At 71.9% G+C, this 112,560-nt stretch carries 115 protein-coding genes and 4 tRNA genes (2 of these 119 running past the window's edge); 85 read left to right on the plus strand and 34 right to left on the minus strand.

What is annotated here, in order from left to right; translation table 11 throughout:
• The 10 genes in view from hemB to Q5530_RS09125 are tightly spaced (at most 31 nt apart) and all read left to right on the plus strand, a layout consistent with a single transcriptional unit that may run on beyond the window.
• Window positions 1-164, plus strand: the 3' end of a protein-coding gene (gene hemB / locus Q5530_RS09080; protein ID WP_415361780.1) for a porphobilinogen synthase. 820 nt of this gene lie to the left of the window's left edge; the window shows 164 of its 984 coding nt (coding positions 821-984); its start codon lies off the left edge, out of view; the stop codon is at window positions 162-164.
• Window positions 165-175: 11 nt separating this feature from the next.
• Window positions 176-715, plus strand: coding sequence for a hypothetical protein (locus tag Q5530_RS09085; protein ID WP_415361781.1), 540 nt, complete (start codon window positions 176-178; stop codon window positions 713-715).
• 10 nt (window positions 716-725) lie between these two features.
• Window positions 726-1,361 (plus strand): hypothetical protein, encoded by a 636-nt coding sequence (locus tag Q5530_RS09090; protein WP_415361782.1) that lies wholly within the window; start codon window positions 726-728, stop codon window positions 1,359-1,361.
• Window positions 1,358-1,771, plus strand: coding sequence for a hypothetical protein (locus Q5530_RS09095; protein WP_415361783.1), 414 nt, complete (start codon window positions 1,358-1,360; stop codon window positions 1,769-1,771). Before Q5530_RS09090 ends, Q5530_RS09095 begins: the two co-directional genes overlap by 4 nt.
• A 31-nt stretch (window positions 1,772-1,802) precedes the next feature.
• Window positions 1,803-2,378 (plus strand): hypothetical protein, encoded by a 576-nt coding sequence (locus Q5530_RS09100; protein WP_415361784.1) that lies wholly within the window; start codon window positions 1,803-1,805, stop codon window positions 2,376-2,378.
• Between the two features lie 11 nt (window positions 2,379-2,389).
• Window positions 2,390-2,830 carry a DUF3093 family protein gene (locus Q5530_RS09105; RefSeq protein WP_415361785.1) on the plus strand — a complete coding sequence of 147 codons (441 nt, stop codon included), beginning with the start codon at window positions 2,390-2,392 and terminating at the stop codon, window positions 2,828-2,830.
• Between the two features lie 13 nt (window positions 2,831-2,843).
• A complete protein-coding gene (locus Q5530_RS09110; RefSeq protein ID WP_415361786.1) occupies window positions 2,844-3,266 on the plus strand; it encodes a hypothetical protein in 423 nt (140 codons plus the stop codon).
• A gap of 11 nt (window positions 3,267-3,277) precedes the next feature.
• On the plus strand, window positions 3,278-4,579 hold the full coding sequence (gene hemL / locus Q5530_RS09115) for a glutamate-1-semialdehyde 2,1-aminomutase (RefSeq protein WP_415361787.1): 1,302 nt from the start codon (window positions 3,278-3,280) through the stop codon (window positions 4,577-4,579).
• Window positions 4,576-5,232, plus strand: coding sequence for a histidine phosphatase family protein (locus tag Q5530_RS09120; RefSeq protein WP_415361788.1), 657 nt, complete (start codon window positions 4,576-4,578; stop codon window positions 5,230-5,232). Before hemL ends, Q5530_RS09120 begins: the two co-directional genes overlap by 4 nt.
• On the plus strand, window positions 5,229-5,810 hold the full coding sequence (locus Q5530_RS09125; protein WP_415361789.1) for a TlpA disulfide reductase family protein: 582 nt from the start codon (window positions 5,229-5,231) through the stop codon (window positions 5,808-5,810). Before Q5530_RS09120 ends, Q5530_RS09125 begins: the two co-directional genes overlap by 4 nt.
• Before the next feature lie 36 nt (window positions 5,811-5,846).
• Here Q5530_RS09125 and Q5530_RS09130 read toward each other — a convergent pair whose 3' ends face one another.
• Window positions 5,847-6,830, minus strand: a complete 984-nt coding sequence (locus tag Q5530_RS09130; protein WP_415361790.1) for a M64 family metallopeptidase — start codon at window positions 6,828-6,830, stop codon at window positions 5,847-5,849.
• A gap of 165 nt (window positions 6,831-6,995) precedes the next feature.
• Here Q5530_RS09130 and Q5530_RS09135 point away from each other — a divergent pair, with 165 nt between their 5' ends.
• The 4 genes from Q5530_RS09135 (at window position 6,996) to Q5530_RS09150 (ending at window position 11,913) form a co-directional block, all read left to right on the plus strand.
• Window positions 6,996-7,772 (plus strand): cytochrome c biogenesis CcdA family protein, encoded by a 777-nt coding sequence (locus Q5530_RS09135; RefSeq protein ID WP_415361791.1) that lies wholly within the window; start codon window positions 6,996-6,998, stop codon window positions 7,770-7,772.
• Window positions 7,773-7,825: 53 nt separating this feature from the next.
• A complete protein-coding gene (locus Q5530_RS09140) occupies window positions 7,826-9,319 on the plus strand; it encodes a cytochrome c biogenesis protein ResB (protein ID WP_415362080.1) in 1,494 nt (497 codons plus the stop codon).
• Window positions 9,319-10,257 carry a c-type cytochrome biogenesis protein CcsB gene (ccsB, locus tag Q5530_RS09145; RefSeq protein WP_415361792.1) on the plus strand — a complete coding sequence of 313 codons (939 nt, stop codon included), beginning with the start codon at window positions 9,319-9,321 and terminating at the stop codon, window positions 10,255-10,257. The genes Q5530_RS09140 and ccsB overlap by 1 nt, the downstream gene beginning before the upstream one ends.
• Window positions 10,258-10,389: 132 nt before the next feature.
• Window positions 10,390-11,913, plus strand: coding sequence for an AAA family ATPase (locus Q5530_RS09150; RefSeq protein WP_415361793.1), 1,524 nt, complete (start codon window positions 10,390-10,392; stop codon window positions 11,911-11,913).
• Between the two features lie 38 nt (window positions 11,914-11,951).
• Here the strand turns inward: Q5530_RS09150 and Q5530_RS09155 are convergent, their stop codons facing one another.
• Both Q5530_RS09155 and Q5530_RS09160 read right to left on the minus strand, forming a co-directional pair.
• Window positions 11,952-12,149: a hypothetical protein gene (locus Q5530_RS09155; RefSeq protein ID WP_380634653.1), complete on the minus strand. Its 198-nt coding sequence runs from the start codon at window positions 12,147-12,149 to the stop codon at window positions 11,952-11,954.
• 52 nt (window positions 12,150-12,201) lie between these two features.
• Entirely contained in the window at window positions 12,202-12,420 is a 219-nt protein-coding gene (locus Q5530_RS09160; RefSeq protein ID WP_241828460.1) for a BldC family transcriptional regulator, read from the minus strand.
• Between the two features lie 150 nt (window positions 12,421-12,570).
• On the opposite strand from Q5530_RS09160, the gene Q5530_RS09165 reads away from it, so the two are divergent.
• Window positions 12,571-13,032: an Lrp/AsnC family transcriptional regulator gene (locus Q5530_RS09165; RefSeq protein WP_415361794.1), complete on the plus strand. Its 462-nt coding sequence runs from the start codon at window positions 12,571-12,573 to the stop codon at window positions 13,030-13,032.
• 30 nt (window positions 13,033-13,062) lie between these two features.
• Window positions 13,063-13,323, plus strand: a complete 261-nt coding sequence (locus Q5530_RS09170; RefSeq protein WP_415361795.1) for a DUF4229 domain-containing protein — start codon at window positions 13,063-13,065, stop codon at window positions 13,321-13,323.
• Window positions 13,324-13,522: 199 nt separating this feature from the next.
• Here Q5530_RS09170 and Q5530_RS09175 read toward each other — a convergent pair whose 3' ends face one another.
• The 3 genes from Q5530_RS09175 to Q5530_RS09185 all read right to left on the minus strand — a co-directional run bounded on the left by Q5530_RS09175 (window position 13,523) and on the right by Q5530_RS09185 (window position 15,190).
• Window positions 13,523-13,822, minus strand: a complete 300-nt coding sequence (locus tag Q5530_RS09175) for a hypothetical protein (RefSeq protein ID WP_415361796.1) — start codon at window positions 13,820-13,822, stop codon at window positions 13,523-13,525.
• Entirely contained in the window at window positions 13,819-14,127 is a 309-nt protein-coding gene (locus Q5530_RS09180) for a PadR family transcriptional regulator (protein ID WP_415361797.1), read from the minus strand. The genes Q5530_RS09175 and Q5530_RS09180 overlap by 4 nt, the downstream gene beginning before the upstream one ends.
• A 70-nt stretch (window positions 14,128-14,197) precedes the next feature.
• Complete coding sequence (locus Q5530_RS09185) at window positions 14,198-15,190, minus strand: ADP-ribosylglycohydrolase family protein (protein ID WP_415361798.1); 993 nt, start codon at window positions 15,188-15,190, stop codon at window positions 14,198-14,200.
• A 70-nt stretch (window positions 15,191-15,260) separates the two neighbouring features.
• Here Q5530_RS09185 and Q5530_RS09190 point away from each other — a divergent pair, with 70 nt between their 5' ends.
• Window positions 15,261-16,310, plus strand: a complete 1,050-nt coding sequence (locus Q5530_RS09190) for a PLP-dependent cysteine synthase family protein (RefSeq protein WP_415361799.1) — start codon at window positions 15,261-15,263, stop codon at window positions 16,308-16,310.
• A gap of 10 nt (window positions 16,311-16,320) precedes the next feature.
• Complete coding sequence (locus Q5530_RS09195) at window positions 16,321-16,779, plus strand: hypothetical protein (protein ID WP_415361800.1); 459 nt, start codon at window positions 16,321-16,323, stop codon at window positions 16,777-16,779.
• A 126-nt stretch (window positions 16,780-16,905) separates the two neighbouring features.
• Here Q5530_RS09195 and Q5530_RS09200 read toward each other — a convergent pair whose 3' ends face one another.
• The 4 genes from Q5530_RS09200 to Q5530_RS09215 all read right to left on the minus strand — a co-directional run bounded on the left by Q5530_RS09200 (window position 16,906) and on the right by Q5530_RS09215 (window position 21,567).
• Window positions 16,906-17,778 (minus strand): 1,4-dihydroxy-2-naphthoate polyprenyltransferase, encoded by an 873-nt coding sequence (locus tag Q5530_RS09200; protein ID WP_415361801.1) that lies wholly within the window; start codon window positions 17,776-17,778, stop codon window positions 16,906-16,908.
• A 45-nt stretch (window positions 17,779-17,823) separates the two neighbouring features.
• Complete coding sequence (locus Q5530_RS09205; protein WP_415361802.1) at window positions 17,824-19,023, minus strand: hypothetical protein; 1,200 nt, start codon at window positions 19,021-19,023, stop codon at window positions 17,824-17,826.
• A gap of 127 nt (window positions 19,024-19,150) precedes the next feature.
• On the minus strand, window positions 19,151-20,299 hold the full coding sequence (menE, locus tag Q5530_RS09210; RefSeq protein ID WP_415362081.1) for an o-succinylbenzoate--CoA ligase: 1,149 nt from the start codon (window positions 20,297-20,299) through the stop codon (window positions 19,151-19,153).
• Window positions 20,300-20,655: 356 nt separating this feature from the next.
• On the minus strand, window positions 20,656-21,567 hold the full coding sequence (locus Q5530_RS09215) for a 1,4-dihydroxy-2-naphthoyl-CoA synthase (protein WP_415361803.1): 912 nt from the start codon (window positions 21,565-21,567) through the stop codon (window positions 20,656-20,658).
• Window positions 21,568-21,765: 198 nt separating this feature from the next.
• Between Q5530_RS09215 and menD the strand changes: the two genes are divergently transcribed.
• Entirely contained in the window at window positions 21,766-23,391 is a 1,626-nt protein-coding gene (gene menD, locus Q5530_RS09220; RefSeq protein WP_415361804.1) for a 2-succinyl-5-enolpyruvyl-6-hydroxy-3-cyclohexene-1-carboxylic-acid synthase, read from the plus strand.
• Window positions 23,392-23,448: 57 nt separating this feature from the next.
• Window positions 23,449-24,942, plus strand: coding sequence for a M1 family metallopeptidase (locus Q5530_RS09225; RefSeq protein ID WP_415361805.1), 1,494 nt, complete (start codon window positions 23,449-23,451; stop codon window positions 24,940-24,942).
• Between the two features lie 44 nt (window positions 24,943-24,986).
• Here Q5530_RS09225 and Q5530_RS09230 read toward each other — a convergent pair whose 3' ends face one another.
• The 3 genes from Q5530_RS09230 to Q5530_RS09240 all read right to left on the minus strand — a co-directional run bounded on the left by Q5530_RS09230 (window position 24,987) and on the right by Q5530_RS09240 (window position 27,273).
• Window positions 24,987-25,298, minus strand: coding sequence for a hypothetical protein (locus tag Q5530_RS09230; protein WP_415361806.1), 312 nt, complete (start codon window positions 25,296-25,298; stop codon window positions 24,987-24,989).
• 230 nt (window positions 25,299-25,528) lie between these two features.
• Entirely contained in the window at window positions 25,529-25,993 is a 465-nt protein-coding gene (locus Q5530_RS09235; protein WP_415361807.1) for an RNA polymerase sigma factor, read from the minus strand.
• Between the two features lie 50 nt (window positions 25,994-26,043).
• The gene (locus tag Q5530_RS09240) at window positions 26,044-27,273 is read right to left on the minus strand and encodes an isochorismate synthase (RefSeq protein ID WP_415361808.1); all 1,230 of its coding nucleotides are present in this window, start codon (window positions 27,271-27,273) and stop codon (window positions 26,044-26,046) included.
• Window positions 27,274-27,336: 63 nt separating this feature from the next.
• On the opposite strand from Q5530_RS09240, the gene Q5530_RS09245 reads away from it, so the two are divergent.
• Genes Q5530_RS09245 through Q5530_RS09275 form a run of 7 tightly spaced genes read left to right on the plus strand, consistent with a single transcriptional unit; the run spans window position 27,337 to window position 32,093 of the window.
• A complete protein-coding gene (locus tag Q5530_RS09245) occupies window positions 27,337-27,771 on the plus strand; it encodes a DUF3592 domain-containing protein (protein ID WP_415361809.1) in 435 nt (144 codons plus the stop codon).
• Window positions 27,772-27,824: 53 nt separating this feature from the next.
• The gene (gene paaA / locus Q5530_RS09250; RefSeq protein WP_415361810.1) at window positions 27,825-28,760 is read left to right on the plus strand and encodes a 1,2-phenylacetyl-CoA epoxidase subunit PaaA; all 936 of its coding nucleotides are present in this window, start codon (window positions 27,825-27,827) and stop codon (window positions 28,758-28,760) included.
• Entirely contained in the window at window positions 28,757-29,041 is a 285-nt protein-coding gene (gene paaB, locus Q5530_RS09255) for a 1,2-phenylacetyl-CoA epoxidase subunit PaaB (protein ID WP_415361811.1), read from the plus strand. Before paaA ends, paaB begins: the two co-directional genes overlap by 4 nt.
• Window positions 29,038-29,925 (plus strand): 1,2-phenylacetyl-CoA epoxidase subunit PaaC, encoded by an 888-nt coding sequence (gene paaC / locus Q5530_RS09260; RefSeq protein ID WP_415361812.1) that lies wholly within the window; start codon window positions 29,038-29,040, stop codon window positions 29,923-29,925. Before paaB ends, paaC begins: the two co-directional genes overlap by 4 nt.
• A gap of 2 nt (window positions 29,926-29,927) precedes the next feature.
• Entirely contained in the window at window positions 29,928-30,428 is a 501-nt protein-coding gene (gene paaD / locus Q5530_RS09265) for a 1,2-phenylacetyl-CoA epoxidase subunit PaaD (protein WP_415361813.1), read from the plus strand.
• Window positions 30,429-31,463, plus strand: coding sequence for a 1,2-phenylacetyl-CoA epoxidase subunit PaaE (gene paaE / locus Q5530_RS09270; RefSeq protein ID WP_415361814.1), 1,035 nt, complete (start codon window positions 30,429-30,431; stop codon window positions 31,461-31,463).
• Between the two features lie 18 nt (window positions 31,464-31,481).
• A complete protein-coding gene (locus Q5530_RS09275; protein ID WP_415361815.1) occupies window positions 31,482-32,093 on the plus strand; it encodes a hypothetical protein in 612 nt (203 codons plus the stop codon).
• A gap of 182 nt (window positions 32,094-32,275) precedes the next feature.
• Here the strand turns inward: Q5530_RS09275 and Q5530_RS09280 are convergent, their stop codons facing one another.
• Complete coding sequence (locus Q5530_RS09280; RefSeq protein WP_415361816.1) at window positions 32,276-33,100, minus strand: inositol monophosphatase family protein; 825 nt, start codon at window positions 33,098-33,100, stop codon at window positions 32,276-32,278.
• A gap of 457 nt (window positions 33,101-33,557) precedes the next feature.
• Here Q5530_RS09280 and Q5530_RS09285 point away from each other — a divergent pair, with 457 nt between their 5' ends.
• From Q5530_RS09285 to Q5530_RS09365, 17 genes are all read left to right on the plus strand, one after another.
• The gene (locus tag Q5530_RS09285; RefSeq protein WP_380634418.1) at window positions 33,558-34,247 is read left to right on the plus strand and encodes a demethylmenaquinone methyltransferase; all 690 of its coding nucleotides are present in this window, start codon (window positions 33,558-33,560) and stop codon (window positions 34,245-34,247) included.
• 70 nt (window positions 34,248-34,317) lie between these two features.
• Window positions 34,318-35,595 carry a geranylgeranyl reductase family protein gene (locus tag Q5530_RS09290; protein ID WP_380634416.1) on the plus strand — a complete coding sequence of 426 codons (1,278 nt, stop codon included), beginning with the start codon at window positions 34,318-34,320 and terminating at the stop codon, window positions 35,593-35,595.
• Window positions 35,596-35,939: 344 nt separating this feature from the next.
• Window positions 35,940-36,305: an NADH-quinone oxidoreductase subunit A gene (locus Q5530_RS09295; RefSeq protein WP_344036212.1), complete on the plus strand. Its 366-nt coding sequence runs from the start codon at window positions 35,940-35,942 to the stop codon at window positions 36,303-36,305.
• A gap of 11 nt (window positions 36,306-36,316) precedes the next feature.
• A complete protein-coding gene (locus Q5530_RS09300) occupies window positions 36,317-36,865 on the plus strand; it encodes a NuoB/complex I 20 kDa subunit family protein (protein WP_415361817.1) in 549 nt (182 codons plus the stop codon).
• 117 nt (window positions 36,866-36,982) lie between these two features.
• Complete coding sequence (locus tag Q5530_RS09305) at window positions 36,983-37,681, plus strand: NADH-quinone oxidoreductase subunit C (RefSeq protein ID WP_380634650.1); 699 nt, start codon at window positions 36,983-36,985, stop codon at window positions 37,679-37,681.
• On the plus strand, window positions 37,678-39,081 hold the full coding sequence (locus Q5530_RS09310; RefSeq protein WP_415361818.1) for an NADH-quinone oxidoreductase subunit D: 1,404 nt from the start codon (window positions 37,678-37,680) through the stop codon (window positions 39,079-39,081). The genes Q5530_RS09305 and Q5530_RS09310 overlap by 4 nt, the downstream gene beginning before the upstream one ends.
• Window positions 39,078-39,875 (plus strand): NADH-quinone oxidoreductase subunit NuoE, encoded by a 798-nt coding sequence (gene nuoE / locus Q5530_RS09315; protein ID WP_415361819.1) that lies wholly within the window; start codon window positions 39,078-39,080, stop codon window positions 39,873-39,875. The genes Q5530_RS09310 and nuoE overlap by 4 nt, the downstream gene beginning before the upstream one ends.
• Window positions 39,876-39,889: 14 nt before the next feature.
• Window positions 39,890-41,209: an NADH-quinone oxidoreductase subunit NuoF gene (gene nuoF / locus Q5530_RS09320; RefSeq protein WP_415361820.1), complete on the plus strand. Its 1,320-nt coding sequence runs from the start codon at window positions 39,890-39,892 to the stop codon at window positions 41,207-41,209.
• Window positions 41,206-43,698: an NADH-quinone oxidoreductase subunit G gene (locus tag Q5530_RS09325; protein WP_415361821.1), complete on the plus strand. Its 2,493-nt coding sequence runs from the start codon at window positions 41,206-41,208 to the stop codon at window positions 43,696-43,698. The genes nuoF and Q5530_RS09325 overlap by 4 nt, the downstream gene beginning before the upstream one ends.
• Window positions 43,695-45,062: an NADH-quinone oxidoreductase subunit NuoH gene (nuoH, locus tag Q5530_RS09330; RefSeq protein WP_415361822.1), complete on the plus strand. Its 1,368-nt coding sequence runs from the start codon at window positions 43,695-43,697 to the stop codon at window positions 45,060-45,062. The genes Q5530_RS09325 and nuoH overlap by 4 nt, the downstream gene beginning before the upstream one ends.
• Window positions 45,049-45,615: an NADH-quinone oxidoreductase subunit NuoI gene (gene nuoI / locus Q5530_RS09335; RefSeq protein ID WP_380634402.1), complete on the plus strand. Its 567-nt coding sequence runs from the start codon at window positions 45,049-45,051 to the stop codon at window positions 45,613-45,615. Before nuoH ends, nuoI begins: the two co-directional genes overlap by 14 nt.
• Window positions 45,612-46,457, plus strand: coding sequence for an NADH-quinone oxidoreductase subunit J (locus tag Q5530_RS09340; protein WP_380634400.1), 846 nt, complete (start codon window positions 45,612-45,614; stop codon window positions 46,455-46,457). The genes nuoI and Q5530_RS09340 overlap by 4 nt, the downstream gene beginning before the upstream one ends.
• The gene (gene nuoK / locus Q5530_RS09345; protein WP_380634399.1) at window positions 46,454-46,753 is read left to right on the plus strand and encodes an NADH-quinone oxidoreductase subunit NuoK; all 300 of its coding nucleotides are present in this window, start codon (window positions 46,454-46,456) and stop codon (window positions 46,751-46,753) included. Before Q5530_RS09340 ends, nuoK begins: the two co-directional genes overlap by 4 nt.
• Before the next feature lie 10 nt (window positions 46,754-46,763).
• A complete protein-coding gene (gene nuoL / locus Q5530_RS09350; RefSeq protein WP_415361823.1) occupies window positions 46,764-48,698 on the plus strand; it encodes an NADH-quinone oxidoreductase subunit L in 1,935 nt (644 codons plus the stop codon).
• Window positions 48,695-50,257: an NADH-quinone oxidoreductase subunit M gene (locus tag Q5530_RS09355; protein ID WP_415361824.1), complete on the plus strand. Its 1,563-nt coding sequence runs from the start codon at window positions 48,695-48,697 to the stop codon at window positions 50,255-50,257. The genes nuoL and Q5530_RS09355 overlap by 4 nt, the downstream gene beginning before the upstream one ends.
• A gap of 25 nt (window positions 50,258-50,282) precedes the next feature.
• Window positions 50,283-51,887, plus strand: coding sequence for an NADH-quinone oxidoreductase subunit NuoN (gene nuoN / locus Q5530_RS09360; protein WP_415362082.1), 1,605 nt, complete (start codon window positions 50,283-50,285; stop codon window positions 51,885-51,887).
• Between the two features lie 21 nt (window positions 51,888-51,908).
• Complete coding sequence (locus Q5530_RS09365; RefSeq protein WP_415361825.1) at window positions 51,909-52,910, plus strand: polyprenyl synthetase family protein; 1,002 nt, start codon at window positions 51,909-51,911, stop codon at window positions 52,908-52,910.
• Window positions 52,911-52,913: 3 nt separating this feature from the next.
• Here Q5530_RS09365 and rarD read toward each other — a convergent pair whose 3' ends face one another.
• Entirely contained in the window at window positions 52,914-53,834 is a 921-nt protein-coding gene (rarD, locus tag Q5530_RS09370) for an EamA family transporter RarD (RefSeq protein ID WP_415361826.1), read from the minus strand.
• 196 nt (window positions 53,835-54,030) lie between these two features.
• Between rarD and Q5530_RS09375 the strand changes: the two genes are divergently transcribed.
• Window positions 54,031-56,025: a hypothetical protein gene (locus Q5530_RS09375; protein ID WP_415361827.1), complete on the plus strand. Its 1,995-nt coding sequence runs from the start codon at window positions 54,031-54,033 to the stop codon at window positions 56,023-56,025.
• A gap of 158 nt (window positions 56,026-56,183) precedes the next feature.
• Window positions 56,184-56,975 (plus strand): MFS transporter, encoded by a 792-nt coding sequence (locus tag Q5530_RS09380; RefSeq protein WP_415362083.1) that lies wholly within the window; start codon window positions 56,184-56,186, stop codon window positions 56,973-56,975.
• A gap of 209 nt (window positions 56,976-57,184) precedes the next feature.
• Here Q5530_RS09380 and Q5530_RS09385 read toward each other — a convergent pair whose 3' ends face one another.
• The 4 genes from Q5530_RS09385 to Q5530_RS09400 all read right to left on the minus strand — a co-directional run bounded on the left by Q5530_RS09385 (window position 57,185) and on the right by Q5530_RS09400 (window position 61,598).
• On the minus strand, window positions 57,185-58,240 hold the full coding sequence (locus Q5530_RS09385; protein ID WP_380634389.1) for a 2-oxoacid:ferredoxin oxidoreductase subunit beta: 1,056 nt from the start codon (window positions 58,238-58,240) through the stop codon (window positions 57,185-57,187).
• Entirely contained in the window at window positions 58,237-60,129 is a 1,893-nt protein-coding gene (locus Q5530_RS09390) for a 2-oxoacid:acceptor oxidoreductase subunit alpha (RefSeq protein ID WP_415361828.1), read from the minus strand. Before Q5530_RS09390 ends, Q5530_RS09385 begins: the two co-directional genes overlap by 4 nt.
• A gap of 227 nt (window positions 60,130-60,356) precedes the next feature.
• On the minus strand, window positions 60,357-61,118 hold the full coding sequence (locus Q5530_RS09395; protein WP_415361829.1) for an enoyl-CoA hydratase: 762 nt from the start codon (window positions 61,116-61,118) through the stop codon (window positions 60,357-60,359).
• Between the two features lie 39 nt (window positions 61,119-61,157).
• Window positions 61,158-61,598 (minus strand): Lrp/AsnC family transcriptional regulator, encoded by a 441-nt coding sequence (locus tag Q5530_RS09400; protein ID WP_380634385.1) that lies wholly within the window; start codon window positions 61,596-61,598, stop codon window positions 61,158-61,160.
• A gap of 75 nt (window positions 61,599-61,673) precedes the next feature.
• On the opposite strand from Q5530_RS09400, the gene ddaH reads away from it, so the two are divergent.
• On the plus strand, window positions 61,674-62,546 hold the full coding sequence (ddaH, locus tag Q5530_RS09405; RefSeq protein ID WP_415361830.1) for a dimethylargininase: 873 nt from the start codon (window positions 61,674-61,676) through the stop codon (window positions 62,544-62,546).
• A 214-nt stretch (window positions 62,547-62,760) separates the two neighbouring features.
• Here ddaH and xerC read toward each other — a convergent pair whose 3' ends face one another.
• Genes xerC through Q5530_RS09420 form a run of 3 tightly spaced genes read right to left on the minus strand, consistent with a single transcriptional unit; the run spans window position 62,761 to window position 65,944 of the window.
• Window positions 62,761-64,116 carry a site-specific integrase gene (gene xerC / locus Q5530_RS09410; RefSeq protein ID WP_415361831.1) on the minus strand — a complete coding sequence of 452 codons (1,356 nt, stop codon included), beginning with the start codon at window positions 64,114-64,116 and terminating at the stop codon, window positions 62,761-62,763.
• Entirely contained in the window at window positions 64,113-65,462 is a 1,350-nt protein-coding gene (locus Q5530_RS09415) for a replication initiator (RefSeq protein ID WP_415361832.1), read from the minus strand. The genes xerC and Q5530_RS09415 overlap by 4 nt, the downstream gene beginning before the upstream one ends.
• Window positions 65,462-65,944, minus strand: coding sequence for a hypothetical protein (locus Q5530_RS09420; RefSeq protein ID WP_415361833.1), 483 nt, complete (start codon window positions 65,942-65,944; stop codon window positions 65,462-65,464). The genes Q5530_RS09415 and Q5530_RS09420 overlap by 1 nt, the downstream gene beginning before the upstream one ends.
• Window positions 65,945-66,322: 378 nt before the next feature.
• Between Q5530_RS09420 and Q5530_RS09425 the strand changes: the two genes are divergently transcribed.
• Complete coding sequence (locus tag Q5530_RS09425) at window positions 66,323-67,090, plus strand: GntR family transcriptional regulator (protein WP_415361834.1); 768 nt, start codon at window positions 66,323-66,325, stop codon at window positions 67,088-67,090.
• A gap of 1,095 nt (window positions 67,091-68,185) precedes the next feature.
• Here the strand turns inward: Q5530_RS09425 and Q5530_RS09430 are convergent.
• Complete coding sequence (locus tag Q5530_RS09430) at window positions 68,186-68,782, minus strand: TIGR03086 family metal-binding protein (protein ID WP_415361835.1); 597 nt, start codon at window positions 68,780-68,782, stop codon at window positions 68,186-68,188.
• Window positions 68,783-68,845: 63 nt separating this feature from the next.
• On the opposite strand from Q5530_RS09430, the gene Q5530_RS09435 reads away from it, so the two are divergent.
• Window positions 68,846-69,583 (plus strand): AraC family transcriptional regulator, encoded by a 738-nt coding sequence (locus Q5530_RS09435; RefSeq protein WP_415361836.1) that lies wholly within the window; start codon window positions 68,846-68,848, stop codon window positions 69,581-69,583.
• A 227-nt stretch (window positions 69,584-69,810) separates the two neighbouring features.
• Window positions 69,811-69,960 carry a hypothetical protein gene (locus Q5530_RS09440; protein WP_415361837.1) on the plus strand — a complete coding sequence of 50 codons (150 nt, stop codon included), beginning with the start codon at window positions 69,811-69,813 and terminating at the stop codon, window positions 69,958-69,960.
• Here the strand turns inward: Q5530_RS09440 and Q5530_RS09445 are convergent.
• On the minus strand, window positions 69,957-70,994 hold the full coding sequence (locus tag Q5530_RS09445; protein ID WP_380634378.1) for a LysR family transcriptional regulator: 1,038 nt from the start codon (window positions 70,992-70,994) through the stop codon (window positions 69,957-69,959). The genes Q5530_RS09440 and Q5530_RS09445 overlap by 4 nt on opposite strands.
• 241 nt (window positions 70,995-71,235) lie before the next feature.
• On the opposite strand from Q5530_RS09445, the gene Q5530_RS09450 reads away from it, so the two are divergent.
• The 4 genes from Q5530_RS09450 to htpX are packed head-to-tail and all read left to right on the plus strand — an operon-like array spanning window position 71,236 to window position 73,770.
• Window positions 71,236-71,655 (plus strand): NADH-quinone oxidoreductase subunit B, encoded by a 420-nt coding sequence (locus Q5530_RS09450; RefSeq protein WP_380634376.1) that lies wholly within the window; start codon window positions 71,236-71,238, stop codon window positions 71,653-71,655.
• Window positions 71,652-72,224, plus strand: coding sequence for an NADH-quinone oxidoreductase subunit C (locus Q5530_RS09455; RefSeq protein ID WP_380634374.1), 573 nt, complete (start codon window positions 71,652-71,654; stop codon window positions 72,222-72,224). The genes Q5530_RS09450 and Q5530_RS09455 overlap by 4 nt, the downstream gene beginning before the upstream one ends.
• Window positions 72,217-72,888, plus strand: a complete 672-nt coding sequence (locus tag Q5530_RS09460) for a 4Fe-4S binding protein (protein ID WP_415361838.1) — start codon at window positions 72,217-72,219, stop codon at window positions 72,886-72,888. The genes Q5530_RS09455 and Q5530_RS09460 overlap by 8 nt, the downstream gene beginning before the upstream one ends.
• A gap of 21 nt (window positions 72,889-72,909) precedes the next feature.
• Window positions 72,910-73,770: a zinc metalloprotease HtpX gene (htpX, locus tag Q5530_RS09465; protein ID WP_415361839.1), complete on the plus strand. Its 861-nt coding sequence runs from the start codon at window positions 72,910-72,912 to the stop codon at window positions 73,768-73,770.
• A gap of 28 nt (window positions 73,771-73,798) precedes the next feature.
• On the opposite strand, the gene rfbA is transcribed toward htpX, so the two are convergent.
• Window positions 73,799-74,671: a glucose-1-phosphate thymidylyltransferase RfbA gene (gene rfbA / locus Q5530_RS09470; protein WP_415361840.1), complete on the minus strand. Its 873-nt coding sequence runs from the start codon at window positions 74,669-74,671 to the stop codon at window positions 73,799-73,801.
• A gap of 148 nt (window positions 74,672-74,819) precedes the next feature.
• Window positions 74,820-75,311, minus strand: coding sequence for a YajQ family cyclic di-GMP-binding protein (locus Q5530_RS09475; protein ID WP_415361841.1), 492 nt, complete (start codon window positions 75,309-75,311; stop codon window positions 74,820-74,822).
• A gap of 123 nt (window positions 75,312-75,434) precedes the next feature.
• On the opposite strand from Q5530_RS09475, the gene Q5530_RS09480 reads away from it, so the two are divergent.
• Together Q5530_RS09480 and Q5530_RS09485 are read left to right on the plus strand one after the other, a co-directional pair.
• Window positions 75,435-75,515 (plus strand) — tRNA-Tyr (locus Q5530_RS09480).
• Between the two features lie 78 nt (window positions 75,516-75,593).
• The gene (locus tag Q5530_RS09485; RefSeq protein ID WP_415361842.1) at window positions 75,594-76,553 is read left to right on the plus strand and encodes an HNH endonuclease; all 960 of its coding nucleotides are present in this window, start codon (window positions 75,594-75,596) and stop codon (window positions 76,551-76,553) included.
• Window positions 76,554-76,634: 81 nt separating this feature from the next.
• Here the strand turns inward: Q5530_RS09485 and Q5530_RS09490 are convergent, their stop codons facing one another.
• A complete protein-coding gene (locus Q5530_RS09490; RefSeq protein ID WP_380634363.1) occupies window positions 76,635-76,904 on the minus strand; it encodes a hypothetical protein in 270 nt (89 codons plus the stop codon).
• Between the two features lie 231 nt (window positions 76,905-77,135).
• On the opposite strand from Q5530_RS09490, the gene Q5530_RS09495 reads away from it, so the two are divergent.
• From Q5530_RS09495 to Q5530_RS09525, 7 genes are all read left to right on the plus strand, one after another.
• Entirely contained in the window at window positions 77,136-77,630 is a 495-nt protein-coding gene (locus tag Q5530_RS09495; RefSeq protein WP_415361843.1) for a hypothetical protein, read from the plus strand.
• Between the two features lie 496 nt (window positions 77,631-78,126).
• Window positions 78,127-80,730 carry a putative bifunctional diguanylate cyclase/phosphodiesterase gene (locus Q5530_RS09500; RefSeq protein ID WP_415361844.1) on the plus strand — a complete coding sequence of 868 codons (2,604 nt, stop codon included), beginning with the start codon at window positions 78,127-78,129 and terminating at the stop codon, window positions 80,728-80,730.
• A 66-nt stretch (window positions 80,731-80,796) separates the two neighbouring features.
• Window positions 80,797-80,872, plus strand: a tRNA-Thr gene (locus tag Q5530_RS09505).
• Between the two features lie 47 nt (window positions 80,873-80,919).
• A tRNA-Met gene (locus tag Q5530_RS09510) sits at window positions 80,920-80,992 on the plus strand.
• Window positions 80,993-81,068: 76 nt separating this feature from the next.
• The gene (gene rpmG / locus Q5530_RS09515) at window positions 81,069-81,233 is read left to right on the plus strand and encodes a 50S ribosomal protein L33 (protein WP_319976887.1); all 165 of its coding nucleotides are present in this window, start codon (window positions 81,069-81,071) and stop codon (window positions 81,231-81,233) included.
• 107 nt (window positions 81,234-81,340) lie between these two features.
• Complete coding sequence (locus tag Q5530_RS09520) at window positions 81,341-81,790, plus strand: MaoC family dehydratase N-terminal domain-containing protein (RefSeq protein WP_415361845.1); 450 nt, start codon at window positions 81,341-81,343, stop codon at window positions 81,788-81,790.
• The gene (locus Q5530_RS09525) at window positions 81,787-82,206 is read left to right on the plus strand and encodes a MaoC family dehydratase (RefSeq protein WP_415361846.1); all 420 of its coding nucleotides are present in this window, start codon (window positions 81,787-81,789) and stop codon (window positions 82,204-82,206) included. The genes Q5530_RS09520 and Q5530_RS09525 overlap by 4 nt, the downstream gene beginning before the upstream one ends.
• Here the strand turns inward: Q5530_RS09525 and Q5530_RS09530 are convergent.
• The 3 genes from Q5530_RS09530 to Q5530_RS09540 all read right to left on the minus strand — a co-directional run bounded on the left by Q5530_RS09530 (window position 82,203) and on the right by Q5530_RS09540 (window position 84,743).
• The gene (locus Q5530_RS09530; RefSeq protein WP_415361847.1) at window positions 82,203-82,613 is read right to left on the minus strand and encodes a hypothetical protein; all 411 of its coding nucleotides are present in this window, start codon (window positions 82,611-82,613) and stop codon (window positions 82,203-82,205) included. The genes Q5530_RS09525 and Q5530_RS09530 overlap by 4 nt on opposite strands.
• 95 nt (window positions 82,614-82,708) lie before the next feature.
• Window positions 82,709-83,344, minus strand: a complete 636-nt coding sequence (locus Q5530_RS09535) for an MmpS family transport accessory protein (protein ID WP_415361848.1) — start codon at window positions 83,342-83,344, stop codon at window positions 82,709-82,711.
• Window positions 83,345-83,501: 157 nt separating this feature from the next.
• On the minus strand, window positions 83,502-84,743 hold the full coding sequence (locus Q5530_RS09540) for a pyridoxal phosphate-dependent aminotransferase (protein ID WP_415361849.1): 1,242 nt from the start codon (window positions 84,741-84,743) through the stop codon (window positions 83,502-83,504).
• Window positions 84,744-84,929: 186 nt separating this feature from the next.
• Between Q5530_RS09540 and Q5530_RS09545 the strand changes: the two genes are divergently transcribed.
• The 5 genes from Q5530_RS09545 to rplA all read left to right on the plus strand — a co-directional run bounded on the left by Q5530_RS09545 (window position 84,930) and on the right by rplA (window position 87,683).
• Window positions 84,930-85,002: transfer RNA gene (locus Q5530_RS09545), tRNA-Trp, on the plus strand.
• A gap of 31 nt (window positions 85,003-85,033) precedes the next feature.
• Window positions 85,034-85,438 carry a preprotein translocase subunit SecE gene (gene secE, locus Q5530_RS09550; RefSeq protein WP_415361850.1) on the plus strand — a complete coding sequence of 135 codons (405 nt, stop codon included), beginning with the start codon at window positions 85,034-85,036 and terminating at the stop codon, window positions 85,436-85,438.
• A 67-nt stretch (window positions 85,439-85,505) separates the two neighbouring features.
• A complete protein-coding gene (gene nusG / locus Q5530_RS09555; protein ID WP_415361851.1) occupies window positions 85,506-86,345 on the plus strand; it encodes a transcription termination/antitermination protein NusG in 840 nt (279 codons plus the stop codon).
• A gap of 106 nt (window positions 86,346-86,451) precedes the next feature.
• Window positions 86,452-86,886 carry a 50S ribosomal protein L11 gene (gene rplK, locus Q5530_RS09560; protein ID WP_380634348.1) on the plus strand — a complete coding sequence of 145 codons (435 nt, stop codon included), beginning with the start codon at window positions 86,452-86,454 and terminating at the stop codon, window positions 86,884-86,886.
• 80 nt (window positions 86,887-86,966) lie between these two features.
• Window positions 86,967-87,683, plus strand: coding sequence for a 50S ribosomal protein L1 (gene rplA, locus Q5530_RS09565; protein ID WP_380634346.1), 717 nt, complete (start codon window positions 86,967-86,969; stop codon window positions 87,681-87,683).
• A 73-nt stretch (window positions 87,684-87,756) separates the two neighbouring features.
• On the opposite strand, the gene Q5530_RS09570 is transcribed toward rplA, so the two are convergent.
• Entirely contained in the window at window positions 87,757-88,515 is a 759-nt protein-coding gene (locus Q5530_RS09570; RefSeq protein ID WP_415361852.1) for a hypothetical protein, read from the minus strand.
• Between the two features lie 250 nt (window positions 88,516-88,765).
• Here Q5530_RS09570 and rplJ point away from each other — a divergent pair, with 250 nt between their 5' ends.
• The 15 genes from rplJ to Q5530_RS09645 all read left to right on the plus strand — a co-directional run bounded on the left by rplJ (window position 88,766) and on the right by Q5530_RS09645 (window position 109,535).
• A complete protein-coding gene (rplJ, locus tag Q5530_RS09575; protein WP_415361853.1) occupies window positions 88,766-89,347 on the plus strand; it encodes a 50S ribosomal protein L10 in 582 nt (193 codons plus the stop codon).
• Window positions 89,348-89,410: 63 nt separating this feature from the next.
• Window positions 89,411-89,797: a 50S ribosomal protein L7/L12 gene (rplL, locus tag Q5530_RS09580; RefSeq protein WP_415361854.1), complete on the plus strand. Its 387-nt coding sequence runs from the start codon at window positions 89,411-89,413 to the stop codon at window positions 89,795-89,797.
• A 266-nt stretch (window positions 89,798-90,063) separates the two neighbouring features.
• Window positions 90,064-91,185: an ABC transporter ATP-binding protein gene (locus Q5530_RS09585; protein ID WP_415361855.1), complete on the plus strand. Its 1,122-nt coding sequence runs from the start codon at window positions 90,064-90,066 to the stop codon at window positions 91,183-91,185.
• Between the two features lie 50 nt (window positions 91,186-91,235).
• Window positions 91,236-91,967 (plus strand): MlaE family ABC transporter permease, encoded by a 732-nt coding sequence (locus Q5530_RS09590; protein WP_380634647.1) that lies wholly within the window; start codon window positions 91,236-91,238, stop codon window positions 91,965-91,967.
• Between the two features lies 1 nt (window position 91,968).
• Window positions 91,969-92,808: an MlaE family ABC transporter permease gene (locus tag Q5530_RS09595; RefSeq protein ID WP_380634339.1), complete on the plus strand. Its 840-nt coding sequence runs from the start codon at window positions 91,969-91,971 to the stop codon at window positions 92,806-92,808.
• A complete protein-coding gene (locus tag Q5530_RS09600) occupies window positions 92,805-94,127 on the plus strand; it encodes an MCE family protein (protein WP_415361856.1) in 1,323 nt (440 codons plus the stop codon). Before Q5530_RS09595 ends, Q5530_RS09600 begins: the two co-directional genes overlap by 4 nt.
• Entirely contained in the window at window positions 94,124-95,152 is a 1,029-nt protein-coding gene (locus Q5530_RS09605; protein WP_415361857.1) for an MCE family protein, read from the plus strand. The genes Q5530_RS09600 and Q5530_RS09605 overlap by 4 nt, the downstream gene beginning before the upstream one ends.
• Window positions 95,149-96,174 (plus strand): MCE family protein, encoded by a 1,026-nt coding sequence (locus tag Q5530_RS09610; RefSeq protein ID WP_380634335.1) that lies wholly within the window; start codon window positions 95,149-95,151, stop codon window positions 96,172-96,174. The genes Q5530_RS09605 and Q5530_RS09610 overlap by 4 nt, the downstream gene beginning before the upstream one ends.
• Window positions 96,175-97,344 carry an MCE family protein gene (locus tag Q5530_RS09615; protein ID WP_415361858.1) on the plus strand — a complete coding sequence of 390 codons (1,170 nt, stop codon included), beginning with the start codon at window positions 96,175-96,177 and terminating at the stop codon, window positions 97,342-97,344.
• Window positions 97,341-98,522, plus strand: coding sequence for an MCE family protein (locus tag Q5530_RS09620; protein WP_415361859.1), 1,182 nt, complete (start codon window positions 97,341-97,343; stop codon window positions 98,520-98,522). The genes Q5530_RS09615 and Q5530_RS09620 overlap by 4 nt, the downstream gene beginning before the upstream one ends.
• Complete coding sequence (locus Q5530_RS09625; RefSeq protein WP_415361860.1) at window positions 98,519-99,769, plus strand: MCE family protein; 1,251 nt, start codon at window positions 98,519-98,521, stop codon at window positions 99,767-99,769. The genes Q5530_RS09620 and Q5530_RS09625 overlap by 4 nt, the downstream gene beginning before the upstream one ends.
• The gene (locus Q5530_RS09630) at window positions 99,769-100,281 is read left to right on the plus strand and encodes a nuclear transport factor 2 family protein (protein ID WP_415361861.1); all 513 of its coding nucleotides are present in this window, start codon (window positions 99,769-99,771) and stop codon (window positions 100,279-100,281) included. The genes Q5530_RS09625 and Q5530_RS09630 overlap by 1 nt, the downstream gene beginning before the upstream one ends.
• 10 nt (window positions 100,282-100,291) lie before the next feature.
• Window positions 100,292-101,440: a hypothetical protein gene (locus Q5530_RS09635; RefSeq protein ID WP_415361862.1), complete on the plus strand. Its 1,149-nt coding sequence runs from the start codon at window positions 100,292-100,294 to the stop codon at window positions 101,438-101,440.
• Between the two features lie 611 nt (window positions 101,441-102,051).
• Window positions 102,052-105,534: a DNA-directed RNA polymerase subunit beta gene (rpoB, locus tag Q5530_RS09640; RefSeq protein WP_415361863.1), complete on the plus strand. Its 3,483-nt coding sequence runs from the start codon at window positions 102,052-102,054 to the stop codon at window positions 105,532-105,534.
• A 104-nt stretch (window positions 105,535-105,638) separates the two neighbouring features.
• Window positions 105,639-109,535, plus strand: a complete 3,897-nt coding sequence (locus Q5530_RS09645; protein WP_415361864.1) for a DNA-directed RNA polymerase subunit beta' — start codon at window positions 105,639-105,641, stop codon at window positions 109,533-109,535.
• 136 nt (window positions 109,536-109,671) lie between these two features.
• On the opposite strand, the gene Q5530_RS09650 is transcribed toward Q5530_RS09645, so the two are convergent.
• The 3 genes from Q5530_RS09650 to Q5530_RS09660 form a co-directional block, all read right to left on the minus strand.
• Window positions 109,672-110,085 (minus strand): hypothetical protein, encoded by a 414-nt coding sequence (locus tag Q5530_RS09650; RefSeq protein WP_415361865.1) that lies wholly within the window; start codon window positions 110,083-110,085, stop codon window positions 109,672-109,674.
• 95 nt (window positions 110,086-110,180) lie between these two features.
• Window positions 110,181-110,474 (minus strand): zf-TFIIB domain-containing protein, encoded by a 294-nt coding sequence (locus Q5530_RS09655; protein ID WP_415361866.1) that lies wholly within the window; start codon window positions 110,472-110,474, stop codon window positions 110,181-110,183.
• A gap of 38 nt (window positions 110,475-110,512) precedes the next feature.
• Window positions 110,513-111,580 (minus strand): phosphotransferase family protein, encoded by a 1,068-nt coding sequence (locus Q5530_RS09660; protein WP_415361867.1) that lies wholly within the window; start codon window positions 111,578-111,580, stop codon window positions 110,513-110,515.
• A gap of 437 nt (window positions 111,581-112,017) precedes the next feature.
• Between Q5530_RS09660 and rpsL the strand changes: the two genes are divergently transcribed.
• Together rpsL and rpsG are read left to right on the plus strand one after the other, a co-directional pair.
• Window positions 112,018-112,392 (plus strand): 30S ribosomal protein S12, encoded by a 375-nt coding sequence (rpsL, locus tag Q5530_RS09665; RefSeq protein ID WP_030473471.1) that lies wholly within the window; start codon window positions 112,018-112,020, stop codon window positions 112,390-112,392.
• Window positions 112,392-112,560, plus strand: the start of a protein-coding gene (rpsG, locus tag Q5530_RS09670; RefSeq protein WP_415361868.1) for a 30S ribosomal protein S7. Its footprint extends 302 nt past the window's final position; only the first 169 of its 471 coding nucleotides appear in the window; it begins with the start codon at window positions 112,392-112,394; the stop codon falls past the right edge of the window. The genes rpsL and rpsG overlap by 1 nt, the downstream gene beginning before the upstream one ends.

A 112,560-nucleotide genomic window follows, 5' to 3' on the forward strand; every position in this document is an offset into this window, starting at 1 on the left:
CCGGCGAGTACGCGATGGTCGAGGCCGCCGCCCGCAACGGGTGGATCGACCGGGAGCGCACCGTGCTGGAGACGCTGACCTCGATCCGCCGCGCCGGCGCGGCCGTCGTGCTGACCTACTGGGCCGTCGAAGCCGCGGGCTGGCTCGGCGCCCGCGACCGGTGATGAGGACCCCGGTGCCGGAACGGCGACAGCGGAGGCCCAAGGCGCCTCGCCCCACCCCGCCCAAGCCGGTGGACCTGGCCCGGTGGCTGTTCATCCTCAGCGCCGTCGTCGGCATGGCCAGGTTCCTGGTGCAGGTGTCCGACCGGGAGATGCTGATCGGCGAGCTGCGCGCGCGGCAGCCGGAGCTGGGCCAGGACGAGCTGGACGCCGCCGCGACCGGCGGCACCTTCTTCAGCCTGCTGCTCGCGGTCGGCCTGGTGCTGATCTGCACGAGGCTGGCGAACCGCATGGCCGCCGGCCGCAACTGGGCGCGCGTCGTGCTGACCGTGCTGGCGGTCGCCGGCGCGTTCCTCGGCGTGGTGCGGTTGATCACCGTCGGCACCGGTTTCGCGACCGCGTACGGGCTGGTGGTGAGCCCCTTGGACCTGGTGTTCAACGTGATCACCATGGCGATCGACGCGGTGGCCGTGGTGCTGGCGTTCCAGCCCGCCGCCGCCGGGTACTTCCGGTCGCGGCCCGTCACGGTGGACAGGGCCCCTGGTCACCCTTAGCGTTCCACCCGTGACCACGCCACAGGACCCGGAGCACCGGCCGCAGCAGGAGCCGTACGCCACCCCGGCGCCTCCCCCGCCGCAGTCCGAGCAGCCAGCCGGGTACCAGTCCACGGGGTACCAGCCCGCCGGTTACCCGAGCACCGGCCACCCGTCCGGCGGCGGCTACCCGACCCCGGAGAGCGAGGTCCCGGGTGCGGCCTCGCGGACCGCGCCGAAGCAGGTCCGGATCTCGTTCTGGCTGTGGCTCGCCACAGCCGCCCTGATCACGATCCTCGCGGTCGCGGCCCTGCTGATCATGCTGGCCAACCCCCAGGCCGTGGTCGACATCGCCAAGCAGAACGGCGGCAGCCAGGGCCTGACCGACGAGCAGCTGCGCACCGGCCTGGTCGCGTTCCAGGTGTTCTTCACCGTCGCCGCCGTGGTCGTGGCCGGCCTGCTGGTGTTCTTCGCGGTCAAGGCGCGCGCCGGCCGGCCGTGGGCGCGGACCTGGCTGAACGTGACGGGCATCGTCGCGCTCCTGCTGAGCATGTTCGGCTTCACCCTGCTCAGCCTGCTGGTGGTGGTGCCGCTGGTGGCCGCCGTCTTCCTGCTCTACACCCCCGCCTCGAAGGAGTACTTCGAGGCGGCCAAGCGACTCGGGTGACGGTGCGCGAGCAACCGCCCGCCGTCGTGCGCGGGGCGGTCGGCGTGTGGTTGGCGCTGGCCGCCTTCGTGCTGTTCGAGCACGCCGTGCTGTGGTTCCGGCGCGACGACCTGCTGGCGGCCGCCGAGCGGGCCGGCGACCCACCGGCGCGGGTGAACGAGATCCTGCTGCAGCTCGCGCTGGTCAGCGCGCTCCTCGCGATCGGCTACGGGCTGTTCGGGTGGCTGCTGAAGGCGGGCAAGCGGTGGGCGCGGGGCGTGCTCACCGCGGTGGCCGTGCTGCACGTGCTGTGGATCGTGCTGCCGGGGGCGAGCGGGGACGCGGCGAACCTGGTCGTGCTCCTGCTGATCGCCGCCGGATTGGCCCTCACCTGGGTGCCCGGTACGGCACAGTGGGTGAGGCGGCACTAGCGGGCCGACCCCGACCGAGGACGGTGACGACATGACCGAGCCGCCGTTCGACCCCTACGGCACGCCCCTGCGCCCGGTGAACTACCCGCAGCAGCAGCCCTACCCGCAGCAGCCCTACCAACAACCACCCCACCAGCCGCCACACCAGCCACCCCACCCGTTCGGCTTCCCGGGCCGGATGCGGGAGGTGGACCAGTCCTCCACCGCGGTCCTCCGCCCGGCCCCGGTCGCCGTGGCGTTCGCGCTGTGGCTGCTCGCCGCCCTGTCGTGGCCCCTCGGCACGATCGCCCAGGCCCTCGCGGGCCCCGGCTCGCTCGCCGGTTTCGGCCCGGTCATGACCCTGTTCGCCACCACCTGCGTGGCCCTGGCCGGCCTGTGGGGCGCGGTCGCCCTCCTGCGCGGCAGCTACCACGCCCGCCTCGGCCTGTGCGGCGGCGCGCTGGTCCTGGGCGTGCTGGCGCTGGCCGCCGCGGTCGTGGCCGCCCGCGGCGACGCCGAACCAGTTCCCTGGGTGGTGAGCGCGCTGCGCCTGGCGCTGCCCGCCGCCGCGGCCGTGTTCAGCTTCCTGCCGGGCACCCGGCACTACTTCGCCGGCAACCTGGGCTGAGGGCGGGGACAGTGGAGCAGCCGACCCTGTACGCCGAGCCCGGCGCGTCCTGGTGGCCCCTGCTGTGGGGCCCGGTGTTCGCCCTGCTCGGCTTCGCGGTGGAGGCGCTGACCGGCGCCGTCCGCCCCCTCCTGTGGGTGGTCGTGGCGCTGGCGCTGGTCCTGCCGACCCTCGTCTGGGTGCAGGGCAGGCGGCGCGTCTACGAGGTGCGCCTCACGCCCGCGGCGCTGCACCAGGGCCGCGAGGAGCTGCCCGTGCGGGACATCGCCGAGGTGGAGGGCGTGGAGCGGCGCGCGGGCGCCAGGGTCCTGGGCGGCGGCTGGACCCTGCCGCGCGGCACGGGACCGGTCCCGGTCCGGCTGGCCGACGGCACGGTCGTCACGGCCTGGGCCCGGGACGCGGACGCCCTGCGCGCCGCCGTGGCCAGGCTGCTGCCGACGAGCGGCACGTGAGAAGCTGACCGGCGTGACAGCGGCCACCGCGGAGAGCCAGACCGTGCCCGAGTCCCCGAGGCTGCACCAGCCCAAGCGGGCGTTCATCGCCGCCGGCGAGGTGCTGCTCGGCGTGCTGCTGGTCCTGGCGGCGGTGTGGTGCTGGCAACGCGGTGTGGAGCACCACAGCTACCCGGTCCCCGACCACGAGCCGCTGGGGGCGACCCGCTACCGCGGCAACTGGATCGGCCTCGCGGTCGCCCTGTCCACCGTGGCCGGCGTGCTGGTGCTCGACGCGGTCCGCCAGGCGGTGCTGGCCACCCGCTCCCGCCGACCCGAGCACGACCACGACCACGAGTACCCGGACGAGGACTTCTCGCCCGCGCACCCCGCGCCCGCCCACCCCCACCAGGTGGCAAAACCCGGCGTGCAGCAGGTCACAAACAACGACGTGTGAAACTGGACCCCGTGACAGCGACCCGATCCCAGGCCCTGTTCGAGCGCGCGACGGCGGTCATCCCCGGCGGCGTGAACTCCCCGGTCCGGGCGTTCCACTCGGTCGGCGGCACGCCGCGGTTCATGGTCCGCGGCGAGGGCCCGCACCTGTGGGACGCCGACGGCAACCGGTACGTCGACCTCGTCTCCTCCTGGGGCCCGATGATCCTCGGCCACGCCGACCCCCGGGTGGTCGAGGCCGTCCGCGAGGCCGCCACCGGCGGTCTGTCGTTCGGCACGCCCACCGAGGGCGAGATCGAGCTGGCCGAGGAGATCATCGACCGGGTCGCGCCGGTGGAGCAGGTCCGCCTGGTCAACTCCGGCACCGAGGCCACGATGAGCGCGATCCGCCTCGCCCGCGGCTTCACCGGCCGCCGGAAGGTGGTCAAGTTCGCGGGCTGCTACCACGGCCACGTGGACGCGCTGCTCGCTCAGGCGGGCTCCGGCGTCGCCACCCTCGGCCTGCCCACCTCGCCGGGCGTGACCGGCGCGCAGGCGGCCGACACGATCGTGCTGCCCTACGACGACCCGGAGGCCGTGCGCCGCGTCTTCGCGGACCACCCGGGCGAGATCGCCTGCGTGATCACCGAGGCCGCCGCGGGCAACATGGGCGCGATCGCCCCGAGGCACAACGCCGAGCTGCGCGACCTCTGCCGCGCCGACGGCGCGCTGCTGATCATGGACGAGGTCATGACCGGCTTCCGCGTGTCCCGCGCCGGCTGGTACGGCCTGGAGCGGGTCGAGGGCGACCTCTACACCTTCGGCAAGGTCATGTCCGGCGGCCTGCCCGCCGCCGCGTTCGGCGGCCGCGCCGACGTGATGTCCAGACTGGCCCCGTCCGGCCCGGTCTACCAGGCGGGCACGCTGTCCGGGAACCCGGTCGCGGTGGCCGCGGGCCTGGCCACGCTGCGCGCCGCGACCGACGACGTCTACCGAACCCTCGACGCCAACGCCTCGCGCCTGGGCTCGCTGTTCACCGCCGCGCTCACCGAGGCGGGCGTGGCGCACCGGGTGCAGTTCGCGGGCAACCTGGTCAGCGTGTTCTTCACCGAGCACGAGGTGACCGACTACGCGGGCGCGCAGGCCGCCGAGACGTGGCGCTTCCCGCCGTTCTTCCACGCCCTGCTGGAGCGCGGCGTCTACCCGCCGCCGAGCGCGTTCGAGGCGTGGTTCGTCAACGCGGCCATGACCGAGCGGGACTTCGAGGTCGTCGCGGACGCCCTGCCGGCCGCCGCGCGCGCCGCGGCGCAGGTCACGGCGGGGGCGGCGAAGTGAGGGACCACGCGCCCACCGGGGGCGGGAACCGGACCGTCGTCCACCTGCTGCGCCACGGCGAGGTGCACAACCCGACCGGCATCCTCTACGGCCGCATCCCCGGCTTCCGGCTGTCCGAGCGCGGTCGGCGGCAGGCGCTGACCGTGGCCGAGCACCTGGCCGACCACGACATCGCGCACGTGGTGGCCTCGCCGCTGGACCGGGCCCAGCAGACCGCCGCGCCCATCGCCGACTCGCACCGGCTGGAGCTGGGCACCGACGAGCGGCTGATCGAGGCGGACAACCAGTTCGAGGGCCTGCGGGTGTCGGTCGGCGACGGCGCGCTGCGCTCGCCGGAGCACTGGCCGAAGCTGGTCAACCCGTTCCGGCCGTCCTGGGGCGAGCCCTACCTGGGGATCGCGCACCGGATGCTGGGCGCGGTGCAGCGGGCGCGGGCGGTGGCGGAGGGCCACGAGGCGGTGTGCGTGTCGCACCAGCTGCCGATCTGGACGCTGCGGCGGTTCCTGGAGGGCCGCCGGATGTGGCACGACCCGCGGCGGCGCGAGTGCTCGCTGGCGTCCCTGACGAGCCTGGTGTTCGAGGGGGAGCAGCTGGTGCGCCTGGTCTACTCCGAGCCGGTCGGCGCCACGAACCCGCGGGTGACCGGCGCATGAGGCGGGTGGCGGCGGTCCTGTCCGCGCTCCTCCTGGTCACCACGGCGTGCTCGACGGGTGACGACGCGGTCGTGGCGGGCGGCGAGTTCCAGCTGGTCGCGCCGAACGGCGAGACCAAGCTCCGCTACGAGGGCGACGAGCGCAAGGCGCTGGGCGACCTCACCGGCCCGAGCCTGATGGAGGACGGTCGGACGATCTCGCTGGCGAAGGACTTCGCGGGCCAGGTCGTGGTGATCAACATCTGGGGTGCGTGGTGCCCGCCGTGCCGCACGGAGGCGCCCGAGCTCCAGCAGGTGCAGGACGAGAAGGGCGCGCTGGGCGTGCGGGTGCTGGGGGTGGACGTCAAGGAGACCTCCACCGAGCTGCCGCGCGACTTCATGCGCAACCGGGGGCTGACCTACCCGTCGATCTACGACGAGTCCGGGCGGGCGATGCTCGCCTTCCGCGGGCTGCACCCGAACACGGTGCCGTCGACGTTCGTGCTGGACCGGCGGCACCGGGTGGCGGCGGCGTTCCTGGGCGGCGTGATCGCGAGCGACCTGATGCCCATCGTGGACCGGTTGGCGGCGGAGTCCTGAGAGGACCCCGCCGCCGCGGTCCGGTACTTCCCGGCTTCACGGCCCGGTCTGGAGCTCCGGCACCCTGGCGCGGAACGCCTCGACCATCGCGTCCCGCCCGATCAGGTTGAACTCCCGGCCCAGCGTGCGCATGATCGAGTTGTCGGTGGGCCGGTACAGGCCGAACCTGTAGTACTTCGCGCCCTCGAACGCCCCGACCACGCCACCGTCCGGCGAGGACTGCCCGAGGTACTCGGCCCACTTCGCGCCGGTGGGGTCCGCGGTCACGTTGACCTCGGCGGGCTCGGAGCCGGAGTACCGGTCGTAGGGGTAGTCGTACTCGTCGGCCAGCCCGCCGACGGAGTGCCCCAGCTCGTGCACGGCGATCTGCCCGGCCTGGTCGTTCGCGCCCGCCGCGGTGGCGACGCCGCCGCCCGCGCCGCCGTACTTGGCGGTGTTGCCCAGCGCGATGACCTGGTCCGACCCGGGCGCCAGCGCCGCGAACTGCGTGGCCTTGGTCTGGTTCACGCACAGCAGGCGCTCGGTCTGGGGGTCCCGGCCCTGGCACCAGAAGCCCATGTCCAGCGCGGTGTCGCGCTCGACGCCCAGGGTGGGGTCGTGGTTCACACCGGACTGGGGCGAGGTGACGTTGACCTGCCAGACGTTGAAGTACTGCTTGTAGGAGGCGAAGGGCTCCACGGCGGACAGCTCCGCCCACTTGCCCACCACGTGCGAGTGGAAGGTCCCGACCTCGGCCGCGGTGTAGCCGTCGCCCACGAACACCAGGTCGAACCGCTGGTCCGGGGCGCCGGTCTGCTGGATGGCGACCACGTCGGCCTCCAGCTCGTCGGGCGAGGCCGCGGCCTCGAAGGCCCGCGGCACGTCGGTCCGCGTGATGGTGCCGTCGGGGGAGAAGACCTCCATCCGCTCCAGCCCGGTCTCGACGGGCGGGCCGGACTCCGCGGCGCCACCGGGCAGGGGGGCGGCGACGACGGAGAGGGCGACGGCCAGCAGCGGCAGGGTCAGCCGGTGTACGCGCATGTCGTCACGCTATGAAGTTGATTGTTCACCCACAAGGGTTGATGGTTGGGTTTGAGTTTTCTTCGGTCGGGGAAGCTGTCTCGATGGGCGGGGAACTGTGAGCCGGGTCGCTCCTAGGGGAGTCCGGTGCGCGGACCTGTCAAGGGGCTACCTACCCTGGACGGCGTGAACCCGACAGATCTGGCCACCTCGGGTCCGATCCTGCTCGCGACCGGCGTGGCGGTGCTGGCCGGGGCCATCTCCTTCGCCTCCCCGTGCGTGGTCCCGCTCGTCCCCGGCTACCTCGCCTACCTCGCCGGCCTGGTCGGCGCGGAGGCGCCCGCGGTCAGCGACGGCGAGGCCCGCAAGACCGGCCGCTGGCGGGTGGCGGGCGCGGCGCTGCTGTTCGTCCTCGGGTTCACCGTCGTGTTCGCCCTGACCTCGTTCGTGGTCCTCGGCCTGACCGACCTGTTCTGGTTCGAGACCGACCTGCTCCAGCGCATCGGCGGCGTCGTCACCATCGCCATGGGCCTGGTGTTCATCGGCCTGGTGCCGGCCCTCCAGAAGGACGTCCGCCTGCGCCGCGCGCCCAGCGCCGGCCTGGTCGGCGCGCCGCTGCTGGGCGGCGTCTTCGCGCTGGGCTGGACCCCGTGCCTCGGCCCGACCCTCGCGGGCGTGCTCGCGCTGGCCCGCAGCACCGAGGTCGGCTCGGCCACGGCCCGCGGCGCGGTGCTGGTGCTGGCCTACTGCCTGGGCCTGGGCCTGCCGTTCGTGCTGATCGCGCTCGGCGCGCGCTGGGCGGTGCGGGTGACCGGCTGGCTGCGCGGCCACGTGCGCCAGGTGCAGGTGTTCGGCGGAGTGCTGCTGATCGCGGTCGGCGTCGCCCTGGTCACCGGCCTGTGGGGCGATTTCGTCGGTTGGCTGCGCGACAACGTGGTCAACGACCTGGAACTGCCGCTCTAGTGCCGAACACCGCCCTCGCCTTCCTGCGCAACACGTGGCGCGGCCTCACGGCCATGCGCACCGCGTTGACCCTGCTGTTCCTGCTCGCCCTCGGCGCGATGCCGGGCGCCCTGCTGCCGCAGCGCTCGCTCAACGCCCGCAAGGTCGACGAGTACATCGCCGGGAACGGCTGGTGGGGCCGCTTCCTCGACGACCTCCAGTTCTACGACGTCTACGCCAGCTACTGGTTCTCCGCGATCTACGTGCTGCTGTTCGTCTCCCTGGTCGGCTGCCTGCTGCCGCGCACCTGGGAGTACTTCAAGCAGATGCGGGCCAGGCCCGTGCTGACCCCGCGCAACCTGGCCCGGATGCCGCACCACGCGAGCGCCGAGGTCGGGACCACCCCCGACGACGTCGTCGCGAACGCCGAGCGCCGCCTCAGGGGCTGGCGCCGCGTCACCGCCGAGGAGGCCGACGGCACCCGGACCGTGAGCGCCGAGCGCGGCTACCTGCGCGAGACCGGCAACCTGGTCTTCCACTTCGCCCTGCTCGGCCTGCTGGTGGCGTTCGCGCTGGGCAAGATGTTCGGCTACGAGGGCCAGGTCATCGTGCAGGCCGACGGCGGCCAGTTCTGCAACTCCGGCGTCTACAACTACGACACGTTCCGGCCCGGCCTGCGCGTGGACGGCTCCGGCCTCACCCCGTTCTGCGTGAAGGTGGACGACTTCTCCGCCTCCTACCTGCACAACGGCCAGGCCGAGAGCTTCCTGGCCGACATCGGGTACCAGTCCGGCGCGGACCTGGACAGCGGCACGTGGCGGCCCTACCCGCTGCGCGTGAACAGCCCGCTGCGCACCGCCGGCGACCGCGTCTACCTGCTCGGCCACGGCTACACGCCGGTGTTCACGGTCACCTTCCCCAACGGGCAGACCCGCACCGGCGCGATCCAGTGGCGGCCGGTCGACCCGGTCACGCTGGCCTCGGAGGGCGCGACCAAGTTCGACCCGCCGGACGTGCCCGACGCCGAGGAGCGCCGCCGCAGCCAGCTCGCCATCACCGGCCTGCTCGCGCCCACCGCCGCGTACCAAGGTGAGCTGCTGGACTCGGCGTTCCCCGCGGCGAACGACCCGGCGGTCGCCATCGACGTCTACCGCGGTGACCTGGGCACCGACTCCGGCCGCGGCCAGTCCATCTTCTCCCTCGACCAGAAGATGATCGAGGACGGCAAGCTCGAGCGGGTCGCCCGGCAGAACCTGGGCCAGGGCGAGCAGCTCACCCTCGACGACGGCACCACCGTCCGCTTCGAGGGTGTGCGCGACTGGGTGTCCCTCCAGGTCTCGCACGACCCCGCGCAGAACTGGGTGCTGGTGTTCTCCGTGCTGGTCATCCTGGGTCTGGGCGTGTCGCTGAGCATCAAGCGGCGCCGGGTCTGGGTGCGGGCGACGCCGCTCGGGGACGGGCGTACTTTGATTGAGGTCGGCGGCCTCGCGCGGACCGACCAGGCCGGGTACGGCGAGGAGTTCGGCGGGCTGTCCCGCGACCTGCTCGCACACAAGGAGGGCAGCTGATGCCGGTCAACCAGACCCTGTCGACCTACAGCGACTGGACCTACGGCGCGGCGGTGCTGGTCTACTTCCTCGCCGCCGTCCTGTACCTGTGCGAGGCCGCGTTCGCCCGGCCCGCGAAGGCCAGGGCCGGGTCGCTGGTCGCGGCCGGCGGCACGCGGGCCGACGGCACCTGGGCGCCGGGCCGCGTGACCAGGCCGGAGAAGTCCCGCGCCGAGCGCCTGGGCCGCATGGGGCTGGCGCTGAACGTGCTGGGCGTGCTGCTCCAGGCCGGTTCGCTGGTGCTGCGCGGCTTCGCCACCGGGCGCGTGCCGTGGAGCAACATGTACGAGTACATGTCGCTGCTCACGCTCGCGGGCGTGGTGACGTGGCTGGTGCTGGCGCGGATGTTCCCGGTGCGCCGGCTCGGCGGGTTCGTGCTCGTGCCGGTGGTCGTCCTGATGTTCCTCGGCGGCACCGTCCTCTACGCCGAGGCGTCGCCGGTGCCGCCGCCGCTCCAGTCGTACTGGCTCGTGGTGCACGTGTCGGTGATCTCGGTGTCCAGCGGGATGCTGCTGGTCCCGGGCGTGGCCAGCGTGCTGTACCTGCTGAAGTCCTCCGGCCGCGCGCGGTTCGTCAAGCTGCCCGACGCCGAGATGCTCGACCGGCTCGCCTACCGCAGCACGGTGTTCGCGTTCCCGCTGTTCACCATCGGCATCATCTGCGGCGCCATCTGGGCCGAGGCGGCGTGGGGCCGGTTCTGGGGCTGGGACCCCAAGGAGACCGTGGCGTTCGTGTCGTGGGTCGTCTACGCGGCGTACCTGCACGCGCGGGCCACGGCCGGCTGGCGCGGCAGGCCGGCGGCGTGGATCAACTCGCTGGGCTTCGCGCTGACCGTGTTCAACCTGTTCTTCATCAACCTCGTAACGACTGGGTTGCACTCGTACGCCGGCGTCGGCTGATCGCGTAGACCACCTGCTGGAAGGCTTTTCCCAGCCCCCACCCGGTGTCGTGGAACCGCAGGTCCCCGGCTACCGTCGAACGGGTGGGGTCGGGGAGGTCTCGATCCGCTCAGCTCAGGGAGGACCCCAGCGGTGACCGGTCGCTACGAGAATCCCGAGCCGTCGTGGCAGCAGCCGCCCGGCGAGGAGGGGCAGCAGCCCAACCCGAACCAGTCGGGCGGTCACCAGGTCGAGCAGGCGCCCGGCGCCCAGCACCCCGAGCCCCGGTACGCGGATCCCCAGTACGCCGAACCCCAGCCGAACCCCGAGCCCCGGTACACGGAGCCGCAGACGGTGTACCTGGACCCGGCGGCCATCGGCCCGGTGACCGGTCCGCCCTCCGGCGGCTTCCCGGCGCAGGGCGCGCCGTCCGGGCCGCACCAGGTGCCCGGCCAGCCCGGTCCGCAGCAGGTCCCCGGTGCCCAGTCCGGCCCGTACCCGGTGTCGGGTGGCCAGTCCGGTGCCTACCAGGTGCCGGGTGCCCAGTCGGGCCCGTACCCGGTGTCCGGTGGCCAGTCGGGTCCGTACCCCGCCGTGTCGGGCGGCCAGTCCGGTGCCTACCAGGTGCCCGGCGCGCAGTCCGGCCCGTACCCGGTGGGCCCGGGGCAGTTCCAGGGCGCGCAGTTCCAGGGCGGGTTCCCCAACAACTTCCCGCAGAGCGTCCAGCCGCAACCGCAGCCGCAGCAGCCGCAGCAGGCCAACGCGAACTCGATGTCCTCGCAGGAGCTGATCAAGCGCGCCAAGCGCCCGCCGCAGTCCGGCTGGCGCAAGACCCTGCACGCGGTGACCGGCGGCCTGGTCAACCTGGGCGAGAGCCCGGCCGACCTGCGGCGGCGCGAGCTGATCGCGCGGATCAACCAGCCGCTGCGCGGGTGCTACAAGATCGCGATGCTGAGCCTCAAGGGCGGTGTCGGCAAGACCACCACGACGACCACGCTGGGCTCCACGTTCTCGTCGCTGCGCGGTGACCGGGTGATCGCGGTGGACGCCAACCCCGACCGGGGCACGCTGGCGCTGAAGGTGCCCCGGGAGACCACGGCGACCGTGCGGCACCTGCTGCGCGACGCCTCGCGCATCACCCGGTACAGCGATGTGCGCGCGTACACCTCGCAGTCGCCCAGCCGGCTGGAGGTGCTGGCGTCCGACCAGGACCCGGCCGTGTCGGAGGCGTTCAGCGACCAGGACTACCTGCGCACGGTCTCGCTGCTGGAGCTGTTCTACAACATCGTCCTGACCGACTGCGGCACCGGTCTGATGCACTCGGCCATGAAGGGCGTGCTCGACCAGGCCGACTCGCTGGTGCTGGTGTCGTCCGGCTCGGTGGACGGCGCGCAGACCTCGGCGGCGACGCTGGACTGGCTCGACGCGCACGGCTACCGCGAGCTGGTGGCGAAGTCCGTCGTGGTGATCAACTCGGTGCGGCCGGGCTCGGGCAAGGTGGACCTGGACAAGCTGGCCGCGCACTTCGCCCAGCGGTGCCGCGCGGTGGTGCGCATCCCGTTCGACTCGCACCTGGAGGAGGGCGCGGAGATCGAGCTGGACAAGCTCGACCCGGCGACCCGGCTGGCCCTGCTGGAGCTGGCCGCCACCGTGGCGGACGACTTCCCCAACAGCTAGTCCCGACGAGGGGGCCTCGGTGGCGAGGCCCCCCGACGTCACTCTTCCTCGTCCTGCGGCTCCTTGCGGTCCTGCGGCTTCTTGCGCTGCTCACCGAGCTCCCGCAGGAAGTCCGGGTTGTCGTCGGGCGCCACGAACCGACGACTGGGGGCGGTGTCGAGCCGGTCCGGTCCGAACGCACGCCACAGCAGCACGGCGATCGTCAGCGCACCGACCACCGCGAGCAGGTACAGCATGGTCGCCACCTCCTTTGCCACGAGATTACCCTCGTGCCGGAGGTGTGCGGTGTCAGTGCCTGACCGGTTCGGTCGCCTCGGTGGTCAGCTGCGACAACAGCTGCTGCACCTCGGATTCGCGGAACCTCCGGTGCCCGCCCGGCGTGCGGATCGAACCGATGCGACCCGCGGTGGCCCAGCGGGTCACCGTCTTGGGGTCGACCCGGAACAGGTTCGCGACCTCGCCCGGTGTGAGCAGCCGTTCCCCCTGGTGTCCCTGCGTCACGGTCACGGTGATCCTCCCCGCTGGTGAACAGACGTACCGGACGCATCGTGGCATCACACCCTTCGGGTACTCGAACGCTTGGGTGATGGTAAAGAGGTAGTAAGGGACGAAGCGCGCGGTTCGGACATCCACCCCCCTGGCCCTACCCTGTACCCGATGGACGCTCTTGATCGCCAGATCATCGCCGCTCTCCGGGCGAACGGTCGGGCCACCTACGCCGACCTGGGTCGCAAGGTCGGCCTGTCGGCCTCCGCCGTGCACGAGCGGGTCGGCAAGCTCGAAGCCACCGGGGTCATCACCGGCTACCACGCCGTGGTCGACCCGAGCGCCGTCGGCCTGGGGGTGACCGCGCTGATCGGGGTCCACCCCACCGACACCGCCGACGACGACGACCTGGCCGTCGCGCTGGGCGAGCTGATCGAGGTCGAGTCGTGCTACCGGGTGGCCGGCGACGAGTCGTTCATCGTCAAGGTGCGGGTGGCCACGGTGGACGACCTGGAGCGGTCGCTGGGCCGGCTGCGGCGCATCCCGGGCGTGGCGCGCACGCGCACCACGGTCGTGCTGTCCACGCGGTTCGAGGGACGTCCCAACACCGCCACGACCGGCCCCGACGCCTGAGCCCGGCGGGGCGGCGTAGCCTGGGGAACCGTGCACCTGGGTCGTGATGTGACGCTCTACATCTGCGCGCGCCTGGGCATGGTCGCCGCGATCACCGCGCTGCTCGTGCTCGTCGACGTGCCGCTGCTGGTCGCGCTCGTCGTGGGCGTTGTGGTGGCGCTGCCCCTGTCGCTGTTCGTGTTCAAGGGGTTGAGGAACCGGGTGGCGGAGGGGTTGGACGCGAAGCAGGCCGTCCGCCGCGCCGAGCGCGAGCGCCTGCGCGCCCAGCTGCGCGGCGACACCGCTGCCTGAGCCCGCTGCCTGACTGGGCTGCTCGACCGCGCCACGGCGACCGCGCCGCCTGACCGCATCGTCCGGCCACGCCGCCTGACTGCGCCGCCCGGCCGTGCCGGCCCGCGCCTGGTGCCGCCGCTTGCTCCGGCTGTCCGAGCCCGCTGCTCGACCGCGCCGCCCGGTCCCGCTGTCCGAGCCCGCCGCCCGGCCGTGCCGCTCAGATCACCAGCAGGACCGACCCGCCGAGGTTCGCCAGCAGCATCACCGCCAGCACCGCCCCGAGGTTCGTGCTCTCGCGCAGCCGCAGCGCCAGCACCAGCGGTCCCACGGGCAGCACCACCGGCCCCCGCTCCCGGTGGCCGATGCGGACCGCGCCGAACGCGACCCCCAGCGGGCTCAGCCCCGCCTCCCGGGCACCCGCCACATCGGCCCGCCACTGCTCCCGGTAGCGCTCCCGCTGCGCGAGCGGCAGCAGCGCGGCGGCCACCCGCACCAGGGCCAGGGCGAGACGGGTCATCGGGCTACCTCCGGTCGGGTGGTGGGCGCGGGACCGGCCTTCCGGGCGCAGACCCGGACGGCCTCGCGGGCACCGTCGGGCGTGAGCACGTACAGCCGGCGGCGCGGACCGCGCCGGTCGCTGTCGTCGTCCCACCCGGAGGTGACCCAGCCGGCTCGTTCCAGGCGGTCGAGCAGCGGGTAGACGCTGCCGGACGGGCGGCCGGTCAGCTTGATGATCTCCAGGCCCCAGCGCGGCCGGTCGCTGTCCAGCAGCACGGCCAGCACGTCGACGGTGGCCCGGCCGATGCGCCCGAGGGGTTCCACGATCTCAAGACTACCTATGTAGATGAAGCGTGTCCACGACCGGCGGGCACGGGCACCCCCGGGCGCGGCGCTAGAACCCGAACACCTCGCCCGCCTCGCCCACCAGGCGGTCCACCACGTCGGCCAGCTCCAGGCCCGCCAGCCAGTGCGTCGGGATCGCCCCGTCGCCGTCCCGCGCGCCCAGCAGGTTCCCGCACAGCGCGCCGGTCGAGTCGCTGTCACCCGAGTGGTTGACCGCGAGCAGCAGGCCGTCCGGCAGGTCCCGGGCGGCCAGCGCGGTGAGCACCGCGATCGCCAGCGCCTCCTCGCCGACCCAGCCGCCGCCGAGGGCGGTCTCGACCACCTCGGGTGTCGGCCGCACGCCGCGCGCGCCCAGCTCCACCGCCAGGTCGAGCAGGCTCAGCTGCTCCTCGTGCCCGGCCCAGCGGACCAGCTCCGCGCGGGCGGTGTCGACCGCGTCGACCAGGTCGGCCCCGGCCAGCACCTGCCGCACCAGCACCGCCAGCACGCCCGCCGACAGGTAGCCGCTGGGGTGGCCGTGGGTGAGCGCGCCCGTCGCGGCGGCCAGCTCGAAGACCTCGCGCACGTCGTCCGACCACAGCGCCACGGGCGCCGCCCGCATCACCGCGCCGCAGCCCTTGGAGTCGTTGATCGGGTTGTCCACCGTGCCCAGCACGCCCGAGCGCAGCGCGGTCAGGCACGTGGTGCCGGGCGCGCGCTGCTGGTGCAGCTCGGGCACGTCCAGCAGCCACCCGTCGTGCGGCACCTCCGGGCCGCCCTGGGTGCGCAGCCAGCGCCCGTAGGCCACGCGCACCTCGTGCACCGGGTCGCTGCCCCGGCGGCGGGCCAGGACCAGGCCCTCCAGCGTGAACAGGGTCATCTGGGTGTCGTCCGTGATCGCGCCCAGCCGGCCGTAGGCGGGGGCGTAGTCGGTGAGGCCCGAGGGGCCGAAGCGGCTCCGGATGCGGTCGATCCGGTCGAACTCGATCGAGCCGCCGAGCGCGTCGCCGACGGCGCCGGCGAGGAGGCTGCCGCGGAACGAGCTGCTCAGGGGTGAGGTCACGGTGGGAGAAGTTATCGTGCCGGACGTGATTTCTTCGGTAGACCGATGCAGTTCCCGCACCCGGGACTGGGTGTGCGAGGCGGTCCGCATCATCGAGGCGGACGCCAACCGCAGCGCCGACACGCACCTGCTGCACTTCCCCCTGCCGCTGGAGTGGGGGATCGACCTGTACCTGAAGGACGAGTCCACCCACCCCACCGGCTCGCTCAAGCACCGCCTGGCCAGGTCGCTGTTCCTGTACGCCATCTGCAACGGCTGGATCGTCGGCGGCACGCCGGTGATCGAGGCGTCGTCGGGGTCCACGGCGGTGTCGGAGGCGTACTTCGCCCGGCTGCTGGGGCTGCCGTTCATCGCGGTGATGCCCCGGTCGACCAGCCCGGAGAAGGTGGCGCTGATCGAGCGCCAGGGCGGGCGGTGCCACTTCGTCGACGAGCCGTCCGCGATCTACGACGAGTCGCGGCGGCTGGCGGCGGACCTCCACGGGCACTTCATGGACCAGTTCACCCACGCCGAGCGGGCCACCGACTGGCGGGGGAACAACAACATCGCGGAGTCGGTGTTCGAGCAGATGTCGATGGAGGCCGCGCCCGAGCCGGAGTGGGTGGTGGTCGGCGCGGGCACGGGCGGCACGAGCGCCACCATCGGCCGCTACATCCACTACCGGCGGCTGCGCTCCCGGCTGGCCGTGGTGGACCCGGAGCACTCGGTGTTCTTCGACGCGTGGCGCGACGGGAACACCTCGCTGGTCGGGGCGCAGGGGTCGCGGATCGAGGGCATCGGCCGCCCGCGCGTCGAGCCGTCGTTCATCGGCAACGTCATCGACCGCATGATCAAGGTCCCCGACGCGGCGTCGGTGGCCACCATCCGGCACGTCGAGGCGGTGCTCGGCCGGCGGGTCGGCGGGTCGACCGGCACGAATCTGTGGGGCGCGTTCCAGCTGATCGCGGAGATGCGGGCCTCGCGGCAGCGGGGCAGCGTGGTCACCCTGCTGTGCGACGGCGGCGAGCGCTACGCGGACACCTACTACGACGACGGGTGGGTGGCCGAGCAGGGCATGGACCTGGCGCCGCACCTGGAGGCGCTGGTCCGGTTCCGGACCACGGGCACCTGGTCCGGCTGATTTTCCGGTCGTGGTGGAACTCGGGGCGGCCGCCGCGCGTCGCAGCGGGGACGGAGAGGGGTTCGTGGTGGGCTCGTGGCGGACCGCGGAGGTGCTCACGGCCGAGGACGTGCTGGCCAGGTCGGTCGCCGACGCCGACCGGACGATGCGCGAGGCGGCCGCCCTGCGCCGACCCCGGCGCGAACCGTCGGCCGAGGACGTGCGGCGGGTCATGCGGTACGCGAAGTCCAACGCGGCGTCGCCGGAGCTCCAGGCGCTCCAGCGGCGGATCGCCGGCGGTCACCTGAGCTGGCGGCAGGTGCTGATGGGCGAGGCGGCGGGCGACCGGGGCGTGCGGGCGGCCCTGGAGGCGGACCGGGACGCGCTGGCGGCCCTGTGCCGGGGCGAGGAGCCGCGCGTGGAGCCGCCGCCGAAGCCCGAGCCCGGGGACGACGACGAGCCGATGAGCTTCACCGAGGACGCCTGGTGAGGGGCGAGGGCCCGCGCCGGTAGGGCGGCGTTGCGCCCGGTGAGCGCCGGGGGTCTGCGTCGGTAGGATGTCACGCTCGGTGAGCGCCGGTGGGTTCACGTCCGGGCGTACCGCCGAGCCCGCGCGTCAGCCCAGGACCAGGGCGGCGGGCACCGCGATGCCCCACACCAGCATCGCCAGACCGGTGTCGCGCAGGACCGGGATCAGGTCGCGGCCCTTGTCGCCCTTCACGACCCGGCGCGCGCCCAGCACCACCAGCGGCAGGGCGAGGAAGCCGAGCAGGGCCAGGGGCTCGCGGAGGCAGACGGCCAGGGTGATCACGAACGGGACCGTGACCAGGGCCAGGTAGAGGCGGCGCGAGTCCCGGTCGCCCAGGGTGGTGGCCAGGGTGCGCTTGCCCGCCCGCACGTCGGTCGGGATGTCGCGCAGGCTGTTGGCGATCATCACCCCGGTGGAGAACGCGCCCATCGCCACGGCGCCGCCGATGCCGATGCCGGTGATCTCGCCGCTCTGCACGTAGAGGGTGCCGAGCACGGCCGCCGGGCCGAAGAACAGGAACACGGCCAGTTCACCGAGGCCCGAGTACCCATACGGCTTGCGCCCGCCGGTGTAGAACCACGCCGCCGCGAGGCAGACCGCGCCGAACGCGATCATCCAGTACCGGCCGGACAGCACGACCAGCAGCAGGCCCGCGACCGCGGCGACGCCCAGGGCCGCGAACGCCGCCAGGCGCACCGCCTTCGGGTTCGCGGCGCCGGAGCCGACCAGGCGGAACGGCCCGACCCGGTGGGCGTCGGTGCCGCGGATGCCGTCGGAGTAGTCGTTGGCGTAGTTCACGCCGATCTGGAGCGCGACCGACACCACCAGGGCCAGCAGGGTCCACGTGAGGTGGAAGCCGTCGATGTGGTGCGCGGCCCCCGCGCCGACCAGGACCGGCGCGATCGAGTTCGGGAGCGTGCGGGGGCGGGTCCCCGAAACCCACTGGGCGACTGTGGCCATGCGGAACATCCTCCGACATGGTGAACGGGGACCCGCTTCCGGGTGTCAGCAGTTCGTGGCGCCCGAGACTCCCGACACGTACGCCTTGGCGATGAACTTGCCCGCGGCGATCCGGTACCAGGTGTTCGACGTGCCCTGCGTGCCCGTCACCGACTCGCCCGTGACCTGGCACTCGACCCGCACCTGCGCGTAGTTGGCGGCCAGGCCGACCTGCGAGGCCGTGCTGTTCGCGGCGCTGCGCACGTTCAGCGGGGTGCTGGAGGTGCGCACGAACCCGGCCGGGCCGGAGCCGGTCCACTGGTAGGTGACGGTCACCCACGAGTTGTCGGTCAGCTTCAGCCCGTCCCAGAACGTACCGTCGGCCAGGTCGATGCCCGCCGGGTTGGCGACGGTGCGCCCGAACTGGTCCTTGCCGCCGTTGTAGCCGTCCTGGTAGGCGGCCTGGGCCTGCGGCTTGCCCTGGGGCAGGTCCTTCCACGACTCGCGGGTGGCCGCCGGGTTCCAGTAGTCGTCCTTGGTGTTCCACGGGCCGACGTCCCAGACCGGCGCCCACTCGCACCGGCCGTTCGCCGCGCACACCCGGACGCTGTAGGTCCCGGTGCCCTTGGCCGACAGGCCGCGCCGCGAGGGCAGGGCGGCGAAGTGGTCGCGGGCCACGATGACGTGGCCGTTGGCCGTGGTGCCGCCGACCAGGCCCTCGCGGGTCGCGTAGACCCGGTAGGACAGGCCCGCGGCCTCCGCGCCGACGCTTTCGCCGGCCGGCCGGTTGAGCGCCCGCAGGTCGAGCTCCCGCACCTCGGGCGAGTCGCCCTCGGCCGTCAGCGCGAGCCGGACCTGCACGGTCCGCACGGCCCGCGGCAGGACGGCGGGCGCGTCGGGACGGGCCTCGACCCACTCGGTCCACTGGTCGCCGCCGAGCGCGCCGCGCACGTCCACGGCCACCTCGGCGCCGGCCGGGACGGTGCTCCGGACGGTCGCGGCGACCGCGTTGGCCGGCGAGTCCAGCTCCCGGGGGTCGAGCAGCAGGAAGCCGGTGCGCACGGAGGCCCGCCGCGTGCTCGCGGGCGAGGGCGCGGCGCGGTCGAGCCGCACGGCGCCCTGGTGCGCGGTGACACCGGTGTCGTCGTCGTTGACGGTGGTCAGGTCGGCTCGCCACTGGGTGTCGGCCGCGGCGGCGGCAGGTGCCGCCAGGGCCGTGGTCAGGGCGGCGGCGACAGCTAGCGGTAACAGGTAGCGCCTGGTCATCGCAGCACTCCTCGTCCGGACACGCGGTGCGGTGGGGACCGCGGCAGGGCCACGTGCTCCGGCACCGCTGAGCCAATCGTGATGGGAGTTACCTGTCAACCAACAAGCATGTCGCTTGGAGAAAAAATCACCCAAATGTGCCGAACACGGCGCGCCGGTCCACTTTTCCGGGTCCCCGCAGCGGGAGCTCGGACACGAAAATCACCCGTTTCGGCACAGCGAACCGCCCGATCGAGAGCCCCACCGCCGCACGCAACGCATCCGGGTCCGGCAGGTGCCCGGGATCCTCGGGCACGACGGCGGCGGCCACCACCTGACCCCACTCGGGATCGGGCAGGCCGACCGCGCACGCCTCGCGCACCCCGCGCTGGGCGACCAGGACCCGCTCGACCAGCGTCGGCGGGATGTTCTCGCCACCGCTGATGATCACGTCGTCGGCGCGCCCCAGCACCTCCAGCACGCCGTCGGGGTGGATGTGCCCGAGGTCCCCGGTCCGGAACCACTCGCCGAACCGCTCGCCACCCCGGTAGCCCAGGGCCAGCACCGGCCCCCGGACCTCGATCCGCCCGTCCACGAGCCGCACGCGCACGCCGTCGAGCGGCAGCCCGTCGTACACGCAGCCGCCGGACGTCTCGCTCATGCCGTAGGTGGTGACGACCCGCACCCCGAGGCCGCGAGCCCGTGCGAGCAGCGCCGGAGGGGTGGCCGCGCCGCCGATGAGCACGGCGTCGAACGCGCGGACGGCGGCCAGCCCCGGCCCGTCGGTGGCCGTCAGCCGCGACAGCTGGGTCGGCACGAGCGCGGTGTAGTGCCGCCCGGGTCGGGCCAGCACCTCCCGCGCGGCGGCGGCGAAGCCGGAGGCCCGGAAACCGTCCGCGAGGTCCATGACCCCCGGCTCGGTCCCGGCCACCACCGAGCGGACCAGCACCTGGATGCCGGCGATGTGGGTGGTCGGCAGGGCGAGCAACCACGTGCCGGGCCCGCCGAGCCGGGCGTGCGTCAGCCGGGCCGAGGCCACCAGGGCCGAGGCGGAGAGCAGGACGGTCTTGGGCTCGCCGGTGGAGCCGGAGGTGCCCACCGCCAGCACCGCCTCGGTCTCCCAGCCCTGGAGGGGGAGGGGCGGAGGTGTCGCAGCCGGAGGGGAACCCGGAGCCGGAGGAGCGGAAGCCGAGGTCGGAGCCGCAGCCGAATCCGGACCTGGAGCCGAGGCCGAACCCGGAGCCGGGACCGCAGCTGGAGTCGAGGCCGGGGGCTGGGCGGCGGTTGGCTGGGCGATGAGGAGGGGTGGGCGCGTGTCGGTACCTCCCTTGGCTTCGGCGTGGCTTCGGAGCGCGGAGTCGGTGGCAGGGGCAGGGGTGGCAGGGGCGGCGGCGGGACCGGTGGCAGGGCTTGGGGCGCGGTCGACGGTGGTCGGGTTGGTGGTGGTTGGGCCGGGGTTGGTGGCGGTCGAGTTGGTGGTGGCTGGATCGGCGGCCGGGTTCGTGGTGGCAGGGCTAGGGGAAGTGGGCGGTGTGGCACTGTCCGGAACAGCACCGCCCTGGCCTGCACCGCCCTGGCCTGCACCGCTGGACACGGCGCCGGCCAGGGCTGCCCGCACTGCCTCGATGGTGATCATCGCGGTCGGTGGCGGGGTCAGTAGTGGTGGGGGAAGGGGGACCAGTCCGGGTCGCGTTTCTCCAGGAACGCGTCGCGGCCCTCGACCGCCTCGTCCGTCATGTAGGCCAGGCGCGTGGTCTCGCCGGCGAAGATCTGCTGGCCGACCAGTCCGTCGTCGATGAGGTTGAAGGCGTACTTCAGCATCCGCTGGGCCGTGGGCGACTTGCCGTTGATCTCCCTCGCCCACTCCAGGGCCGTCGACTCCAGCTCCGCGTGCGGCACCACCGCGTTGACCGCGCCCATCCGGTGCATCTCCTCGGCGGTGTAGGCGCGGCCCAGGAAGAAGATCTCCCGGGCGAACTTCTGCCCCACCTGCCGCGCCAGGTAGGCCGAGCCGTAACCGCCGTCGAAGCTGCCGACGTCCGCGTCCGTCTGCTTGAAGCGGGCCTGTTCGGCGCTCGCCAGGGTGAGATCGCACACCACGTGCAGGCTGTGCCCGCCACCCGCGGCCCAGCCGGGGACCACCGCGATCACCACCTTCGGCATGAAGCGGATCAGGCGCTGGCACTCCAGGATGTGGAGCCGGCCCGCCCTGGCCGGGTCGATGGTGTCCGCCGTCTCACCCGAGGCGTACTGGTAGCCGCTGCGGCCGCGGATGCGCTGGTCGCCGCCCGAGCAGAACGCCCACCCGCCGTCACGGGGGGACGGACCGTTGCCGGTCAGCAGCACGCAGCCGACGTCCGAGCTCATCCGCGCGTGGTCCAGCGCGCGGTACAGCTCGTCGACCGTGTGGGGGCGGAAGGCGTTGCGCACCTCCGGCCGGTTGAACGCGATGCGCACCGTGCCCTGGTCCACCGCGCGGTGGTAGGTGAGGTCGGTGAAGTCGAAGCCCTCCACGCGCTTCCAGCGGGACGGGTCGAACAGCTCGGAGACGTCCTGATCTGCCACGCGGGCGACAATATGCCCGCGGGCCGCCCGGGACCCGGCGGGGAGCCGGGCGCCGGGTCGGAGCTGAGAACGGGGCCGCTCGGCGGTGGGGGAGTCGGGGCTTGGAGTCCTGGTGGGGGGTCATGATCTCATTGTTCGAACGTTTGTTCGATGTGGCAAGGTGAGTCGCCCATTCGTGTACTGGGTGACAATGGCCAGGTGAACCCGTCCACCGCGCAGGCCAGGGTGCTCGTCGACGAGCTGATCCGAAATGACGTCCGCCACGTCGTGCTGAGCCCCGGATCGCGCAACGCGCCCCTGTCGTTCGCCCTGCACGAGGCGGCGACGCGGGGCAGGCTCACCCTCCACGTCCGCGTCGACGAGCGCACGGCGGGCTTCCTGGCCCTCGGCCTGGCCCGGGGCAGCGGCCACCCGACCGCCGTGACCTGCACCTCCGGCACCGCCGTCGCCAACCTCCACCCCGCCGTGCTGGAGGCCAGGTACGCGGGCGTCCCGCTGATCGCCCTCACCGCCGACCGCCCCGTCGAGCTGTACCGCACGGGCGCCAGCCAGACCGTCGACCAGCAGCGGGTCTTCGGCCTGGACACCCTCCAGCTGCCGGTGGCCGAGCGGCGCGGCGGCCAGAACGGGCTGTGGCGCTCCCTGGTCTGCCGCGCCGCGGCCACCGCCCGCGCGGGCGGCCCGGTGCACGTCAACGTCCCGTTCCGGGAGCCCCTGGTCCCCGACGGCGACGACAGCTGGCCCGAGGACCTCGACGGCCGTCCGTTCGGGATGCCGTGGACCCGCACGGCCCCGCGCACCACGACCTCGCTGCACTCCACCGACCACCTCGGCCCGCGCACCCTGGTCGTGGTCGGCGACACCGACCGCGACCTCTCCGACCTGGCCGAACGCGCCGGCTGGCCGATCGTGGCCGAACCGACCGGCCACGGCCTGCGCCACGGCTCGCTGCTGCTCAACGCCGAGGGCCTGCCCGACCACCTGCGCCCGGACGCCGTGGTCGTGGTGGGCCGCGCCACCCTCTCCCGGGGTGTGCTCAAGCTCATCGCCTCGACCCCGGTCGTGCACGTCCTGTCCGACGACCCGGAGTGGCCCGACCCCCGGTTCGCCGCCACGCACACCTCGGCCGACCTGGCGCTGAGCGGCGAGCACGAGGTGGACCCCGACTGGCTCACCGGCTGGCAGCACGCCGACAAGGCGGTCGCCGACGTGGTGGACGACCTGCTGGCCGAGCAGCCCTGGCCGACCGGCCTGCACGTGGCCCGCGACCTGGTCGCCGCCGTCGCGCCGGGCACGAACCTGTTCCTCGGCTCCTCCAACCCGGTCCGCGACGTGGACCTGGTCGCCGCGCCGCGCCGGGACGTCCGCACGCACGCCAACCGGGGCGTGGCGGGCATCGACGGCAGCGTGTCCACGGCCGCCGGCATCGCGCTGGCCCAGGGCCCCACCTACGCCCTGATCGGCGACCTGACGTTCCTGCACGACAGCAACGGCCTGCTCATCGGTCCCCTGGAACCCCGCCCGGACCTCACCGTGGTGGTCGTCAACGACGACGGCGGCGGCATCTTCGCGCTGCTGGAGCAGGGTTCCCCGGAACACGCGGACAGCTTCGAGCGCGTCTTCGGCACCCCCCACGGCGCCGACCTCGAAGCGCTCTGCCGGGCCCACCGCGTCCCGCACACCGCCGTCCGCACGCCGGCCGAGCTGCGCCGGGCGCTGGATCGCCCGAAGGGGTTGACAGTGGTCGAGATCAGGGTGGAGAGGGGCGAACTGCGCGATCTCCACGCACGCCTCAAAGCGGCCGTGTCAACCGCTTTCCAGTAGCCGAACCACCGACGTACGGGGGTACATGAGCCGGGGGACCGGGACTAGCTTCGCCGCATGTCCCTGAGAGCGAAGCTGTCCCTCGGCACCGCCACCGCGGCGTCCTTGTTGCTGCTCGCCGGCACCGCGACCGCCGCCCAGCCCGGCTCGCCCGGCATCGGCGACCCGTACTACCCGGGCGCGGGCAACGGCGGCTACGACGTCTCCCACTACGACATCCGGCTCAACTACCAGCCGGCCACCGACGACCTGTCCGGCACCACCACGATCCTGGCCCGGACCACCCAGGAGCTGACCAGCTTCAACCTCGACTTCCTGCTGGCGGTGAAGTCGGTCCGGGTCAACAACCGCCCCGCCGAGCACGTGCAGCGGGGTGGCGAGCTGACCGTGGACCCGCCCGGCACGCTGCGCGCGGGCACCGACCTGACCATCGTCGTCACCTACGCCGACGTGCCCTCGGGCCGCGCGCAGGACGGCTACACCGCGTGGAAGCGCACCCCCGACGGCGCGCTGGCCATCGACCAGCCGGACATCGCGCCGTGGTGGTTCCCGAGCAACAACCACCCGACCGACAAGGCCACGTTCGACGTGTCGGTGGCCGTGCCGAGCGGGGTGGAGGTGCTGTCCAACGGCCTGTTCGGCGGGACCGCCCAGCAGATCAACGGCTGGACCCGGTGGCGCTACCGCAGCACCACCCCGCAGGCCACCTACCTGGCGTTCCTGGCGATCGGCCAGTTCGAGGTCAGGCAGGACACCGACTCGGCGGGCCGCCCGGTGATCACCGCCTACTCGGAGCGGCTGGGCGCGGACCGCAACGCGGCCGTCGCCTCGCTGGAGCGCACGGTGGAGGTGACGGAGTTCCTGGAGGAGAGCTTCGGGCCCTACCCGTTCGAGGCCAACGGCGGCGTGGCCGCGCCGGGCATCGGCTTCGCCCTGGAGAACCAGACCCGCTCCACCTACGACGCCGCGTTCTTCCGCCGCGGCGCGAACACCTACGTGGTGGCGCACGAGGTCGCGCACCAGTGGTTCGGCGACTCCGTGTCGGTGGAGCGCTGGCGGGACATCTGGCTGAACGAGGGCTTCGCGAGCTACGCGGAGTTCCTGTGGTCCGAGCACGTGGGCGAGGGCACGGCCCAGGAGAACGCCCAGTACCTCTACGACCTCTACCCGGCCGACAGCCCGTTCTGGCAGGTGCTGCCGGGTGACCCGGGCGCGGCGAACCAGTTCCACGGCGCCGTGTACGACCGGGGCGCGCTGGCCGTGCACGCGCTGCGCCTGGAGATCGGCGACGAGGCGTTCTTCGAGCTGCTGCGGGAGTGGCTGGTCCAGCACCGCAGCGGTCACGCGACGATCGAGGACTTCCTCGCGCTGGCGGAGAAGGTGTCCGGTGAGCAGCTCGACGAGCTGTTCCGGACCTGGTTGTTCACGCCCGTCAAGCCGGCCGCGCTGCCGGGCGCGGTGGGCGTGCGGGCGCGCACCGCGGTGGCGGAGCCGAAGTCCTTCCGGAAGATGCAGGAGACGCACGAGCTCCTCGCCGGGCACCACCACTGAGGCCCGGGGCCGTCCCACCGGCGGTGGGACGGCCCCGACCCGGGTCAGCCGGTCCGGCCGATCCCGTCCACGACCGTCGTGGTGATGGAGCTGAACCCGGTCACCGTGCCGGGCGCGATCCAGGGGTCGTACGACTCGGGACCCGCGGTGGTGCGCTCGCCGATGAAGTCGCCGGTGGCCGGGTCGATGATCAGCTCGCGCCGCTCCAGCGGGCTCTCCACGCCGATGGCCACGCCGGTGCGGCCGTCCAGGGTGACGCCCTGCTCGAACGCGGTCACCCCGTCCAGCAGCGCCGGCGCGCGGTACCACTGGGCGCGCAGGTCGGCGGGCACGAGACCGGTGCGCAGGATCTCCACGCCCCAGTGAACACCGTCGTCGGCGCGGAACCGCGGGGCGCGGTGGTCTCGCGCAGGTACGCCACGATGGCCTGCGGGTCGCGCGGCAGGGCGGCGTAGAACCCGGGGTCGTCCCAGTCGGTCGGGTCGCCGCACACCTTCCTCGGCCGGGCCTCGGGGAAGGAGTCGCCGCACTTGCCGCGCCGCTCGCCGGTGTCGGTCCGGGTGATCTCCGGCTCGGGGGCCTCGGCCTAGGGCACGGTGCCGCCGAGCCACTCCAGGCCCTCCAGCGGGGTGCGGCGCTCCGTCCAGTCCTGGGACAGGTCCTGCGGGATCCACTTCTCGTGGCGCGATTCCCGCAGCCAGGTGTAGTCGGTCGGGGGCGCGGTGGGCTGGTCGGCGGGCGCGGCGAACACCGTGCCGACCGAGGTCCACTGGTGCGTGGCGGTGTACCGGTACTGGCCGGGGGCCGGCGGTCGGTCGGTGGCGATCCCGTACAGCCAGCCCTTCACGGGCGCGCGCTCCGGGTCGTAGCTGTGCCGCCGCTTCAGCGCCACCAGGAACGTCTCGGCCACCAGGTCGTCGGCCGCCGACTCGCCGACGCGGCCGGCGAGGTAGCCGCGCAGCCGGCGCGCGTGGGTGTCGGACAGCTCCGCGAACGCGGCGGTCACGTCGGGACCGCGGAGGTCCGGCGGTTCGTCCAGTGCTGTGGTCACGTACCGGTTGGCCGCACGACCTCTCGGTGTCCCCGTGACCCCGGTCACACCTAGCGGCCTTCGAGCGCCTCGCGCACCGGCCGCATCTTGGCGTGCGCCTCGCGGACCTCGGTGTCCGGGTCCGACCCGGCGACCAGGCCGCACCCGGCGAACAGCCGGGCCGTGCGGCCCTCCACCCGCGCGCAGCGCAGCGCGATGCCCAGCTCGCCGTCGCCGTTGGCGTCGATCCAGCCGACCGGGCCCGCGTAGCGGCCGCGGTCCAGGCCCTCCAGCTCGCGGATGACCCGCACCGCCCCGGCGCGCGGGGTGCCGCCGACCGCGGCCGTGGGGTGCAGGGCCGCGCCGAGCGCGAGCAGCGACGGCGTGCCGCCCAGCCGGCCGACCACGTCGCTGGACAGGTGCGACACGTTCGGCAGCCGCAGCACCGACGGGCCGTCCACCGACAGGGTCGAGCAGAACGGCCGCAGCGCCTCCACCAGCGACGCCACCGCGTAGCCGTGCTCCTCGCGGTCCTTGGGCGACGACAGCAGCGCGGCGGCCAGCTCCTCGTCGGACGCGCCGTCGCGCGGCCAGGTCGTGCCCGCCAGCACGCGCGAGTCGACCACCCGGCCGGTGCGGCGCAGCAGCAGCTCGGGGGTGGCGCCGACCAGTCCGTCCACCGCGTAGACCCAGCACCCCGGGTACCGGCGGGCCAGGCCGCGCAGCAGGAACCGGTGGTCGATCTCCACGTCCGCCACGGCCAGCAGGTCGTGGGCCAGCACGACCTTGTCCAGCTCGCCCGCGCGCATCCGCCCGACCGCCGCGCGCACCGCCTCGCGGTAGGCCGTGACGGACAGCTCGCCGTCGGCGTAGCGCACCCGGGAGGGGCCGCGCACGGGCGTGGTCCCGCGCGGCTCGCGGTCGCCGATCGTGGTCACCCACGCGCGCCCGTCGCGCCTGCCCACCACGACCTCCGGCACCACCAGCACCGAGTGCCCGGGGTGGTCGTCGAACGCCATGCTCGCGAACGCCACCGGCCCGCTGCCCGGCACGCCGAGCTCGTCGTCCACGTCGAGGTCGGCGGTGAACGCCTGCCACCACCGGTCGGCGGCGGCGAACCGGTCCGGTCCCGAGGTCTCGAACCGCGCGGCCTCGCCCCATCCGACCAGGCCGGACCCGCCCCGCACCCAGCTCAGCGCGCCGGTCGGCGCGGGCAGCCGGCCCAGCAGGTCGACGTCCGGTGCGTGCGCGGTGCGCACGCGCAGCCGCTGTCCGATCCGGGAGGCGGGAGCTGTGGTCACGGTTGCGAGGGTATGGACCGACGGCTGAGACGGGTCGCCGAGCCCGCCCTAGACTCCGTGTTCGTGGTGGACAACGCACTGCGGACGCCGGTCCGCCCGGCGGTTCGGCTCCTGCTCGGCCGGTCGCTGCTGGTGCTCGGCGGGCTGGTGACGCTGATCGCCCTGGTGCTGCTGGCGGCGTGCCGGCGGGACGACGCCATGATCGAGGAGCGGCTGGGCAAGGCGACGGCCGAGGTCGTGTCGGTGTCGTTCCAGCGCGCCGTGGTCCGCTTCGCCTCCGACGACGGCGCCGTGCACAGCCCGGAGCAGGGCGTGCTGTACCCCGAGGGCCTGGAGCCGGGGCAGCTGGTGCGCATCGAGTACGACACCGGCAACCCCGAGGTGGCGCGGGTCGCCGGGCGCACCGCCGTGCTGGCGCTGCTGCCGGTCGGCACGTTCCTGCTCGGCGTGTGGGCGGTGCTGTTGCCGCTGGTCTGGTGGCTGCGCCGACGGCCGTGACGCCCCTTGTTACAGTCTTCCCCGGAAACGGCCTCCAGGTGTAACATCGGTTCATGGACCTGGAGGACCGGTTCGAGCGCACCGTGGCGGCCGAGCAGCGCGTCGAGCCGCGTGACTGGATGCCCGAGGGCTACCGCAGGACGCTGATCAGGCAGATCGCGCAGCACGCGCACTCCGAGATCATCGGGATGCAGCCGGAGGGCAACTGGATCAGCCGCGCGCCGTCGCTGCGCCGCAAGGCGATCCTGCTGGCCAAGGTGCAGGACGAGGCCGGGCACGGCCTGTACCTGTACGCCGCGACCGAGACGCTGGGCGCGGACCGCGGCGACCTGACCGAGAAGCTGATCTCCGGCAGGCAGAAGTACTCCTCGATCTTCAACTACCCCACGCTGTCGTTCGCCGACGTCGGCGTGATCGGCTGGCTGGTCGACGGCGCGGCGATCTGCAACCAGGTCCCGCTGTGCCGCACCTCCTACGGGCCGTACGCGCGGGCCATGATCCGCATCTGCAAGGAGGAGTCCTTCCACCAGCGGCAGGGCTACGAGCTGCTGATGACGATGATGGGCGGCACCGACGCGCAGCGGGCCATGGTCCAGGAGTCCGTCGACCGCTGGTGGTGGCCGTCGCTGATGATGTTCGGCCCGCCCGACGCGGAGAGCTCGAACACCGAGCAGTCGATGAAGTGGCGGATCAAGCGCAACACCAACGACGAGCTGCGGCAGAAGTTCGTCGACATGACCGTGCCGCAGGCCGGGAAGCTGGGCGTGACGCTGCCCGACCCCGAGCTCCGGTGGAACCCCGACCGCGGCCACCACGACTTCGGCCAACCCGACTGGGACGAGTTCTGGCGCGTCGTCGGCGGCAACGGGCCGGCGAACGAGCAGCGCGTGGCGCACCGGCGCAGGGCGCACGAGGACGGCGAGTGGGTGCGCGCGGCGGCCGAGGCGTTCTCGGCCAAGCGCGCCGCCGCCGTGGAGGGCGCGGCATGAGCGCGTCGTGGCCGCTGTGGGAGGTGTTCCTCCGCGGCAAGCGCGGGCTGAACCACGTGCACGTGGGGTCGCTGCACGCGCCGGACGCCGAGATGGCCCTGCGCAACGCGCGCGACGTCTACACGCGCCGCAACGAGGGCGTGTCGATCTGGGTGGTGCCCGCGGCGGCGATCACCGCCTCGTCGCCGGACGAGAAGGACCCGTTCTTCGAGCCCAACGGCGACAAGGTCTACCGGCACCCGACGTTCTACTCCATCCCCGAGGACGTGCCGCACCTATGAGCAACGCCTACGACGGCCTGGTGGACCAGGAGGACTCGCACTGGGCGTTCGGGACGGGGTTCTCCGAGCCGCTGGCCGGGGTCGACCGGGAGCTGCCGGCGGGCGTCGACCGCGCCGACCTGTCCGCGTACTGCCTGATGCTGGGCGACGACGCGCTGGTGCTGGCGCAGCGGCTGGCCGAGTGGACCTCGCGCGCGCCCGAGCTGGAGGAGGACGTGGCGCTGGCCAACATCGCGCTCGACCTGCTCGGCCAGGCCCGGATGCTGCTCACCAGGGCCGCCGAGGCCGAGGGCGCGGGCCGCGACGAGGACGCGCTGGCGTTCCTGCGCGAGGAGCGCGAGTTCCGCAACGTGCACCTGGCCGAGATCGAGTGCGGCCCCTTCGTGGGCGGCGACTTCGCCACCACGGTGGCGCGGCTGCTGGTGTTCTCGTCGTGGAAGCTCGCCCAGTGCTCGCGGCTGCGCGCGAGCGCGGACCCGGTGCTGGCGGCGGTGGCCGAGAAGTCCGTGAAGGAGCTGGCCTACCACCGGGACCACGCGGCCCAGTGGGTCGTGCGGCTCGGCGACGGCACCGGGGAGTCGCACCGGCGGATGGCCGCCGGGCTGGCGCGGGTGTGGCCTTACCTGGACGAGCTGTTCACCGCGCACCCGGTCGAGCTGCGGCTGGCCGGAGTGGCGGTCGACCCGGCCGGGCTGCGCGCCGAGGTCGACGGGGTGCTGGACGAGGTGCTGGCGGCGGCGCGGCTGGCGCGGCCCGGCGACGTGCCGCCCGCGGCGCGGGTGAACGGGCTGGCCGGGCGGGACGGCGTGCACACCGAGGTGATGGGTTACCTGCTGGCCGAGATGCAGCACCTGCACCGGTCGCTGCCGGGCGCGAGGTGGTAGCCGTGGTCCACGCGGTCAGCGCCTATGAGGTGGCGGCCCGGGTGCGCGACCCGGAGCTGCCCGTGCTCACCCTGGCGGACCTGGGCGTGCTGCGGGACGTGACCGAGTCCGGCGGGCGGGTGTCGGTGACGATCACCCCCACCTACTCCGGGTGCCCCGCCCTGGACGAGATGGGCGCCGACCTGCGGCGCTCCCTGCTGGCGGCCGGGTTCGAGCAGGTGGAGGTGCGCACGTCGCTGTCGCCGGCGTGGACCACCGACTGGATCAGCGAGGACGGCCTGCGGAAGCTGCGGGAGGCGGGCATCGCGCCGCCGTCCCGGCTGGGGCCGCGCGCCGCCGGGCCGGTGCCGCTGAACCTGGTGCCGCCGTCGCGGCGGGTGGCGTGCCCGCGCTGCGGGTCGTCCCGGACCGCCGAGCTGTCGCGCTTCGGCTCCACGGCGTGCAAGGCGCTGCGGCGGTGCGCGGACTGCGACGAGCCGTTCGAACACGTCAAGGAGATCTGAATGCCGTTCCACCAGCTGGCCGTGGCGTCGGTCGAGCGGCTGTGCGAGGACGCCGTCGCGGTGACGTTCGACGTGCCCGGACCGCTGGCCGGGGCCTTCGCGTTCAAGGCCGGGCAGCACGTGACCCTGCGCGACGGCGACGAGCGGCGGTCGTACTCGATCTGCGCGCCGGTCGGCGCGCCGCTGCGCATCGGCGTGCGCCGGGTGGACGGCGGGCGGTTCTCGTCGCTGCTGGTGGACCGGGCGCGGGCGGGCGACGTGCTGGAGGTGTCGCCGCCGATCGGGAACTTCACGCCCGCCGGGGGCGCGCACCACGGGCTGGTGGTCGCCGGGTCGGGCATCACGCCCGCGCTGTCCATCGCCGCCACCGAGCTGGCCGCCGGCGCGCGGGTCACCCTGCTCTACGGCAACCGGCGCGCGGACACGGTGATGTTCGCCGAGGAGCTGGCCGACCTGAAGGACCGCTACCCGACGCGGTTCCAGCTGGTGCACGTGCTGTCGCGGGAGCCTCGGGACGTGGAGCTGTTCTCCGGGCGGCTGGACGGGGCGAAGCTGCGGGCGCTGCTGTCGACGGTGGTGCCGTGGGCGGACGTGGACGAGTGGTGGCTCTGCGGGCCGCACGGGTTGGTGCGGGACTCGCGCGAGGTGCTGACCTCGCTGGGCGTGCCGCCGACGGCGGTGCACCACGAGCTGTTCTACGTCGACGAGCCGCCGCCCGCGCCGCGCCGGGCCGTGCCGTCGGACGCGGTCGGCGTCGGCGTCGGCGTCGCGACCGTGGTGCTGGACGGCCGGGAGACCGCCGTGCCGCTGCCCGCGGGGACGCCGATCCTGGACGCGGCGCAGCGGGTCCGCTCCGACCTGCCGTTCGCGTGCAAGGGCGGGGTGTGCGGGACGTGCCGGGCGCGCGTGGTGTCCGGTGAGGCGGAGATGCGGCGGAACTACGCGCTGGAGCCGCACGAGGTGGCGGCGGGGTTCGTGCTGACGTGCCAGGCGGTGGCGGTGTCCTCGGAGATCACCGTCGATTTCGACGCCTGATCTGGCACATTGGGGAGCATGGGACGTTCGGCGCTCTGGGGACTGCTCATCGGCTGGGCGCTGATGGTGGTGCTGCTCACCACGAGCCTCGTGCTGTCGGACGACGACGGCTCGTCCGCCGGTGAGCTGATGGGGACGTTCATCGGGGCGTCGATCATGGCCGGGCCGCTGGGCGGCCTGCCGGGGACCCTGGTCGGTGTGATCGTGGGCGCGGCCCGCCGTCGTCCGCAGCCTGCCCTGGTGCCGCCCGCGCCGCCGCCCGTGCGGCTGCCGCCGAACGACCGCTGGTCGGCGATGGTGGCGCGGTGCGAGCTGTCGGTGCGCCGGGTGTCGGCCGCGGTGGCGACGGTGCCCCCGTCCCCGGCGCGGGACTGGCTGGAGCGGATCGCCGCGCAGTTCGGCGGTGAGCTGGGGGACGTGCGGCGGATCGCCGACCTGGGGCGGGCGCTGGGGGCCGACCAGCGGCACCCGGTGGCGCACCGGATGTCGGCGGCGGTGCGCGACTTCACCGCGTTCGAGGACGAGGTGGGGCGGGTGGCGCTCCAGATGTTCAACCAGCCGTCGTTGGAGCGGGCGCGGGTGCACCTGGAGGTGCTGGAGCAGCAGTTGCCCCACCTGGGCAACGAGTAGGCCGGATGCGGGGGCGCCCGGCGCGGGGACGTGCCGCACGGGCCCGGCGTCCACTCGAGGCGCCCCGGAACAGCGCGAAACCCGGCAACCGACCGTCCGGACGGTGAACCGGGTTCACTTCCGGGCCCTACTGGGCCCGGCCGGAGCGACTATACCCAACCCCCGTCGATCCGTCGAACGGCCTAGCGACTCGTCGAGGACTGCCACCACACCAGCACCTCTTCGGCCACCTCCGGCATCGCCACCAGCAGCCCGTCCACCGGCAGCGGGTCGTCCTCGCCCCTCCGGTCCAGCACCACCGCGCCCGACTCGACCGCCAGCGCCACCGCGCCCGCCACGTCCCACTCGTGGTAGCTGTGCAGCACCGCCGCGGCCGCGTGACCCAGCGCCACCTGCGCCACCGCCAGCGCCTTCGACCCCAGCACCCGGACCCCCGTGCCGGCCACCGCCGCCCGCGAGATGAACTCGCCCATCCCCGGCCACGGCCCCGTCCGCGTCATCTCCGTGCACACGATCGCGCTCACCGCCTGGTCGCCCAGCTTCACCGGCGTCCCGTTGGCCCGCATCCCCCGCCCGCGCGCGGCCGCGTAGATCTGGGCCCGGTACGGGTCGGCCACGACCCCCACCACCGGCCCCCAGCGGTCCACCAGCGCCAGGCTGTAGGCGCACCACGGCACCCCCGCCACGTAGTTGGCCGTGCCGTCCACCGGGTCCACCACCCAGCGGTACTCGACGTCGCTCGCCACGTCCTCGTCGGAGTCCTCGCAGAACACCGGGATGTCCGGGAACTCGGCGGTCAGCACCCGCCGGGTGTGCCGCTCCAGGGTCCGGTCGGTGTCGGTCACCCAGTCGAACGGCGAGGTGTCGTCCTCGGGCCGGGCGCCGCGGCCGGCCGTCGCCATGATCACGTCCGACGCGTCGTTGGCGAGGCGGCCCGCTATCTCCAGCGCGATCGACACCAGGCCGGGATCGACGGGCCGGGCGGGTCGTGACGACAAGACGGTCATGCCGACCTAGTGTGAACGCACGGAGTGACCGCGACGCGTACAGAAGGTGAAGCGGGGGCCAACGTCAAGCGCGACGCGAGGAGTTCGGCGGTCGTTCGCCGAGGTGTCACACCACCGTGTCCTCACGCCCCGCGGTGTGACCGACCCGCCCGTGGCGATCATCACGAAAGCTTCCCTCGCCAACGGCGTGACCACGCCGCCGAGCGCCGTCGCGAACGTTGAACTCGGGGGTCCTGAACGTACGACACGGTGGTCCTGAACGTACGACTCGCGCGCGTGTCGAACACTCGCGCCTCGCGAGTCGTACGTTCAGGCCGCGCGAGTCGTACGTTCAGACCTGGTGAGTTGTGCGTTCAGGGCTCGTGAGTTGGGTGTTCGGGACCGGTGAGGTGGGTGTTCCGGGGGCGGCTGGTGGTGGCGCGGTGCCGGGGAGGTGGGCGTCACCTACGCTTTTGCCATGTCGCGTGCAGGTTTGGACAAGAACCCCCGCGAGGTCGCCGAGATGTTCGACGGCGTGGCCGAGGGCTACGACCGCACGAACTCGGTCATGACGCTCGGGTTCGACCGGCGCTGGCGGGAGTGGAGCAGGCGCGTGCTGGACGCCCGACCGGGCGAGAAGGTGCTCGACCTGGCGGCCGGGACGGCGGTGTCCACCGTCGAGTACGCGGCGTCCGGGGCCTGGTGCGTGGCGGCCGACTTCTCGCTGGGGATGCTGCTGGGCGGCGCCCACCGGCCGGTGCCGAAGGTGGCCGCCGACGCGCTGCGCCTGCCCTTCGCCGACGGGGCGTTCGACGCGGTCACGGTGTCCTTCGGGCTGCGCAACTTCAACGACACCGAGGCCGCGCTGCGCGAGATGTGCCGGGTGGTGCGGCCCGGCGGCCGGCTGGTGGTCTGCGAGGTGTCCACGCCGACGTTCCGACCGTTCCGGTTCGTCTACCTGCGCCACCTGCTCAAGGTGCTGCCGCTGGTCGCGCGCTTCGTCTCGTCCAACCCGGACGCCTACCAGTACCTGGCCGAGTCCATGCGCACGTGGCCCGACCAGCGCTCGCTCGCGCAGGTCGTGGCCCGCGCCGGGTGGGAGGACGTGGCCTGGATGAACCTCACCGGGGGCGTGGTCGCGCTGCACAAGGCCACCAAGCCCGTCTAGGGACGCGGCCCCCGGCGACGCGCAAGTAGACTCGACCCTGACTTTGTGAACACACGCACAAGGAGCGGGGATGACGACTCCCAGCCGCCGCAGGGCAGGCGAGGACGCCGACGTGATCGTGGTCGGCGCGGGCCCGGCGGGCTCGACCGCGGCCGCCTACCTGGCCCGCGCGGGCCTGGACGTGCTGCTGCTGGAGAAGAGCACCTTCCCCCGCGAGAAGGTCTGCGGCGACGGCCTCACGCCGCGCGGCGTGAAGCAGCTGATCGACCTGGGGATCGACACCCGCGAGGAGGCGGGCTGGCTGCACAACCGCGGCCTGCGCGTGGTCGGCGGCGGGGTCCGGCTCGAACTGGACTGGCCCGAGCTGGCCACCTTCCCGCCCTACGGCGTGGTCCGGCCCCGCCAGGACTTCGACGAGATGCTGGCCCAGGTCGCGGTCCGGGCCGGTGCGCGCCTGCACGAGCAGACCAACGTGACCGGCGCCGTCGTCGAGAACGGCCGCGTGGTCGGCGTCAGCGCCAAGCAGGGCCCCGGCAAGGAGCCGGTCGAGTTCCGGGCCCCGATCGTGGTCGGGTGCGACGGGGTCAGCGCCCGCCTCGCGCTGTCGGTCGGCATCCAGAAGGACGACGCCAAGCCGATGGGCGTGGCGGTCCGCCGCTACTACGCCAGCCCTCGCACCAAGGACGACTACCTGGAGTCGCACCTGGAGCTGTGGGACCGCGAGAACGACGTGCTGCTGCCCGGCTACGGCTGGATCTTCGGCATGGGCGACGGCACGGTGAACGTCGGCCTCGGCATCCTCAGCACCTCCAAGGCGTACGGCACCACCGACTACCGCGCGTTGCTGAAGAGCTGGCTCGACGGCACCCCGGAGGAGTGGGGCTTCCGCGAGGAGAACGCCACCGGCCGCATCGGCGGCGCGGCCCTGCCCATGGGCCTGAACCGCAAGCCCCACTACCGGAACGGGCTGCTCCTGGTCGGTGACGCCGGCGGCATGGTGAACCCGTTCAACGGCGAGGGCATCGGTTACGCCATGGAGTCGGCCCGGATCGCCGCCGAGAGCGTCGTGCAGGCCCTGGCCCGCACCGGCGCGAGCCGCGAACGCGCCCTGCACGGCTACCCGGTGCGCATCGAACAGGCCCTGGGCAGCTACTACCGGCTCGGCAACGTCTTCAGCAGGCTCATCGGCAACCCCACCGTCATGCGCACCGCGACCAGGTACGGCCTGCCGCGCAAAACGCTGATGAAACTGGTGCTCAAGCTGCTCGCCGGCCTTTACGACCCGAAGGACGGCGACTCGTTCGACCGTCTCATCACGGCGGCCACCAAACTCACTCCGACGGCCTAACGAGGGTCACCTGAACGGCGCAGCGTCGTCCTCCGGGACGGCGCTGTTCCGCATTCGGTGTGCTCCGGTTCACCCCCGGCCCTCCCCACTGTTGATCTAGCCCGGTATGGGCAGGTCAGAGCGGTTCAGGGGGTGTGTGTCACGCCTCTGTGTGACGTTCTACACTGGCCCCCGGGTCTTGTGAATCACTTCACAACCGGCTGAGATACCTTGTGAAGTGTTTCACAAGCGACCTGCGGATTGTTAGGCGTGCCTAACTCCCGGAGGGTGCAGGAACACCCCTTAGGGTGCGCAACGGTCGGCGGTGCACCACCACCGCGACAGCGAGGAAAGGACGACGGAGAGTGCTGGACCCTTACCTCCCCCTCGTATTGATGTTCGCCCTCGCCGCGGCCTTCGCGCTGTTCTCGGTGACGGCCGCCCCGTACATCGGCCCCCGCCGCTACAACCGCGCGAAGCTCGACGCGTACGAGTGCGGCATCGAACCGTCGCCGCAACCGGTGGTCGGCGGCGGCCGCATGCCGGTCGCCTACTACCTCACGGCGATGCTGTTCATCCTGTTCGACATCGAAATGGTCTTCCTCTACCCGTTCGCGGTCTCCGCGGACCGGCTCGGCCTGTTCGGCCTGGTGGAGATCGTGCTGTTCGTCGCCACGGTCGGCTTCGCGTACGCCTACGTCTGGCGTCGCGGCGGCCTCGACTGGAACTGAGGGGGAAGACCATGGGTCTCGAAGAGAAGCTCCCGAACGGCATCCTGCTGGCCAGCGTCGAGAAGCTGGTCAACTGGACCCGCAAGTCCTCGCTCTGGCCCGCCACCTTCGGCCTGGCCTGCTGCGCCATCGAGATGATGACCACCGGCGGCCCGCGCTACGACCTGGCGCGCTTCGGCATGGAGGTCTTCCGCGCCTCGCCCCGCCAGGCGGACCTGATGATCGTGGCCGGCCGGGTGACCAACAAGATGGCCCCGGTGCTGCGCCAGATCTACGACCAGATGCCGGAGCCCCGCTGGGTGCTGGCCATGGGCGTGTGCGCCTCCTCCGGCGGCATGTTCAACAACTACGCGGTGGTGCAGGGCGTGGACCACGTCGTGCCGGTCGACATGTACCTGCCGGGCTGCCCGCCGCGGCCGGAGATGCTGATCGACGCGATCCTCAAGATCCACGCGAAGATCATGGACGAGCCGCTGGGACCGACCAGGGCGGCGCTGCTGGCCGAACAGGGCCACCGCACCGACCTGATCCCGTCCTCCCAGCGCTTTGCGAAGAAGTGAGCGGCAATGGCAAACGAGACCGGCGCTGACGACAACAACACCAGGGGCGAGGTCGAGAAGACCCCCGGCGCCGACACCCCGAGCAACGCCACCGGCGAGGCCCTCAGCTCCTCGACCATGAGCGAGTCCGAGTACGAGGAGCACCTGGACCGCGGCGGCGTCGTGGCCGGCCGCGCCCGCCAGGGCATGTTCGGCATCTCCGGCTCCGGCGACACCTCCGGCTTCGGCGGCCTGCGGCTGCCCGCCCACGTCTCCGCGCCGTCCGAGCGGCCCTACGGCGGCTGGTTCGACGAGGTCGCCGACGAGCTGCTGGCCGCGATCCGCGAGCGGGGCCTGCCCGCCGACACCGTCCAGCAGATCACCGTGGACCGCGGCGAGATCACCTTCTACCTGCGCCGGGAGAACCTGCTCCAGGTGGCGGGCATCCTGCGCGACGACCCGGCGCTGCGCTTCGAGCTGTGCAGCTCGGTGTCCGGTGTGGACTACGGCGTGGACGCACCGCAGCGGCTGCACTCGGTCTACCACCTCACGTCGATGACCTACCGCCGCCGCATCCGGCTGGAGGTCGCGGTCGACGTGGACGACGCGCACATCCCCAGCGTCGTGTCGGTCTACCCGACCGCCGACTGGCAGGAGCGCGAGACCTGGGACATGTTCGGCATCGTCTACGACGGCCACCCGGGGCTGACCCGGATCCTCATGCCGGACGACTGGGACGGCCACCCGCAGCGCAAGGACTACCCGCTCGGCGGCATCCCGGTGGAGTACAAGGGCGCGGAGATCCCCCCGCCAGACCAGAGGCGGTCCTACTCATGACTGAACGGCTTTCCGACGTCACGACCGGCACGGACACCAGCGCCGAGGGCCGTGACAGCGACTCGTACGAGGCCAACCGCACCACGTCGAACCCGGACTCCTACGCGGGCGCCCGGGAGACCACCGAGGGCACCGTCTACACGGTGACCGGCGGCGACTGGGACGAGGTCCTGGCCGAGGCCGCGGGCGACGAGCGCATCATCATGAACCTGGGTCCGCAGCACCCCTCCACCCACGGCGTGCTGCGCCTGGTGCTGGAGCTGGAGGGCGAGACCGTCACCCAGGCCCGCAGCGTCATCGGCTACCTGCACACCGGCATCGAGAAGAACTGCGAGTACCGGAACTGGACCCAGGGCGTCACCTTCGTGACGCGCATGGACTACCTGGCGCCGCTGCACAACGAGGCCGCGTACTGCATGGCCGTGGAGAAGCTGCTCGGCATCACCGTGCCGCAGCGCGCCCAGGTCGCGCGGGTCGTCCTGATGGAGCTCAACCGGATCTCCTCGCACCTGGTGGCGCTGGCCACCGGCGGCATGGAGCTGGGCGCGCTGACCGGCATGACCGCGGGCTTCCGGGAGCGCGAGGAGGTCCTGCACCTGCTGGAGTTCCTGACCGGCCTGCGGATGAACCACGCGTTCATCCGGCCCGGCGGCCTCGCGCAGGACTTCCCCGAGGGCGCGGTGCAGCGCATCGAGGAGTTCATCAAGGTGATGGACTCCCGCCTGCCCGACTACGACAAGCTGCTCACCGGCCAGCCGATCTGGCGCAACCGCCTCGCGGGCGTCGGCTACCTGCCCGTGGACGCGTGCCTGGCGCTGGGCATCACCGGCCCGATCCTGCGCTCCGCGGGCCTGCCGTGGGACCTGCGCAAGGTCGACCCCTACTCGGGCTACGAGAACTACGAGTTCGACGTGCCCACGTCGACCGCGGCCGACTCCTACGCCCGCTACCTGCTGCGCGTGGAGGAGATCCACCAGTCGCTGCGGATCGTGCGGCAGGCCGTGGCCGCCCTGCCCGCGGGCCCGGTCATGGTCGAGGACGCCAAGGTCGCCTGGCCCGCCCAGCTGACCATCGGCGCGGACGGCATGGGCAACTCCCTGGAGCACGTCCGCAAGATCATGGGCCAGTCCATGGAGTCCCTGATCCACCACTTCAAGCTGGTGACCGAGGGCTTCGCGGTGCCGGCCGGGCAGGTCTACGTGCCGATCGAGTCGCCGCGCGGCGAGCTGGGCTACCACCTCGTCTCCGACGGCGGCACCCGGCCGATGCGCGTCCACGTGCGCGACCCCAGCTTCGTGAACCTCCAGTCGATGCCCGCGATGTGCGAGGGCGGCATGGTCGCCGACGTCATCGCGTCGGTGGCCTCTATCGACCCGGTGATGGGTGGTTGTGACCGATGAGCACTTCCGAAGAGGTCTACGCGGCCTCCCCGCTGGACCCCGTGGCGACGCAGCGCCTGGTCGACGAGAACGTCGTCGACACCAGCGCGTTCGACCACATCGTCGACCGGGCGCGGGCGATCGTGGCCCGGTACCCGGTGCCGCGCTCGGCGCTGCTGCCGATGCTGCACCTGGTGCAGTCGGTCGAGGGGTACGTCAGCCAGGCCGGCATCACCTTCTGCGCCGACCAGCTCGACCTGACCAACGCCGAGGTCAGCGCGGTCGCGACGTTCTACACCATGTACAAGCGCCGCCCGTGCGGCGAGCACCTGGTGAGCGTCTGCACCAACACGCTGTGCGCGGCGCTGGGCGGTGACGCCATCTACGCCCGGCTGCGCGAGCACCTGGGCAGCGACGGCCGGCCGCTGGGCCACGAGGAGACCTCGGGCGAGCCGGGCGCACCCGGTTCGATCACGCTGGAGCACGCCGAGTGCCTGGCGGCGTGCGACCTCGGGCCGGTGCTCCAGGTCAACTACGAGTACTTCGACAACCAGACGCCGGAGCAGGCGCTGGAGCTGGTCCGGTCCCTCCAGGCGGGGGAGAAGCCGCAGCCCACGCGCGGTGCGCGGCTGACCGACTTCCGCCAGGCCGAGCTCCAGCTGGCCGGGTTCTTCGAGGGCCGGGACGCGGACCTGGACGGCCCGTCCGCCGCCCCGGAGACGGTGCGCGGGGCCAAGATCGCGGCCGAGCGCGGGTGGACCGCACCGGCGATGCCGGAGCACGCGGAGTTCCCGCCGCTGCCGGAGAAGAAGTAGGAGGGCAGCCGGACATGGTCGCGGTATCCAATGGTGCCTCCGCGGGGAAGAGCACGTCGGCACCCCTGACCCCCGTCCTGACGAAGCGCTGGCTGTCGCCGCGCTCCTGGACGCTGAAGACCTACGAGCAGCTGGAGGGGTACACGGCGCTGCGCAAGGCGCTCACCGCCCACCCGGACCAGCTGATCCAGCAGTGCAAGGACTCCGGGCTGCGGGGTCGCGGCGGCGCGGGCTTCCCCACCGGCATGAAGTGGGGCTTCATCCCGCAGGGCGACGGCAAGCCGCACTACCTCGTCATCAACGCCGACGAGGGCGAGCCGGGCACCTGCAAGGACATCCCGCTGATGATGGCGGACCCGCACTCGCTGGTCGAGGGCATCATCATCACCTCGTACGCGATCCGGGCGAACTTCGCCGCGATCTACGTGCGCGGCGAGGTGCTGCACGTGATCCGCCGGCTGCACGCGGCGGTGCGCGAGGCGTACGAGGCGGGCTACCTGGGCAAGGACATCCTCGGCTCGGGCTTCGACCTCGACCTGGTCGTGCACGCGGGCGCGGGCGCCTACATCTGCGGCGAGGAGACGGCGCTGCTGGACTCGCTGGAGGGCCGCCGCGGTCAGCCGCGGCTCAAGCCGCCGTTCCCCGCGACCGCCGGCCTGTACGCGTCGCCGACCGTGGTGAACAACGTCGAGACGATCGCCAGCGTGCCCTACATCGTCAACGGCGGCGCGGACTGGTTCCGCACCATGGGCCGCGAGCGGTCGCCGGGCCCGAAGATCTTCTCGCTGTCCGGCCACGTCGAGCGCCCCGGCCAGTACGAGGCCCCGATGGGCGTCACGCTGCGCGAGCTGCTGGAGCTGGCGGGCGGCATGAAGGACGGCATCCCGCTGAAGTTCTGGACGCCGGGCGGCTCGTCCACCCCGCTGTTCACCGCGGAGCACCTGGACGTGCCGCTGGACTTCGAGGGCGCGGCCGAGGCGGGCTCGATGCTCGGCACCACCGCGCTCCAGATCTTCAACGAGACGGTGTCGGTGCCCTGGGCCGTCATGAAGTGGACGGAGTTCTACAAGCACGAGTCGTGCGGCAAGTGCACGCCGTGCCGCGAGGGCACCTACTGGCTGGTGCAGATCCTCCAGCGCATGGTGCGCGGCGAGGGCACGCCGAGCGACATCGACACGCTGCTGGACGTCTGCGACAACATCCTGGGCCGCTCGTTCTGCGCGCTCGGCGACGGCGCGGTCAGCCCGATCACCAGCGGCATCAAGTACTTCAGGGACGAGTTCCTGGCGCTGTGCGACCAGAACTCCAAGGTGTTGGCAGGTGCACAGGCATGACGATCGCCCCTGACAAGAGCGCCCCGAAGGGACCGGACGCCGTGGTGGTCCCCGAGGGCCACGTCAAGCTCGTCATCGACGGCCAGGAGGTCGTCGCGCCCAAGGGCGAGCTGCTGATCCGCACCGCGGAGCGGCTGGGGACCGTCATCCCCCGGTTCTGCGACCACCCGCTGCTGGAGCCCGCGGGCGCCTGCCGGCAGTGCCTGGTCGAGGTGGAGATGGGCGGCCGGCCGATGCCGAAGCCGCAGGCCAGCTGCACCATGACGGTCGCCGACGGCATGGTCGTCAAGACCCAGCTGACCTCGCCGGTGGCGGACAAGGCACAGCAGGGCGTGATGGAGCTGCTGCTCATCAACCACCCGCTGGACTGCCCGATCTGCGACAAGGGCGGCGAGTGCCCGCTCCAGAACCAGGCCCTCGCGCACGGTCGCGCGGACTCCCGGTTCCACGAGCACAAGCGGACCTTCCCCAAGCCGATCCCGATCTCCACGCAGGTGCTGCTGGACCGGGAGCGGTGCGTGCTGTGCCAGCGGTGCACGCGGTTCTCGTCCCAGATCGCGGGCGACCCGTTCATCGAGCTGCTGGAGCGCGGCTCGCAGCAGCAGGTCGGCGTGGCCGAGCAGAAGCCGTTCCAGTCGTACTTCTCCGGCAACACCATCCAGATCTGCCCGGTGGGCGCGCTGACCAGCGCCGCCTACCGGTTCCGGGCCCGCCCGTTCGACCTGGTGTCGACCCCCGGCGTGTGCGAGCACTGCGCGTCGGGCTGCGCCACCCGCACGGACTGGCGGCGCGGCGCCGTGCAGCGGCGGCTGGCGGCCGACGACCCCGAGGTCAACGAGGAGTGGACCTGCGACAAGGGCCGCTTCGCGTTCCGCTACAGCACGGCCGACGACCGGGTCCGCCGCCCGCTGGTGCGCGACGCGGAGACCGGTGAGCTGCGCGAGTCCTCCTGGACCGAGGCGCTCCAGGTCGCGGCCGAGGGCCTGGCCAGGGCCCGCGACGGCCGGGGCGCGGCGGTGCTGGCCGGTGGCCGGCTGACCGTCGAGGACGCCTACGCCTACGCGAAGTTCGCCCGGGTCGCGCTGCGCACCAACGACGTGGACTTCCGCGCCCGGCCGCACTCGAACGAGGAGCTGGAGTTCCTGACCGGCGCGGTCCTCGGCCGCACCCCGGACAGCGGCGGCGTCACCTACGCGGCGATCGAGTCCGCCCCGGCCGCGCTGCTGGTGGCGTTCGAGCCGGAGGAGGAGTCCCCGATCGTGTTCCTGCGGCTGCGCAAGGCGGTCCGCAAGAACCGGACGAAGGTCTTCCACCTGGGCCAGTACACGACCCCGGCGGTGGAGAAGACCGGCGGCGTGCTGCTGGCCTGCGTGCCCGGCCAGGAGCCGTCGGCGCTCAACGCGCTGCCCGAGCACGCGGCCGACGTGGTCGAGGACCTGGCCGAGCCGGGCGCGGTGATCCTGGTGGGCGAGCGCGCCGCCGAGGTCCCGGGCCTGTTCTCGGCGGTCGCGGCGCTGGCCGAGCGCACCGGGGCGCGGGTCGCCTGGGTGCCGCGGCGCGCCGGCGAGCGGGGCGCCCTGGAGGCCGGCCTGCTGCCCACGCTGCTGCCGGGCGGCCACCTGGTCGGCGACCCCGCGGCACGCGCCGCGGTCGAGGCGGCCTGGGGCCTGGGCGCCGGCTCGCTGCCGGCCGTGGCGGGCCGCGACACCACGGGCATCCTGACCGCCGCCGCGGGCGGCGAGCTGGACGCGCTGGTGGTCGGCGGGGTCGACCCGTTCGACCTGCCGGACCCGGGGCTGGCCGAGCAGGCGCTGCGCGCCACCGGTTTCGTGGTCAGCCTGGAGCTGCGGCACAGCGCGGTCACCGCGCACGCCGACGTGGTGCTCCCGGTCGCCTCGGCGGTCGAGAAGGCGGGCACCTACCTGAACTGGGAGGGCCGCTCGCGGTCGTTCCAGACCACCCTGGAGGGCACCGGCGCGCTGTCGGACGGCCGCGTGCTGGACACGCTGGCCGTGGAGATGGACGCCGACCTGTTCACCCAGACCCCGGCGGCGGCGGCGGCCGACTTCGCGCGGCTGGGCACGGCGACCGTGAGCGCCGGCGCCCCGACCGCGGCCGCGCCGCTGCTGACCCAGCCCCGGGACGGCCAGGCCGTCCTGGCGACCTGGCGCCGCCTGCTGGACAACGGCTCGCTCCAGGACCGCGAGCCGAACCTGGCGGGCACCGCGCGCCCGGTCGTGGCCAAGCTGTCCCCGGCCACCGCCGTGCACCTGGGCGTGGAGCTGGGTGGCGAGATCACCGTGTCCACCGACCGGGGCGAGGTGGTGCTGCCGGTCGAGGCGGCCGACCTGCCCGACGGCGTCGTGTGGCTGCCCGGCAACTCGGGCGCGGTCACCGTGCGGCGCAACCTGGTCGCGGGCCACGGCTCCGTGGTCGCGGTCGCCCCGGCGGTCACCGGGAGCAACAGCACGCTCGGAGGCGAGGCATGACCACCGCAGAACTCATCGCCGACGACCCGCTCTGGTTGATCGTCATCAAGGTCGTGGGGATCTTCGCGTTCCTCGTCGTGATGACCCTCTTCATGATCAACTGGGAGCGCAAGGTCGTCGCCCGGATGCAGCAGCGTCCCGGCCCGAACCGGGTCGGCCCCAACGGCTGGCTCCAGTCGCTGGCCGACGGCCTGAAGCTGGCGTTCAAGGAGGACATCCGCCCGGTCCTGGCGGACAAGTGGGTGTTCTTCCTGGCCCCGGTGATCTCCTGCGTCCCCGCGTTCGTCGCCTTCTCGGTCATCCCGATCGGCGGCGAGGTCTCGATCTTCGGCGAGCGCACCGCCCTCCAGCTGGTCGACCTGCCGGTCGGCGTGCTGGTCGTGCTGGCCTGCTCCTCGCTCGGCGTGTACGGCATCGTGCTGTCCGGCTGGGCGTCCGGCTCGCCCTACCCGCTGCTGGGCGCGCTGCGCTCGGCCGCGCAGGTGATCTCCTACGAGATCGCGATGGGCCTGTCGATCGTCGCCGTGGTCATGCACTCGCACTCGCTGTCCACCTCGGAGATCGTCGACGCGCAGTCCGGCGGCTGGTACTTCTACCTGCTGCCGGTCAGCTTCCTGATCTACGTCGTCTCCATGGTCGGCGAGACCAACCGCGCGCCGTTCGACCTCCCCGAGGCCGAGTCGGAGCTGGTCGGCGGCTTCCACACCGAGTACAGCTCGCTGAAGTTCGCGCTGTTCTTCCTCGCCGAGTACGTCAACATGGTGACCGTCTCGGCGCTGGCCACCACCCTGTTCCTGGGCGGCTGGCGGTTCCCGTTCGTCGGCGACGACCACCTGCTCAACAGCGGCTGGTTCGGCCTGCTGTGGTTCGTGCTCAAGACGCTGGCCTTCCTGTTCCTGTTCATCTGGCTGCGCGGCACGCTGCCCCGCCTGCGCTACGACCAGTTCATGCGGCTCGGCTGGAAGTTCCTGGTCCCGGTCGCGCTGATCTGGTTCGTCGCGGTGGCGTTCGCCCGCTTCCTGCGCCAGGAGTGGGAGGCCCGCGGCGGGCTGGACACCAGCACCGCCCTGATCGTGATCGGCGCGTTCCTCGCGATCGTGCTGCTGGTCGCGTTCCTGCTGCCCGACAAGCGCGAGCCGCACGACCCGAACGCCGTCCCGGTCACCGGCGGCGGCTACCCCGTGCCGCCGCTCGACCTCGCAGTCCCCAAGGCCCCGCCACGCCGGCAGGTCCCGGTCGCGGAGCTGCCCACCACCACCGGCGGAGCCGGTGATCGGACCACCGCCGGCGGCGACGCCGGCACCCGCACCCAGGAACCGGCAGCGGTTACCGCATCCAAGGAGGCCAGCGATGGGGATGTTTGATCCCGTCAAGGGCTTCGGCGTCACCTTCGGCACGATGTTCAAGAAGGTCGTCACCGAGGAGTACCCCGAGGTCAAGAAGGTCACCGCGCCGCGGTTCCACGGTCGCCACCAGCTCAACCGGCACCCGGACGGGCTGGAGAAGTGCGTGGGCTGCGAGCTGTGCGCGTGGGCCTGCCCGGCGGACGCGATCTTCGTCGAGGGCGGCGACAACACCGAGGACGAGCGCTACTCGCCCGGTGAGCGCTACGGCGCGGACTACCAGATCAACTACCTGCGGTGCATCGGCTGCGGCCTGTGCATCGAGGCGTGCCCGACCCGCTCGCTCACCATGACCAACGAGTACGAGCTGGCCGACGACAACCGCCAGAAGCTGATCTTCACCAAGGAAGACCTGCTCGCGCCCCTGCTGCCCGGCATGGAGCAGCCGCCGCACCCGATGCGGCTGGGCGAGGACGAGAAGGACTACTACGTGAACGGCCCGGCGCTGGCCCGCGAGGCGGGCGTGCCCGAGGGCACGACGGTCGAGACGGGGCCCGAGGAGGCGTTGAAGTGAGCCTCTCGTCCCTGCTCCTCCAGCAGCCCGAAGCGGTCGAGACCGCGGTCGACGTCGTCACCACCGGCGAGGCGGTCGTGTTCTGGGTCCTCGGCCCGCTCGCCCTGGCCGGCGCGCTGGGGATGCTCTTCGCGCGGAACGCGGTGCACTCCGCGCTGTGGCTGGTGCTCACCATGCTCAGCCTCGGTGTGCTCTACATGGTCCAGCAGGCGCCGTTCCTCGGCTTCGTGCAGATCATCGTCTACACCGGCGCGATCATGATGCTGTTCCTGTTCGTGCTGATGCTCGTCGGCCGGGACAGCTCCGACTCGGTGGTCGAGGTGCTGCGCGGCCAGCGGCTGGCCGCGGCCGTGCTGGGCGTCGGCTTCGCCGGCCTGGTGGTCGGCTCGCTGGGTCGCGCGCTGACCTCCGTGCAGCCGGTCGGGCTGGTCGAGTCGAACAGCCAGGGCGGCGGCAACGTCGCCAACATCGGCGCGGAGATCTTCACCGACTACCTGTTCCCGTTCGAGCTGACCTCCGCGCTGCTGATCACCGCGGCGGTCGGCGCGATGGTGCTGGCCTTCTCCTCGCGCGCCGGCAGGGACGCCAAGAAGACCCAGCGCGAGCTGGTCGAGGAGCGCTTCCGCGGTCCCCGCCCCGGCTCGCTGCCCGGTCCCGGCGTGTTCGCCACCGCCAACTCGGTGGCCACGCCCGCCCTGCTGCCGGACGGCTCGGTCGCCGCCGAGTCCCTGTCCGAGCTGATCGAGACCACCGGCAAGGAACGTTTCGACGACGACGTCGCGGAGGTGTCCGGCACCGGGCAGCAGCCCGACGCACGCGCGCTCAAGGGAGAGTCGTCGTGACCCCTACGTACTACCTGCTGCTGTCGGCGCTGCTGTTCAGCCTCGGCGCGGTCGGCGTGCTGGTGCGGCGCAACGCCATCGTGGTGTTCATGTGCGTCGAGCTGATGCTCAACGCGGTCAACCTCAGCCTGGTCACGTTCGCCCGCATCAACGGCGGCCTGGACGGCCAGGTCATGGCGTTCTTCGTGATGGTCGTGGCCGCGGCCGAGGTCGTGGTCGGCCTGGCGATCATCATGGCGATCTTCAAGTCGCGTCGCTCGGCCTCGGTCGACGATTCCAACCTGTTGAAGTACTGAGAGGTCCACGGTGACGGAACCTGTTGCCGCCAGCGGGATCGGCAGTCTCGCCTGGTTGTTGCTCGCCCTGCCCGCGTTCGGCGCGGTCGTGCTGCTGGTCGGTGGCAGGCGCACCGACAGGTGGGGCCACCTGCTGGGCTGCGCCACCGTGGTCGCCGCGTTCGCGTACGGCCTGGCGCTGTTCTTCGACGTCCTGGGTCAGGGCCCGGAGAACCGCACCACCGAGGTGCACCTGTTCGACTGGATCCCGGTCGGCGCGCTGGACGTCGAGTTCGGGCTGCGCCTGGACCCGCTGTCGCTCACCTTCGTGCTGCTGATCACCGGTGTCGGGTCGCTGATCCACGTCTACTCGATCGGCTACATGGCGCACGAGGCCGGGCGGCGGAGGTTCTTCGCCTACCTGAACCTGTTCGTCGCCGCAATGCTCCTGCTGGTGCTGGGCAACGGCTTCGTGACGCTGTACTTCGGCTGGGAGGGCGTGGGCCTCGCCTCCTACCTGCTCATCGGCTGGTACCAGCACAAGCCGGAGGCGGCGTCGGCCGCGAAGAAGGCGTTCCTGATGAACCGGGTCGGTGACCTGGGCCTGGCGATCGCCATCTTCATCCTGTTCAAGGAGCTGGGCACCACCCAGTACACCGAGGTGTTCGCCCGCGTGGGCGAGCTGTCCTCGGCCGAGGTGCTGGCGGTCACGCTCCTGCTGCTGCTCGGCGCGTGCGGCAAGTCCGGCCAGTTCCCGCTCCAGGCGTGGTTGCCCGACGCGATGGCCGGCCCGACCCCGGTGTCCGCCCTGATCCACGCGGCCACCATGGTCACCGCGGGCGTCTACCTGATCGCCCGCTCGAACCCGATCTACAACCTGAGCGAGGACGGCCGCCTGGTCGTCATGGTCATCGGTGGTGTCACGCTGCTGATCGGCTGCGTCATCGGCTGCGCCTACGACGACTTCAAGAAGGTGCTGGCCTACTCGACGGTCAGCCAGATCGGCTACATGATCCTGGCCGTGGGCCTGGGCCCGATCGGCTACGCGCTGGGCATCATGCACCTGCTCACGCACGGCTTCTTCAAGGCGGGCCTGTTCCTCGGCGCCGGCTCGGTCATGCACGGCATGAACGACGAGGGCAACATCCGGCGGATGGGCGGCCTGGCCAAGAAGATGCCGATCACGTTCGTCACCTGGACGCTCGGCTACCTGGCCCTGATCGGCTTCCCGTTCCTGTCCGGCTACTTCTCCAAGGACGCCATCATCGCGGCGGCGTTCAGCATGGAGGGGTGGCGCGGCTGGGTGTTCGGCGGCGTCGCGGCCCTGGGCGCGGGCCTGACCGCGTTCTACATGACCCGGTTGTTCGCGCTGGTGTTCCTGGGCAAGCCGCGCTACACCGAGCTGCGCTCGGAGGACGGCCGCGAGTACCACCCGCACGAGTCGCCGCTGTCCATGACGATCCCGATGATCGTGCTGGCGTTCGGCTCGGTCGGCGCTGGCTGGTTCTTCGAGTCGAACCACAACCTGTCCGGCTGGCTCACCCCGTCGCTGGGCGAGCTCCAGGAGGGCCACGGCGTGCTGGGCCACACCACGGTCAACCTCCTGGTGCTGGGCCTGTCGCTGGCGGGCGCGCTGCTCGGGTTCGCGCTGTTCCTGCGCGGCGACCAGCCGGTGGAGCGCCCGGCGCGGGTGTCGTTCCCGGTCCGCGCGGCGCGCAACGACCTGTACGGCAACGCGCTCAACGAGGCGCTGTTCGCGCGGCCGGGCACCTGGCTCACCCGCGCGCTGGTGTTCGTGGACAACAAGGGCGTCGACGGCCTGGTCAACGGGTCGGCGGCGCTGCTGGGCGGTAGCTCGGGCCGGTTGCGCAGGCTCCAGACCGGGTTCGTCCGCTCGTACGCGCTCTCCATGCTCCTGGGTGCGGTCTTCGTCCTGGGCGCGCTGCTGATGGTGAGGTTCTCGTGAGCTGGGTGCTGATCGCGCTGCTCCTGCTGCCCCTGGTGGGCAGCCTGGTGGTGGCGTTCCTGCGGGGCAACGACCGCCTCGCCAAGCTGGTCGCGCTGGCGTTCTCGCTGGTCGAGCTGGCCCTCGCGGTGCTCGCGTGGACCGCCTTCGACCCGGGCGGCGACCGCCTCCAGCTGACCAGCTCGGCGGAGTGGATCCCGGCCTTCGGCGTGCACCTGTCGTTCGGCGTGGACGGCATCGCGCTGGTGATGATCGCGCTGATCGCGTTCCTGGTGCCGGTCGTCATCGGCGGCTCGTGGGCGGAGAAGCTGCCCGAGGGCCGCAGCGCGGGCGGGTTCTTCGCGCTGCTGCTGGCCATGCAGACCGGCATGGTCGGCGTGTTCGCCGCCACCGACGTGTTCGTGTTCTACGTGTTCTTCGAGGCCGTGCTGGTCCCGATGTACTTCCTGATCGGCCGGTTCGGCGGGCCGAACCGGCAGTACGCGGCGATGAAGTTCTTCCTGTACTCGCTGCTCGGCGGCCTGATCATGCTGGCCTCGGTGATCGGCCTGTACGTGGTGAGCCGGGATCAGATCGGCGAGGGCACCTTCGACTGGGCGACCCTGGTCACGGTGACCCGGGACGCGCCGCTGTCCACGCAGATCTGGCTTTTCCTGGGCTTCTTCATCGCCTTCGCGATCAAGGCGCCGCTGGTGCCGCTGCACACCTGGCTGCCGGACGCGGGCGCCGAGGCGCCGGTCGGCGCGGGCGTCCTGCTGGTCGGCATCCTGGACAAGATCGGCACGTTCGGCTTCCTGCGCTACTGCCTGCCGCTGTTCCCGGCGGCCAGCCGGGAGCTGGCGCCGCTGGTGCTGGTGCTGGCCGTGGTGGGCATCGTCTACGGCTCGCTGCTGGCGGTCGGCCAGTCGGACATGAAGCGGTTCGTGGCCTACACCTCGATCGCGCACTTCGGCTTCATCGCGCTGGGCATCTTCGCGTTCAGCTCGCAGGCGGGCGCGGGCGCGGTGCTCTACATGGTCAACCACGGCATCTCGACCGGCATGCTGTTCCTGGTCGTCGGCATGGTGATGGCCCGCGGCGGGTCGCGCCTGATCGAGGACTACGGCGGCATGGCGAAGCTCACGCCGGTGCTGGGCGGGCTGTTCTTCGTGGCCGGCCTGTCGTCGCTGGCGCTGCCGGGGACCAACTCGTTCGTCAGCGAGTTCCTCGTGCTCATCGGCTCCTACCCGAACGAGCCGGTGTTCACGGTCATCGCCGCGCTCGGCATGGTGCTCGCCGCGCTGTACGTGCTGTGGCTCTACCAGCGGGTCTTCCAGGGCCCGGTGCGCGGCACCGCGCTGGTCGGCCTGGCTGGCGGACCCGGCGCGGCGGTCGACCCCGAGCGCACGTCGGTGCCCGACCTGAACAAGCGCGAGCTGGCCGTGCTCGCACCGCTCGTGGCGCTGATCTTGGTGCTCGGCTTCTACCCGAAGCCGGTGTTGGACGTGATCACCCCGTCGGTCGGGGCGACGCTCAGCGAGGTCGGGGTGGCCGACCCGGTCGCGCAGGAAGGCAAGTGACGTGACGACGTTCCTCTCGCAGAACGTGGAGCGGCTGCAAGCACCGGAGATCGACTACTTCGCCGTCGCGCCGCTGCTGATCGTGCTGGGCGCGGCGTGCGCCGGCGTGCTCGTCGAGGCGTTCCTGCCCAGGGCGCAGCGCTGGGCCGCGCAGGTCGTGCTCGTGCTGGCGGCGTTGGCCGCGGCGGGCGCGCTGCTGGTCGCCTACGCGTCCGACGCGGACACGCCCGAGCAGGGCAAGACGACCCTGGCGGGCGCCATCTCGGTGGACCAGCCGGCGATCTTCCTGTGGGCCACGCTGCTGCTGCTCGGCCTCGGCTCGGTGCTGCTGATCGCCGACCGGTCCGTGGAGCCCGGCGGCGCGTTCATGCCGGAGAACACGCCCGGCGGCAGCGCCACCTACCGGGGCCAGGCCGACCACGGCGCCCAGGACCGGGGCGGGGCCGCCACGGTTCTGATGACGCGGGAGCAGGCCACCCGGTTCGGGATGCAGACCGAGGTGTTCCCGCTCACGCTGTTCGCGCTCGGCGGCATGATGGCCTTCGTCGCGGCGAACGACCTGCTCACCATGTTCATCGCGCTGGAAGTGCTCTCGCTGCCGCTCTACCTGATGTGCGGCCTGGCGCGCCGCCGTCGCCTGCTGTCGCAGGAGGCAGCGGTGAAGTACTTCCTGCTGGGCGCCTTCGCGTCGGCGTTCTTCCTCTACGGCGTGGCCCTGCTCTACGGCTACGCGGGCTCGGTCAAGCTGGCCGACATCGCCGTCGCCACCTCGGGCACCGACCGGTCCGACACGCTGCTGTACGCGGGCTTCGGCCTGCTGGTGGTGGGCCTGCTGTTCAAGGCGTCAGTCGGCCCGTTCCACGCCTGGACCCCGGACGTCTACCAGGGCGCGCCGACGCCCGTGACGGCGTTCATGGCGTCGTGCACGAAGGTCGCCGCGTTCGGCGGCATCCTGCGCGTCCTCTACGGCGCGTTCGAGCGCTCCAGCTGGGAGTGGGAGGGCGTGCTCTGGGGCGTGGCCATCGTGTCGATGGTGATCGGCTCGGTGCTCGGCCTCACCCAGACCGACGTCAAGCGGATGATCGCCTACTCGTCGGTGGCGCACGCGGGCTTCCTGCTGGTCGGCGCGATCTCGCTGAACGCCGACGGCCTGTCGGGCACGATGTTCTACCTGATGGCCTACGGCTTCACCACGATCGCCGCGTTCGGCATCGTCAGCCTGGTGCGCAACGCCGACGGCGAGGCCACCCACCTGTCGCAGTGGGCGGGCCTGGCCAAGCGGTCGCCGGTGGTGGCGGGCGTGTTCACGTTCCTGCTGCTCGCGCTCGCCGGTCTGCCGCTGACCAGCGGTTTCATCGGCAAGTTCGCGGTGTTCACGGCGGCGGTCGAGGCGGGCATGACGCCGCTGGTGGTCATCGCGCTGGTGGCCAGCGCCGTGGCGGCGTTCTTCTACCTGCGGGTGATCGTGCTGATGTACTTCAGCGAGCCCGCGGCGGACGGCCCGGCGGTGAGCGTGCCCGGCGCGTTCACCACCATGGCGATCACGATGGGCGTGCTGTTCACGCTGGTGCTCGGTGTCTGGCCGCCCAAGGTGCTCGAATGGGCGGGTACCGGCGCGTTCATCTTCTAGTGGTACGTAGGCTCTGTAGGCGTGACCAGTAGCGAGCGGGCGGGGGCGGGGTTCCGGTTTGCGGACCCCGTGCTCGCGGAGGTGGTGCAGGGCGGCCTCAACGAGGTGGAGGAGCTGCTGCACAAGGTGGTGCAGAGCGAGTTCCACCCGGTGATGGAGACGTCGCTGCACCTGGTCGAGGCGGGCGGGAAGCGCATCCGCCCGCTGTTCACCATCCTGTCCGCCCAGTTCGGCGCGACCTGGGACCGCGAGAGCGTGATCAAGGCGGCGGCGGTCGTCGAGCTGACGCACCTCGCCACCCTGTACCACGACGACGTGATGGACGAGGCCACCATGCGCCGCGGCGCGGCCTCGGCCAACGCCAAGTGGGACAACAGCATCGCCATCCTCACCGGCGACTACCTCTTCGCGCACGCCTCCGCGCTGGTGGCGGACCTGGGCACGGGGGCCGCGCGGATCATCGCGGAGACGTTCTCCGAGCTGGTCACCGGCCAGATGCGCGAGACCATGGGCCCGCGCGACGGCGAGGACCCGGTCGCGCACTACCTGACCACGATCGCGGAGAAGACCGGGTCGCTGATCGCGACCGCCGCCCGGTTCGGCGCGATGTTCTCCGACGTGTCGCCGGGGCAGGTCGAGGCGCTGCGCTCGTACGGCGAGGTGATCGGGGCGGCGTTCCAGATCTCCGACGACGTCATCGACATCGCCTCCCCCACCGAGGAGTCGGGCAAGACGCCCGGCACCGACCTGCGCGAGGGCGTGAAGACCCTGCCCATGCTGTACGCGCTGGAGGACGAGCCGGACTCACGGCTGGCGCGGCTGCTGGCGGCCCCCATCACCGACGACGCCGAGGTCTTCGAGGCGCTGGAGCTGCTGCGGGCGTCCTCGGGGCTGGCGCGGGCGCGCAAGACCCTGGACGACTACGCGGCGCGGGCGCGGGCCACCCTGGAGGTGCTGCCGGCGGGCACCGCGCGGGACGCGCTGGAGTCGGTCAGCGACTACGTGGTGACCCGCTCGCACTAGCCCCTAGGCGAGGTCGGTCACCGGCAGGCGGCGGGCGCGCAGGGCGTCGACGGTGAAGATCGCCAGCGCCGCCCACACCAGGCCGAAGCCGAACCAGCGGGACGCGGGCATGGGCTCGTGCACCACGAACACGCCCCAGGCGAACTGGAGCACCGGGGCGAGGTACTGGAGCATGCCCATGGTGGCCAGCGGCACCAGCCGCGCCCCGGCGCCGAACAGCAGCAGCGGGACCGCGGTCACCAGGCCCGCCGACACCAGCCACAGCGCGTGGCCCCAGCCGTGGTCGTGGAAGGTGCCGCCGGGGCCGAGCCAGACCAGGTAGCCGATCGCGACCGGGGCCAGCACCAGGCTCTCCGCGGTCAGGCTGGCCGTGGCGTCCAGCGGCACGGTCTTCTTCAGCAGGCCGTAGAAGCCGAACGAGCAGGCCAGCACCAGCGAGATCCACGGCAGCCTGCCGTAGTCGACGGCCAGCACCACGACGGCGACGACCGCGACGCCCAGGGCCGCGAACTGGGCGACGCGCAGCCGCTCCCGCAGCACGGTCACCCCGAGCAGGACGCTGACCAGGGGGTTGATGAAGTAGCCGAGGGCGGCCTCGACGACGTGCCCGGTGTTGACCGCGTGGATGTAGACGCCCCAGTTGACCGCGATCAGCACCGACGCGGCGGTCACCATGAGCCAGCCGCGCCGGGACAGCCGGCGGATGCCAGCCCAGCGGCCGAGGACCGCCGTGAGCAGCGCCATCACCACCAGTGACCACGCGATCCGGTGGGCCAGGATCTCCACCGACCCGGCCGGCTGGAGCAGCGGCCAGTAGGCGGGCACGATGCCCCAGAGGAAGTAGGCGACGGTGCCGAAGGCGATGCCCCTGCCGGGGGTGCCGGTGCCGGTCGGAGCAGTGGAAGAAGAGGTCAACGGCGGCACGCGGGCTACTGTACGCCTGCCGTTTTGGCTGGTCAGTTGCTCCGGATGGCCTACCATCGGAGGTCGGTCCCGCGTCCGGCCGGCCCCACGCGCCGAACGAGGGGGTCAGGGTAGTTTGACACCGCTTCCCCGACCGGGTGAATACCTGGAAGCGGAGCGTGTCGGGGTGTGACAAGCAGCGGTGGGAGGGTCTCCCGTGAGTTCGCTCTTCGGGCAGGTGTGGCTGTGGAGCCTGCTGTCCTTCGCGGCAGGCGTCGCGCTGACCTGGCTGATCATGGTGCGCCCGGCCAAGCGGCAGCTGGAGGAGGCGGAGGACCGCCTGCTGACCGCGCCGCGCCCGACGACCACCACCACCGCGATCACCCCGGCCCCGGCGCGCGACCGGGCCGACGACTGGCACCTGGAGGCGTCGCGCTCGCTGACCGACGACGTGCTGCCGCCCGACCCGCCGCGCTACGACGCGGCCGACCTCAAGCGCGAGGAGCTGCTGGAGGAGCTGGACGACGAGCACCGGCCGCTGACGGACTTCGAGGAGGAGCACGACTTCCCGGAGCTGGACGACGACCGGCCGCGCAGCCTGTTCGACCGGTCGGCGCCGCAGGGCGGTGACGCTCGGGAGCCGCTGGGGGCGGAGGCCGGTCGGGATTCGGCTGGTCGGGATCTGGCTGGTCGTGAGGTGCCTGGCCGCGAGGTGCCTGGTCGTGATCTGACCGCTCGTGAGGTGTCGGGTCGTGACCCGGCCGGTCGCGGGTCGTCGGCGCGTGAGGTGTCGGTGCCGTCGCGCCGGGGCGTCGACGAGGAGCCGGAGCTGCCGGCCGAGGAGACGCACCTGATGCCCGCCGTGCCGGTGGCCGAGGTCGCGCCACGCCGCGAGGAGCCGGTCGCGCCGCCCGAGGTGCAGGCGTTCCAGCCGCGCGAGGTGTGGCGCGAGGAGACCGTGGTCCAGGAGGTCTACGACCAGGACCACCTCCCGGGCCGGCACCAGGAGGAGGACGACGAGCCCGAGCGCCGGGGTTCCGAGGAGACGGCCCTGATCCCGGCGACCGAGCTGGCGCGGGCCATCGCGGAGGTGGACCGGGACGACCCCCAGGTCTGGCCGGAGCACGACCTGACCGGGCACTTCGCGCCCGTGGACGTCGAGGCCGACCGGCACGGGCCGGCGACCGAGATCCTCAGGCCGGTGTCCGGCGAGCGGTCCGCCCCTCCCGTCCCGGAGGTCGAGCCGCGCGAGCGCCGGGCGCCCGAGGTGGTGGCCGCGCCGGAGGTGCCGCCCGCGCCGCGCCACGAGGCCCCGACCGGTGAACCGAGGCACTCCGACACCTGGTCGGAGGACGGCCGGTCCGGGAACGCCTGGTCCGGGAACGCCTGGTCCGGGGACGTCCGTACCGGGGATGTCAGGGCCGGGGATGTTCGTTCCGGGGACGACCACCCCACCGAGGTGCGCCCCGTCGAACCGGAACCGTTCGAGCCCGCGTTCGTCGAGCCCACCCCCGCCGAGCCCGAGCCGTTCGTGCCCACGTTCGTCGAGCACCAGACCCCGGAGCCGGCGCCGAAGCCCGCCGCCGCTCCCGAGCCCGCCCCGAAGCCCGCCCCGGCGGCGAAGGAGGAGCCGGCCCGCCCGCGCAGCCTGTTCGAGCCGCTGCCGACGTCGGAGGCAGAGGCCGAGCCGGAGCCGGAACCGTCCCGCCCGGCGGCGAGGGTGGGCGACGACCAGCCGTTCGTGCCCAAGCTGGCACCGGAGCTGCTGGCGGCCACCGGGGGCGACCAGGTGACCGCCGGGAGCACCACGGGCACGGGCCTGCCGCAGCGCTCCGCCCGCCGGTCGGGTGACCGGCGCGCCTCGTCGCCCGCGCCCACGCCCGCGCCGAAGCCGGCCGTCCCGCCCGCCGCCCGCCCGGTCCGCCCGCGCCCGGTGGGCTTCAGCCCGAGCACCGGCGGTCGGCCCGCGAGCAGCAGCACCCGGTACCGGGGGCAGGAGGAGGGCTTCAACCCGCGCTCCCCGTTCGGGCCGGGCTCGGTGCTGCCGAAGTCGGACGGCATGGCCCCCGCGCCCGACTTCCAGGTGAAGGCCACCCTCACCGGTCGCCGCTACTTCACCAACGAGTCGGCGAACTTCCGCGAGACCCGCGCCGACGTCTGGTTCCGCACGACGTCGGACGCGGAGAAGGCCGGCTTCCACCAGGCTCCCTAGGGGAGTGGGCCCGCCGACGTCCGGTCGGCGGGCCCCGCCTCGCGCCCCGCCTCGCCGCTTCGCCCTGCTCCCGGCCTAGCCCCGCGCTCATCGCCCCGACCCGCGCCGCCCCGGCCACCAGCCCTGCCCTGCGCCGCCCCTCACCCCTGCCCCCACCCCTGCCGGTCGCGGGCGACCTGCTGTCCCGCCGCGCCGTGGTGATCACCGCCGACGTCGTCCGGTGCGGCACCCAGGCCCTGGCCGCCGTCCTGCTGCTCATCGGCGCCGGCACCCTGTGGCACCTGGCCCTGCTCCAGGCGGTCGCGGCCACCGCCACGGCCTTCTTCGGCCCCGCCGCGGCCGGCCTGCTCGCCGACGTGGTGCCCGAGGCCCACCGCCGCCAGGCCAACGCCCTGCTCAACGCCACCCGGAACGGCGTGGTCCTGGTGGCGCCGGTGGTGTCCGCGACGTTGGTGGCCGCGGTCGGCGCGGGGGTGGCGTTCGCGGTGGACGCGGTCACGTTCCTGATCAGCGCCACCGCGCTGGCCGCGCTGAAGGCCCCGGACCGCCCGGTACCCCCGCGACCGGCCGTGCCCGCCGCCCTGGCCCCGCTCCTCGTCCTGCTCGCGCTGGGCGCCCCGGTGCCGCTCCTGGCGGTCGCGGCGGTCCCGGCGGGCGTGCAGGCCGCGCTGCACACCGTGTTCGTCGAGACCGCGCGGCAGACCCACGTGCCGGCCGAGCTGGTGGCCCGCGCCACGAGCTTCGCCACCGTCGTCGGCCTGGGCACCGCGCCCCTGGGGATGGCGCTGGCCGGACCCGCCGCCGAGCGCGTCGGCGCGGGCGCGGTGCTCGTGGTGGGTGCGGTGGCCGCCGTGGTCAGCGTGCCGCTCACGCTGGCGGTGCGCTCGGTCCGGCAGCTCCCGGCCGAGCCCGCCGACCGGCCGAGCGGGCCGGCTGCCGGGCCCGCGTGATCACCCGGGCGGGGGCCGCCCAACCCCGAGCGACCACCGACTCCGGCCACGTTCCGAAACTCCCGGGCACCGGCCGGCGTCAGCCGGCAGTATGAAACCGGGCCCCCACGGGGCGCCCGCACCACGGTTTCCCTGGGGAGGGAACACGAGAGGGCCCCTGTTCCGGGAGGCGGAACAGGGGCCCTCCGTCTGTCCGGGGGACCGCCGGCCTAGCCGACCACGGTCCAGGTGTCCTTGCCGTGCAGCAGCGCCGCGAGGTCCGCGGGCTTCCCCGCCTGGGCCTCGGTGACCTGCGCGCGCGCCGCGTCGTCGTACGTCGTGCGCGAGACCTTCCGGAACACGCCCGTCACGGTGTGCCGGAGGTCCTGCGTCGACAGGCGGGACAGGGCGAACGCCAGGTTCAGGTCCGCCGCGTCGTGCACCACGACGTCGGACGCGGCCACCTCGGCGGTCTTCGCGATGGCCAGGCCGAAGCCGTCCCGGACCACCGCGTACTCGCCGCCGCCGAAGGTGATCGGCTGCCCGTCCACCACGTTGATGATCCGCTGCGACGCCTCGTCGGCGTCCTTGAGCACGTCGAACGCGCCGTCGTTGAAGATCGGGCAGTTCTGGTAGATCTCCACCAGCGCCGAACCCCGGTGCTCGGCCGCCTGCCGCAGCACCTCGGTCAGGCCCGCGCGGTCCGAGTCGACCGCCCTGCCGATGAACGTGGCCTCCGCGCCCAGCGCCAGCGACACCGGGTTGAACGGGTGGTCCAGAGACCCGAACGGCGTGGACTTGGTGACCTTGCCCTCCTCGGAGGTGGGCGAGTACTGGCCCTTGGTCAGGCCGTAGATCCGGTTGTTGAACAGCAGGATCTTGAGGTTCACGTTGCGGCGCAGCGTGTGGATGAGGTGGTTGCCGCCGATGGACAGCGCGTCGCCGTCACCGGTCACCACCCACACCGACAGGTCGGGCCGCGCCACGGCCAGGCCGGTCGCGATGGCCGGCGCGCGCCCGTGGATGGAGTGCATCCCGTAGGTGTTCATGTAGTACGGGAACCGCGACGAGCAGCCGATGCCCGAGACGAACACGATGTTCTCGCGCTTGAGGCCCAGCGAGGGCAGGAAGGACTGCACGGCGTTGAGCACCACGTAGTCACCGCAGCCGGGGCACCAGCGGACCTCCTGGTCCGACTTGTAGTCCTTGGCCTTCTGCGGTTCGTCGGAGGTGGGCACACCAGCGAGGCCCCCCAGGCCCGGCAGACCCAGATCCGTTGTGGTCATTCGGACACTCCCTTGATCACGTCGGCGAGCACGTCCTGCAGCTCCTCCGCCTTGAACGGCAGGCCCTGCACCTTGGTGTAGCTGATCGCGTCGACCAGGTACCTGGCGCGCAGCAGCAGCGCCAGCTGGCCCAGGTTCATCTCCGGCACGATCACGCGGTCGTAGCGCTTGAGCACCTCGCCCAGGTTGCGCGGGAACGGGTTGAGGTGCCGCAGGTGGGCGTGCGCCACGGGCAGCCCCAGCTTGCGCACCCGGCGCGCGGCGGCGCCGATCGGGCCGTAGGACGAGCCCCAGCCGACGACCAGCACGCGCGCCTGCCCGGACGGGTCGTCCACCACGACGTCGGGCACCTCGATGCCGTCGATCTTGCGCTGGCGCAGCCGCACCATGAAGTCGTGGTTGGCGGGGTCGTAGGAGATGTTGCCGGTGCCGTCGGCCTTCTCCAGGCCGCCGATGCGGTGCTGGAGGCCCGGGGTGCCGGGGACGGCCCACGCGCGGGCCAGCGTCTCCGGGTCGCGCAGGTACGGCCAGAACGCGCCGTCGGGGCCGTTGGGCTGCGTGGCGAACTCCACCCGCAGGTCGGGCAGCGCGTCGACGTCCGGGATCAGCCACGGCTCGGAGCCGTTGGCGATCGCGCCGTCGGACAGCAGCAGCACGGGGGTGCGGTAGGCCAGCGCGATGCGGGCGGCCTCCAGCGCGGCGTCGAAGCAGTCGGCGGGCGACTGGGGCGCGACCACCGGCACCGGCGACTCGCCGTTGCGGCCGAACATCGCCTGGAGCAGGTCGGCCTGCTCGGTCTTGGTGGGCAGGCCGGTGGACGGGCCGCCGCGCTGCACGTCGATGACCAGCAGCGGCAGCTCGGTCATAACGGCCAGGCCGATGGTCTCGGACTTCAGCGCGATGCCGGGGCCGGAGGTGGAGGTCACGCCGAGCGCGCCGCCGTAGGAGGCGCCCAGGGCCGCGCCGATGCCCGCGATCTCGTCCTCGGCCTGGAGCGTGGTGATGCCGAAGTTCTTGTGCCGGGACAGCTCGTGGAGGATGTCCGACGCCGGGGTGATCGGGTAGGTGCCCAGCACCACGGGCAGCTCGGCGAGCCGGCCGGCCGCGACGATGCCGTAGGCGAGCGCGGTGTTGCCGGTGATCTGGCGGTAGGTGCCCGGGTTGAGCCTGGCGGGCGCGACCTCGTAGGTCACCGCGAAGGACTCGGTGGTCTCGCCGTAGTTCCAGCCCGCCCGGAACGCCAGCACGTTGGCCTCGGCGATGTCGGGCTTCTTGGCGAACTTCTCGCGCAGGAACCGCTCGGTGCCCTCGGTGGGCCGGTGGTACATCCACGACAGCAGGCCCAGGGCGAACATGTTCTTCGCCCGCTCGGCGTCCTTCTTGCCCAGGCCGGTGTTCTCCAGGGCGCCGATGGTCAGGGTGGCCATGGCCACCTCGTGGACCTGGTACGCCTCCAGGGAGTTGTCCTCCAGGGGGTTGGCGGCGTAACCGACCTTGATCAGGTTGCGCTTGCTGAACTCGTCGGTGTTGACGATCAGCATGCCGCCCTTGGGCAGGTCGCCGATGTTGGCCTTGAGCGCCGCCGGGTTCATCGCCACCAGCACGTCGGGGCGGTCGCCGGGGGTGAGGATGTCGTAGTCGGCGAAGTGCAGCTGGAAGCTGGACACGCCGGGCAGGGTGCCCTGTGGCGCGCGGATCTCGGCCGGGAAGTTCGGCAGGGTCGCGAGGTCGTTGCCGAACGCGGCGGCCTCGGAGGTGAACCGGTCGCCCGTGAGCTGCATGCCGTCACCGGAGTCGCCGGCGAACCGGATCACCACGCGGTCGAGCTTGCGGACCGTTCCTCCCGAGGAGCCGCCCGGGGCGGCGCCGTTACCAACGTCGGTAGTCATTCCTCCGCCGATCCCTTTCTCACCCGCTTCGGGAGCCAGTGCCCCGTCCCCCGCTGTCCGAGGGTAGTCGTGTCGCCGGGCGCCCCGGTTCGTGACGTACCACTCTGCGGGACGAGCCGTCCCACTCGGCGCCGTGGCCGGTCAACTAGGGGTCGACTAGGGGCTTTTGTACTTACCGGCAGGTAACTGCTACTCGAAGTTACGGCCGGGGAGCCGCGCTGTCCAGCTCAGCCCTTACCGCTGATCCGGCCCTTCGCGGCGGCGAGCCCGGCCTGGAACTCCGGGGTGCCGATCGAGGCCGCCTGCGGCGCCAGCTCGACGTCCACGGCCCGACCGTGGTCGGCCAGGTCGGCGGTCGCGCGCATCGACGCCTTGGTGGTCCGGACGAGGTCGCGGGGCGCGTCGGCGGCCGGTCGGGCCAGCTCCGCGGCGGCGGCGACCAGCTCGTCGTGCCCGCCCTCGACCCGCTGCCAGGCCAGCCCGCGCGCCACCGCCGCGTCGGCGTCCAGGACCTGGCCGAACAGCGTCATCGCGGTCGCGGTCTGGGGGCCGACGAGGCGCTGGAGCATCCACGTCATCCCGCCGCCCGGGTGGATGCCCAGCCGGAGGAACCGGGGGTCGAACCGGGCCCGGGGACCGACCACGCGCACGTCGCACGCGAGCGCCAGGTTCAGCCCCGCGCCCACCGCCGCGCCGCCCACGGCCGCGACCGTGGGCAGGGAGCAGTTCGCCACCGCCAGGAAACCCGCGTAGATGCGCCGCAGGCCCTCCTCGCGGGCCTCGCCCAGCACGGTCAGGTCCGCGCCCGCGCAGAACGCCGGGGGAGTGCCCGTCACCACGACGGCGTGCACGCCGGGGTCCGACTCGCAGGTCCGCACCGCGTCCGCGAGCCGGTCGGACAGGTCGAGCGTGAGCGCGTTGCGGCGCTCGGGGTCGTGCACGGTGATGACCGCCACGCGGTCGGAGCGGTCCAGCAGCACCTCGGCCATGCGGCGACTTTAGGGGGCCGGTGGTTTCGGGGGGTCGGCCTAGGGGGCGGGCGGCCGGTCCAGCAGCCGGGACAGCACCACGGTGGAGACGGTCCGGTCGACGATCTCCACGGCGCGCAGCCGCTCCAGGGCGGTCTCCAGGTGGTGGATGTTCGCGGCGCGCAGGTGCACGATCGCGTCCGCCGCGCCGGAGACCGTGTAGGCGGCCCTGACCTCGGCCATCGGCTCCAGGTGCTGCTGGATGTCGTGCGGCGCCACGTTGCCGCGGCAGTGCACCTCGACGAGGGCCTCCGTGCCCCAGCCCAGCCGCTCCGGGTCCACGACCGCGGTGAAGCCGCGCAGGACGCCCGTGTCCAGCAGCTTGTCGACCCGCCGCTTCACCGCGGGGGCGGACAGGCCCACCCCCTTGCCGATGTCGGCGTAGCTGGAGCGGGCGTTGGCCATCAGGCACGAAATGATTCGCTGGTCGATCGAGTCCACACGCAACATTCTGCACCAGAAGACGCAATATCGCGGCGTTGATCGATGGTCTGAAGCCCATCTACATTTCGATCCATGACCTCGGTTTCCCTCGTGGGCCCCGGTGAAGAGCCGATCGTGCTGGACGTGCCGACCGCCCCGGTACGCGTGCCGACCACCCGTCGGTACCTCATGTGCGCGCCGGAGCACTTCACCGTCGCGTACTCGATCAACCCGTGGATGGACCCGACGCGGCCCATCAGCACGGCGCTGGCGGTCGAGCAGTGGACGGCCCTCAAGGAGACCTACGAGGGGCTCGGGCACCGGGTCGAGACCATCCAGCCGGAGCCCGGCCTGCCGGACATGGTGTTCGCGGCCAACTCCGGCACCGTGGTCGACGGCCGGGTCCTCGGTTCCCGCTTCCGGGCCCCGCAGCGCGCCGCCGAGGCCGACCACTTCCGCCGCTGGTTCCTGGCCAACGGCTACCGCGACGTGGTGATGCCGGAGCGCACGAACGAGGCCGAGGGCGACCTCGCCTGGACCGGCAGGTACCTGCTGGCCGGGACCGGCTTCCGCACCGACCCCCTGGCGCACGCGGAGGCGCAGGAGGCGCTGGGGGTGCCCGTGATCTCGCTCCAGCTGGTCGACCCCAGGTACTACCACCTCGACGTGGCGCTGTTCGTGCTGGCGGACGACCTGGTGGCGTACTACCCGGAGGCGTTCTCGCCGGGCAGCCTGCGGGTGCTGGAGCGCCTGTTCCCCGACGCCGTGATCGCGACGGAGGAGGACGCGGCGTGCCTGGGGTTGAACGCCGTGTCCGACGGGCGGCACGTGGTGCTGCCGGTGGAGGCCGGGCACCTGGCGGGTGAGGTGGCGAAGCGCGGGTTCGAGCCGGTGTTCGTGGACATCTCGGAGCTCCGGAAGTCCGGTGGCGGGCCCAAGTGCTGCACGATGGAACTGCGGGACTGATCCGCAACGCTCCGTAGTCGGTTGTTCGTGCTGGTCAATCTCGGTAAAGCTGTGCTGACCAGCACGAACGTCCGCGCTGATGGTGACGCTGCTCTGTCGCTGACTGTCGTTGCTTGCCGGTCTTCATCAGTGTTCACGGGACAGTCGCGGGACGGATCAGGCCCCCGGTGACTGATCACCGGGGGCCTGTTGACCTGCACAAACACTCTAACGGCTACGTGCTCAAGGTGTCTTCGATCTTGCTGTTCGACGCGGTGCGCTGACCGTCCAGGCACCGTGCGTAGACCTTGAGCAGGACGTCAACGGTGTGCCCGGCCCGCTCCGCCACCTCGGCAGCGGGGACGCCCGCAGCGAGCCAGGTCGACACCGCAGCGTGCCGCAGGTCGTACGGGTCCATACCCAGCGGAGATGCGTACTGCTCCGGGCTCAGTCCGATCTTGCGCGCCTTGTCCCAGGCATCGGTGTAGACCGTCGCGTTGACCGGCCCGCCGCTGATCTTGCCCCGGAACAGTCGTCCGTCCTCGGCTGTGCCGAAGGTCTCGATGTGCTCCCGCAGGATGGCTACGAGCTGGGGCGGGATCGGAACCGACCGGATCGCGCCCTGTGCCCGCCGCTTGAGGTTGCGGACCTCCCAGGTGGCCCCCGAGTCGGAGTACCGGGCGTTCGTGCGAGACGCCGACTTCTCCAAGATCAGTTCGCCCCAGCCCGAGTCAGGCAGCTTGCAGTCCTGCTCACGCAGCCGGTTGACCTCGCTCGGGCGAAGCGCGGCGTAGTACATCGTCGCGAAGAACCCGTACAGGTGAGCGCGGCCCCTGGCGTAGGTGACCGCAGCGAGCACCTGGCGAGCCTGTTTCGGGTTGAGCACCACACGCGGGTCAACCTCGGTGTTGCCCTGGTCAGCGCCGAACTTCGTCCCAGTTACCGGGTTGGCGACGAGGTAACCGGCATCGACGCCGTGCGCCAGGACGTGGTGCAGGACGCCGCGACGGGTGCGCACGGTCCAGGAGGCCGCCGTCTTGCCGCCCAGGTTGCGGCTGAGGGCCTGCAACAGCCGTTCGGTCTCCAGTTTGTCCGCCAGCTCCGCCACGGGCCGAGAGGCGCGTTCGATCCACCGCGCAGCCGCCGCCTGGTCGTCGTCCAGGAGCCGGTCACGCTGGTTGGACGGCAGCAGGCAGGTCGTGAGCACCCGCCGCAACACGTGCTCGTCAGGGGCCGACCTGTCCGGCCGGACGAACGCAGCGACCGCAACCGCCATCGTGTCCACGAACCGCCGGCGGGTGTTCGGTGCCGCCCGCTCCCACTCGTGATCGACGAACTCTTGCACGAGCTGGAGGAGGGACCGCGCGTTGCGCACCTTGTGCTCGGACTCCGGCAGGCCGGTTTCGACGTCGAACGGCTCACCACGCCGGGCAGCTTGCATCAGGTCCGACCGGCGCGCGTCCGCCTGGACCCGCAGGGTGAACCACTCCGAGTGCTCCTGGCCCTCGGTGACCCAGCGGACACCGTACGGGCGACGCCGCGACTTCTTGTGCTGGATCGACCAGAACCGGACCTTGAACGTCGGCCTCATGACTCGCTCCCGGTGCGGCGGGTGAGCTTGCGGGATGCGATGGCTGCGGCGAGTTCGCGTTCGGCGTCGGTGCGGTAGCCGACTCCGGTCATGGCCCAGTCGTTGACCACTAGGACGGTCGAGCTGTCGACCACGCCGAGCCGGTCGAGATGTTCGGCCAGGCGGTGTTCGGCGCGGGCCGATCGGAGGGTGGTGAAGGTGGTGGAGTAGCGGCGGGACTTGGTCAGGAAGTGGCCCCGGAAGCCGAGCATGTGCGCCCACTTGCGCAGGTTCAGCGCCGCGAACTCCGGCAGGCCACCCAGCCGCCAGGCGGTCCGCATCATGGCCTTGTGGTGCTCGGACACGTCCAGCTCCGCGATCGCCTCCTCCCGCTTGATCCGTGAGTCCACACCCGAGGTCGCGCCCGTGCCCTTGGTGGCGTACTTGGCGATGTACCCCGACACCTGCCGATCCCGCACCGCCGCGTCCGGATCGCCGGTCTCGTGGGCGGCGATGGGTTCGGCGTCGACCTGCTCACCCCAGGTCAGCGTGTGCTGTCCCACGGCGTCGCTGTCCTTGGTCGTGACCGCGACCGAGGCAGCCGCGGAACGCACCACCGCGCACAGCAACTCCGGGGTGACCGCGACCGGCGCCGCCGATCCAGGCCCCTCGGGGCCGTCCACGCGGATGACGGCGTGGAAGTGCACCAGCCCGCGCCGCTGGTACTCCGCGACCTTGGCGTAGGAGACCCGGAGGTGGTCGCGCAGCTCACCGCGTCGGATGCCCAGGGCGTCCGCGAGCTGGCGGGCGGTGGTGATGGTGAAGCGCCGCCACAGCTCGGAGGCGTGTGCCTGCCACAGCACCGCGCCGACGTAGTCGTAGGTGGTCGGGTCGAGCGGGGTGCCCAGGCGGGTATCGGCGTCGTGGTGGAACTCCCCGCACGCGCAGCGGCAAGACCGGTTGGAACGGGTGCGCGGCTGGTTGTGGACTTTGCCGAACGACGGCGGGGTCAGCGTGGCGAACACCCGCACATGTCCCGCCACGGTCTCGGGGACGCCTTTGCCGCCGGTCAGGCCGGAGCGGACGAGGTGGAAGGTGTCGGAGGCGTAGCGGGCCGAGCAGGGCTCGCAGACCGCCTCACGCCGGTTGCCGCACGGCACCAACAACGACCCCTCGAACCCGTCCAGCACGGTCCCGGCGGTGGTGTCCTCCATGCGGGTCGAGCCGGTCAATCGGATCGGACGGGCACACCCGTGCACCGCCTCCACCCGACGCCGCCACGAGCGATAACCGTTGGAGCGCAGGAAGTTCGTCAACCGCTCGTCGGAGTCGGGCAGACGCGACAGCAGCGCGGCAGCCGAGGTCATCAGGCCACCGCCCGCAGTGACCGACGCTCTCGTACCGAGGCGTCCCAGCCCCACGGGGTCCAGCCGTCGACACAGGTCAGCGAGTCGCACAGCTCGCCCGGCAACTCCTCCCACAGGCTCTCGGCGTAAGTGCGGCCGTTGCGCGGGTTGACCTCCTCCAGCCGGTACCCGGTGTTCGCACGGCGGGGCCCCGGCACCTCGACCTCACCGGCCGCACACGAGCACCACACCGCCGTACCGGCGCGGCCCGTCAACGAGCCGTCCACGTCGAACACCGCCAACGAACCCCGGCAGTCCGGGCACGAACCAGACGGGCCACGACCAACGCGCTTGCGCAACGAGGCCAGGAACCCCCGCACCGAGTACGAGCGGTTCGGGCCCACCACCCCGTACACCTCGCCCGAGTCGACCAGGGCGTTCCACTCGCCCTCGCCCCCGACCTCGTCCAGCACCACGGCCTGGACCCAGTCCGGCAGATCCACCCACCGCGACCGCGCGTACGACTCACCGCTCAGCGGGTTCACATCCGAGAACCGGAACCGGTCCCCGATCAGGTGCACAGCCACAAAAGCCGACATGACAGCCCTTCCGAGGGTTGCTCGGGCAGATCGGCTTTCCAGCGGTAGACGTGCGCGATACTCTGAGAGAGCACTTAGCGGTGCACACGACTCCGGTGGGTAGCCGCCCACTTGAGTTACGGGAGCCCTCTCGGTAGCCGCCGAAGAGGGCTCTCTTTGTCCAACAACGAAAGGGTATACCCTTTAGCCAAGTGCTGCAACTGTCCGTGACAGGAAGTCATAACGGCAGGTAGAAGGCTTGGGATCGGGTGGAAGCCAACTAGGCAGAGTGAGGCCAGGACGATGACCGGGAGCTTCGAAGGTCGGCCCGCGTACCTCCAGATCGCAGACGACCTACGACGGCAGATCCTTGACGGCGAGCTGCAAGACGGTGATCAGCTCCCGACTGCCCAAGAGATCATGGACGACTACGGCGTCTCCCGGATCGTGGTTCGCAACGCCATCAACGTGCTCCGCTCCGAAGGCTTGGTTCGCACCCAGCAGGGCAGCGGCACCTACGTTCGCCAGCACAAGCCGCTCAAGAAGCGCGTCATGGGCGATCTCTACGCGAAGCGCCCTAAGTCCTCCCCCTTTGCCCAGAGCGCCCAGGCCGCCGGCAAGCAAGGCGACTGGGAGTACCAGTCCCGAACCACCAAGGCGACCAAAGCCGTGGCGGACCGACTGGGCGTAGAGCCGGGCGACGAGGTGATGCGCACCCAGTACCGGTTCTTCGTGGACGAGGTGCCGACCATGCTGTCCACGTCCTACGAGCCCTTGGCGATCACCATGGGCACCGACGTCGAGCAGCCCGAGGCGGGCAAGGTCACCGGCGTGGTGCCGAGGATGGACCACATCGGGGTGCACATCACTCACGTGACCGAAGACGTGTACGCCCGCGCGCCCAGGCCGTTCGAAGTCGACAAGCTCGAAGTGCCGCAGGGCGTGCCGGTCATGGCGATCGAGCGGACGTACTACGCAGACGACAAGCCGGTCGAGACCGCAGACATCATCGTGCCCGCCGACCGCTACGCGCTGTCCTACACGATCAGGATTCCTGCACCCGAGGCGTAGTCGCAGGTCCGGTCTACTGGTGAGGATTTTCTCTACTGGTTCAAGGCGGCCCCTGGCGGGGCCGCTCGGCCGCGCTGTGCTGTCCCCGCTCGCCAGGTCCTTTTCGGCCCCGTCCTTGTGTCGCTCGGGCAAGCGGGCGGGGCCCGGCCTTCGGCCACCCACCCGCGCCCGGCGACGGGAGGTAGGGCCGGGACCGGGCGAGCGGGACAGCGGCCGACCGACCCCACCAGGGTCCGCAAAACGAAAGATCATGTCCTCGCCGGACGGGCAGGCCAGCAGGATGACCGGGACGCCGTGACAGCTCGCGAACCAGCGGGGACCGGGTTTCGTGTCATCCCGCCGACCTCCACGAGGGCAACCACACGCGTCAAGGGGGCGGAACCAGCCCAACAGTCCAGAATGGACAGAGGTGCCCCCTTGACACGCGCGGTTGGGACGAGCCAGGTCGGCGGGATGACACGAAGCCCTCTTTGACTGAAGCGAGCTTGGGCGTGGGAGACTTGTGCTGTGCGCATCCGACTGAGGCCGTCACTTGTGGGCATCTTGCTCGCGGGAACTGGCGCGTCTCAAGTCCTTGCAGGTGTGGATGGTTCTGTAACCCCTTGGCAGGCCGCATGGCTAGCCTCAACTGTCCTTACAGCGCTGGTAGCAGGCGTACTGACCACGACTGACCCACGGGCATCCATCAAAAAAAATCATTGAAAATGCTGTAGCATTCCCGCACGCCTGGTCGAACATGGCTAGCCGCCGTTTGGACTATCTATCGCGGCAGTAGCGCGAATCCTGCACCACTGCCGCGAGGTCGCGTCCCGGGACAGTCACGGGACACGGGAGTGTCCTCCTCTTTGACCGCCCGCATAACTGCAGGTAGGCGGCATAGATACGGACTCGCAAAACGCCGCACGATGGAACTCCGGGACTGATCCGCCCTTCGGCTTCGCGCTGGTCAGCCTGGTACAACCTCGCTGACCAGCGCGGATACCACCCGGCGATGCGTGTGGCAGGTCGAAGCGCGGGTCGACCTCGCTGCTCCCGCCCGGAACGCCCGCAGCATCGCCGCTGCGACGTCGTACCGGACCCGGCCGCGCGAGCGGCTCAGGTCACCGGAGCCGCCGACGCCGGCTGTGGCTGCCGGCCGCTGAGCCCCAGGATGCGGTGGATCAGCGGCGCGTCCGCGGGCACCGGCACCTCGGGCCCGTAGATGCCCATGTCACGCCCCATCTGCGCGGTCGGCACGAGGTCGCGGTGGACCTGCTCCAGCACGTCGTCGTCCCACGCGGGCGCCTGACCGGTGGCTCGGGCCAGGTCCCAGGTGTGGACGACGACCTCGCCGAGCACCATGCCGCCCACCAGTTCGGCCGGCATCTCGTGCGGCCCGCCCATGTGCGTCGTGCCCGTCCACGCCCCCGGCGCGCTCCACGCGTCGGCCGTGCGGTGGAGCTGCGCGGTCAGGGTCGCCGCCCAGTCGCCGGTGGTGAGGTCGACGTCCGGCTCGGCGGCGGCCGGCGGCGGCACGCTCTCCTTGCGTGCCGCGCCTTCGAGGGACGGACCCCAGAACAGCAGGTGGTGCACCAGCGCGCGCACGTCGTACTCGCTGCACGGCGTGGGCGCGCCCAACTGGTCGGGCTTGGTGCCACCGACGACCTCGACGGCGGTCTTCACGGCCCGGGGGATCAACTGCTCACGAGACATGCCGCCACCGTAGGAACGGGGTGCCGGGCGTGTCTTGAACAAAGGCGACATACGCTCCCGGACGTGACGCGGGACGAGCGCGAGCTGGCCTGGCGCCGCCACCAGCGGCACGAGTTCCTGGAGCCCTCGCCCGACCTGGCGGCGTTCGTCGCGCGGTACTGGGCGGTCGAGTGGACCTACGACCGCCCGTACCGGCAGCTGATCGTGCCCTACCCGAACGTGCAGCTGTCGTTCCACGAGAGCGGGCCCCAGGTGCACGGCGTGTCCAGCGGCCACGTCTTCCAGGAGCTGGACGGGACCGGCCGCGTCTTCGGCGTCGCCTTCCACCCCGGCGCGTTCCGGCCGTTCCTGGGCGCCCCGGTCCAGTCGATCACCGACCGCAGCCTGCCCGCCGCCGACGTGTTCACCGGCCTGCCGGCGCACGCGGACGTGGAGTCGGTCGAAGCGGCGCTGCGCGTGAACCTGCCCGCGCCCGACCCGAGGGCCCGCCACGCGGTCGAGGTCGTCGACCTGGTCATCGCCCAGCCGCACGTCACGCGGGTCGACGTGCTGGCCCGGGAGCTGGGCACCACCGTGCGCAGCGTGCAGAGGCTGTTCACCGAGCACGTGGGCGTCAGCCCGAAGTGGGTGATCCGCCGCTACCGGCTGCGCGAGGTGACCGAGCGGATGGCGGCGGGCGGGCACATCGACTGGGCGGCGCTGGCGGCCGACCTGGGGTACGCGGACCAGTCCCACTTCGTGCGCGACTTCACCGCCATGTTCGGTGAGACGCCGACCCGGTACGCGCAGCGCTACGGCTAGTCCTCCGGCCGCCGCGGGCGACACCCGTCAGGGCGGTTTCCGGCAGGGGCGAGCTCACTCCTCGAACGGGTGACACGCGCCGACCGGTACACCCGACCCCACAGGCGAACCACTCCTGTGCGTGATTCCGCGGCATGTCACCCGTACGGTTGATCGGTCTAGCGAGCCGGGCCCTGTCGGTGCTCCGATCGACGGCACTCGCCGTCGACCGACGTAGGGAGCGCACCATGAACGACATCGACGCCCAGCGACCGGCGCACCGACCGCGGCGCGATCCGCAGGGCACCGCGGAACCGCCGAAGCCCGCCTCGCCGCGGCAGCTCACCGGGCTGGAGTGGTTGGTGCGCCAGGCCCAGCGACGCCGCCCGGAGCGCTAGTCCGGCACCTCGCGCTGGAACGCCGCCCACAGCAGGTTCAACGGGTGGTCGGCCGGGAACTTCGCCCGCTCCTCCTTGCGGGCGAAGACCCCGACCAGGCGCTCCAGCTGCGGCTTCCGGTCGTTCTTCAGCTCCACCACCCGCAGTCCGGACCCCTCGCGCAGCTCGCCGTTCGCGGCGACCACGCCGAGGCCCGAGGTGACGATCATGCAGCCCTCGACCAGACCCGAGCGCAACAGGGACATGCCGTACTGGATTTCGTCGATTTCTGCCGCTATGTCCAGTTCGTTCCGGTAATCCGGGCCGAACCAGCCGCGCAGGAATTCGGCGATCAGCCCGTCGCCCGGGACCACCAGCGGCAGGCCGGGCAGCTCGCCCGTGCCGACGCGGTCGCCGAGCCGGTGCGGCGGCAGGTTCGTGAGCAGCGCCAACCCGCCCCGGCGCCACTCGATGACGTCGAACTCGTCGAACCCGGTCGACCGGCCCGCGGTCGTCACCACGCTGCCGCAGACGATGTCGACCTCCTTGGACTCCAGGCTCGTCCAGATGTCCTTCGTGCGGATGTGCACGACCTTCAGCTCCACGTCCCGCCGGCGGAAGTCCTCCACCACGTGGTGCCACGCCTTCGCCAGCGAGTCGAGCATGAACCGAGTGGTACCCACCGTCAGCGTGGTGCCGAGCTTGCGCCGGCACTCGTGAATCGAATCCAGCCACTCGCTCAGCGTCCGGCGCGCCAATTCCACCAACGCCTCGCCCGTCGGGGTGATCAGCACGTCTTTCCCGCGCCCCTGCTTGACCACGAGCGGCTCGCCGCACAGCTGCTTGAAGTTGCGGTTGAGCGTGTCGACCTGCTTCTGCACGCTGGACTGCTCCCGCCCGAGCACCCGCGCCGCGCGCAGTGCCGACCGCGTCTCGTACACCGCGATCAGCGTCCTGAGCTGGTCCAACGTGGTGTCCAGCAGCACCGGCGAGGCGTGCAGGAGTCTGCTGAGCCGGTTGCCCGCGGGCAGGAGCAGCTGGGTCGAGGTCGACATGCAGGGCCTCTCGGGTCGGGGCGAGATGTTCTACCGGTCAGTTGTACTGAACTTGGCCACAGTTCACGGTGAAATTATCCGAAGATCTTGGTGCTTTCCCTGGACAGTAAGCGGGGCCCGTAAGAGACTTCTTCCGCAACCAGGTGCGTGTTCACGTGGGAGCAATCGTGGGGGGTATTGGGGGGTTGGGGGCCCGCCGGGCGAGAGCCCGGCGGGCCCCCACGTATTAACCTCGTCCCCCGTGACGGTTTCCACCTTGGACTGGGGCACGACGTACCGGGTCACCGTGCTCGACCTCGGCCTGGCCTGCTGCGGCGTCGAGGTCATGGCGGCCCTGGAGGGCCACCGCCCGGAACAGCTCGCCGCCCTAGGGGTCGACCCGGTGCACGCGGCCGGCGAGGCCCACGTGCTCGTCGTGTCCGGCACGGTCACCGACGCCATGTTGCCCGCGGTGATCGCCTCGTACCAGGAGATGCCGGAACCCCGCTACGTCCTGTCCGTCGGGGCGTGCAGCAACACCGGCGGCCCGTACTGGGACTCCTACAGCGTGACCAAGGGCATCGACCAGGTCCTGCCGGTCCACGTGGCCGTCCCCGGCTGCCCGCCGCGCCCCGAGGCGCTGCTGGACGGCCTCGCCGCGCTCCACCGGCTGATCTCGTGAGCGCGGCCTCGGGGGACCTGGCCGCGCGCGTGCCGGGCGCGCGGGTGGAGGCGGCGTTCGGGCAGAGCACGGCGCACGTGCCGCTCGACTCGTGGGTGGCGGCCGCCCGCCACGTGCGCGACGAGCTGGGCTGCGCCCAGTTCGACTGGCTCGGCGTCGAGGACGCGGGCCGGCCGGGCGCCGCCGGTCAGCGGCACGCCGTGCTGCTGCACGTGCTGCACCCCGGGACCGGGGACGGTGTGCTGCTGCGCACCGAGCTGGGGCCGGAGGACGCGCTGCCGAGCGTGGCGGGGCTGTGGGCGGGGGCGGGGTGGCACGAGCGGGAGGCCGCCGAGATGTTCGGCCTGGCGCTCGACCGCGAGGCCGCCCACCTGCTGCTGCCCGACAGCTTCAGCGGGCACCCGCTGCGTAAGGACTTCGTGCTGGCGTCCCGCGTGGTGCGCCCGTGGCCGGGGCGGCTCGAACCCGGTGAGGACGGCACGTCCGCGCCCAGCCGCAGGCGCGCCGCGCCGCCCGGCGTGCCGGACCCGTCGTGGGGACCGCGATACGAGGAGAACACCGGTGACTGACCACACCTCCCCGGGCCGGGACTTCCCGGAGCACGTCTCGCCGGAGCACGACCCCCCCGGCCGGGGCTCGTCCGAGCGCGATCCGGCCGCCCAGGGCGTGCCGGAGGACGTTTCTCCTGGTCGGGGCTCGACCGAGCACGACCCGGCCGGCCGGGGCGCACCGCCCCACGTCTCGCCGGAGCCGGTCGCGGCCACCCTGCCCCCGCGCACCCGCGGCGTGATCGCGCTGCTGGAGGCCAACTGCACGGTGTGCATGATCTGCGCCCGCGAGTGCCCCGACTGGTGCATCCACATCGACTCGCACACCGAGACCGAGCAGGCGCCCGGATCGGCCCGTCCCCGGGCCCGCAACGTGCTCGACCGGTTCGCCATCGACTACGGCTCGTGCCTGTACTGCGGGATCTGCGTGGAGGCGTGCCCGTTCGACGCCCTGCACTGGGCGCCCGACTTCTCCTACCCGGGCACGGGCACCCCGGCGGGCGAGGGCGCCGTGGCCGAGCTGGTCCAGGAACGCGACGTGCTGGGCGCGTGGGTCGCGCACGTGCCGCCCCCGCCGCCGCTGGACGCGGGCGCCGAGCCCGCCCCGGAGAGCACCACCACCCGACCGGCACGACCGGGTGCCGGAACCCCCGGCCGGCCGGGCGCGTTGAGGGGGAGGACGTAGAACAGCCGGAGGCGACGCGACGTGCACAAGCACTTCAACGGGTTGAAGACCGCGTTGCTGCTCGGCGCCATGAGCGCGCTGATCATCGCGATCAGCTCGTTGTTCGGGCGGACCGCCCTGGTCATCGGCCTGCTGCTGGCGCTGGGCGTGAACGCCTACGCGTACTTCAACTCCGACCGGCTCGCGCTGCGCGCGATGCGCGCGCGACCCGTGTCCGAGGTCGAGCAGCCCGCGATGTACCGCATCGTGCGTGAGCTCGCGCAGGCCGCCCGGCAGCCCATGCCGAGGCTGTGGATCAGCCCCACGGCCGCGCCGAACGCGTTCGCGACCGGCCGCAACCCGCGCAACGCCGCCGTGTGCTGCACCACCGGCATCCTGGAGCTGCTGGACGAGCGCGAGCTGCGCGCCGTGCTGGGGCACGAGCTGTCGCACGTCTACAACCGCGACATCCTGATCTCGTGCGTGGCGGGCGCGCTGGCCGGTGCGGTGAGCACGCTGGCGAACCTGGCGATGTTCGCGAGCGTGTTCGGCGGCGACGACGAGGACCGGCCCAACCCGCTGGCCGTGCTGCTGATCGCCGTGCTCGGACCGGTCGCGGCGGGCATCGTGCGGATGGCCGTGAGCCGGTCCCGGGAGTACCAGGCCGACGAGTCGGGCGCGGAGCTGACCGGCGACCCGTTGGCGCTGGCCTCGGCGCTGCTCAAGCTGGAGCACGGCACGCGCGCCGCGCCGCTCGCGCCGGAGCCCGCCGTGGTCGCGCAGTCGCACCTGATGATCGCCAGCCCGTTCCGGCCGGGGGAGCAGCTGGCCCGGCTGTTCTCCACCCACCCGCCGATCCGGGACCGGGTGCGGCGGCTGGAGGAGCTGGCGCGGCGCCACTAGGCGCCGGCCGGCCGTCGGGCGCCGCCGGCTAGCGGGCCTCGCGCGCGACGTTCATGACGTACTGGCCGTAGCCGGACTTCGCCAGCTTCTCGCCCAGCGCGTAGCACTCGTCCGCGCTGATGAAGCCCATGCGCAGCGCGATCTCCTCGGGGCACGCGATGCGCACGCCCTGCCGGTGCTCCAGCACCTGCACGAACTGGCTCGCCTCCACCAGCGAGTCGTGCGTGCCGGTGTCCAGCCACGCGAAGCCGCGGCCCAGGTCCACCAGCTGCGCGCGACCCTGGCGCAGGTAGGTCAGGTTCACGTCGGTGATCTCCAGCTCGCCGCGCGGCGACGGCTTGAGGTTCCTGGCGATGTCCACGACCTGGTTGTCGTAGAAGTACAGGCCGGTGATGGCCTTGTTCGACTTCGGCGCGACCGGCTTCTCCTCGATGCTGACCAGCCGGCCCTCCGCGTCGACCTCGCCCACGCCGTAGCGCTCGGGGTCCTTCACCGGGTAGCCGAACAGCACGCAGCCGTCCAGCGAGGCGGCGTGGTGCTGGAGCACCCGGGAGAAGCCCTGGCCGTAGAAGATGTTGTCGCCCAGGACCAGCGACACGCTGTCGTCCCCGACGAAGTCCGCGCCGATGACGAACGCCTCGGCCAGGCCGTTCGGCTGGGGCTGCTCGGCGTAGGAGACGCTCAGGCCGAACTGCGAGCCGTCGCCGAGGAGGCGGCGGAACAGCGGCAGGTCGGTCGGCGTGGAGATCAGCAGGACCTCGCGGATGCTGGCCAGCATGAGCACCGACAGCGGGTAGTAGACCATCGGCTTGTCGTAGACCGGGAGCAGCTGCTTGGAGACGGCCTGGGTGATCGGGTGCAGGCGGGTGCCGCTGCCCCCCGCCAGGATGATGCCCTTCATCTGCTCTCCCCAGGTAGTTCCCCGTCGCCCGCCCGGGGTCGGCACCGCGGCGTGTTCGCCCGGCGCGGTGCCCCGGAGGGCCATCCACGATGTCGGCCCGCGGGCACCGCGCGTTACCCGCCCGGGGCGGGCACGCGCGTCGGTCAGGTCACCGGTAGTTGGTGAACTGGAGGGCGATGCCGAAGTCGGAGTTCTTCAGCAGCGAGATCACCTCCTGGAGGTGGTCCTTCTTCTTGCCGGTCACGCGCAGCTGGTCGCCCTGGATCTGCGCCTGGACGCCCTTCGGGCCTTCGTCGCGGACCTTCTTGGCGATCTGCTTGGCCTTCTCGCCGGAGATGCCCTGGACCAGGTTCCCGGTGACCTTGAACACCTTGCCGGACACCGCCGGGTCGTCGATCTCGAACGCCTTCATCGAGATGCCGCGCTTGATCAGCTTCTCCCGGAAGACGTCGATCGCTGCCCGGCAGCGCTCCTCGGTCTCGGACTCGAAGGCGATCGCCTCCTCGCCCGCCCAGGCGACCGACGTGCCGGTGCCCCGGAAGTCGAACCGCGTGCTCAGCTCCTTGGCGGCCTGGTTGAGCGCGTTGTCGACCTCCTGGCGGTCGACCTTGCTCACCACGTCGAACGACGGGTCTGCCACGTGCCCGGTACCTCCGCGTCGGTGGATCTGCGAACCGCCCGGAAGCCTACCGGGGATACCCGGTTGCGCGGGGTCCGGCAGGCTTATGTATTGTCTCCACCGCACCCGGGAGACCGGGCGCGGGGCGGGTTGCCCGAGCGGCCAATGGGAGCGGACTGTAAATCCGTCGCGAAAGCTACAGAGGTTCGAATCCTCTACCCGCCACGTTCGACGAGGACCCCTGATCGCGGAAAGCGCGAGCAGGGGTCCTCGCTTTTGTTCGTGGCGGACTGGGGAGGGTTCGTGGCGGCTTGGTCCCTGTTGTCGGTCGGGGAGGACCGGCACTACCAGGGCAACACCGGTTACGCGGACGTGCTGGAGTCGCACTACGAGTTCGACTCGACCGTGACCTACGCCGACCGGGTGGCCGTGGGCGACCTGGTCGTGCTGAAGGACCGGGAGGTCGCGCTCGGGGTCGCCCGGGTGGAGCGCGTCGAGGCCGAGCCGGGGCGGGAGAAGGTCCGGCTGGTCTGCCCGACGTGCCGGCGCACCTCGCTCAAGAAGCGGGCGGTCGCGAGCCCGGCCTACCTGTGCCAGTCGTGCCGGGCGGAGTTCGACGCACCGGTGAACGTGGAGGTGGCGATCACCCGGTACACCGCCCACTACGGCGGCACGTGGCGGAAGCTGGACGGGAAGCCCACCGTCAGGCAGCTGCGCCTGATCGCGTTGAACCGGTCGACGCAGCAGTCGATCAGCCCGCTCGACCCGGACGACCTCCGGGAGCTGCTGGCCGGCATCGCGGTGCCGCTGCCGCCCGTCGTCGGGTCGGGGCCGGTCGGGACGGGGTCGGCAGGGCCGGCGGGGACGCCGCTGCCCGCGGGCCGTCGGCCGGCGCTGGTGCGGGTGCGCATCGGGCAGCAGGCGTTCCGCCAGGAGCTGTCGCGGCGGGACGGGTGGGTCTGCGCCATCACCGGTCCCTGCCCGCCCGGCGCGTTGCAGGCGGCGCACCTGCGGGCCTTCCACGAGCACGAGGAGCACAACCCGGAGGAGGGCGTCCTCCTGCGCGCCGACGTGCACCAGCTGTTCGACCGCGGGCTGATGGCGGTCGACCCGTCGAGCGGCCTGGTCCGCGTGGCGCCGGAGCTGCGCGCCTACCCCGCCTACGCCTCGCTGGAGGGTAGGCGCGCGTCGCTCACCGGGGTCGACCTGGATGCGGTGCGCGAGCACTTCGAAGCCGCCGTGGCCCGCTGGGCGCGGGGGTGAGGCCGGCGCGCAAGCGCTTCCTCTCGCTTGCGTGCCGGCCTCGTAATGCAGCATAACCCATCTCGAACGTCTGTTCGAGGGTCAACTGATCGCCGCGCGCCCCGCCTCCGTCAGCAGGGCCTCCGTGCGCTCGTACAGCCCCACCTCCCGCCGCCCCCTGAGCAGCCCCGCCCGCACGAGGTCGTGCGACACCATCTGGTCGCAGCACGGCAACCCGTCGATGTACAGGTCCGGCTCGCAGCCCCCCGTCAACTGCGCCCTGCCTGCGGCGACCGCCCGCAGCACGGCCCTGGCCCGGCCGGACAGCTCCTCGGCCACGATCATGGCGACCCCCTCGCCCACGCCTCTCATCGCCTGTTTCCCCTCACTTCTCCAGGAGCTCCGACCCGGGTCGCGAGTACCCCTCACCCCCGACTTCACTCGGGTGGACCAGGCGAGATCACCTTGTCGCGTGACAAATGCTGCGCCGACCGGTTGAGCTGTTCAGCCCAACCGAAGTACGGCCGACCGGTCGGCGCTGCGATCGACCCCACGCCGGATCCGGGGCCGGCAGTACCGCTCGCGACCCCGAGACTGAGGGGCATGAGCGAAATCCTCATCGCCCTCGCGGCCCTCGCGCTCGGTGTCGTGGTCGGCCTGCTCCTCCGGAGGGCCGGGCGGGGGCGGCCCTGCGGCCCCGCGGACGCGCGCGAGCTGCTCGACGCGGCGGACGACCTGGAGTACGGGCTGAACGCGGTGCTCAACTTCGGTCCGCTGTCGTCGTCCGAGCTGGTCTCCGTCGGCCTGGGCACCAAGTACGACCGGCTGGTCGCGACCGGGCAGGTGGGCGGGGCCGTGCTGGGCGTGCTGCGGGACCACCTCGACAAGATCGCCCTGCACCCCTACCCCGAGCGGCACCACCTGTTCGCCGCGGTCCGCGAGGACGAGGCCGCGGTCTGGCTCGCGCTGCGCGACGCGGTCGGCAGCGGCGCGGCGCAGCACTCGGCGGCGGCCGAGGCGCGTCGCCTCCTGGACGGCGTCCGGCACGGCCTGCGCCGCGAGGAGCGGTCCCCCGGTCGGGAACTGGTCCGCGTCTAGCGCGCGGGTCCGCGCCGCCGGGTCGGCCACGGCGCCCACGGGCGGCCGGTCGGGTGCCGACGGGCGGCCGGTCGGGTGGCGACGGGCGGCCGGTCGGGTGGCGACGGGCGGCCGGTCGGGTGGCGACGGGCGGCCGGAGCGCCCGCGGGCGGCCGGTCGGGCGGCGACGGGTCCGCGCCCGAACCCGACGCGCGCTGCGGAGTTCCGTAACCGGTTCCGCGCCCGCACCCCCGCCGAGCAGGCGGGACCGGGTGCGCGGATGATCTCCCCGCCCTCGCCGGACGGGCGGTGACGTTGCTCCACGAGGAGGCCGGCACCGGGGTCGTCCTGTTACTTCTCGTGGTAATCGGCTACTCGACCTGCCATTTCGTCGTCCGACCGGGGTACATTGGCAACCTTGGAGGGGTCCTGGTCGGTGTTCGGGACCCCTCAGTCACGCCAGGAGCCCGCAGGCCGCGACCCGGCCCGCCGAGACGACGGCCGACGAGGAGGCTGGATGTCCGACCACGCGTCGGTCGTGGCGCCGGACGCGCCGACCCGGTCGGCGAACCGCGCTTTCACCGTGTTCGCGGGCCTGCTCCTCGTGGCGGGCGCGCTGTCCGCGTTCGTCGTCGGCTCCTGGCTGCCCGACGACCAGGCCGACGGCGCGCTCTACTGGACCGGCCCGCTGCTGGTGATCGGGTTCCTGCTGGCCGAGCAGCTGGCCATCAACGTCGACGTCCGCAGCGGCGTGGCCTGGACCATCTCCTTCACCGAGATACCGCTGGTGCTGGGCCTGCTGGTGGCGCCGTTCGAGGTCGTGCTGGCCGCGCACGTGGTCGCGGGCGTCGGCACGCTGCTGGGCCGCCGGGTGCTCGACCGCGCCGTCTACAACGCGGGCCTGATGTTCATGGAGATCTCGGTGGCCTTCGCGGTCGCCGAGTGGGTGAAGCAGCTGCTGGGGCGGGACGGCCCGTTCTGGGCGGGCGCGTTCGTCGGCACGATCGCGGTGCCGCTGCTGGCCAGCGTCCTCGGCCTGACCGCGCTGCGGACCATGGGCAAGGGGATGCGGGTCGGCCCGTCGCTGCGCCTGGTGCTCCAGACCCTCGTGGTCGCGCTGCTGAACACCTCCGCCGGACTGGTCGGCTACGAGATCGCCACCCGCGCGCCGTGGGGCGGCCTGCTGATCGGGCTGGTCTTCGCCGGCATCACCGCCATCTACCTCGCCTACTCGGGCCTGCTGCGCGAGCAGCGCGACCTGGAGGCGCTCAGCGAGGTCTCGCTGCGGGTCGCCCGCTCCGGCCGCCACGCCACCGGTCCGCGCGGCGCCGGCCCCGACGACGGGGACGGCCGCGCCGAGGACGACGAGTGGCAGCCGATCGCCGAGCGCATCCGCGAGCAGCTCAACGCCAACCGCGTGGTGCTGCGGCTGCGCACCGACCCGCAGGCGCCGATGCGCACCTTCATCGCGGGAGAGCCACTGCCGCCGGGGATGCGCCGCGACGACCCGCGCGTGCTGCGCGAGGACGCCGTGCTCCAGTTGCCCGGCGCGCAGGTGCGCTACTTCCGCCGGGTGGACGCGGGGGAGGAGATCGCCGACTCCCTCATCCGCCGCGACGTGCAGGAGGCGCTGGTCGTGCCGCTGCGCGGGGCCACCCAACTGCTCGGCGCGGTCGAGGTGCACGACCGGCTCAGCCGGTGGCGCGGCTTCGGCAAGTCCGACATCCAGCTGCTGCGCACGCTGGCCAGCCACCTGTCCACCGCGGTCGACAACCGGCGGCTGCTGGCCCGGCTGCGCCACGACGCCTACCACGACCCGCTGACCGGCCTGCTGAACCGGCCGGGCTTCCGCGAGGCCGCGACCGAGCCGATGCGCCAGGCCGACACCGCGATCGTGCTGCGGATCGACCTGGACGTGCTGTCGACCGTGTCCGACGCGCTGGGGCAGACCTGGGCCAACCGGATGGTCGTGGCCGCCGGTCGCCGGCTGCGCGACGAGCTGGGCCCCGAGGTGCCGCTGGCGCGGCTGGAGGGCGGCGCGTTCGCCGCGCTGCTGCTGGACCGGCAGACCGGGTGCGTCCAGGAGATCGCCGAGCGGCTGCGCACCGCGCTGTCCATGCCCTACCCGGTCGACCGGCTCACCGTGGAGGCGGGCGCGGTCGTCGGCTGGGCCACCACCGCCGACTGCGAGGTCGAGGACCCCGACCCGGACGCGCTGCTCCAGCGCGCGGACGTGGCGGTGCGGGCGACCACCGAGAACGAGCCGCTGCGCCAGTACGCGCCGAGCATGGGCCAGATCTTCCTGCGCCGGTTCCAGCTGGTCACCCAGTTCCGCTCGGCGCTGGAGAACGGCCAGATCTCCGTGCACTACCAGCCCAAGGTCGCCCTGCCGAGCCGCCAGGTGGTCGGCGCGGAGGCGCTGGTGCGCTGGAAGCACCCCGAGTTCGGCCGGGTCGACCCGGACGAGTTCGTGCCCGCCGTCGAGGCCACCGGCCTGGTCGACGTGCTGACCGACTTCGTGATGGACCGGGCGCTGGAGCGGGTGCGCCGCTGGCTCGACCGCGGGCTGCGGATGTCGATCGCGGTGAACCTGTCCGTGCGCACGCTGGCCGACGCCGAGTTCCCCGACCGGGTGGCGGCCGCGCTGGCGCGCCACGAGGTGACGCCGGAGCTGCTGACGTTCGAGCTGACCGAGTCCGGCGTGATGGCCGACCCGGAGCGGGCGCTGCCCGTGCTGCGGCGCCTGCACGCGATGGGCGTCGTGCTGGCCGTGGACGACTTCGGCACCGGCTACTCGTCGCTGGCCTACCTGCGGCAGCTGCCGGTGGACGAGGTGAAGATCGACAAGAGCTTCGTGCTCGGCATGGGCACCGACCTGGGTGACATGGCCGTTGTGCGCTCGATCGTGGAGCTGGGCCACTCCCTGGGCCTCATCGTGGTCGCCGAGGGCGTCGAGGACGACGCCGCCCGCGACCAGCTGGTGGGCATGGGCTGCGACGTGGCGCAGGGCTACCTGATCTCCCGGCCGCTGTCCGAGGAGCGCTTCGAGGCGTGGCTGCGGGCGCGGACGGTGCAGGTCAGGGGTGCTCGCGATGAGACGGTGCTCACTTTGGTGCACTGAGACCACCCCCCGATTTCACTCCTGCGGGGCGGTTGTTGTACAGTTCTGATCGCTGCGGGAGAGCAAGCCCCTTTAGCTCAGTCGGCAGAGCGTCTCCATGGTAAGGAGAAGGTCTACGGTTCGATTCCGTAAAGGGGCTCCATATGGCGCGGCCGCAGTGCGTGAGCACTGCGGCTCGCAGTCATGTGAAGCGGTGTAGCTCAGTTGGTAGAGCAAGCGGCTCATAATCGCTGTGTCGCCGGTTCAAGTCCGGCCACCGCTACTCAACACGAAGATCCCCGCCAGGCGGTAAGCCCGCACTGGGTGTCGGGGTTGACGCGCTCTAGGAAGGCAAGGCCGTGGCTGCAACCGACGTACGCCCGAAGATCACCCTCGCGTGCGAGGAGTGCAAGCACCGGAACTACATCACCAGGAAGAACCGGCGCAACGACCCGGACCGCCTGGAGATCAAGAAGTTCTGCCCGAACTGCAAGACCCACCGCTCGCACAAGGAAACCCGCTGAGCCGGTAGCCGGACCCGAACGAGGCCCGTCCCCACTCCGGGGGCGGGCCTCGTCCGCATCCGGCTCACCGCACTCCCGGGTGACCGCGCCCCGTATAACCTCATCGGGTGCCTCTCGACCAGTCCTTCACCGGACGTTCCTACCCGCCGTCGCCCCCGTACGAGGTCGGGCGCGAGAAGATCCGCGAGTTCGCCGAGGCGATCGGGGACGCCAACCCCGCCTACCGCGACCCGGACGTCGCACGGGGCCTGGGACACCGGGACGTGATCGCGCCGCCGACGTTCGCGATCGTGCTGTCGCTCAAGATCAACGACCTGCTCGTCGACGACCCGGAGCTGGGGCTCGACTACAGCCGGGTGGTGCACGGGGACCAGTCGTTCGTCCACCACCGCCCGATCACCGCGGGCGACCGCCTGTCGGTCGTGCTGCACGTCGACGGCATCACCTCCCGCATGGGCAACGACCTGCTGTCGCTGCGCGCCGAACTCCTCGACGAGGACGGCGCGCCGGTGACCACCGCGAAGTCGACGCTGGTGGTCCGGGGGGAGGACGCGTGATCACGGCCGCCGAGGTCTCGGTCGGGGACGTGCTGCCCCCGCTGTCGGTGCGCGTCACCCGCGCCGACCTGGTCCGCTACGCGGGCGCGTCGGGCGACTTCAACCCGATCCACTGGAACGAGCGCTTCGCCCGCGAGGTCGGGCTGCCGGGCGTGATCGCCCACGGGATGCTGACCATGGGCCTGGCCGGCCGGATCGTCACCGACTGGGCCGGCGACCCGGGTGCCGTGGTGGAGTGCGGCGTGCGGTTCGGGCGCCCCGTCCCGGTGCCCGACGAGGGCGAGGGCGCGCTGGTGGAGGTGACCGCCAAGGTCGCCAAGGTGCTCGACGACGGGACGTTCCGGGTGGCCGTCACCGCCGCCTACGAGGGCAAGTCCGTGCTCGGTGGCGCGTTCGCCCGCGTGCGCCTGCCCTAGCCCGTCCCGGAGCCGCCCCGGAAGCCGTCGCACAGGGCGCTGGTGTGCGCCCCGGTGGCGGTCGCGGAGCGCTGCTCCACGCCGTCCACGCTCACCTCGCACGCCACCTCGCCGCCCGCGGGGCCGATGGTGACGGTCAGCACGCCGCGCTCGGGCCCCTCGGGCACGACCAGCTCCCGGTGCCAGGGCAACGAGGTCAGCTCCTCCCGGCGCGTCCCGCCGTCCTCCGCCGAGTAGGTGACGGTGGCCCGCTCCGCCCGCCCGGTGACGTCGTAGACGACCCGGACCGGCGGGGCGGGCGCCGTCAGCCGCGGTACGAGCACGGCGGCGCCCGCCACGAGCACCGCGCAGACCGGGATCAGGAACCACCTGGCGGACCGGCGCTCGGGCGGGTCGGGCTCCGTCATGGGTCGGGCTCCTCGGGTGAAGGCCGGTGGGGCTGAAAGATCCATCGGCGTCGTTCGACCGGCGGTTACAGCCTTCGCCCGAAGGGGTTACCGGGTCAGAAGTTCGAGCAGCTCGCCAGGGCGAAGGGGCCACTGGCGGTGGCGGTCTTCTTCTCCACGCCGTCCACGGTGATGCGGCAGGTGACCGTGCCGCCCTCGGCGCCCGTCGAGGCGCTCAGCGTGCCGCCGCTGAACAGGCCCTTGACGGTGAACTCCTTGGTCCAGGGCAGGGTCGCGGCCTCCTCCTGGTTCACCGCGCTGCCGCCGTCGCTGTAGGTGGAGAAGGTGATGCTCGCGCCGGGGGCGTCGCCGCTGATCTCGTAGACGAGCACGGCCTCCCGGTTCGCCTGCGCCTCCAGGTCGTCCAGGGCGGTGGAGGCGTCGGAGGCGGCCTTGGTGAACACCGCCGCCCAGAGGACGCAGATGACCAGCCCGACGGCGGACAGCGCCACGCCGGCGATCGCCAGGCCCTTGTTGGTCGCCCGGCCGCGGTCGGCCCGAGCCCACCCGACCAGGCCCAGCACCAACCCGAGGATGACCAGCGGCCACGCGACCACCCCGATGACGGGCAGGAAGCTGAACAGCAGACCGACGAGGCCGAGCACGAAGCCCGCGGTGCCCAGGCCGTTCTGCGGCGGGGGCGGGGGGACGGGCGGCTGGTGCTGGAGCTGCGGCGGCTGCGGGTAGGTCACGGGATCTCCTCGAACGGGGACCGCTCGCCGGCGGCGAGCGTGCTGCCCGGAGCATCGGGAAGATCCGCAGTCTGGTTACCCATCGTCACCGGAACGTGTCCAAACAAGCGAAAAGCGCCCCCGAAAGGGCGCTTTTCGTGACGGATAGTCGCTTTTTCTACTGCACCTCGGCCAGCAACTCGGCCATCCGGGTGACGCCGGTCTTCAGGTCGTCGTCGCCCAGCGCGTAGGACAGGCGGAGGTAGCCGGGCGTGCCGAACGCCTCGCCGGGCACCACGGCCACCTCGGCGTGCTCCAGGACCAGCGCCGCCAGGTGCACCGTGTCGGTGATCTCCACGCCGCGCAGCCGCTTGCCGATCAGCGCCTTCACCGACGGGTAGACGTAGAACGCGCCCTTCGGGGTCGGGCACTCCACCCCGGGGATGGCCGAGAGCAGGTCGACGATCGCGCGCCGCCGCCGGTCGAACGCCGCGCGCATCTCGTGCACCGCGTCCAGCGGACCGGAGACCGCCTCCAGGGCCGCGCGCTGCGAGACGTTGGCCACGTTCGAGGTCAGGTGGGACTGGAGGTTCGCGGCCGCCTTCACCACGTCCTGCGGGCCGATCAGCCAGCCCACGCGCCAGCCGGTCATCGCGTACGTCTTCGCCACGCCGTTGAGCACGATCGTCCGGTCCGCCATCGCGGGCACGACCACCGGCAGCGACACCGACTCCGCGCCGTCGTAGACCAGGTGCTCGTAGATCTCGTCGGTGATCACCCACAGGCCGTGCTCCAGGGCCCACTCGCCGATCTCGGTGATCTGCTCGCGGCCGTAGACCGAGCCGGTCGGGTTCGACGGGGAGCACAGCAGCAGCACCTTGGTGCGCGGCGTGCGCGCCGCCTCCAGCTGCTCGACGGTGACCAGGTAGTCGGTCGACTCGTCCGCCGTCACCTGCACCGGCACGCCGCCCGCCAGCGTGATCGCCTCGGGGTAGGTGGTCCAGTACGGCGCGGGCAGCAGCACCTCGTCGCCCGGGTCCAGGATCGTGGCGAACGCCTGGTAGACGGCCTGCTTGCCGCCGTTGGTGATCAACACCTGGGAGGCCGTGACCTCGTAGCCCGAGTCGCGCCGGGTCTTGGCGGCTACGGCCTCCCGCAGCTCCGGCAGGCCGGCGGCGGGGGTGTAGCGGTGGTTGCGGGGGTCGGCGCAGGCCGCCTGGGCGGCGGCCACGATCGCCTCGGGGGTGGGGAAGTCCGGCTCGCCCGCGCCGAAGCCGATCACCGGTCGACCGGCCGCCTTGAGCGCCTTCGCCTTGGCGTCGACCGCCAGGGTGGCGGACTCGGCGATGCCGCCGATGCGCGCCGAGACGCGCGGGTGCTCGGCGGGGTGGTTCTCGGTGGTCGTGTCAGGCGTGCCCATGCCTCCAATCGTGGCAGACGGCACAACCGAGCGGCCCTCGGCACCCCCTCTGACCGGGCCAGTTGGTATCCGGGTCGACTGGTGCCGTATGCTTCCGGTCTTGGAACGCCGAGTCGCTGCCTCACGAGCCACGTGAGGGCGGTGCGGGGCGTCTCCAGCCAGGGGGTTCCAGCCGTGGAACTCCAAAGGGGCGTAGCTCAACTGGCAGAGCAGCGGTCTCCAAAACCGCAGGTTGCAGGTTCAAGTCCTGTCGCCCCTGCGTCGAAGCGCGATGGTGAGCGGAGGACGGCATGAGCGAGGGCCGCGAGCAGGACCAGCCGGACGAGCGCGAGAGCGCGACCCGGCCGGTTACCGCCGCAGCGCGGCGCGAGCGCCGTGGCTCCGCCCGCCCGGCGGGCCGCAAGGACGCCGCGGCCCCGGTGAAGAAGTCGGCCGACGCCGACTCCGACACCGAGGCCGGCAAGGGGCGCGCCACGCGTTCGCGGACGGACCAGGAGAAGCGACCCAACATCTTCGCCAGGCTCGTCCGGTACATCCGTGAGGTGGTCAGCGAGCTGCGGAAGGTCATCTGGCCGACCCGCAAGCAGATGATCACCTACACCGGGGTCGTGCTGGTCTTCGTGGCCTTCATGGTGGCGTTGGTCTTCGGCCTTGACTCGGCCTTCGCCTGGGGCATGTTCCAGGTGTTCGGCTGAGCCGAACACCGCACCGCCCCGGGTGGGGCGGCGGACATGTGATGCACGAGAGGAAGCGAGACCCACAGTGACCTCCGAGAACGGCGTTGACGCCCAGGAGCACAACGACCTGACCGACGAGCGTGACCTCGACGGTGGTGTCGAGCCGGGCGAGGCGTCGGAGGGCACCGGGGAGTCCGCTGCCGACGAGGCCGCCACCGACGGTCCCGACGAGGCCGACGCCGGGACCGGTGAGGTCGACGCCGACGAGGCCGACGCCGACGAGGCCCCGGCCGCTCCGGTCGCCGACATCCACGACGAGCCGGCCGACCCGGCCGCCGAGATGCGCGAGGCCCTGCGCCACGCGCCCGGCGAGTGGTACGTCGTGCACTCGTACGCGGGCTACGAGAACAAGGTCAAGACCAACCTCGAAACGCGCATCCAGACGCTCGACATGGAGGACTTCATCTTCCAGGTCGAGGTGCCGACCGAGGAAGTCACCGAGATCAAGAACGGCCAGCGCAAGCAGGTGCAGCGCAAGGTGCTGCCCGGCTACATCCTGGTCCGGATGGAGCTCAACGACGCCTCGTGGAGCGCGGTGCGCAACACGCCCGGTGTGACGGGTTTCGTCGGCGCGACCTCGAAGCCGTCGCCGCTGACCATCGACGACGTGCTGAAGTTCCTGCTCCCCCAGGTCGAGCAGAAGCCCGCCGCGGGCAAGAAGTCCGCCACGACGCCCACGAAGTCGACCGTCGAGGTGGACTTCGAGATCGGCGAGTCGGTCACGGTCATGGACGGCCCGTTCGCGACGCTGCCCGCGACGATCAGCGAGGTCAACGCGGACGGCCAGAAGCTGAAGGTCCTGGTGTCGATCTTCGGCCGGGAGACCCCGGTCGAGCTGTCGTTCAGCCAGGTCTCCAAGATCTAGCCAGGACAACACGATCTCCGGCTCCCCGCGCCCCCGGCGCGGGGGAGTCGGCAGTCACGCCGCGGCTGGCAGGGTCGCGCGTGGACACCGCAATGAAGGAACCGAGATGCCTCCCAAGAAGAAGAAGCTCGCAGCGGTCATCAAGCTGCAGATCAAGGCCGGTGCCGCGAACCCCGCGCCGCCGGTCGGCCCCGCGCTGGGCCAGCACGGCGTCAACATCATGGAGTTCTGCAAGCAGTACAACGCCGCGACCGAGTCGCAGCGGGGCACTGTCGTGCCGGTCGAGATCTCCGTGTACGAGGACCGCTCGTTCGACTTCAAGCTCAAGACCCCGCCGGCCGCGAAGCTGATCCTCAAGGCCGCCGGCGTCGAGAAGGGCTCGGGCGAGCCGCACCGCGTCAAGGTCGCCAAGGTGACCATGGACCAGGTGCGCGAGATCGCCCAGACCAAGATGGTCGACCTGAACGCCAACGACGTGGACCAGGCCGCGAAGATCATCGCCGGCACCGCCCGCTCCATGGGCATCACGGTCGAGGGCTGAGACCTTTCTCCATCGGTAGTTCGTGGGAGAGCCACGCGCTGGCTCGGCACCACAACTGATCCACTCTTAAGGACAGCAGCATGAAGCGCAGCAAGGCGTACAAGAACGCCGCCGAGCTGGTGGACCGGGAGCGGCTGTACTCGCCGCTGGAGGCCGCCAAGCTCGCCAAGGAGACCTCCAAGGTCAAGCTGGACGCGACCGTCGAGGTCGCCATCCGGCTCGGCGTGGACCCCCGCAAGGCCGACCAGATGGTCCGCGGCACCGTGAACCTGCCGCACGGTACGGGCAAGACCGCCCGGGTGATCGTCTTCGCCACGGGCGACAAGGCCGCCGAGGCCGAGGCCGCCGGTGCCGACGCAGTCGGCACCGAGGAGCTGATCGAGCGCATCCAGGGCGGTTGGCTCGACTTCGACGCCGCGATCGCGACCCCCGACCAGATGGCGAAGGTCGGTCGCATCGCCCGCATCCTGGGCCCGCGCGGCCTGATGCCGAACCCGAAGACCGGCACGGTGACGCCCGACGTCTCCAAGGCCGTGACGGACATCAAGGGCGGTAAGATCAACTTCCGCGTCGACAAGCAGGCCAACCTGCACCTCGTCATCGGCAAGGTGTCGTTCGACCCGGAGAAGCTGGTCGAGAACTACGCCGCCGCGCTGGACGAGATCCTGCGCGCGAAGCCGTCCGCGGCGAAGGGCCGGTACCTGAAGAAGGTCACCGTCTCGACGACGATGGGCCCCGGCATCCCGGTCGACCCGAACCGGACCCGGAACCTGCTCAGCGACGAGGCCGCGGTCTGAGACCCGGCCCTCGTGGCGGAAGCGCCCCCCCGGCTCCGGCCGAGGGGGCGCTTCGCGTTGTGCGGGAACCCGCTCAGGGACAGGTCGACTCGGCCTCGTAGCCGGTGATCACCCAGCTCTTGCTCGGCTGCGCGGTGAGCGTGAACCGGCCGAGCCGCGGGCCGTCGCGCACGGTCAGCTCGCACGAGCTGACCTGGACCGAGCCGCCGGCCGGCGTGCCGCGCATGGTGGCCGGGAAACCGAGCTGGCGGTAGTTCGTCACGTTGGTGACCCGCGGCTTCAGCTTCTCCACCGCCGCCGCGCACTCGCCCTCCCCGAACGCCTCGGCGAACGCCCGGCGCGGCCCGTCCTCCTTGAACAGGCGGCACGCCTCGCCCGCGTCGCCGGTGCCGACGTGCTTGTAGAACAGGGCGACCGTGCCGCTGATGCCGTACGGGGTCTGCGGCGCCAGGACGTTGTTCTCCACGCCGCCGCTGTCCACGGCGATGTCGCCGGGGTCGTCGCCGCCGAAGTACTGCTCGTAGAAGTGGTTGGCCACCAGCAGGGCGACCACCAGGTACACCAGGCGCCGGAACAGCTTGCTGCCCAGCACCACCTGCCACAGCGGCTTCCTCGGCCGCTGGGGCGGTGGCGGAGGGGGCAGAGGTGGCTGCGGGATCATCGGCGGCAGGGGGCCGCCCGGCGCCGCGGGGCTGCCCGGCGGCAGGGCGGGCGTGCCCTGCGCCTGCTGGAAGCGCTGGAACTCCTGGAACCGCTGGAACTCCTGGAACTGCCGGAGCTGTTCCGGGTCGACGTCCGGCGGCGGCGGGTTCCTCGGGGGCTCTTCGGTCACGCGTCACATCATGCCGATTTGGAGCGCCCGGGACACGTCCCGTACTCTGGGTGGCGGTTCACCGAAGACCGCTGGTCATCCGGGTCAACCCGGATCGAAGGTCCCGCTCGACGGGCGACCCGCGCAGGAGAACGAGGAAGCTCAGGCCGTCGAGGTCTGTCCCGCCCCGTGCTGCTGCGCGTGGGCGTTTCGTCTTTTCGAGGGTCCTTCTCCCGGCCGGTGGTCACCCCAGCCCAGAGAGGAGGCGATCATGGCGAAGCCCAGCAAGGTTTCGGCCGTCGCCGAGCTGTCGGACAAGTTCCGCGGTAGCTCGGCCGCCGTCGTCACCGAGTACCGTGGCCTCTCCATGGCGCAGCTCACCACGCTGCGTCGCGCTCTCGGCGCGGGCACCACGTACACCGTTGCGAAGAACACGCTGGTCAAGCGTGCCGCTGAGGACGCGGGCGTCCAGGGTCTCGAAACCCTGCTCGTCGGTCCGACCGCCATCGCCTTCGTCGAGGGCGAGCCGGTCGACGCGGCGAAGGCGCTGCGTGACTTCGCGAAGGACAACAAGGCCCTGGTCATCAAGGGCGGCTACATGGATGGCCGTCCCCTCTCGGTCGACGAGGTTGCCGCGATCGCGGACCTCGAATCCCGTGAGGTGCTGCTCGCCAAGCTGGCGGGCGCGATGAAGGGCAACCTGGCCAAGGCCGCGGGTCTGTTCAACGCCCCGGCTTCCCAGGTGGCTCGCCTGGCTGCTGCCCTGCAGGAGAAGAAGGCCGCGGAGGCCCCCGCCTCCGACGCGTCGGAGGCCACGGCTTCCGACGAGGCCGACGCTCCGGCCGAAAGCTGATCAACCCCAGACACTCCGCGTCCCGGCCGCAGTTCGGGCGTTGAAAGAGAAAGGACCGCCATCATGGCGAAGCTCAGCACCGACGAGCTGCTCGACGCGTTCAAGGACATGACGCTGCTGGAGCTGTCGGCCTTCGTGAAGCAGTTCGAGGAGACCTTCGAGGTCACCGCGGCTGCTCCGGTCGCCGTCGCGGCCGCCGGCCCCGCCGCCGCCGCTGCCCCCGCGGAGGAGGAGAAGGACGAGTTCACCGTCGTCCTCGAGGGCGCCGGCGAGAAGAAGATCCAGGTCATCAAGGTCGTCCGCGAGGTCGTCTCGGGCCTGGGCCTGAAGGAGGCCAAGGAGCTGGTCGAGTCCGCTCCGAAGCCGCTCCTGGAGAACGTGGCGAAGGACGTCGCCGACGCCGCCAAGGAGAAGCTCGAGGCCGCCGGCGCCAAGATCTCGCTCAAGTGATCTAGCGCTCCACGCCGCTACGAGGGCGGGCACCCGGACCGGGTGCCCGCCCTCGTGCTGTTCAGGGCCGTGCGGACCGCCGAAGGGGACTGGAAAAACTTGCCTACTCGTGGGTAGGGTCGTGCCGGTGGTAAGCGTCACGTCGTTACCCAGTTGAGACTGCGTTGACCCAACTGGCGAGTAACCACGACGCGGCGACCTCGTTGCACCGGTATGACGCCGGCCTGTCCGGCGTCACCGCCGGTGCCGTCGAAGCGGGAGGTGCGATGGGCGTCGAGGTGGTGGTCGAGGGCCTGACGAAGTCCTTCGGCAAGCAGACCATCTGGCGGGACGTCACGCTCACCCTCCCGCCGGGTGAGGTCAGCGTCATGCTCGGGCCCTCCGGGACGGGCAAGTCGGTGTTCCTGAAGTCGCTGGTCGGCCTGCTCAAGCCCGAGCGGGGCAGGATCGTCATCAACGGCACCGACCTGGTGCGCTGCTCCGAGCACAAGCTCTACGAGATCCGGAAGCTGTTCGGCGTCCTGTTCCAGGACGGCGCGCTGTTCGGCTCGATGAACCTCTTCGACAACGTGGCGTTCCCGCTGCGCGAGCACACCCGGAAGACCGAGGCCGAGGTCCGCCGGATCGTGCTGGAGAAGATGGAGATGGTCGGCCTCGTCGGCGCGGAGAAGAAGCTCCCCGGCGAGATCTCCGGCGGGATGCGCAAGCGCGCCGGCCTGGCCCGCGCCCTGGTGCTCGACCCCGAGATCATCCTGTGCGACGAGCCGGACTCCGGCCTCGACCCGGTCCGCACGGCCTACCTGAGCCAGCTGCTGATCGACCTGAACGCGCAGATCGACGCGACCATCCTGATCGTCACGCACAACATCACGCTGGCCCGCACGGTCCCGGACAACCTGGGGATGCTGTTCCGCCGCGAGCTGGTCATGTTCGGCCCCCGCGAGGTGCTGCTGACCAGCGACGAGCCGGTGGTGGCGCAGTTCCTCAACGGCCGCCGCCTCGGGCCGATCGGCATGTCGGAGGAGAAGGACCAGGCCACGATGGCCGCCGAGCTGGCGCACCTGCGGGCGGGCCACTCGGACGGCTCGCCCGACGAGGACGTGCGCGGCGTGGTGCCCCAGCTCGAACCGACGCCCGGCCTGCCGCCGCGCCACGCGGTGCGCCGCCGCAAGGACCGGGTGATGAGCGTCCTGCACGCGCTGCCCGCCGACGCGCAGCAGGGCATCATCGAGAGCCTCACCACCGACGAGCGCCGCCACTACGGCGTGATGGCGGGCAGCGCGGCCCCTGCCGCGACCTCCTCCGTAGCCTCCTCCGCGGCACCCTCCGCGGCCCCCACCGCCCCGCCGGCGCCCAGCCCGTGGCCCCGGCAGGGGGGCGTGCTGTGAGCGCGCAGGCCACGTTCCCCGGCGCCGGCGCGCTGCGCGAGACCGGCCAGATGTTCGCGCTGGGCATCGACGTGGTCCGCAACACCTTCCGCCGCCCGTTCCAGCTGCGCGAGTTCATCCAGCAGTGCTGGTTCGTGGTGAGCGTGACCGTGCTGCCGACGGCCCTGGTGTCCATCCCGTTCGGCGCGGTCATCGCCCTCCAGCTCGGCTCGCTGACCCGCCAGCTCGGCGCCCAGTCGTTCACCGGCGCGGCGAGCGTGCTGGCGATCATCCAGCAGGCCAGCCCGATCGTGACGGCCCTGCTCATCGCGGGCGCGGGCGGCTCCGCGATCTGCGCCGACATCGGCTCCCGCAAGATCCGCGAGGAGATCGACGCGATGGAGGTGCTGGGCGTCTCGCCGATCCAGCGCCTGGTGGTGCCGCGCGTGCTGGCCGCGATGCTGGTCAGCGTGCTGCTCAACGGCATGGTCAGCGTGGTCGGCGTGATGGGCGGCTACTTCTTCAACGTCGTGCTCCAGGACGGCACGCCCGGCGCGTACCTGGCGAGCTTCAGCGCCCTGGCCCAGCTGCCGGACCTGTGGATCTCCGAGATCAAGGCGCTCATCTTCGGCTTCATCGCGGGCATCGTGGCCGCCTACCGCGGCCTCAACCCGGCGGGCGGCCCCAAGGGCGTCGGCGACGCGGTCAACCAGGCCGTGGTCATCACGTTCCTGCTGCTGTTCTTCGTGAACTTCGTGCTGACCACGATCTACCTCCAGGTCGTCCCGGCGAAGGGGAGCTGAGGTGGCCACGTCCGACAACCGCTTCCGCAGGGTGGCAGGCGCACCGCTGTCGCTGCTCGACACCCTCGGTGACCAGCTGTGGTTCTACCTGCGCGCACTGGCGTGGACGCCGCGCACGCTGACCCGCTACCTGCGCGAGACGCTGCGCCTGCTCGCCGAGGTGAGCTTCGGCTCGGGCGCGCTGGCGGTCATCGGCGGCACGATCGGCGTCATGGTCGGCCTGTCGGTGTTCACCGGCACGGTCGTCGGCCTCCAGGGCTTCACCGCGCTCAACCAGATCGGCACCTCGGCGTTCGCGGGCTTCGTCTCCGCCTACTTCAACACCCGCGAGATCGCGCCGCTGGTGGCCGGGCTCGCGCTGTCCGCGACCGTGGGCTCGGGCTTCACCGCCCAGCTCGGCGCGATGCGGATCTCCGAGGAGATCGACGCGCTGGAGGTCATGGGCATCCCCAGCCTGCCGTACCTGGTCACCACGCGGATCATCGCGGGCTTCGTCGCGATCATCCCGCTGTACGTGATCGGCCTGCTGACCTCGTACCTCGCGGCGAGGTTCATCACGGTGGAGTTCTACGGCCAGTCGGCGGGCACCTACGACCACTACTTCACCCTGTTCCTACCCCCGGTGGACGTGCTCTGGTCCTTCGGCAAGGTGCTCGTCTTCGCCGTCGTGATCATCCTGACCCACTGCTACTACGGCTACCGCGCCAGCGGCGGCCCGGCGGGCGTCGGCATCGCGGTCGGCCGGGCGGTGCGCACCGCGATCGTCACGACGAGCCTGCTGGACTTCTTCCTCAGCCTGGCGATCTGGGGCACGACCACGACCGTGAGGATCGCCGGATGATCAAACGCCGCTTCCTGGGCGTCGTGCTCCTCACCGTGATCGCCCTGTTCCTCGCGTTCACGATCGCGCTCTACAACGACGCGTTCACCAAGGTCGTGCGGGTGACGCTGAAGACCGACCGGGTCGGCAACCAGCTGCTGGTCGACTCGGACGTGAAGGTCCGCGGCATGGTCGTCGGCCGGGTCGACGCCATCCGCACCGGGGGAGAGGGCGCCGAGGTGGAGCTGGCGCTCGACCCCGACCAGGTGCACCACATCCCGGCCAACGTCTCCGCCCGCCTGCTGCCCAAGACGCTGTTCGGCGAGCGGTACGTGAACCTGGTGCTGCCCGAGCGGCGGCAGGCGCCCCTGGCCGAGGGCGGCGTGATCGAGCAGGACCGCTCCAGCGGCGCGGTCGAGCTGGAGCGCGTGCTCGACGGCCTGATGCCGGTGCTCCAGGCCGTGCAGCCGGAGAAGCTGGCCACCACGCTGACCGCGGTGTCGCAGGCCCTGGAGAACCGGGGCCGGCCGCTGGGGGAGACGCTGGTCCAGCTCGACGCCTACCTGGGCGAGCTGAACCCGCAGCTGCCCGCGCTCAAGGAGGGCATCAGCCGCCTGGCGGACGTGTCCGAGGTCTACGCCGACGCCGCGCCCGACCTGGTGCAGGCCCTCGACGACGCCACCGTCACCAGCCGCACCCTCGTCGAGCAGCGCGACGACCTGCTCACCGTGTACGGCTCGCTGACCACCACCTCCACGGACCTGGCCGGCTTCCTCGCGGTGAACAGGAACAACCTGATCCAGCTGGCCGACGTCTCGCGGCCGGTGCTGGAGCTGCTGGCCGAGTACTCGCCCGAGTACCCGTGCCTGCTCAAGGGCCTGTCCGAGTTCAAGCCGATCATGGACCAGGTGTTCGGCAAGGGCACCGACGAGCCCGGCCTGCACATCACCCTGGAGATCACCGCCAACCGCGGCAAGTACGTGCCGGGCAGGGACGACCCGGAGTACGGCGACGAGCGAGGCCCGCGCTGCTACGACCTCGTGCCGCGGCCCGACCCGTTCCCGCAGTACCCGCCGGAGGGCCCGGTCCAGGACGGCTCCACGCACCCGCCGGCCGCCCGGGTCGCCAACGACGGCGTGCTGCCGCCCGCCACCGGCGTCGGCGGCACCACCTCGCCGTCGTCGGCCACCGGCGTGCCGACGCTGGCCAACTCGCCCGCCGAGCAGGACTTCCTGGCGGGCCTGCTGGCCCCGCAGTTCGGCCTGGAGCGCGACCAGATGCCGAGCTTCACCGCGCTGCTGCTCGGCCCGCTGTACCGGGGCGCGGAGGTGACCGCGTGAGGTCGCTGGCCGCACCCCTGGTCAAGCTCGGGATCTTCGCCACGGTCACCGTCCTGGCGACGGCCCTGCTCGCGGTGACCATCGCCAACGTCAACTTCTCCGGCTCCACCCCCTACACCGCCCGGTTCACCGACGTCACCGCGCTCAACGAGGGCGACGACGTGCGGATCGCGGGCGTCCGGGTCGGCCAGGTGGAGGAGGTCCGGGTGGTGGACCGGCGGGTGGCCGAGGTCGAGTTCTCGCTGGAGGGCGACCGCACCCTGCCCGCCTCGGTGACCGCCACGATCAAGTACCGCAACCTGGTCGGCCAGCGCTACGTCGCGCTGGAGGCGGGCGCGGGCGACCCGTCGCCGCTGCGCCCCGACGAGGTGATCCCGCTGGAGCGCACCCGGCCGGCGCTGGACCTGACGGTGCTGTTCAACGGGTTCAAGCCGCTGTTCCAGGCGCTGAACCCGGAGGACGTCAACCAGCTGTCCGAGGAGATCGTCAAGGTCCTCCAGGGCGAGGGCGGCACGATCGACAGCCTGCTGCGCCACACCGCCTCGCTGACCACCACGCTGGCGAGCCGGGACCAGGTGATCGGTGAGGTGATCGACAACCTCAACACCGTGCTGGACACCGTGAACGGGCGCACCGACCAGGTGTCCGAGCTGGTCACCACCCTCCAGGAGCTGACCACGGGCCTCGCGGGCGACCGGCAGCCGATCGGCGAGGCGATCAGCGCCCTGGGCGACCTCACCGGCGCCACCGCGGGTCTGCTGGAGGAGGCCAGGCAACCGCTGAAGGACGACATCGCGAACCTCGGCCTGGTGTCCCGGACGCTCGGGGACCACGAGGCGGTCGTGGAGGGCGTCATCCGGAACCTGCCGACCAAGCTGGAGTCCCTGGCCCGGACCGCGTCCTACGGGTCCTGGTTCAACTTCTTCCTGTGCGAGGGCACCGGTCAGGTGGCCGTGCCGCCGATCATCAACGACCCCCTCCCGATCCCCGTCCTGCCGGTCACGCAGCCGAGGTGCCGCCCGTGAGAACCGAACGCAACCCGATCACGGTCGGCATCGTCTCCCTGACGGTCATCGCGCTGCTGGTGCTCGCCGCGCTCAACTCCGACGACCTGCCGATCGTCGGCGGCGGCACCACCTACTCGGCCGAGTTCACCGAGGCCGCGGGCCTGATCGAGTCGAACGAGGTGCGCGTGGCCGGGGTGAAGGTCGGCAAGGTCACCGGGGTCGAGCTGGCCGGCGACCGGGTGCGCGTGTCGTTCAAGGTCAAGGACGCCTGGCTGGGCGACCGCAGCACCGCGACCATCCGCATCAAGACGCTGCTCGGCCAGAAGTTCCTGGCCCTGGACCCGCAGGGCGAGCAGCCGCTGGACCCGGGCACGCCGATCCCGCGCGAGCGCACGCTGTCCCCGTACGACGTGCAGGAGGCGTTCAACGGGTTGGCGACCACGGTCGGCCAGATCGACACCGAGCAGCTCGCGACCAGCTTCCGGGTGCTGTCGGAGACCCTCCAGGGCTCGGCGGACAGCGTCCGCGGCGCGCTGGACGGCCTGGCCGCCCTGTCGAAGACGATCTCCTCCCGCGACGAGCAGCTGGCACGGCTGCTGGCCAACACCAACCAGGTCACCGAGACCCTGTCCGACCGCAACGAGCAGTTCGAGCGGCTGCTCGCGGACGGCAACCTGCTGCTGGGGGAGCTGCGCAAGCGGCGGGACGCGATCAGCGCGCTGCTCGACGGCACCCGCGCGCTGTCCCGGGAGCTGACCGGGCTGGTCGCGGACAACCAGGCGCAGCTGCGGCCCGCGCTGGAGCAGCTGGACCGGGTCACCACGGTGCTCCAGCGCAACCAGGACACGCTGGAGCGCAGCCTGAACCTGCTGGCCCCGTTCTACCGGGTGCTCGCCAACACGCTGGGCAACGGCCGCTGGTTCGACGTCTACATCTGCGGCCTGCTGCCGCCGTCGGTGAACCTCGGCGTGATCGGCTTCAACGAGGAGGGCTGCCTCCCACCCGGTGTGCAGCGCTCACCCGCGGGGGGTGGGAACTAGGTGGCGACGACGAGGACGGGCCGCGACCTGACGCGCGCGCTGGCCATGGCGTGCGTGCTGGTGATCGTGGCGGCCGCGGCGCTGTGGTGGGCGTTCGCCGGGGGCAACACCCGGCGGGTGACCGCGATCTTCGGGGCGGCCGTCGGCGTGTACCCCGGCTCGGACGTCCGGGTGCTCGGTGTGCGCGTCGGCTCGGTCGACGAGGTGGAGCCGCAGGGCACGACGGTGCGCGTCACCCTGTCGCTCGACCGGTCCGTGGAGGTGCCCGCGGACGCGCAGGCGGTCGTGGTCGCGCCCAGCGTGGTCAGCGACCGGTACGTGCAGCTCGCCCCCGCCTACACCGGCGGGCCGGCGCTGGGCGACGGCGTGACCATCCCGCGCGAGCGCACCGCCACCCCGGTCGAGCTGGACCAGCTCTACGCGAGCCTGAACGAGCTGACCACGGCGCTCGGCCCGGACGGCGCCAACCGCGACGGCGCGCTGTCCGACCTGCTGACCGGCGCCGCGGCCAACCTGGAGGGCAACGGCCAGGCGATCGGCGACACCGTCGAGCGGCTGGGCGACGCCGCCCGCACGCTGTCCGGCTCGAAGGAGGACCTGTTCGCCACCGTCGACCAGCTCCAGAAGTTCACCGGGATGCTCGCCGCCAACGACAGCCAGGTGCGCGACGTCAACCGGCAGCTGGCCGAGGTCGCCGGGTTCCTCGCCGACGAGCGGGAGAACCTGGGCGGGGCGCTGGCCGAGCTGGCCTCCGCGCTCGGGCAGGTGCAGGGCTTCATCCAGGACAACCGGGCGGTGCTCAAGTCGAACGTCGACAAGCTGGCCGGCGTCACGCAGGTGCTGGTCGACCAGCGGGCCGCGCTGGCCGAGGTGCTGGACGTGGCGCCGCTGGCCCTGGGCAACCTCCAGAACACCTACAACGCGGCCTCCGGCACGCTCGACACCCGCGCCGACATCAACGAGCTGAACCAGCCGCCGATCGTGCTGGTCTGCAAGCTGGTCCAGGGCATCGAGCCGGGCCGCGTGCCCGGGGTGCTGGCGCAGGCGTGCCGGCAGCTGGAGCCGGTCCTGTCCGGGCAGGTGGCGCTCAAGCCGCCGGCCGAGGTGCTGTCCGACCTGGCCCAGGGCCGGGTGCCGCTGCCCCTGCCGCTCGCGGGGGTGCCCCGGTGAGGCGGCCCGCGGCCCTCCTGGTGACCGGCGCGCTGCTGCTGGCCGGCTGCGGCTCGGGCGGCTTCGACGGCATCTACAACATGCCGCTGCCCGGCGGCGCGGACCTCGGGGACCGGCCGTACGCGGTCAAGGTCCGGTTCCAGGACGTGCTGGACCTGGTGCCGCAGGCGGGCGTGAAGGTCAACGACGTGCCGGTGGGCCGGGTGGACCGCATCGACCTGGCCGCCGACGGCTGGACCGCCGAGGTGACCGTGCTGGTCAACGGCGGGGTTCGGCTGCCGGGCAACGCGGTCGCGCGGCTGCGCCAGTCCGCGCTGCTGGGCGAGAAGTACGTGGAGCTGGACGGCCCCACCGGAGGAAGCGGTACCGAGGGCGCCGAGCAGGGCGAGCTGACCGACGGCGCGCTGATCCCGGTCGAGCGGACCAACCGCAACCCCGAGGTCGAGGAGGTCTTCGGCGCGCTGTCGATGCTGCTCAACGGCGGTGGCGTGGCGCAGCTCCAGGACATCTCGCGCGAGCTCAACGCCGCCCTGGAGGGCAACGAGCCGCAGATCAAGTCGCTGCTGGGCCGGCTGGACACCCTCGTCGGGGACCTGGACGCGCACCGGGGCGAGATCACCCGCGCGCTCGACGGGCTCAACCGGCTCGGCGGGGCGCTGAGCGCGCAGCGCGGTCAGATCGAGGGCGTGCTCGACGGGCTGGAGCCGGGGTTGGCGGTGCTCGGCGAGCAGCGCACCCAGCTGGTGACGCTGCTCCAGTCGCTGGACGCGCTGTCGGACGTGGCCGTGGACACCGTGACCAGGTCGAAGGACGACGTCGTGGCCGACCTGAGGGCGTTGGCGCCGACCCTGCGGAAGCTGGTCGAGGCGGGCAGCGACCTGCCCAACGCGTTCGAGCTGCTGCTGACCTACCCGTTCCCGGACGCCTCGATCCCGGCCGTGCGGGGCGACTACACCAACCTCTACGCGGACATCGACCTGGACCTGGGCTCGATCGTGGACAACCTGGGCCGGTCGCGGCAGTCGGTGCTGCCCGAGGTGCCGGTGCTGCCGGGCATCACGGGCACCGCGCCGTCGGTGCCGCTGCCGCTGCCGAACCTGCCGCTGCCGGGGGTGACGCCGGGGCGCTCCGGGCTCGGTGACCTGCTCGGCGGGCTGCTGGGGGGTGTGGGCCGGTGATCCCGCGCAGGACCAAGCTCCAGATCGGCGCGTTCGTGGTGATCGCGCTGGTCGGCATCAGCTACGTCGGCGCCCGGTACGCGGGCCTCGGCCGGGTGTTCGGCGCCACCGGGTACGTGGTGACGATGCAGCTGGAGGACTCCGGCGGCGTGTTCACCAACGCCGAGGTCACCTACCGGGGCGTGGGCGTGGGCCGGGTCGCGCAGATGCGGCTGACCGCCGACGGGCTCGACGTCGACCTGGACATCGAGCCGGGCGCGCCGCCCATCCCGGCCGACCTGGAGGCCGTGGTCGCCAACCGGTCCGCGGTGGGCGAGCAGTACGTGGACCTGCGCCCGCGCGGCGAGGACGGGCCCTACCTGGCCGCCGGCTCGGTCATCCCCAGGTCGGCCACCAGCACGCCGCCGCCCGTGGACGCGCTGCTGGGCAACCTCGACGCGTTCGCGCGGTCCGTGCCGACCGACTCGCTGCGGATCGTGGTGGACGAGCTGGACCGGGCGTTCGCCGGGACCGGGCCCGACCTCCAGGTGCTGCTGGACAACACGCGGGCCTTCACCCGGGCCGCCACCGAGCACCTGCCGCAGACCAAGGCGCTGATCGACGACGGGCTGGTGGTGCTGAACACCCAGGCCGAGCAGGGCAGCGCGATCAGGTCGTTCTCGGCGGACCTGCGGGCCCTGGCCGAGCAGCTGAAGAACTCCGACGGCGACCTGCGGCGGCTGATCGCGGTGTCCCCGGGGGTCGCCGAGCAGGTGTCGGCGCTGCTGCGCGAGACGGGGCCGAACCTCGGCGTCGTGCTCGCCAACCTGCTGACCACCGGCAACATCCTGGTGACCAGGCTCGACGGCCTGGAGCAGATGGCGGTGACCTACCCGATCGCGGTCGGCGGCGGCTTCTCGGTCGCCAAGGGCGACGGCACGGGCGCGCACTTCGGCCTCGCGCTGAACGTGTTCGACCCGCCGCCCTGCACGGTCGGCTACGAGGGCACCGCGATTCGGCAGGGCACCGACACCAGCGCGGCCCCGCTGAACACGCAGGCGTACTGCGCGCTGGCGCCGGGGAGCGCCACCGGCGTGCGGGGTGCCCAGAACGCGCCTTACGGTGGCACCCCGACCACCCCGACCACCCCGACCGGCGGCGAGACCACGCAGCCGGGCCGGGAGCCGGTGGTGGACCAGGCGGCCGGGGCCCCGCTGCTGACCAGCCTGGGGCAGTTGCTCGGCCTGCCGGTCGGAGGAGGGTCTTGATGGGGCTTCGGCGTTGGTTCCTGCCGGTGTCGGCCGTGCTGGTGGTCCTGGCCGCCGGCTACGCGCTGTGGGCCGGGGTGACGTGGTGGAGCGCGTCGTCCGACGAGTCCGCGGCGTTCTCCCGGGAGCGGGAGGAGGTGCTGCGGGTCGGGCAGGTCGGCATCGTCAACTTCACCACGCTCGACCACCGGAAGGTCGACGAGGACCTGGACCGGTGGCTGGAGTCGTCGACCGGCGAGCTGCGGGCGGAGATCGAGAGCGGCCGGGACACCCGGAAGCAGCAGATCGCGGACGCCCGGACGGTGACCACGAGCCGGGTGCTCGACGCGGCCGTGACCGAGCTGGACGCGCGGGCCGGGCAGGCGCACCTGATCGCCGTGGTGGAGACCACCGTGACACCGGAGGGCGGGCAGGCGGTCAAGAAGGTCAACCGCTACCAGACCGACCTGACCCGCACGGACGCCGGTTGGAAGCTCAGCGCGCTGGGGCCCGTCGCGGCCGGCGGCGCGTGATCGCGAGGAGATGACAGTGCCCCCGTCCCGCCGCCGCCCGGTCCCGACGCCGCCCACCACCCGGCCGAAGGTCGCCGGCCTGCGCAAACGCCCCGGGGCGAAGCCGGTCGACGCCCCGGCCGCGGATGCTCCCGCCGAGTTCGACACCCGGCAGCCCGACACCCGGCAGCCCGACACCCGGCAGCCCGAGGACGAGCCGGTCGACGCCCCGGCGGAGGCCGCCACCGCGCGGTCGTCCGAGGAACTCGGCCTGATCGAGCCCTGCGACGACACCGGCCGGATCGGGACCACCGAGACCTCCGACCCGGGCACCTCCGGGGCCGACACCTCAGAAGCGGTCGCCCCCGAGGCCGATACCCCCGAGGCCGATACCCCCGAGGCCGATACCCCCGAGGCCGATACCCCCGAGGCCGATACCCCCGAGGCCGACACCCCCGACCCGGACACCCGGGCCCCGAGCCCCCGCCCCCGGGGCCGCCGCAGGCGCGGCGAGGCGGTGGCCCCGAGCGTGCTCGACGACCCGGGCACGGCCCGGACCCGTGCGTCCGACCCCGACGAGGCGGACCGCACCCCCGCCTCGTTCATCCGCGGCCGACTCGCCCCCGGCCGCGGGTCCCGCCGCCCGCACCGCTCCGGCCCGCTGCTGCCCGTGACCCTGCTCGTGCTGGCCGCGCTGCTGGTCGGGCTGGGCGCGTGGTTCCAGCAGAGGGCGGGCGACGTGCGCTACGACCAGGCCCTGGTCGACAGCGCCGGCACCACCGAGGTGGCCGGCCAGGCCCGCGAGGCCGTCGAGAAGGCGTTCTCCTACAACTTCGCCGATGTCGCCGACACCGAGAAGGCCGCCAACGAGCTGCTGGTCGGCAAGGCCCGGTGCCAGTACAACGCGATCTTCGGCCCGGTCCGCACCCTCGCGCCCGAGCAGAAGCTGGTGGTCACGGTCAAGGCCGTCTCCAGCGGCGTGACCTCGCTCGACGGCGACCGCGCCACGGTGCTGCTCTTCCTCGACCAGGTCACCACCCGCACCACCGACAACCAGAGCGGCGGCGGCATCGCGATGATGAGGGTCGGCGCCCAGAAGCTCGACGGCCGCTGGCGGGTCGACAACATGGAGATGTTCGGCCAGAGCGGCGACCAGGCCGCCGAGACCGCCAAGTGCTGATCCGCCCCCTCGCCGCACCCGGGGCCGCAGCCCCCGCCACCCCGGAGGTCGCACCCGCCGCACCCCGGGCCGACCCGCGCCCCTCCCGCTGCCTTCGCCGCCCCCTCCTTACCCCGCCGCCCGCGCCTCGAACCCGCCGCTCGCCCTTGTCCCCCGCTCGGGCACCCGGTGTCGTCCGAAGGGGCCCGGAAGCCCGTTGACCAGCCCCGAATAGAGTGACCTCGGTCACAGTTTTCGACCAGTGACCGAACGAAATCGCCAGGCCCTCCCCGACCCCCGCACCGCCCGCCAAAGGTTCACCCTGGCTCACGTCCCGGTGTTTCGGCAGGTCAAGACGATAACGCCGCGTTATCACCGTTTGCGCCGCTAGGGTGATCGCCGCGTGGCATCTTGACTGTGGGCGTCAGCGGGGTCACTCTGTCGGTGAGCACGAGAAAGGTCCTTCCACGTGCCTCTCGACAGTTGGCGTGCGCGCGGCTAGACTGCCCCTTTGCGCTGCCCTCTTTCCGTTTGCCCTTCGCCGAGAGCTGGATTGCCGGGCATCGCCGCACCCTTGACAGCCGTGCTAGTTCCGCTGACTAGCCAGCTACCTGTCCCTGGAAGGACGCATCTTGGCGATCTCTCGCGCGACCAAGGCCACTGCTGCGACCAACTCCACGTCGGGGATTCCCGGAGCGCCGAAGCGAGTCTCTTTCGCGAAGATCCACGAACCGCTTCAGACGCCCAACCTGCTCGACCTGCAGATCCAGTCGTTCGAATGGCTCACCGGCGACGAGGCGTGGTTCCAGCGCCGCGTCGACGAGGGTGACGAGGCCCCCACCGGCGGCCTCGAGGAGGTCCTGAACGAGATCTCCCCGATCGAAGACTTCTCCGGCTCGATGTCGCTCTCCTTCTCCGACCCGCGCTTCGACGAGGTCAAGGCCTCCGTCGAGGAGTGCAAGGACAAGGACATGACGTACGCGGCCCCGCTGTTCGTCACGGCGGAGTTCACCAACCACACCACCGGCGAGATCAAGAGCCAGACGGTGTTCATGGGTGACTTCCCGATGATGACGGACAAGGGCACGTTCATCATCAACGGCACCGAGCGCGTGGTGGTGTCCCAGCTCGTCCGCTCGCCGGGTGTCTACTTCGACACGGCGATCGACAAGACGACCGACAAGGACGTCTTCAGCGTCAAGATCATCCCGTCCCGGGGTGCCTGGCTGGAGTTCGACGTCGACAAGCGCGACACCGTCGGCGTCCGGATCGACCGCAAGCGCCGGCAGCCGGTCACCGTGCTGCTGAAGGCGCTGGGGTGGAGCACCGAGCAGATCCGCGAGCGCTTCTCGTTCTCCGAGACGCTGCTGACGACGCTGGAGAAGGACCACACCGCGGGTACCGACGAGGCGCTGCTCGACATCTACCGCAAGCTGCGCCCGGGCGAGCCGCCGACGAAGGAGTCCGCGCAGGCCCTCCTGGAGAACCTGTTCTTCAAGGACAAGCGCTACGACCTCGCCAAGGTCGGCCGGTACAAGGTCAACAAGAAGCTGGGCCTGGACCTCCCGATCGCCAAGGGCGTGCTGACCGAGGACGACATCGTCACGACGATCGAGTACCTGGTCCGCCTGCACGCCGGTGAGACGAACATGCAGCCGGGCGAGATGGAGGTGCCGGTCGAGGTCGACGACATCGACCACTTCGGCAACCGCCGCCTGCGCACCGTCGGCGAGCTGATCCAGAACCAGATCCGGGTCGGCCTGTCCCGCATGGAGCGCGTCGTGCGCGAGCGCATGACGACCCAGGACGTCGAGGCCATCACGCCGCAGACCCTGATCAACATCCGCCCCGTGGTGGCGGCGATCAAGGAGTTCTTCGGCACCTCCCAGCTGTCGCAGTTCATGGACCAGACGAACCCGCTCGCGGGTCTGACCCACAAGCGCCGCCTGTCGGCGCTGGGTCCCGGCGGTCTGTCCCGTGAGCGGGCCGGCATGGAGGTCCGCGACGTCCACCCGTCGCACTACGGCCGCATGTGCCCGATCGAGACGCCGGAAGGCCCGAACATCGGCCTGATCGGCTCGCTGTCCTCCTACGGGCGGGTCAACCCGTTCGGCTTCATCGAGACGCCGTACCGCAAGGTCGTCGACGGTCGGGTCACCGACCAGGTCGACTACCTGACCGCGGACGAGGAGGACCGGTACGTCAAGGCCCAGGCGAACGCCAAGATCGACATCGAGGGCAACTTCCTCGAGGAGAAGGTCCTGGTCCGCAAGAAGGGCGGCGAGGTCGAGATGATCGACCCGCGCGACGTCGACTACATGGACGTCTCGCCGCGCCAGATGGTGTCGGCCGCGACCGCCATGATCCCCTTCCTGGAGCACGACGACGCCAACCGCGCCCTGATGGGCGCCAACATGCAGCGCCAGGCGGTGCCGCTGCTGCGCAGCGAGTCGCCGCTGGTCGGCACGGGCATGGAGCTGCGCGCCGCGGTCGACGCCGGTGACGTCGTGGTGGCCAAGAAGACCGGTGTGGTCGAGGAGATCTCCGCCGACTACGTCACGGTCATGGCCGACGACGGCTCGCGGCAGACCTACGGCCTGCACAAGTTCCGCCGCTCGAACCAGGGCACCTGCATCAACCAGAAGCCCATCGTGAACGAGGGCGACCGGGTGCACCACGGCCAGGTGCTGGCCGACGGCCCGTGCACCGAGAACGGCGAGATGGCGCTGGGCAAGAACCTGCTCGTCGCGATCATGCCGTGGGAGGGCCACAACTACGAGGACGCGATCATCCTGTCGCAGCGCCTCGTGCAGGACGACGTCCTGACCTCGATCCACATCGAGGAGCACGAGATCGACGCGCGGGACACCAAGCTGGGCGCCGAGGAGATCACCCGGGACATCCCGAACGTCTCCGAGGAGGTCCTGGCCGACCTCGACGAGCGCGGCATCATCCGCATCGGCGCCGAGGTCCAGCCGGGCGACATCCTGGTCGGCAAGGTCACCCCGAAGGGCGAGACCGAGCTGACCCCGGAGGAGCGCCTGCTGCGCGCGATCTTCGGCGAGAAGGCCCGCGAGGTGCGCGACACGTCGCTGAAGGTGCCGCACGGCGAGTACGGCAAGGTCATCGGCATCCGCGTGTTCAGCCGCGAGGACGACGACGAGCTGCCCCCGGGCGTGAACGAGCTGGTCCGCGTCTACGTCGCCCAGAAGCGCAAGATCCAGGACGGCGACAAGCTCGCCGGCCGCCACGGCAACAAGGGCGTCATCGGCAAGATCCTCCCGGTCGAGGACATGCCGTTCCTCGAGGACGGCACCCCGGTCGACATCGTGCTGAACACGCACGGCGTGCCCCGTCGTATGAACATCGGCCAGGTGCTGGAGACCCACCTCGGGTGGATCGCCAAGCAGGGCTGGAGCATCAACGGCGACCCGGACTGGGCGAAGAACCTGCCCGAGGAGCTGATGGACGTCGAGCCCGGCACGAAGACCGCCACCCCGGTCTTCGACGGCGCTCGCGAGGACGAGATCACGGGACTGCTCGGCTCGACGGTCCCGAACCGCGACGGCGAGCGGATGGTCAAGGAGAACGGCAAGGCGCAGCTCTTCGACGGGCGCAGCGGCGAGCCGTACCCCTTCCCGGTGTCGGTCGGCTACATGTACATCCTGAAGCTGCTGCACCTGGTCGACGACAAGATCCACGCCCGTTCGACCGGTCCGTACTCGATGATCACGCAGCAGCCGCTGGGCGGTAAGGCGCAGTTCGGTGGCCAGCGCTTCGGTGAGATGGAGTGCTGGGCGATGCAGGCGTACGGCGCGGCCTACACGCTGCAGGAGCTGTTGACCATCAAGTCCGACGACGTGCTGGGCCGCGTGAAGGTCTACGAGGCCATCGTCAAGGGCGAGAACATCCCGGAACCGGGTATCCCGGAGTCCTTCAAGGTGCTGCTCAAGGAGCTGCAGTCGCTGTGCCTCAACGTCGAGGTGCTGTCCTCGGACGGCGCCGCGATCGAGATGCGCGACGGTGACGACGAAGACCTGGAGCGCGCGGCCGCGAACCTCGGCATCAACCTGTCGAGGTCCGAGTCGCCGTCCGTGGACGACGTCGTCAACTAGTTCCCCGCCGGTCACCGAGGGGGGACGCCTCCCGCGTCCCCCCTCGGTGACCCAGCCGCCAGCACCCCAAGCAGCACCGAACAAAAAAGGGGAAGAGAGTAGACGTGCTCGACGTCAACTTCTTCGATGAGCTCCGCATCGGTCTCGCGACCGCGGACGACATCCGCCAGTGGTCCTTCGGCGAGGTCAAGAAGCCCGAGACCATCAACTACCGCACGCTCAAGCCGGAGAAGGACGGCTTGTTCTGCGAGAAGATCTTCGGTCCCACCCGGGACTGGGAGTGCTACTGCGGCAAGTACAAGCGGGTGCGCTTCAAGGGCATCATCTGCGAGCGCTGCGGCGTCGAGGTGACCCGCGCCAAGGTGCGCCGCGAGCGCATGGGCCACATCGAACTGGCCGCGCCGGTCACCCACATCTGGTACTTCAAGGGCGTCCCGAGCCGGTTGGGCTACCTGCTCGACCTGGCCCCGAAGGACCTCGAGAAGATCATCTACTTCGCCGCCTACGTCATCGTGGGCGTCAACGCGGAGCTGCGCCACAACGACCTGCCGACGCTCGACAGCGAGATGCAGGTCGAGCGCAAGCGCGTGGAGAACAAGCGCGACGCCGACGTCGAGGCGCGTGCGCAGAAGCTGGAAGCCGACCTGGCCGAGCTGGAGGCCGAGGGCGCCAAGTCCGACGTCCGCCGCAAGGTCAAGGAGGGCGGCGAGCGCGAGATGCGGCAGCTCCGCGACCGCGCCCAGCGCGAGCTGGACCGCCTCGACGAGATCTGGTCCACCTTCACCAAGCTGGACAAGGCCCAGCTGATCGCGGACGAGCTGCTCTACCGCGAGCTGTACGACCGCTACGGCGACTACTTCACCGGCGCCATGGGCGCCGAGGCCATCCAGAAGCTGCTGGGTGACTACGACGTGGACGCCGAGGCCGACGTCCTGCGCGAGACCATCCGCAGCGGCAAGGGCCAGAAGAAGCTGCGCGCCCTCAAGCGGCTGAAGGTCGTGGCCGCCTTCCAGGCGACCCGCAACAACCCGCAGGGCATGGTGCTGGACTGCGTGCCGGTCATCCCGCCGGACCTGCGCCCGATGGTGCAGCTCGACGGTGGCCGCTTCGCGACCTCCGACCTGAACGACCTGTACCGCCGCGTCATCAACCGCAACAACCGCCTCAAGCGGCTGATCGACCTCGGCGCGCCCGAGATCATCGTCAACAACGAGAAGCGGATGCTCCAGGAGGCCGTCGACGCGCTGTTCGACAACGGCCGCCGGGGCCGGCCGGTGACGGGTCCGGGCAACCGGCCGCTCAAGTCGCTGTCCGACCTGCTGAAGGGCAAGCAGGGCCGGTTCCGCCAGAACCTGCTCGGCAAGCGCGTCGACTACTCCGGCCGTTCGGTCATCGTGGTCGGCCCGCAGCTGAAGCTGCACCAGTGCGGCCTGCCCAAGCAGATGGCGCTGGAGCTGTTCAAGCCGTTCGTGATGAAGCGCCTGGTGGACCTCAACCACGCGCAGAACATCAAGTCGGCCAAGCGCATGGTCGAGCGCGCCCGCCCGGCCGTGTGGGACGTGCTCGAAGAGGTCATCACCGAGCACCCGGTGCTGCTCAACCGCGCGCCCACGCTGCACCGCCTCGGCATCCAGGCGTTCGAGCCGCAGCTGGTCGAGGGCAAGGCCATCCAGCTGCACCCGCTCGTCTGCGAGGCGTTCAACGCCGACTTCGACGGTGACCAGATGGCGGTCCACCTGCCGCTGTCCGCCGAGGCGCAGGCCGAGGCGCGCGTGCTGATGCTGTCGTCGAACAACATCCTCTCGCCCGCGTCGGGCAAGCCGCTGGCCATGCCGCGACTGGACATGGTGACCGGCCTGTACCACCTGACCCGGCACAAGGAGGACGACCTCGGCGAGGGCCACGCGTTCTCCTCGCCGGCCGAGGCGCAGATGGCGTTCGACCGCAAGGCCCTGGGTCTCCAGGCCATGTGCAAGATCCGCATCTCGGACAAGAACCCGCCGAAGGGCCAGGAGCCGGAGGGCTGGGAGCCCGGTCAGCCGTGGCTGGCCCAGACCACCCTGGGCCGGGTGCTGTTCAACGAGGTGCTGCCGCAGGACTACCCGTTCCTGAACGAGGTCATGCCGAAGAAGCGGCAGGCCATGGTCATCAACGACCTCGCCGAGCGGTACCCGATGGTCACCGTCGCCCGGACGCTGGACAAGCTGAAGGACGCCGGCTTCTACTGGGCCACCCGCTCGGGCGTGACCGTCGCGATCTCCGACGTGCTCGTGCCGGAGGCCAAGCAGGGCATCCTCGACGAGTACGAGAAGCTCGCGGACGCGGTCGAGAAGCGCTACCAGCGCGGTCAGCTCTCCCACACGGAGCGCAACAACGAGCTGGTCAAGGTGTGGACCAAGGCCACCGAAGAGGTCGCCGAGGTCATGGAGGCCAACTTCCCCGAGGACAACTCGATCCGCATGATCGTGGCGTCCGGGGCGGCGGGCAACATGACCCAGGTGCGGTCGCTGGCCGGTATGCGCGGTCTGGTGACCAACCCCAAGGGCGAGTACATCCCGCGGCCGATCAAGAGCTCGTTCCGCGAGGGCCTGTCGGTGCTGGAGTACTTCATCGCCACGCACGGCGCCCGCAAGGGCCTGGCCGACACCGCGCTGCGGACCGCCGACTCGGGGTACCTGACCCGTCGTCTGGTGGACGTCTCGCAGGACGTCATCATCCGCGAGATCGACTGCGGCACCACGCGCGGCGTGAACATGACCGTGGGCGAGCGGCTCGGCGACAAGGTGGTGCTGCACGAGTTCGCGCAGACCTCCGTGTACGCCCGGACCATCGCGGAGGACATCACCGACGGCGGCGGCAACGTCGTCCTCAACCGCGGTGACGACCTGGGCGACCCGGCGCTGGCGACGCTCGTCGAGGCCGGGGTGACCAGGGTCAAGGTCCGCTCGGTGCTGACCTGCGAGTCCGCGGTCGGCGTGTGCGCGTCCTGCTACGGCCGCTCGATGGCGACCGGCAAGCTGGTCGACGTCGGCGAGGCCGTCGGCATCGTCGCCGCCCAGTCGATCGGTGAGCCCGGCACCCAGCTGACCATGCGCACCTTCCACCAGGGTGGTGTGGCCGGCGACGACATCACGACGGGTCTGCCCCGCGTGCAGGAGCTCTTCGAGGCTCGTGTGCCGAAGGGCAAGGCGCCCATCGCGGACGTCGACGGCCGGGTCCGCATCGAGGACGGCGACCGGTTCTGGAAGATCACCCTCATCCCGGACGACGGGTCCGAGGAGATCATCTTCGAGAAGCTGTCCAAGCGCCAGCGGCTCGCGAACACGGTCACCGGCCCGCTCCAGGACGGCGACCACGTGGCCGTCGGCCAGCAGCTGCTGGAGGGCACGCCCGACCCGCACGAGGTGCTGCGCGTGATGGGGCCGCGCGAGGCCCAGCTGCACCTGGTGCAGGAGGTCCAGAAGGTCTACCGGGCCCAGGGCGTGGCGATCCACGACAAGCACATCGAGGTCATCGTCCGGCAGATGCTGCGCCGGGTGACGATCATCGACTCGGGTGCGACCGAGTTCCTGCCGGGCTCGCTGGTCGAGCGCGCGGACTTCGAGTCGGGCAACCGGGCCGTGGTGGCCGAGGGCGGCGAGCCCGCGGCCGGCCGTCCGGTGCTGATGGGCATCACGAAGGCGTCGCTCGCGACCGACTCGTGGCTGTCCGCGGCCTCCTTCCAGGAGACCACGCGAGTCCTGACCGACGCCGCCATCAACGGCCGGTCGGACAAGCTGATCGGCCTGAAGGAGAACGTGATCATCGGCAAGCTGATCCCGGCCGGCACCGGCATCAACCGGTACCGGAACATCCAGGTGCAGCCGACCGAGGAGGCGCGTGCGGCGGCGTACGCGATCCCGAGCTACGACGACGGCTACTACACGCCGGACGTCTTCGGCACGGGTACCGGCGCCGCGGTGCCGCTGGACGACTACGACTTCGGCCGCGACTACCGCTGAAGGCCGTAGTCAGCTGAAGAAGGCCCCCGGAGCCTCGTGCTCCGGGGGCCTTCTCGCGTGTGGGGGTCCTGAACGTTGAACTCGGGGGTCCTGGACGTACGACACGGTGGTCCTGGACGTACGACTCGCGCGGGTTTCAGGGGTGGGGGCGGAGCTGGGGCAGGGTGAGGCGCGTCGGCGGCGCCTGGTCGCCCAGCCTGCGGTGCACCTCGTCCAGCAGGCCGCGTGCCCGGCCCGCCCGGCGCAGGTCCGCGACCACGTGCAGCACCTCGTGCAGGCGGGTGGGGTCCAGGAGCAGCCGCGGCTCCCGGCTGTGGACCGCGAGCACGCCCTCGCGCGCCCACGCCTTCACCGTCTTCTCCGTCAGCGCCAGCAGCTCGCCCGCGACCACGGGGCGCACCGGGGGCGCGCCGCGCAGGGCCTTCGCCACCACGCCGTTCAGCTTGAGCCGGCGCTCGTCGTCCTCCGACAGGCTGGAGGCGACCTCCTGGATCTCCTGGACCTGCTCGAACAGGTCCCGGATCCGGGCGGCTTCGGTGGCGACGGACATCAGGGTCCTCCTCGGTTACCGCCGAGTATCGCCCTGCTCCTGACCAGTGACAACCACGGTGGTGGTCCCGCGCACGGGACCACCACCGGTTCGGGTCAGGACGAGAAGAACAGCCCGCCCAGGCCGCGGTGCTTGCGGTGCCCGTAGTGGCCGCCGCCGCCGCCGTAGCCCCACGCGGGCGGGGGCGGCTGCTGCACGTAGTGCACCTGCTGAGGAGCGGGCGCGGGTGCGACGGGCGGCGGGGGCGGGGCCATCTGCTGCTCCAGCCGGGTGATGGACTCCAGCTCGCCGTAGTCGAGGAAGACCCCGCGGCAGCCGTCGCACTGTTCGATGTGCACGCCCATGCGGTCGAACGTGCGCATATTCCCGTGACACTTGGGGCACTGCATCGTGTGAGCCTCCTGCTCTTGACGCGATGTGTCCGATATTAGCCACGCCGCATCGGTTCGTGCGTCGAGACGATGCGAGCGCAAGCCGCCAACAGGGCATCCTGGGCGTCGTTCAGCTCCGTGCCGTCACGCTCCGCCGCGGTCAGGGCGCGCGCTGCCATCTGCACCACCAGCGCGCGGGCCGGCACCTCCAGCGCCGACCACGGGTCGTCGCGCGGCACGCCCGTGCCGCCCGCCCCGAGGTAGGCCCCGAGCAACCGGCCCCAGGCCACCTCGTCGAGCACGCCCACCAGGTGCAGCGCGGCCGGCCGGGCCAGGTCCCACGCCGGGTCGCCCACCCCCAGGTCGTCCACGTCGATCAGCCGGTACCCCCCGTCCCGCCGCACGAGCTGGCCCAGGTGCCAGTCGCCGTGGATCAGCGTCGTGCCCGGCAGGGGGTCGCCCGTGGTGGGGTGGTCCGTGATCGGGTCGGCTGCGGCCGGGTGGTCCGCCGTCCAGTCGCCCGCCGTCGCGGTGCCCGCCGCCCGGCCGCCCGCCGCTCCGGTGCCCGCTGCCCGGGTGCCGGGGGAGTGGGTGCCGGGGGAGTGGGTGCCGGGGGAGTGGGTGCCGGGGGAGTGGGTGCCGGGGGAGTGGGTGCCGGGCAGGGTCGCGAACGCCCGGCGGACCAGGTCGGCGGCCGGCGTGTCGAGGGTCAGCTCCCGCACCGCGCGCCGCATCCGCGGCCACGCGCCCGCCGCCGGCACGGGCGGCGCGAAGTCGGCGGCCGCGAACCGGTGCAGCTCGGCCAGCATCCGCCCGGCCGCCTCCATGGGCAGGTCCTCCGGCTCGCTCTGCGGCACCGGCGTCCCCCGGGGCCACCCGGACACCACGCGCCCCGCCACGACCTCGGGCCCCAGCAGCGGCGGCAGCAGGAGGCCGGCCAGGCGCGGGTCGGCGGCCAGGCGCAGCCGGCCGGCCAGCTCGACGGGGTCCGTCCCGGCCTCGTGGGCCTTCAGCACCACGTCCCCGACCCGGACCACCACGACGTCGCCGCGCACCGCGAGCACCTCGGGCTCGGCGGCGGGCCCCACCAGCGCGGCCATGCCCGCGACGAGATCGGAGTTCACCCGTTCAGTGTGCCCGGTGGGCCGGTGCGGGGCCGACGATCACCCCACCGGGGCTGACCTGGGCGGAGTGCGGGACGTCACGCCCCGGACGGGAATGCGCGCGGGGCCGGCGGCGTTGAGGGGGGTGAGGCTGTCAAGGGCGAGTGGCATCCGTTTTGACCCTCGGGAACCGGCCGGGGTATCTTTGGTACTCGTGCCCGACCCATGTCGGGCCGCTCCGCGTGCCTACGCGCCAGTGGTGCTGGAAAGCCGGCCGCGGTGACCTCCACGCGCAGGGGCATCCTGGGATGTCGCTTGCGGACCTGGAGTTGGTGCTTGATCCGCCCGGCCTCACCGCCAGTGGCGCGACACGCCCGACCTCGGGTGCAGAGAGGGACCAGGTAAACAGAGCTCGCCGCCCATGCGACGAGCACGCGAACGGAAGAAGCAGCCGGCGTATGCCAACGATCCAGCAGCTGGTCCGCAAGGGCCGGCAGGACAAGGTCGCCAAGCAGAAGACCGCGGCGCTCAAGGGCAGCCCGCAGCGGCGCGGTGTGTGCACCCGCGTCTACACGACCACGCCCAAGAAGCCGAACTCGGCGCTGCGCAAGGTCGCCCGCGTGAAGCTGACGAGCGGCATCGAGGTCACGGCCTACATCCCCGGTGAGGGCCACAACCTCCAGGAGCACTCGATGGTGCTCGTCCGCGGCGGTCGTGTGAAGGACCTCCCGGGTGTCCGCTACAAGATCATCCGCGGCTCCCTCGACACGCAGGGCGTGAAGAACCGCAAGCAGGCTCGCAGCCGGTACGGCGCGAAGAAGGAGAAGAGCTGATGCCCCGCAAGGGACCGGCCCCGAAGCGGCCGCTGATCTCCGACCCGGTCTACAGCTCTCCGCTGGTGACCCAGCTCATCAACAAGGTGCTGGTCGACGGCAAGCGCTCTGTGGCCGAGCGGATCGTGTACGGCGCCCTCGAAGGCGCCCGCGACAAGAACGGCACCG

The organism is Saccharothrix sp. BKS2 (assembly GCF_047689505.1).
GTDB lineage: Bacteria > Actinomycetota > Actinomycetes > Mycobacteriales > Pseudonocardiaceae > Actinosynnema > Actinosynnema lopnurensis.

Coding starts and splice junctions, on each gene's coding strand:
- Q5530_RS09165 (WP_415361794.1), top strand. CDS start 12,571: ATGGACGCTCTTGATCGCCAGATCATCGCCGCTCTCCGGGCGAACGGT.
- Q5530_RS09275 (WP_415361815.1), top strand. CDS start 31,482: ATGGGACGTTCGGCGCTCTGGGGACTGCTCATCGGCTGGGCGCTGATG.
- secE (WP_415361850.1), top strand. CDS start 85,034: ATGAGCGAGGGCCGCGAGCAGGACCAGCCGGACGAGCGCGAGAGCGCG.
- Q5530_RS09300 (WP_415361817.1), top strand. CDS start 36,317: ATGGGTCTCGAAGAGAAGCTCCCGAACGGCATCCTGCTGGCCAGCGTC.
- Q5530_RS09445 (WP_380634378.1), bottom strand. CDS start 70,994: ATGTCGACCTCGACCCAGCTGCTCCTGCCCGCGGGCAACCGGCTCAGC.
- Q5530_RS09635 (WP_415361862.1), top strand. CDS start 100,292: ATGACAGTGCCCCCGTCCCGCCGCCGCCCGGTCCCGACGCCGCCCACC.
- Q5530_RS09650 (WP_415361865.1), bottom strand. CDS start 110,085: ATGTCCGTCGCCACCGAAGCCGCCCGGATCCGGGACCTGTTCGAGCAG.
- rfbA (WP_415361840.1), bottom strand. CDS start 74,671: ATGAAGGGCATCATCCTGGCGGGGGGCAGCGGCACCCGCCTGCACCCG.
- rplL (WP_415361854.1), top strand. CDS start 89,411: ATGGCGAAGCTCAGCACCGACGAGCTGCTCGACGCGTTCAAGGACATG.
- Q5530_RS09125 (WP_415361789.1), top strand. CDS start 5,229: ATGAGGCGGGTGGCGGCGGTCCTGTCCGCGCTCCTCCTGGTCACCACG.
- Q5530_RS09590 (WP_380634647.1), top strand. CDS start 91,236: ATGTTCGCGCTGGGCATCGACGTGGTCCGCAACACCTTCCGCCGCCCG.
- rplJ (WP_415361853.1), top strand. CDS start 88,766: ATGGCGAAGCCCAGCAAGGTTTCGGCCGTCGCCGAGCTGTCGGACAAG.
- Q5530_RS09225 (WP_415361805.1), top strand. CDS start 23,449: ATGTCCCTGAGAGCGAAGCTGTCCCTCGGCACCGCCACCGCGGCGTCC.
- nuoI (WP_380634402.1), top strand. CDS start 45,049: ATGGGGATGTTTGATCCCGTCAAGGGCTTCGGCGTCACCTTCGGCACG.
- ddaH (WP_415361830.1), top strand. CDS start 61,674: ATGACCTCGGTTTCCCTCGTGGGCCCCGGTGAAGAGCCGATCGTGCTG.
- Q5530_RS09395 (WP_415361829.1), bottom strand. CDS start 61,118: ATGGCCGAGGTGCTGCTGGACCGCTCCGACCGCGTGGCGGTCATCACC.
- Q5530_RS09600 (WP_415361856.1), top strand. CDS start 92,805: ATGATCAAACGCCGCTTCCTGGGCGTCGTGCTCCTCACCGTGATCGCC.
- Q5530_RS09155 (WP_380634653.1), bottom strand. CDS start 12,149: ATGCTGTACCTGCTCGCGGTGGTCGGTGCGCTGACGATCGCCGTGCTG.
- Q5530_RS09325 (WP_415361821.1), top strand. CDS start 41,206: ATGACGATCGCCCCTGACAAGAGCGCCCCGAAGGGACCGGACGCCGTG.
- ccsB (WP_415361792.1), top strand. CDS start 9,319: ATGCCGGTCAACCAGACCCTGTCGACCTACAGCGACTGGACCTACGGC.
- Q5530_RS09585 (WP_415361855.1), top strand. CDS start 90,064: ATGGGCGTCGAGGTGGTGGTCGAGGGCCTGACGAAGTCCTTCGGCAAG.
- Q5530_RS09140 (WP_415362080.1), top strand. CDS start 7,826: ATGCGCACCGCGTTGACCCTGCTGTTCCTGCTCGCCCTCGGCGCGATG.
- rplK (WP_380634348.1), top strand. CDS start 86,452: ATGCCTCCCAAGAAGAAGAAGCTCGCAGCGGTCATCAAGCTGCAGATC.
- Q5530_RS09630 (WP_415361861.1), top strand. CDS start 99,769: ATGGGGCTTCGGCGTTGGTTCCTGCCGGTGTCGGCCGTGCTGGTGGTC.
- Q5530_RS09495 (WP_415361843.1), top strand. CDS start 77,136: ATGAGCGAAATCCTCATCGCCCTCGCGGCCCTCGCGCTCGGTGTCGTG.
- Q5530_RS09100 (WP_415361784.1), top strand. CDS start 1,803: ATGACCGAGCCGCCGTTCGACCCCTACGGCACGCCCCTGCGCCCGGTG.
- Q5530_RS09500 (WP_415361844.1), top strand. CDS start 78,127: ATGTCCGACCACGCGTCGGTCGTGGCGCCGGACGCGCCGACCCGGTCG.
- paaA (WP_415361810.1), top strand. CDS start 27,825: ATGGACCTGGAGGACCGGTTCGAGCGCACCGTGGCGGCCGAGCAGCGC.
- rpsL (WP_030473471.1), top strand. CDS start 112,018: ATGCCAACGATCCAGCAGCTGGTCCGCAAGGGCCGGCAGGACAAGGTC.
- Q5530_RS09175 (WP_415361796.1), bottom strand. CDS start 13,822: ATGACCCGTCTCGCCCTGGCCCTGGTGCGGGTGGCCGCCGCGCTGCTG.
- Q5530_RS09655 (WP_415361866.1), bottom strand. CDS start 110,474: ATGCAGTGCCCCAAGTGTCACGGGAATATGCGCACGTTCGACCGCATG.
- nuoF (WP_415361820.1), top strand. CDS start 39,890: ATGGTCGCGGTATCCAATGGTGCCTCCGCGGGGAAGAGCACGTCGGCA.
- Q5530_RS09280 (WP_415361816.1), bottom strand. CDS start 33,100: ATGACCGTCTTGTCGTCACGACCCGCCCGGCCCGTCGATCCCGGCCTG.
- Q5530_RS09530 (WP_415361847.1), bottom strand. CDS start 82,613: ATGACGGAGCCCGACCCGCCCGAGCGCCGGTCCGCCAGGTGGTTCCTG.
- Q5530_RS09430 (WP_415361835.1), bottom strand. CDS start 68,782: ATGTCTCGTGAGCAGTTGATCCCCCGGGCCGTGAAGACCGCCGTCGAG.
- Q5530_RS09130 (WP_415361790.1), bottom strand. CDS start 6,830: ATGCGCGTACACCGGCTGACCCTGCCGCTGCTGGCCGTCGCCCTCTCC.
- Q5530_RS09290 (WP_380634416.1), top strand. CDS start 34,318: ATGACGACTCCCAGCCGCCGCAGGGCAGGCGAGGACGCCGACGTGATC.
- Q5530_RS09385 (WP_380634389.1), bottom strand. CDS start 58,240: ATGACCACAACGGATCTGGGTCTGCCGGGCCTGGGGGGCCTCGCTGGT.
- paaB (WP_415361811.1), top strand. CDS start 28,757: ATGAGCGCGTCGTGGCCGCTGTGGGAGGTGTTCCTCCGCGGCAAGCGC.
- nuoH (WP_415361822.1), top strand. CDS start 43,695: ATGACCACCGCAGAACTCATCGCCGACGACCCGCTCTGGTTGATCGTC.
- Q5530_RS09310 (WP_415361818.1), top strand. CDS start 37,678: ATGACTGAACGGCTTTCCGACGTCACGACCGGCACGGACACCAGCGCC.
- rplA (WP_380634346.1), top strand. CDS start 86,967: ATGAAGCGCAGCAAGGCGTACAAGAACGCCGCCGAGCTGGTGGACCGG.
- Q5530_RS09440 (WP_415361837.1), top strand. CDS start 69,811: ATGAACGACATCGACGCCCAGCGACCGGCGCACCGACCGCGGCGCGAT.
- Q5530_RS09425 (WP_415361834.1), top strand. CDS start 66,323: ATGACCGGGAGCTTCGAAGGTCGGCCCGCGTACCTCCAGATCGCAGAC.
- paaC (WP_415361812.1), top strand. CDS start 29,038: ATGAGCAACGCCTACGACGGCCTGGTGGACCAGGAGGACTCGCACTGG.
- Q5530_RS09205 (WP_415361802.1), bottom strand. CDS start 19,023: ATGACCAGGCGCTACCTGTTACCGCTAGCTGTCGCCGCCGCCCTGACC.
- Q5530_RS09285 (WP_380634418.1), top strand. CDS start 33,558: ATGTCGCGTGCAGGTTTGGACAAGAACCCCCGCGAGGTCGCCGAGATG.
- Q5530_RS09415 (WP_415361832.1), bottom strand. CDS start 65,462: ATGACCTCGGCTGCCGCGCTGCTGTCGCGTCTGCCCGACTCCGACGAG.
- xerC (WP_415361831.1), bottom strand. CDS start 64,116: ATGAGGCCGACGTTCAAGGTCCGGTTCTGGTCGATCCAGCACAAGAAG.
- Q5530_RS09305 (WP_380634650.1), top strand. CDS start 36,983: ATGAGCGAGTCCGAGTACGAGGAGCACCTGGACCGCGGCGGCGTCGTG.
- Q5530_RS09490 (WP_380634363.1), bottom strand. CDS start 76,904: ATGAGAGGCGTGGGCGAGGGGGTCGCCATGATCGTGGCCGAGGAGCTG.
- Q5530_RS09200 (WP_415361801.1), bottom strand. CDS start 17,778: ATGGCCACAGTCGCCCAGTGGGTTTCGGGGACCCGCCCCCGCACGCTC.
- nuoE (WP_415361819.1), top strand. CDS start 39,078: ATGAGCACTTCCGAAGAGGTCTACGCGGCCTCCCCGCTGGACCCCGTG.
- Q5530_RS09540 (WP_415361849.1), bottom strand. CDS start 84,743: ATGGGCACGCCTGACACGACCACCGAGAACCACCCCGCCGAGCACCCG.
- Q5530_RS09390 (WP_415361828.1), bottom strand. CDS start 60,129: ATGACTACCGACGTTGGTAACGGCGCCGCCCCGGGCGGCTCCTCGGGA.
- paaE (WP_415361814.1), top strand. CDS start 30,429: ATGCCGTTCCACCAGCTGGCCGTGGCGTCGGTCGAGCGGCTGTGCGAG.